The 115,343-nt window shown below is 32.3% G+C and carries 120 protein-coding genes, 8 tRNA genes, 1 other RNA gene and 3 pseudogenes (2 of these 132 only partly in view); 88 read left to right on the top strand and 44 right to left on the bottom strand.

All coding sequences use genetic code 11. The features are described 5' to 3' along the window. Together AAGD26_RS05305 and AAGD26_RS05300 are read left to right on the top strand one after the other, a co-directional pair. On the top strand, positions 1 to 742 hold the 3' portion of the coding sequence (locus AAGD26_RS05305; RefSeq protein ID WP_341751390.1) for an NB-ARC domain-containing protein. The gene continues 527 nt to the left of window position 1, outside the view; only the last 742 of its 1,269 coding nucleotides appear in the window; its start codon lies off the left edge, out of view; the stop codon is at positions 740 to 742. Between the two features lie 98 nt (positions 743 to 840). Beyond that, the gene (locus AAGD26_RS05300; protein ID WP_341751389.1) at positions 841 to 1,782 is read left to right on the top strand and encodes a hypothetical protein; all 942 of its coding nucleotides are present in this window, start codon (positions 841 to 843) and stop codon (positions 1,780 to 1,782) included. Positions 1,783 to 1,841: 59 nt separating this feature from the next. On the opposite strand, the gene AAGD26_RS05295 is transcribed toward AAGD26_RS05300, so the two are convergent. After that, the gene (locus tag AAGD26_RS05295) at positions 1,842 to 2,258 is read right to left on the bottom strand and encodes a helix-turn-helix transcriptional regulator (protein WP_341751388.1); all 417 of its coding nucleotides are present in this window, start codon (positions 2,256 to 2,258) and stop codon (positions 1,842 to 1,844) included. A 539-nt stretch (positions 2,259 to 2,797) separates the two neighbouring features. On the opposite strand from AAGD26_RS05295, the gene AAGD26_RS05290 reads away from it, so the two are divergent. The 5 genes from AAGD26_RS05290 to AAGD26_RS05270 all read left to right on the top strand — a co-directional run bounded on the left by AAGD26_RS05290 (position 2,798) and on the right by AAGD26_RS05270 (position 6,048). After that, a complete protein-coding gene (locus AAGD26_RS05290) occupies positions 2,798 to 3,031 on the top strand; it encodes a hypothetical protein (protein WP_341751387.1) in 234 nt (77 codons plus the stop codon). A gap of 439 nt (positions 3,032 to 3,470) precedes the next feature. Next, positions 3,471 to 3,788: a 50S ribosomal protein L21 gene (rplU, locus tag AAGD26_RS05285; protein ID WP_341751386.1), complete on the top strand. Its 318-nt coding sequence runs from the start codon at positions 3,471 to 3,473 to the stop codon at positions 3,786 to 3,788. A 24-nt stretch (positions 3,789 to 3,812) separates the two neighbouring features. Further along, positions 3,813 to 4,061, top strand: a complete 249-nt coding sequence (rpmA, locus tag AAGD26_RS05280) for a 50S ribosomal protein L27 (protein WP_341751385.1) — start codon at positions 3,813 to 3,815, stop codon at positions 4,059 to 4,061. 158 nt (positions 4,062 to 4,219) lie between these two features. Continuing rightward, entirely contained in the window at positions 4,220 to 5,440 is a 1,221-nt protein-coding gene (locus AAGD26_RS05275; protein WP_341751384.1) for an aspartate kinase, read from the top strand. A gap of 8 nt (positions 5,441 to 5,448) precedes the next feature. Next, the gene (locus AAGD26_RS05270; RefSeq protein WP_341751383.1) at positions 5,449 to 6,048 is read left to right on the top strand and encodes a phosphatidylglycerophosphatase A; all 600 of its coding nucleotides are present in this window, start codon (positions 5,449 to 5,451) and stop codon (positions 6,046 to 6,048) included. Positions 6,049 to 6,101: 53 nt separating this feature from the next. On the opposite strand, the gene AAGD26_RS05265 is transcribed toward AAGD26_RS05270, so the two are convergent. Continuing rightward, positions 6,102 to 6,335 (bottom strand): hypothetical protein, encoded by a 234-nt coding sequence (locus tag AAGD26_RS05265; RefSeq protein WP_341751382.1) that lies wholly within the window; start codon positions 6,333 to 6,335, stop codon positions 6,102 to 6,104. Between the two features lie 622 nt (positions 6,336 to 6,957). Between AAGD26_RS05265 and AAGD26_RS05260 the strand changes: the two genes are divergently transcribed. Next, positions 6,958 to 7,034, top strand: a tRNA-Arg gene (locus AAGD26_RS05260). A gap of 513 nt (positions 7,035 to 7,547) precedes the next feature. On the opposite strand, the gene AAGD26_RS05255 is transcribed toward AAGD26_RS05260, so the two are convergent. Continuing rightward, positions 7,548 to 7,790 (bottom strand): hypothetical protein, encoded by a 243-nt coding sequence (locus AAGD26_RS05255; protein ID WP_341751381.1) that lies wholly within the window; start codon positions 7,788 to 7,790, stop codon positions 7,548 to 7,550. A gap of 421 nt (positions 7,791 to 8,211) precedes the next feature. Between AAGD26_RS05255 and AAGD26_RS05250 the strand changes: the two genes are divergently transcribed. Both AAGD26_RS05250 and AAGD26_RS05245 read left to right on the top strand, forming a co-directional pair. Continuing rightward, a complete protein-coding gene (locus AAGD26_RS05250) occupies positions 8,212 to 9,168 on the top strand; it encodes an IS110 family transposase (RefSeq protein ID WP_341751380.1) in 957 nt (318 codons plus the stop codon). A 673-nt stretch (positions 9,169 to 9,841) separates the two neighbouring features. Further along, on the top strand, positions 9,842 to 10,132 hold the full coding sequence (locus tag AAGD26_RS05245; protein WP_341751379.1) for a hypothetical protein: 291 nt from the start codon (positions 9,842 to 9,844) through the stop codon (positions 10,130 to 10,132). A 175-nt stretch (positions 10,133 to 10,307) separates the two neighbouring features. On the opposite strand, the gene AAGD26_RS05240 is transcribed toward AAGD26_RS05245, so the two are convergent. Together AAGD26_RS05240 and AAGD26_RS05235 are read right to left on the bottom strand one after the other, a co-directional pair. After that, positions 10,308 to 10,382: transfer RNA gene (locus AAGD26_RS05240), tRNA-Ala, on the bottom strand. A gap of 80 nt (positions 10,383 to 10,462) precedes the next feature. Beyond that, the gene (locus AAGD26_RS05235) at positions 10,463 to 10,666 is read right to left on the bottom strand and encodes a hypothetical protein (protein ID WP_341748342.1); all 204 of its coding nucleotides are present in this window, start codon (positions 10,664 to 10,666) and stop codon (positions 10,463 to 10,465) included. A 153-nt stretch (positions 10,667 to 10,819) separates the two neighbouring features. Between AAGD26_RS05235 and AAGD26_RS05230 the strand changes: the two genes are divergently transcribed. From AAGD26_RS05230 to AAGD26_RS05160, 14 genes are all read left to right on the top strand, one after another. Further along, a complete protein-coding gene (locus tag AAGD26_RS05230) occupies positions 10,820 to 11,326 on the top strand; it encodes a DNA-3-methyladenine glycosylase (RefSeq protein ID WP_341751378.1) in 507 nt (168 codons plus the stop codon). Positions 11,327 to 11,466: 140 nt separating this feature from the next. Beyond that, positions 11,467 to 12,075 (top strand): ribonuclease HI, encoded by a 609-nt coding sequence (locus AAGD26_RS05220; RefSeq protein ID WP_341751376.1) that lies wholly within the window; start codon positions 11,467 to 11,469, stop codon positions 12,073 to 12,075. Continuing rightward, entirely contained in the window at positions 12,063 to 12,404 is a 342-nt protein-coding gene (locus AAGD26_RS05215) for a complex I NDUFA12 subunit family protein (protein ID WP_341748339.1), read from the top strand. The genes AAGD26_RS05220 and AAGD26_RS05215 overlap by 13 nt, the downstream gene beginning before the upstream one ends. Beyond that, the gene (gene mlaD, locus AAGD26_RS05210; RefSeq protein WP_341751375.1) at positions 12,404 to 12,859 is read left to right on the top strand and encodes an outer membrane lipid asymmetry maintenance protein MlaD; all 456 of its coding nucleotides are present in this window, start codon (positions 12,404 to 12,406) and stop codon (positions 12,857 to 12,859) included. The genes AAGD26_RS05215 and mlaD overlap by 1 nt, the downstream gene beginning before the upstream one ends. Before the next feature lie 407 nt (positions 12,860 to 13,266). Then, positions 13,267 to 13,986 (top strand): virB8 family protein, encoded by a 720-nt coding sequence (locus tag AAGD26_RS05205; protein WP_341751374.1) that lies wholly within the window; start codon positions 13,267 to 13,269, stop codon positions 13,984 to 13,986. After that, on the top strand, positions 13,973 to 14,425 hold the full coding sequence (locus tag AAGD26_RS05200) for a TrbG/VirB9 family P-type conjugative transfer protein (protein WP_341751373.1): 453 nt from the start codon (positions 13,973 to 13,975) through the stop codon (positions 14,423 to 14,425). The genes AAGD26_RS05205 and AAGD26_RS05200 overlap by 14 nt, the downstream gene beginning before the upstream one ends. A gap of 69 nt (positions 14,426 to 14,494) precedes the next feature. Beyond that, positions 14,495 to 15,955, top strand: coding sequence for a TrbI/VirB10 family protein (locus tag AAGD26_RS05195; protein WP_341751372.1), 1,461 nt, complete (start codon positions 14,495 to 14,497; stop codon positions 15,953 to 15,955). After that, positions 15,952 to 16,944: a P-type DNA transfer ATPase VirB11 gene (gene virB11 / locus AAGD26_RS05190; RefSeq protein ID WP_341751371.1), complete on the top strand. Its 993-nt coding sequence runs from the start codon at positions 15,952 to 15,954 to the stop codon at positions 16,942 to 16,944. The genes AAGD26_RS05195 and virB11 overlap by 4 nt, the downstream gene beginning before the upstream one ends. 2 nt (positions 16,945 to 16,946) lie before the next feature. Next, positions 16,947 to 18,716 carry a type IV secretory system conjugative DNA transfer family protein gene (locus tag AAGD26_RS05185; protein ID WP_341751370.1) on the top strand — a complete coding sequence of 590 codons (1,770 nt, stop codon included), beginning with the start codon at positions 16,947 to 16,949 and terminating at the stop codon, positions 18,714 to 18,716. A 30-nt stretch (positions 18,717 to 18,746) separates the two neighbouring features. Next, positions 18,747 to 20,189: a Ppx/GppA family phosphatase gene (locus AAGD26_RS05180; RefSeq protein ID WP_341751369.1), complete on the top strand. Its 1,443-nt coding sequence runs from the start codon at positions 18,747 to 18,749 to the stop codon at positions 20,187 to 20,189. Positions 20,190 to 20,326: 137 nt separating this feature from the next. After that, complete coding sequence (gene yajC / locus AAGD26_RS05175) at positions 20,327 to 20,731, top strand: preprotein translocase subunit YajC (protein WP_341751368.1); 405 nt, start codon at positions 20,327 to 20,329, stop codon at positions 20,729 to 20,731. Positions 20,732 to 20,734: 3 nt separating this feature from the next. Beyond that, a complete protein-coding gene (gene secD / locus AAGD26_RS05170; RefSeq protein WP_341751367.1) occupies positions 20,735 to 22,288 on the top strand; it encodes a protein translocase subunit SecD in 1,554 nt (517 codons plus the stop codon). Between the two features lie 21 nt (positions 22,289 to 22,309). Beyond that, positions 22,310 to 23,773, top strand: coding sequence for a hypothetical protein (locus tag AAGD26_RS05165; RefSeq protein ID WP_341751366.1), 1,464 nt, complete (start codon positions 22,310 to 22,312; stop codon positions 23,771 to 23,773). A gap of 362 nt (positions 23,774 to 24,135) precedes the next feature. Beyond that, positions 24,136 to 24,306 carry a hypothetical protein gene (locus AAGD26_RS05160; protein ID WP_341751365.1) on the top strand — a complete coding sequence of 57 codons (171 nt, stop codon included), beginning with the start codon at positions 24,136 to 24,138 and terminating at the stop codon, positions 24,304 to 24,306. Here AAGD26_RS05160 and rlmB read toward each other — a convergent pair. Further along, positions 24,295 to 25,026 (bottom strand): 23S rRNA (guanosine(2251)-2'-O)-methyltransferase RlmB, encoded by a 732-nt coding sequence (gene rlmB / locus AAGD26_RS05155; protein ID WP_341751364.1) that lies wholly within the window; start codon positions 25,024 to 25,026, stop codon positions 24,295 to 24,297. The genes AAGD26_RS05160 and rlmB overlap by 12 nt on opposite strands. A gap of 592 nt (positions 25,027 to 25,618) precedes the next feature. On the opposite strand from rlmB, the gene AAGD26_RS05150 reads away from it, so the two are divergent. The 34 genes from AAGD26_RS05150 to AAGD26_RS04985 all read left to right on the top strand — a co-directional run bounded on the left by AAGD26_RS05150 (position 25,619) and on the right by AAGD26_RS04985 (position 45,004). Then, a tRNA-Tyr gene (locus AAGD26_RS05150) sits at positions 25,619 to 25,704 on the top strand. Positions 25,705 to 25,724: 20 nt separating this feature from the next. Continuing rightward, a tRNA-Gly gene (locus tag AAGD26_RS05145) sits at positions 25,725 to 25,798 on the top strand. Between the two features lie 84 nt (positions 25,799 to 25,882). Beyond that, positions 25,883 to 27,067: an elongation factor Tu gene (gene tuf / locus AAGD26_RS05140; protein WP_341751363.1), complete on the top strand. Its 1,185-nt coding sequence runs from the start codon at positions 25,883 to 25,885 to the stop codon at positions 27,065 to 27,067. Positions 27,068 to 27,198: 131 nt separating this feature from the next. Beyond that, entirely contained in the window at positions 27,199 to 27,522 is a 324-nt protein-coding gene (gene rpsJ, locus AAGD26_RS05135; RefSeq protein WP_341748171.1) for a 30S ribosomal protein S10, read from the top strand. Then, positions 27,522 to 28,172, top strand: a complete 651-nt coding sequence (gene rplC / locus AAGD26_RS05130) for a 50S ribosomal protein L3 (RefSeq protein ID WP_341751362.1) — start codon at positions 27,522 to 27,524, stop codon at positions 28,170 to 28,172. The genes rpsJ and rplC overlap by 1 nt, the downstream gene beginning before the upstream one ends. Before the next feature lie 5 nt (positions 28,173 to 28,177). Next, positions 28,178 to 28,801: a 50S ribosomal protein L4 gene (gene rplD / locus AAGD26_RS05125; RefSeq protein ID WP_341748173.1), complete on the top strand. Its 624-nt coding sequence runs from the start codon at positions 28,178 to 28,180 to the stop codon at positions 28,799 to 28,801. After that, complete coding sequence (gene rplW, locus AAGD26_RS05120) at positions 28,798 to 29,097, top strand: 50S ribosomal protein L23 (RefSeq protein WP_341751361.1); 300 nt, start codon at positions 28,798 to 28,800, stop codon at positions 29,095 to 29,097. Before rplD ends, rplW begins: the two co-directional genes overlap by 4 nt. Next, the gene (gene rplB / locus AAGD26_RS05115; protein ID WP_341748175.1) at positions 29,098 to 29,919 is read left to right on the top strand and encodes a 50S ribosomal protein L2; all 822 of its coding nucleotides are present in this window, start codon (positions 29,098 to 29,100) and stop codon (positions 29,917 to 29,919) included. Between the two features lie 13 nt (positions 29,920 to 29,932). Further along, complete coding sequence (gene rpsS / locus AAGD26_RS05110) at positions 29,933 to 30,211, top strand: 30S ribosomal protein S19 (protein WP_341748176.1); 279 nt, start codon at positions 29,933 to 29,935, stop codon at positions 30,209 to 30,211. 2 nt (positions 30,212 to 30,213) lie between these two features. Then, positions 30,214 to 30,573: a 50S ribosomal protein L22 gene (gene rplV / locus AAGD26_RS05105; RefSeq protein WP_341751360.1), complete on the top strand. Its 360-nt coding sequence runs from the start codon at positions 30,214 to 30,216 to the stop codon at positions 30,571 to 30,573. 3 nt (positions 30,574 to 30,576) lie between these two features. After that, on the top strand, positions 30,577 to 31,236 hold the full coding sequence (gene rpsC, locus AAGD26_RS05100; protein WP_341751359.1) for a 30S ribosomal protein S3: 660 nt from the start codon (positions 30,577 to 30,579) through the stop codon (positions 31,234 to 31,236). Between the two features lie 15 nt (positions 31,237 to 31,251). Continuing rightward, on the top strand, positions 31,252 to 31,662 hold the full coding sequence (rplP, locus tag AAGD26_RS05095; RefSeq protein WP_341748179.1) for a 50S ribosomal protein L16: 411 nt from the start codon (positions 31,252 to 31,254) through the stop codon (positions 31,660 to 31,662). Beyond that, on the top strand, positions 31,655 to 31,867 hold the full coding sequence (gene rpmC, locus AAGD26_RS05090; RefSeq protein WP_341751358.1) for a 50S ribosomal protein L29: 213 nt from the start codon (positions 31,655 to 31,657) through the stop codon (positions 31,865 to 31,867). The genes rplP and rpmC overlap by 8 nt, the downstream gene beginning before the upstream one ends. Positions 31,868 to 31,871: 4 nt before the next feature. Further along, a complete protein-coding gene (rpsQ, locus tag AAGD26_RS05085) occupies positions 31,872 to 32,117 on the top strand; it encodes a 30S ribosomal protein S17 (protein ID WP_341751357.1) in 246 nt (81 codons plus the stop codon). 102 nt (positions 32,118 to 32,219) lie between these two features. After that, complete coding sequence (gene rplN, locus AAGD26_RS05080; RefSeq protein ID WP_341748182.1) at positions 32,220 to 32,588, top strand: 50S ribosomal protein L14; 369 nt, start codon at positions 32,220 to 32,222, stop codon at positions 32,586 to 32,588. Continuing rightward, positions 32,588 to 32,920, top strand: a complete 333-nt coding sequence (gene rplX / locus AAGD26_RS05075) for a 50S ribosomal protein L24 (protein ID WP_341748183.1) — start codon at positions 32,588 to 32,590, stop codon at positions 32,918 to 32,920. The genes rplN and rplX overlap by 1 nt, the downstream gene beginning before the upstream one ends. A gap of 2 nt (positions 32,921 to 32,922) precedes the next feature. Beyond that, the gene (rplE, locus tag AAGD26_RS05070) at positions 32,923 to 33,462 is read left to right on the top strand and encodes a 50S ribosomal protein L5 (RefSeq protein ID WP_410520641.1); all 540 of its coding nucleotides are present in this window, start codon (positions 32,923 to 32,925) and stop codon (positions 33,460 to 33,462) included. An 18-nt stretch (positions 33,463 to 33,480) separates the two neighbouring features. Further along, positions 33,481 to 33,786, top strand: a complete 306-nt coding sequence (rpsN, locus tag AAGD26_RS05065) for a 30S ribosomal protein S14 (protein ID WP_341748185.1) — start codon at positions 33,481 to 33,483, stop codon at positions 33,784 to 33,786. A gap of 267 nt (positions 33,787 to 34,053) precedes the next feature. Beyond that, positions 34,054 to 34,452: a 30S ribosomal protein S8 gene (rpsH, locus tag AAGD26_RS05060; protein WP_341748186.1), complete on the top strand. Its 399-nt coding sequence runs from the start codon at positions 34,054 to 34,056 to the stop codon at positions 34,450 to 34,452. A gap of 9 nt (positions 34,453 to 34,461) precedes the next feature. Further along, positions 34,462 to 34,995 (top strand): 50S ribosomal protein L6, encoded by a 534-nt coding sequence (gene rplF, locus AAGD26_RS05055; RefSeq protein ID WP_341751355.1) that lies wholly within the window; start codon positions 34,462 to 34,464, stop codon positions 34,993 to 34,995. 16 nt (positions 34,996 to 35,011) lie between these two features. Further along, a complete protein-coding gene (rplR, locus tag AAGD26_RS05050) occupies positions 35,012 to 35,368 on the top strand; it encodes a 50S ribosomal protein L18 (RefSeq protein WP_341751354.1) in 357 nt (118 codons plus the stop codon). 15 nt (positions 35,369 to 35,383) lie between these two features. Beyond that, positions 35,384 to 35,938, top strand: coding sequence for a 30S ribosomal protein S5 (rpsE, locus tag AAGD26_RS05045; RefSeq protein ID WP_341751353.1), 555 nt, complete (start codon positions 35,384 to 35,386; stop codon positions 35,936 to 35,938). Between the two features lie 362 nt (positions 35,939 to 36,300). Beyond that, complete coding sequence (rpmD, locus tag AAGD26_RS05040; RefSeq protein ID WP_341748190.1) at positions 36,301 to 36,510, top strand: 50S ribosomal protein L30; 210 nt, start codon at positions 36,301 to 36,303, stop codon at positions 36,508 to 36,510. Positions 36,511 to 36,530: 20 nt separating this feature from the next. Further along, positions 36,531 to 36,986 (top strand): 50S ribosomal protein L15, encoded by a 456-nt coding sequence (rplO, locus tag AAGD26_RS05035; protein ID WP_341751352.1) that lies wholly within the window; start codon positions 36,531 to 36,533, stop codon positions 36,984 to 36,986. A 3-nt stretch (positions 36,987 to 36,989) separates the two neighbouring features. Beyond that, on the top strand, positions 36,990 to 38,291 hold the full coding sequence (secY, locus tag AAGD26_RS05030) for a preprotein translocase subunit SecY (RefSeq protein ID WP_341748192.1): 1,302 nt from the start codon (positions 36,990 to 36,992) through the stop codon (positions 38,289 to 38,291). A gap of 96 nt (positions 38,292 to 38,387) precedes the next feature. Next, the gene (locus tag AAGD26_RS05025) at positions 38,388 to 39,026 is read left to right on the top strand and encodes an adenylate kinase (RefSeq protein ID WP_341748430.1); all 639 of its coding nucleotides are present in this window, start codon (positions 38,388 to 38,390) and stop codon (positions 39,024 to 39,026) included. A 61-nt stretch (positions 39,027 to 39,087) separates the two neighbouring features. After that, positions 39,088 to 39,465, top strand: coding sequence for a 30S ribosomal protein S13 (rpsM, locus tag AAGD26_RS05020; protein ID WP_341748193.1), 378 nt, complete (start codon positions 39,088 to 39,090; stop codon positions 39,463 to 39,465). A 12-nt stretch (positions 39,466 to 39,477) separates the two neighbouring features. Beyond that, entirely contained in the window at positions 39,478 to 39,864 is a 387-nt protein-coding gene (rpsK, locus tag AAGD26_RS05015; protein WP_341748194.1) for a 30S ribosomal protein S11, read from the top strand. Positions 39,865 to 39,879: 15 nt separating this feature from the next. Further along, the gene (locus AAGD26_RS05010) at positions 39,880 to 40,899 is read left to right on the top strand and encodes a DNA-directed RNA polymerase subunit alpha (RefSeq protein WP_341751351.1); all 1,020 of its coding nucleotides are present in this window, start codon (positions 39,880 to 39,882) and stop codon (positions 40,897 to 40,899) included. 272 nt (positions 40,900 to 41,171) lie between these two features. Then, on the top strand, positions 41,172 to 41,591 hold the full coding sequence (gene rplQ, locus AAGD26_RS05005; protein ID WP_341751350.1) for a 50S ribosomal protein L17: 420 nt from the start codon (positions 41,172 to 41,174) through the stop codon (positions 41,589 to 41,591). A 24-nt stretch (positions 41,592 to 41,615) separates the two neighbouring features. After that, a complete protein-coding gene (gene rpsT, locus AAGD26_RS05000) occupies positions 41,616 to 41,879 on the top strand; it encodes a 30S ribosomal protein S20 (protein ID WP_341748197.1) in 264 nt (87 codons plus the stop codon). Between the two features lie 443 nt (positions 41,880 to 42,322). Next, on the top strand, positions 42,323 to 43,129 hold the full coding sequence (locus tag AAGD26_RS04995) for a glycosyltransferase family 2 protein (RefSeq protein ID WP_341751349.1): 807 nt from the start codon (positions 42,323 to 42,325) through the stop codon (positions 43,127 to 43,129). A 312-nt stretch (positions 43,130 to 43,441) separates the two neighbouring features. Then, entirely contained in the window at positions 43,442 to 44,479 is a 1,038-nt protein-coding gene (locus AAGD26_RS04990; protein ID WP_341751303.1) for an IS630 family transposase, read from the top strand. A gap of 204 nt (positions 44,480 to 44,683) precedes the next feature. After that, positions 44,684 to 45,004, top strand: a complete 321-nt coding sequence (locus tag AAGD26_RS04985; protein ID WP_341751348.1) for a hypothetical protein — start codon at positions 44,684 to 44,686, stop codon at positions 45,002 to 45,004. 139 nt (positions 45,005 to 45,143) lie between these two features. On the opposite strand, the gene AAGD26_RS04980 is transcribed toward AAGD26_RS04985, so the two are convergent. Next, positions 45,144 to 45,231 (bottom strand) — tRNA-Ser (locus tag AAGD26_RS04980). A 412-nt stretch (positions 45,232 to 45,643) separates the two neighbouring features. Continuing rightward, complete coding sequence (gene nth, locus AAGD26_RS04975; RefSeq protein WP_341751347.1) at positions 45,644 to 46,282, bottom strand: endonuclease III; 639 nt, start codon at positions 46,280 to 46,282, stop codon at positions 45,644 to 45,646. Positions 46,283 to 46,332: 50 nt separating this feature from the next. Between nth and grxD the strand changes: the two genes are divergently transcribed. Beyond that, complete coding sequence (grxD, locus tag AAGD26_RS04970) at positions 46,333 to 46,665, top strand: Grx4 family monothiol glutaredoxin (protein ID WP_341751346.1); 333 nt, start codon at positions 46,333 to 46,335, stop codon at positions 46,663 to 46,665. 79 nt (positions 46,666 to 46,744) lie between these two features. Here the strand turns inward: grxD and AAGD26_RS04965 are convergent, their stop codons facing one another. The 6 genes from AAGD26_RS04965 to AAGD26_RS04940 form a co-directional block, all read right to left on the bottom strand. Next, entirely contained in the window at positions 46,745 to 47,146 is a 402-nt protein-coding gene (locus AAGD26_RS04965) for a response regulator (protein WP_341751345.1), read from the bottom strand. A 1-nt stretch (position 47,147) separates the two neighbouring features. Then, positions 47,148 to 47,516, bottom strand: coding sequence for a sensor histidine kinase (locus AAGD26_RS04960; RefSeq protein WP_341751344.1), 369 nt, complete (start codon positions 47,514 to 47,516; stop codon positions 47,148 to 47,150). Beyond that, positions 47,513 to 47,914 carry a sensor histidine kinase gene (locus AAGD26_RS04955; protein ID WP_341751343.1) on the bottom strand — a complete coding sequence of 134 codons (402 nt, stop codon included), beginning with the start codon at positions 47,912 to 47,914 and terminating at the stop codon, positions 47,513 to 47,515. The genes AAGD26_RS04960 and AAGD26_RS04955 overlap by 4 nt, the downstream gene beginning before the upstream one ends. Before the next feature lie 279 nt (positions 47,915 to 48,193). Next, entirely contained in the window at positions 48,194 to 48,793 is a 600-nt protein-coding gene (gene recR / locus AAGD26_RS04950) for a recombination mediator RecR (protein ID WP_341747653.1), read from the bottom strand. Positions 48,794 to 49,157: 364 nt separating this feature from the next. Next, positions 49,158 to 49,643 carry an RDD family protein gene (locus AAGD26_RS04945; protein WP_341751342.1) on the bottom strand — a complete coding sequence of 162 codons (486 nt, stop codon included), beginning with the start codon at positions 49,641 to 49,643 and terminating at the stop codon, positions 49,158 to 49,160. A gap of 105 nt (positions 49,644 to 49,748) precedes the next feature. Next, a complete protein-coding gene (locus AAGD26_RS04940; RefSeq protein WP_341751341.1) occupies positions 49,749 to 50,399 on the bottom strand; it encodes an MJ0042-type zinc finger domain-containing protein in 651 nt (216 codons plus the stop codon). A 95-nt stretch (positions 50,400 to 50,494) separates the two neighbouring features. Here AAGD26_RS04940 and dapD point away from each other — a divergent pair, with 95 nt between their 5' ends. The 6 genes from dapD (at position 50,495) to AAGD26_RS04910 (ending at position 56,015) form a co-directional block, all read left to right on the top strand. Then, entirely contained in the window at positions 50,495 to 51,316 is an 822-nt protein-coding gene (gene dapD, locus AAGD26_RS04935; protein WP_341751340.1) for a 2,3,4,5-tetrahydropyridine-2,6-dicarboxylate N-succinyltransferase, read from the top strand. Positions 51,317 to 51,438: 122 nt separating this feature from the next. Then, on the top strand, positions 51,439 to 52,128 hold the full coding sequence (uppS, locus tag AAGD26_RS04930; RefSeq protein ID WP_341751339.1) for a polyprenyl diphosphate synthase: 690 nt from the start codon (positions 51,439 to 51,441) through the stop codon (positions 52,126 to 52,128). Beyond that, the gene (locus AAGD26_RS04925; RefSeq protein WP_341751338.1) at positions 52,115 to 52,795 is read left to right on the top strand and encodes a phosphatidate cytidylyltransferase; all 681 of its coding nucleotides are present in this window, start codon (positions 52,115 to 52,117) and stop codon (positions 52,793 to 52,795) included. Before uppS ends, AAGD26_RS04925 begins: the two co-directional genes overlap by 14 nt. Continuing rightward, positions 52,773 to 53,090, top strand: coding sequence for an FtsB family cell division protein (locus AAGD26_RS04920; protein WP_341751337.1), 318 nt, complete (start codon positions 52,773 to 52,775; stop codon positions 53,088 to 53,090). Before AAGD26_RS04925 ends, AAGD26_RS04920 begins: the two co-directional genes overlap by 23 nt. 14 nt (positions 53,091 to 53,104) lie before the next feature. After that, positions 53,105 to 53,716, top strand: a complete 612-nt coding sequence (locus tag AAGD26_RS04915; protein ID WP_341752320.1) for a ribonuclease D — start codon at positions 53,105 to 53,107, stop codon at positions 53,714 to 53,716. 223 nt (positions 53,717 to 53,939) lie between these two features. Beyond that, the gene (locus tag AAGD26_RS04910) at positions 53,940 to 56,015 is read left to right on the top strand and encodes an ATP-dependent DNA helicase RecG (RefSeq protein WP_341751336.1); all 2,076 of its coding nucleotides are present in this window, start codon (positions 53,940 to 53,942) and stop codon (positions 56,013 to 56,015) included. A gap of 4 nt (positions 56,016 to 56,019) precedes the next feature. Here AAGD26_RS04910 and AAGD26_RS04905 read toward each other — a convergent pair whose 3' ends face one another. Then, complete coding sequence (locus tag AAGD26_RS04905; protein WP_341751335.1) at positions 56,020 to 57,090, bottom strand: hypothetical protein; 1,071 nt, start codon at positions 57,088 to 57,090, stop codon at positions 56,020 to 56,022. Positions 57,091 to 57,154: 64 nt separating this feature from the next. Then, complete coding sequence (locus tag AAGD26_RS04900) at positions 57,155 to 57,673, bottom strand: hypothetical protein (protein WP_341751334.1); 519 nt, start codon at positions 57,671 to 57,673, stop codon at positions 57,155 to 57,157. Positions 57,674 to 57,866: 193 nt separating this feature from the next. Between AAGD26_RS04900 and AAGD26_RS04895 the strand changes: the two genes are divergently transcribed. Both AAGD26_RS04895 and AAGD26_RS04890 read left to right on the top strand, forming a co-directional pair. After that, on the top strand, positions 57,867 to 58,589 hold the full coding sequence (locus tag AAGD26_RS04895; protein ID WP_341751333.1) for an alpha/beta hydrolase: 723 nt from the start codon (positions 57,867 to 57,869) through the stop codon (positions 58,587 to 58,589). A gap of 37 nt (positions 58,590 to 58,626) precedes the next feature. Then, positions 58,627 to 60,708, top strand: coding sequence for a hypothetical protein (locus AAGD26_RS04890; RefSeq protein WP_341751332.1), 2,082 nt, complete (start codon positions 58,627 to 58,629; stop codon positions 60,706 to 60,708). Between the two features lie 223 nt (positions 60,709 to 60,931). Here AAGD26_RS04890 and AAGD26_RS04885 read toward each other — a convergent pair whose 3' ends face one another. The 7 genes and pseudogenes from AAGD26_RS04885 to AAGD26_RS04855 all read right to left on the bottom strand — a co-directional run bounded on the left by AAGD26_RS04885 (position 60,932) and on the right by AAGD26_RS04855 (position 71,316). Further along, entirely contained in the window at positions 60,932 to 61,969 is a 1,038-nt protein-coding gene (locus AAGD26_RS04885; RefSeq protein WP_341751303.1) for an IS630 family transposase, read from the bottom strand. Positions 61,970 to 62,137: 168 nt separating this feature from the next. Next, positions 62,138 to 62,521: a PD-(D/E)XK nuclease family protein gene (locus AAGD26_RS04880; RefSeq protein ID WP_410520640.1), complete on the bottom strand. Its 384-nt coding sequence runs from the start codon at positions 62,519 to 62,521 to the stop codon at positions 62,138 to 62,140. 327 nt (positions 62,522 to 62,848) lie between these two features. Continuing rightward, positions 62,849 to 65,326, bottom strand: a pseudogene (locus tag AAGD26_RS04875) (UvrD-helicase domain-containing protein); the annotation flags it as partial. 20 nt (positions 65,327 to 65,346) lie between these two features. Beyond that, a complete protein-coding gene (locus AAGD26_RS04870; RefSeq protein ID WP_341751331.1) occupies positions 65,347 to 65,886 on the bottom strand; it encodes a demethoxyubiquinone hydroxylase family protein in 540 nt (179 codons plus the stop codon). A gap of 291 nt (positions 65,887 to 66,177) precedes the next feature. Further along, on the bottom strand, positions 66,178 to 68,451 hold the full coding sequence (locus AAGD26_RS04865; RefSeq protein WP_341751330.1) for a tetratricopeptide repeat protein: 2,274 nt from the start codon (positions 68,449 to 68,451) through the stop codon (positions 66,178 to 66,180). Positions 68,452 to 68,599: 148 nt separating this feature from the next. Next, positions 68,600 to 70,849, bottom strand: coding sequence for a tetratricopeptide repeat protein (locus tag AAGD26_RS04860; protein WP_341751329.1), 2,250 nt, complete (start codon positions 70,847 to 70,849; stop codon positions 68,600 to 68,602). A gap of 251 nt (positions 70,850 to 71,100) precedes the next feature. Continuing rightward, on the bottom strand, positions 71,101 to 71,316 hold the full coding sequence (locus AAGD26_RS04855; RefSeq protein WP_341751328.1) for an integrase core domain-containing protein: 216 nt from the start codon (positions 71,314 to 71,316) through the stop codon (positions 71,101 to 71,103). Between the two features lie 461 nt (positions 71,317 to 71,777). Between AAGD26_RS04855 and AAGD26_RS04850 the strand changes: the two genes are divergently transcribed. Then, positions 71,778 to 72,008 carry a hypothetical protein gene (locus tag AAGD26_RS04850; RefSeq protein ID WP_341751327.1) on the top strand — a complete coding sequence of 77 codons (231 nt, stop codon included), beginning with the start codon at positions 71,778 to 71,780 and terminating at the stop codon, positions 72,006 to 72,008. Positions 72,009 to 72,074: 66 nt separating this feature from the next. Here AAGD26_RS04850 and AAGD26_RS04845 read toward each other — a convergent pair. From AAGD26_RS04845 to AAGD26_RS04835, 3 genes and pseudogenes are all read right to left on the bottom strand, one after another. Next, positions 72,075 to 72,727, bottom strand: a pseudogene (locus AAGD26_RS04845) (IS5 family transposase); the annotation flags it as partial. 45 nt (positions 72,728 to 72,772) lie between these two features. Beyond that, the gene (locus AAGD26_RS04840; protein ID WP_341751326.1) at positions 72,773 to 73,657 is read right to left on the bottom strand and encodes a phosphatase PAP2 family protein; all 885 of its coding nucleotides are present in this window, start codon (positions 73,655 to 73,657) and stop codon (positions 72,773 to 72,775) included. Beyond that, on the bottom strand, positions 73,644 to 74,432 hold the full coding sequence (locus tag AAGD26_RS04835) for a phosphatase PAP2 family protein (RefSeq protein WP_341751325.1): 789 nt from the start codon (positions 74,430 to 74,432) through the stop codon (positions 73,644 to 73,646). Before AAGD26_RS04835 ends, AAGD26_RS04840 begins: the two co-directional genes overlap by 14 nt. Before the next feature lie 368 nt (positions 74,433 to 74,800). On the opposite strand from AAGD26_RS04835, the gene AAGD26_RS04830 reads away from it, so the two are divergent. The 4 genes from AAGD26_RS04830 (at position 74,801) to lpxC (ending at position 77,660) form a co-directional block, all read left to right on the top strand. Then, the gene (locus AAGD26_RS04830) at positions 74,801 to 75,175 is read left to right on the top strand and encodes a cupredoxin domain-containing protein (RefSeq protein WP_341751324.1); all 375 of its coding nucleotides are present in this window, start codon (positions 74,801 to 74,803) and stop codon (positions 75,173 to 75,175) included. 16 nt (positions 75,176 to 75,191) lie between these two features. Further along, entirely contained in the window at positions 75,192 to 76,019 is an 828-nt protein-coding gene (locus AAGD26_RS04825) for an FTR1 family protein (protein WP_341751323.1), read from the top strand. An 8-nt stretch (positions 76,020 to 76,027) separates the two neighbouring features. Next, the gene (locus AAGD26_RS04820) at positions 76,028 to 76,570 is read left to right on the top strand and encodes a septation protein A (RefSeq protein ID WP_341751322.1); all 543 of its coding nucleotides are present in this window, start codon (positions 76,028 to 76,030) and stop codon (positions 76,568 to 76,570) included. A 229-nt stretch (positions 76,571 to 76,799) separates the two neighbouring features. Then, entirely contained in the window at positions 76,800 to 77,660 is an 861-nt protein-coding gene (lpxC, locus tag AAGD26_RS04815; protein ID WP_341751321.1) for a UDP-3-O-acyl-N-acetylglucosamine deacetylase, read from the top strand. Positions 77,661 to 78,130: 470 nt separating this feature from the next. Here lpxC and AAGD26_RS04810 read toward each other — a convergent pair whose 3' ends face one another. After that, positions 78,131 to 79,414 carry an MFS transporter gene (locus AAGD26_RS04810; protein WP_341751320.1) on the bottom strand — a complete coding sequence of 428 codons (1,284 nt, stop codon included), beginning with the start codon at positions 79,412 to 79,414 and terminating at the stop codon, positions 78,131 to 78,133. Positions 79,415 to 79,603: 189 nt separating this feature from the next. Between AAGD26_RS04810 and AAGD26_RS04805 the strand changes: the two are divergent. Further along, positions 79,604 to 79,729 (top strand): annotated as a pseudogene (locus AAGD26_RS04805) (hypothetical protein); the annotation flags it as partial. Between the two features lie 30 nt (positions 79,730 to 79,759). Here AAGD26_RS04805 and AAGD26_RS04800 read toward each other — a convergent pair. The 6 genes from AAGD26_RS04800 to AAGD26_RS04775 all read right to left on the bottom strand — a co-directional run bounded on the left by AAGD26_RS04800 (position 79,760) and on the right by AAGD26_RS04775 (position 83,549). After that, on the bottom strand, positions 79,760 to 79,906 hold the full coding sequence (locus tag AAGD26_RS04800) for a hypothetical protein (RefSeq protein ID WP_341752353.1): 147 nt from the start codon (positions 79,904 to 79,906) through the stop codon (positions 79,760 to 79,762). Between the two features lie 111 nt (positions 79,907 to 80,017). Then, positions 80,018 to 80,094, bottom strand: a tRNA-Arg gene (locus AAGD26_RS04795). 57 nt (positions 80,095 to 80,151) lie between these two features. Then, positions 80,152 to 80,994 carry a M23 family metallopeptidase gene (locus AAGD26_RS04790; protein WP_341751319.1) on the bottom strand — a complete coding sequence of 281 codons (843 nt, stop codon included), beginning with the start codon at positions 80,992 to 80,994 and terminating at the stop codon, positions 80,152 to 80,154. After that, positions 80,995 to 82,272: an APC family permease gene (locus AAGD26_RS04785; RefSeq protein ID WP_341752318.1), complete on the bottom strand. Its 1,278-nt coding sequence runs from the start codon at positions 82,270 to 82,272 to the stop codon at positions 80,995 to 80,997. Positions 82,273 to 82,601: 329 nt separating this feature from the next. Further along, positions 82,602 to 82,676 (bottom strand) — tRNA-Glu (locus AAGD26_RS04780). 411 nt (positions 82,677 to 83,087) lie between these two features. Further along, positions 83,088 to 83,549, bottom strand: coding sequence for an outer membrane protein assembly factor BamE (locus tag AAGD26_RS04775; RefSeq protein WP_341751318.1), 462 nt, complete (start codon positions 83,547 to 83,549; stop codon positions 83,088 to 83,090). A 108-nt stretch (positions 83,550 to 83,657) separates the two neighbouring features. Here AAGD26_RS04775 and rpmF point away from each other — a divergent pair, with 108 nt between their 5' ends. The 4 genes from rpmF to AAGD26_RS04750 all read left to right on the top strand — a co-directional run bounded on the left by rpmF (position 83,658) and on the right by AAGD26_RS04750 (position 85,740). Beyond that, positions 83,658 to 83,858, top strand: a complete 201-nt coding sequence (gene rpmF / locus AAGD26_RS04770) for a 50S ribosomal protein L32 (protein ID WP_341751317.1) — start codon at positions 83,658 to 83,660, stop codon at positions 83,856 to 83,858. A 6-nt stretch (positions 83,859 to 83,864) separates the two neighbouring features. Continuing rightward, on the top strand, positions 83,865 to 84,818 hold the full coding sequence (locus tag AAGD26_RS04765; RefSeq protein WP_341751316.1) for a beta-ketoacyl-ACP synthase III: 954 nt from the start codon (positions 83,865 to 83,867) through the stop codon (positions 84,816 to 84,818). Beyond that, positions 84,812 to 85,111, top strand: a complete 300-nt coding sequence (locus AAGD26_RS04760; RefSeq protein ID WP_341751315.1) for an HU family DNA-binding protein — start codon at positions 84,812 to 84,814, stop codon at positions 85,109 to 85,111. The genes AAGD26_RS04765 and AAGD26_RS04760 overlap by 7 nt, the downstream gene beginning before the upstream one ends. A 326-nt stretch (positions 85,112 to 85,437) precedes the next feature. Beyond that, complete coding sequence (locus AAGD26_RS04750) at positions 85,438 to 85,740, top strand: MerR family transcriptional regulator (protein ID WP_341751314.1); 303 nt, start codon at positions 85,438 to 85,440, stop codon at positions 85,738 to 85,740. Positions 85,741 to 86,157: 417 nt separating this feature from the next. On the opposite strand, the gene AAGD26_RS04745 is transcribed toward AAGD26_RS04750, so the two are convergent. The 9 genes from AAGD26_RS04745 to mnmE form a co-directional block, all read right to left on the bottom strand. Beyond that, a complete protein-coding gene (locus AAGD26_RS04745) occupies positions 86,158 to 86,316 on the bottom strand; it encodes a hypothetical protein (RefSeq protein ID WP_341747619.1) in 159 nt (52 codons plus the stop codon). Between the two features lie 247 nt (positions 86,317 to 86,563). Then, a complete protein-coding gene (locus AAGD26_RS04740; RefSeq protein ID WP_410520639.1) occupies positions 86,564 to 88,312 on the bottom strand; it encodes an ABC transporter ATP-binding protein in 1,749 nt (582 codons plus the stop codon). Positions 88,313 to 88,335: 23 nt separating this feature from the next. Further along, positions 88,336 to 88,410: transfer RNA gene (locus tag AAGD26_RS04735), tRNA-Thr, on the bottom strand. Between the two features lie 198 nt (positions 88,411 to 88,608). After that, positions 88,609 to 88,944 (bottom strand): 30S ribosomal protein S16, encoded by a 336-nt coding sequence (rpsP, locus tag AAGD26_RS04730; protein ID WP_341751312.1) that lies wholly within the window; start codon positions 88,942 to 88,944, stop codon positions 88,609 to 88,611. A gap of 14 nt (positions 88,945 to 88,958) precedes the next feature. Further along, positions 88,959 to 89,129 carry a 50S ribosomal protein L33 gene (gene rpmG, locus AAGD26_RS04725; RefSeq protein WP_341747615.1) on the bottom strand — a complete coding sequence of 57 codons (171 nt, stop codon included), beginning with the start codon at positions 89,127 to 89,129 and terminating at the stop codon, positions 88,959 to 88,961. Between the two features lie 130 nt (positions 89,130 to 89,259). Further along, positions 89,260 to 89,550, bottom strand: coding sequence for a SemiSWEET family sugar transporter (locus AAGD26_RS04720; protein ID WP_341751311.1), 291 nt, complete (start codon positions 89,548 to 89,550; stop codon positions 89,260 to 89,262). A 281-nt stretch (positions 89,551 to 89,831) separates the two neighbouring features. Continuing rightward, on the bottom strand, positions 89,832 to 90,251 hold the full coding sequence (gene dksA, locus AAGD26_RS04715; protein ID WP_341747613.1) for an RNA polymerase-binding protein DksA: 420 nt from the start codon (positions 90,249 to 90,251) through the stop codon (positions 89,832 to 89,834). Positions 90,252 to 90,314: 63 nt separating this feature from the next. Beyond that, on the bottom strand, positions 90,315 to 91,259 hold the full coding sequence (locus AAGD26_RS04710) for a tyrosine recombinase XerC (RefSeq protein ID WP_341751310.1): 945 nt from the start codon (positions 91,257 to 91,259) through the stop codon (positions 90,315 to 90,317). 3 nt (positions 91,260 to 91,262) lie between these two features. Further along, positions 91,263 to 92,681 carry a tRNA uridine-5-carboxymethylaminomethyl(34) synthesis GTPase MnmE gene (gene mnmE / locus AAGD26_RS04705; protein WP_341751309.1) on the bottom strand — a complete coding sequence of 473 codons (1,419 nt, stop codon included), beginning with the start codon at positions 92,679 to 92,681 and terminating at the stop codon, positions 91,263 to 91,265. A gap of 323 nt (positions 92,682 to 93,004) precedes the next feature. Between mnmE and AAGD26_RS04700 the strand changes: the two genes are divergently transcribed. From AAGD26_RS04700 to AAGD26_RS04655, 10 genes are all read left to right on the top strand, one after another. Continuing rightward, positions 93,005 to 97,828, top strand: a complete 4,824-nt coding sequence (locus AAGD26_RS04700) for an NAD-glutamate dehydrogenase (RefSeq protein WP_341751308.1) — start codon at positions 93,005 to 93,007, stop codon at positions 97,826 to 97,828. Between the two features lie 6 nt (positions 97,829 to 97,834). Further along, positions 97,835 to 98,179: a helix-turn-helix transcriptional regulator gene (locus tag AAGD26_RS04695; protein WP_341751307.1), complete on the top strand. Its 345-nt coding sequence runs from the start codon at positions 97,835 to 97,837 to the stop codon at positions 98,177 to 98,179. Positions 98,180 to 98,184: 5 nt separating this feature from the next. Continuing rightward, positions 98,185 to 98,394, top strand: a complete 210-nt coding sequence (locus AAGD26_RS04690) for a hypothetical protein (RefSeq protein ID WP_341751306.1) — start codon at positions 98,185 to 98,187, stop codon at positions 98,392 to 98,394. Positions 98,395 to 98,396: 2 nt separating this feature from the next. Then, positions 98,397 to 98,714 (top strand): cell division protein ZapA, encoded by a 318-nt coding sequence (locus AAGD26_RS04685; protein WP_341751305.1) that lies wholly within the window; start codon positions 98,397 to 98,399, stop codon positions 98,712 to 98,714. Between the two features lie 42 nt (positions 98,715 to 98,756). Then, positions 98,757 to 98,915: non-coding RNA, 6S RNA (gene ssrS / locus AAGD26_RS04680), on the top strand. Positions 98,916 to 98,930: 15 nt separating this feature from the next. Beyond that, positions 98,931 to 101,156, top strand: coding sequence for a DNA translocase FtsK (locus tag AAGD26_RS04675; RefSeq protein WP_341751304.1), 2,226 nt, complete (start codon positions 98,931 to 98,933; stop codon positions 101,154 to 101,156). Positions 101,157 to 101,224: 68 nt separating this feature from the next. Continuing rightward, positions 101,225 to 102,262, top strand: coding sequence for an IS630 family transposase (locus tag AAGD26_RS04670; protein ID WP_341751303.1), 1,038 nt, complete (start codon positions 101,225 to 101,227; stop codon positions 102,260 to 102,262). Positions 102,263 to 102,496: 234 nt separating this feature from the next. Then, positions 102,497 to 103,603, top strand: a complete 1,107-nt coding sequence (locus AAGD26_RS04665; protein ID WP_341751302.1) for an efflux RND transporter periplasmic adaptor subunit — start codon at positions 102,497 to 102,499, stop codon at positions 103,601 to 103,603. A gap of 135 nt (positions 103,604 to 103,738) precedes the next feature. Then, positions 103,739 to 108,937, top strand: a complete 5,199-nt coding sequence (locus AAGD26_RS04660; RefSeq protein ID WP_341751301.1) for a hypothetical protein — start codon at positions 103,739 to 103,741, stop codon at positions 108,935 to 108,937. 15 nt (positions 108,938 to 108,952) lie between these two features. Next, positions 108,953 to 111,961 (top strand): efflux RND transporter permease subunit, encoded by a 3,009-nt coding sequence (locus AAGD26_RS04655; protein WP_341751300.1) that lies wholly within the window; start codon positions 108,953 to 108,955, stop codon positions 111,959 to 111,961. A gap of 142 nt (positions 111,962 to 112,103) precedes the next feature. Here AAGD26_RS04655 and cydB read toward each other — a convergent pair whose 3' ends face one another. Further along, entirely contained in the window at positions 112,104 to 113,123 is a 1,020-nt protein-coding gene (gene cydB, locus AAGD26_RS04650; RefSeq protein WP_341751299.1) for a cytochrome d ubiquinol oxidase subunit II, read from the bottom strand. A 329-nt stretch (positions 113,124 to 113,452) separates the two neighbouring features. Further along, positions 113,453 to 114,775, bottom strand: coding sequence for a cytochrome ubiquinol oxidase subunit I (locus tag AAGD26_RS04645; protein ID WP_341751298.1), 1,323 nt, complete (start codon positions 114,773 to 114,775; stop codon positions 113,453 to 113,455). A gap of 555 nt (positions 114,776 to 115,330) precedes the next feature. Between AAGD26_RS04645 and AAGD26_RS04640 the strand changes: the two genes are divergently transcribed. After that, positions 115,331 to 115,343 carry the 5' portion of an ankyrin repeat domain-containing protein gene (locus AAGD26_RS04640; protein WP_341751297.1) on the top strand. It continues 296 nt past the right edge of the window, so the window shows 13 of its 309 coding nt (coding positions 1-13); its start codon is at positions 115,331 to 115,333; its stop codon lies off the right edge, out of view.

Here is a 115,343-nt window from a genome sequence, read left to right as displayed (position 1 = left end):
AGTTCCTTATTTACAAGAAAAAGACATTTTTATGGCAATTAATAAGCTTATAGACGAGCGATCAGAGGAATTTAAAAAAGATTTGGCATGTAATTTAAAAGGTTATCCAACTAATATAATTGGACATAGTGCTATTTTTTTACAAAGCAATAACCACATGACAATCAAAGAGTATATAAATTATATACGAAAACATGATAACAAATTAAATGCACATTTATCAATAGTATTAAATGAAATTACATCAGAAGCCAAAACACTATTATACTATATGGCGTTATTAAATAATCAAAAAATAGGTAATAATTTACTAGAACATCTAGTAGATGATAAGGAGAAATTATCCGATTTAATTGATGAGATAGTAAGATTTGGTTTAATTGAACAAATTAGTAACAATAGAAATAAAAAAGTATTTCGAATGCATGATGCAGTAAAATATGAGATATTAAATATATACGATTTAGCTACTAATAAGAAAACTATTGATAAACTACTTATTAAAATACAACATTTAATGTCAGGGGAGATGGTAAATCAATTTTATTTAATTATGCAGGATAATACCTTTGAAAGTAATGTAGAAGTACTGCTAGCTAATGCAGATAAGTATAATAGTAATATTTATACAAGCATGGTCTTGCATAATAGCCTACTTGGCTACTACTTACGTTCTAGAGAACCATATAATGCCAAAAAAATGGTAAGTTGGTTTAAAGAACACGAACATAAGTTGATTTAGCAAAATATGACAGAATTAGAGCAAGTAGCGTATAGTAGGTATTTAGGACGTATAGGACGATATGAATACTTTGTTGTTATCACCATTCAGATATAGTCATGCAATATTTAGTGAAGGCTAAAAACGCCATAAATAGTTTACCAAACAATGAGGTAGCAAAATCATCAATTTATTATGAAATGTTTCAAGTTCAGGTATTCACAGGGCAAATAAAGGAGGCAGAAGATAACTTACATATTATACAAAGTATAATGCTTAATAATAAAAACTTTATGCATAAAGCAAGCATGATAGATTATGGTATGGCTAGAATATTATTAACTCAAGGGAAGTATCAGCAGGCTTTATTAGCAATTATAGATACGATAAGTAAAGAAAAAGCTCAGCTAAATAAATCTAGGATATTGGCACAAATAAGTGATGTAGAATTAAGACAAGAAAATGCATGGCTTGCACCCATTTATACTTTGCAAGCAGAGATACTAAATAATATGCAAAGATTTGAAGAGGCTTACGCTATAACTAACGATGTATATACTAAGATAATGAGTAGTGATCTAAATGAAATTAAAGATATCACATCTACAACAATAGCATATTGTTTAACAGAGTTGTCAAAATCTGAATTAGGACTAAAGAGGCAGAATGATGCTTGGAAACATATAGTAAAAGCAGTTGATATACTGATACAAGACCAAGATAGAAACAATAGGGAAAATGAGTTAGAGAATTCCATAGATATATTTTTAGCTAATGCTTTAGTAGTAAAAGCAAATATATTAAGTACTTTAGGGAAAGCAGAAGAGGCTATGATTAATTATAGATTAGCTAAAAATATTTATTGGAATATATTTAATATCAAAAACATCGGCAATATGGATAATGTAAGTTATGCCTTCTCTCAGGCAGCAAAAACTGCTACGAAATTAACCAATAAAAGTGACAGACATATACAATGCACTTATTTTTACTCACTTCTTTTGACATATTTTGGTTCTGATCACCCTAGGAGTAAAAAATTATATGGAGTATGCCCATAAAAGCATATTGTCTGAAGTGAATAATGCTCTAGAACCCAGTGTTAATCTAAATATTAGAATTATTTTTTATAATGTTTTTGAATAAGCCATTTAGTAAAATTTTCATCAGCTTTATTTAAACTCAACTGTGAAGAGTATTCGTATACTTCTTTAATAAGAGCAAATACGTTACTATACCTTACAGCAATAGGATAGTGAATTAGCTCAAGTTCATTAATGATTTTATCACAAGTATCACGAAGCAAAGAAATATTAAGTATAGAATCTTGGTTATCGTGATCTAATAATAATTCTTGAATTTCAATATTAAAAGCACCTGCTATAGATTGCAATACTTCTATAGTAGGTTTGGAAGTACCCCTGAATATATTTGTAACGCTTCTACCTTGTCCAATCTTATTTTCAAGATCAGCAACACGCCAATTTTTTTCTTTTAATAGCCTTTCAATATTTTTCTTAATAATTAAGTGTGACATTCTTATAAATAAATGAATTTAGTTAGACATTTCAGTTGACAATATTATGTATTTATATACACTAAAAATAAATGTATATTATTATGCATAATATTATAAGTATTAACTGTATTGATATACTAAAGTTTGTACAAGGTAAAGTAGTTTATCAAAGTATTTATTTAAATAACCTGAATTCGATGTAACTTGTTACATCGAATTCAGTGTTATATATAGAAACAGTCAGGTTTGAAGCGGCTGCCCACCTGATTGTTAAAATATAACACTCCATTCAATATGTGATTTTAATAATTAAAATCACATATTGAATGGTGAAAAAAGTTAAAATGCACTTGCAGAATTGCTTCAAGAATGCATTTTTCCTTATATTAAAGCCAATTCGTAATAAGAATTAACTAATTCTTATTACGAATTGGGGTAGTATGTATGGAACAGCAAGATGCAACTCAAGATATTTTAATCCCAATATTAAAAGAACAAGATAGTTCACAAAAAAAACATGTTGAAGCGATATCATAACAAAACAATAAGAAATTAGAATGTGTCAGCAATACTTAGCAATAATATTAATTATTATTGAAGGTTTATTAATCTTAATATCTTTGAAATATTTGCATCAGATAAATATAACTAGTAAAGATTTCTCAAATATATTTGGCAAAGCTAAGGCAGATACATATCGTTTATTTAAAGAACTACAACAGTTAAGTGCTGTAACCAGTAAAAGAGATGATAACATTTTAAGCGTAGTGTATCACTTAGAGGATATCTAACTGTATATCAAAAGTATTTTGAGCATACTTGAACAACAAGAAAAGTGTAAGACAACTGAAGAGTCAACAAATAAATCCAAAATAAGTAATAGTTAAAACCAAAATAAAATTATAAGAAGACAGAATGTGTGGTTGTGATAAGGCAAGCAACTATCGTTGTTATACTCAAATGATTTGAAGAATTGGATTTGAAAATGAATGGTGAACATGCGAATCCATGGTATTTTCAAAAAACAATTCGTAGGAGCAGAAGGGTATACTAATCATGTCAACAATACAAGGTCAATAATAATGATTAGAAACTGTATTATTATAAATAATACGGGCTATCTTTTATTTATAGCATTATCTATTTAATTACGAATTGCTATTGACTAAAATAGTTGCTGGTAATATAATGTCGACTTAATTTGTTTAAATTTTAGTTAGGATATTTTTCATGTTCGCAATCGTCAAATCAGGCGGGAAACAGTATAAAGTCGGCAAAAACAGTGTCATCAAAGTAGAAAAAATTGACGGTGAAAGAGGTGCAAAAATCCAATTTGACCAAATATTGATGATTGGTGAAGATTCAAAGCCATCTTTTATAGGTACGCCAATGGTTAAAGGAGCTCTTGTTACTGCCGAAATTACTAACCAGTTTAAAGATAGTAAGGTTATTGTCTTTAAGAAAAAACGTCGTCAGAATTATCGTCGCAAGACTGGTCATAGGCAGGAATTGACCGAACTGAAAATATTAGACATTACTAAACTATAATAGGATTTATTTAAGGATATATAAATGGCAACTAAAAAAGCTGGTGGTAGTTCTAGAAACGGCAGAGACTCGATCGGTCGTAGGTTGGGTGTTAAAAAATATGATGGACAATATGTGATACCAGGTAACATTATTGTTAGACAACGTGGTACTAAATTTTACCCAGGTAAAAATGTTGGAGTTGGTAGAGATCATACGTTATTTGCATTGATTGCAGGCAAAGTAGAATTTTCTAGTAAGAGAGACTATAAAATAGTCAATATTGTGCAGTGATGATGCTATTTCTGCCTGCAGATGTCATCCCTATTCACCACACAATGTTACCCCTGCGTAGACAGGGGTCTAAAAAAGTTTAAAAAACCCTCTTGGTCTATTTTTTTAGGTTCTGCTACCTACGTAGGAATGACATCGAAAATTACGCTTGCAGATTTATGTCAATAATAGTTCAAAAATTTGGTGGAACTTCCGTTGCTAACATTGCAAGAATAAAAGAAATTATTCCAATAATTAAGCTTGAAAAGCAGCATGGCAATCAAGTAATAATTGTCGTTTCAGCTATGACCGGGGTTACCAACCAACTAGTTACTCTATGTAATGAAGTCTCTAGTCTTAAGACCAATTCAGAACTCGCAGAATATGATGTCGCTCTTTGTAGCGGGGAGATGGTAACAGCATCTTTACTAGCCCTTAAACTACAAGAACAAGGCATGAGTGCAAGATCTGTGCTGGCATGGCAATTACCGATTCTAACCAATGATAATTATAGCAAAGCTTTGGTTGAACAACTCTCTACTAGTTTGTTAATAGAATGTATTAAGCAAAACATCATTCCAATAGTTGCTGGATTCCAAGGTGTTACGAATAATAATAGGTTGACAACGCTTGGTCGAGGAGGATCAGATACTACCGCCTCTTTAATTGCAGCTGCTATGAAAGCTGATAGATGTGATATATACACTGATGTGGAAGGAGTGTTTACTGCCGATCCTCGCATTGTCCCGGGAGCAACAAAATTATCACAGATTAGTTTTGAAGAAATGCTAGAATTTACATCTTGTGGAGCTAAAGTGTTGCATCCACGTTCCTTAGAGGTTGCTATTAGATATAATGTACCCATACGCGTTTTATCGTCGTTTTTATTCCCATTATACCATGAAAAAAATGGTACACTAATAACATCTAGAGATAAAATTATGGAAAATAGGCAAATTACTGGTATTACTTCCAACAAAAATTTATTACAATTACTGGTATCCTCCCAATTGAGTTTTTCTAAGATATGCAAACTCATCGCTGACCATAATATTCACCTAGAATTAATGGAAAATATTAAGACAAATATACAATATAGTTTCATTATCCAACTATCCGATAAAAATAAATTACAACATTTACTAGATGATCTAAAAAATACTAATCAAATAAATAATTTTATCATTGACAGTCAAATTTCTATAGTATCAATTATTGGTTATGGTATTAAAAATGATCAGACCCTACTTGGTATGGTATTAAATGAACTAGAAAAAGAAAATATATCAGTGAAAAAGATACAAATCTCAGAAATTAAAATTTCTATCCTAATAAAAGACCTAGATACCGAGAAAACAATAAGTTGTTTGCATCAATTATTTGAATTATCAGAAAATTAAGCAGAATTATGTCTAAAAGAAAAAAATTTGTAGAACTTTTTGTAACTTTTTTCTATATAGGTAGAATAAAATATTGTCCTGGTACATTTGGGTCTTTAGCTGCTTTCCCTTTGTGCTACTTGATCTTATATCTTTCTATAACTAATCAACTAATTTTTTCATTTACTAATTTCACAACTTTACAAGCACAACTTATTACTCTCTTTATTATTACTCTTTTGATTTGCCTATTGTTATTTATATTAGGCACGTACTTCTCTTCAATATACATACAGTATGATACACAGGACGATCCAAAAGAAGTGGTGATTGATGAGGTAGTTGGTCAAATGCTAACAATAATACTAAGTTGTTTTTCTGTGGTTTTCGTAAACTACTCAGGACTTACAAAATATTTAAGTTTACAACTAATAAATTTTATCTTTTTATTTGCTTTGCCCTTAGTGTTATTTAGATTTTTTGATATAATAAAACCATGGCCAATAAATTGGCTCGATGCTAATATCAAAGGGGGTGTTGGTATTATGGTAGATGACATTGCAGCAGCAATCTTTGCTTCAGTCATGCATTATGCTATCACTTTTACTTTAATAAATTGGTTTGGCTAAATAATATTTTAATTAGGCTGTTCTAGGTTCAGGGCAGTTTAAAAATTCCAACTTTAAGTTGAAAATAATTTAAATAACCTATGTCTGTAATTGTTAAAATTTTCTCTAGTTTCAGTAATTTTGTTTGAAAATATAGCTATTATAGCAAGAGTTATTGTCCTCAATAATGACATTATTAACGGAGCTTCTCCAGTACTAATAGTTGACCTATCTTCTTCAAAAACCTTATCTTTTATCCAGTTTAAATTATTTTCGCATGACCAATGACTTCTGTTAAATTTTAACAATTCTTCTTTGCTAAAACTTTTTGCAAACCTGGATATCTATTCTAAGTTATTCTTATTGCTTAACAACCCTGCTACTATTAGTTTAACTACACTTACAGTATCGTACCTTCGTTCCCGCACTTTTCTAAAATCTTTGACTTTTTCTAAATATGTAATTATGCTTATAAATAGCTCCGTTATTTTAAGTTGTAAATCTATTAACGGAGTATTTTATACAAACTTTTACATTTTACAACTATTCATTACAACTCTTTCTTACTATCTTTATCCCTTTCTAGATACCTTATCTCCTAGCTTGCAGTATCTTTTAGTTCTTTTATTCCTGTTCTAAACATTTGCACCTTCTTTCTACTCACAGTTACGATTTTTAAACTGCTCTGTTCTAGGTTTGGAAACTTATGATCTTGACATAATAGGAGTTTAGGGATATAGTATACTCTTTCTAAAAATTTTCAATTTTAAGATGTTTTATAAAAATGAACACACTATGCTCTCTAGGATTCAAGTATACTCGAATGGTCTTACGAATTGAAAATGAATTAGGAACGCACTCAGCGTACTTTGGTACGTGAATCCAATAATATCTCAAAAAGCAATTCTTTAAAACAGAAGAGTATATATAGCACCCGTAGCTCAATTGGATAGAGTATATGACTACGGATCATAAGGTTAGGGGTTCGACTCCTCTCGGGTGCGCCAAACACTCTTTCCACATCTGTGCGACCATCCATATTATGGCTTTACTGGCTGATGTGCTATTAATGTAGCTACTTCAGACAATAGCATAAAGGAAACCTTATCTCACTAATTGTTGATGGGTTACCTCAATTAAATCAGTAAGTTGTTGCCATGTGTAACCTTTTGCCAATCTCAGAGAAGAAAATTTTTCCAATAAATTGATCAACTTGCTTTCATGTAGCGATTTTTTCTTGCCATTCTAGTAAATGAATTATAAACTCATGTCTATATAGTAACATATGAAATAGCATAATTCAATCGTAGATTATTGCATTGTACATACTTAGATTACAAATACAATAGAAATAATAACCTATAGTTTTAATTGCTAACTAAATAATTATATAGTAAATCAGATTGAATTAGGTGACAGAATATAATATAAAGAAGAGAGAAAATGTCAACAAGCCCATATAGTCAAGATTTAAAAGAAATTATAGATTGGATTTTGATATGTTAATTACGATTGATCTACTAATCATCATGAAAAGAATTAGCATGTAATTTTTCTTTCTCAAATAATTTATCAGAAAGCCTATGGAAATCATTAGCTGAAACTGCCCCCAAAGTTGCAATATAAATTTTAACAATGACATCATGCATTGGCATAACATCTTCATGGATATATTTATGTACTTGACTTCTATTCTTACCTATTTTCTTAGCAAATATATGAATTTGCATTTGTTGCAGCTCTAACCACTTTTCTAATCTCATATAGCCTTAAAATAATTAACCCGTAAATTGTAGATATCTTCATTTAAAAAATCATCGTTTACAAAACTATATAACTCACCTTACGCAGGGCATTTAAAAGGCATAGCAAGAATAGCCTAGCGTCATTGCGAGGAGACCATAGGTCGACGAAGCAATTGTAAGTTAAAAGTATGATATAATAGATGTTGAAGTCAATATAAATAATGATTTATACTGACTTATAAGGGGGTATTACAGCGATAGTCATTAATAATACTAAATGACTATCGCTGTGCAGGCGTGAGCGACCGTGAAGCAATTGGTCTTAAGATCGTATGGATCTTGGTACTCTAGCCCAAATCCCCGAGACGTTTGAATAGTTGATTGGGATGCCTTTGCACTCCCGCTTACAATCGTAAACATTAAAAGTCTTCGAGGTATTATGCCATTATATAATAATTTTATTGGTCTTGATATAGGAAAATTCAATTTTGTTGTTGCTATTCATGGAAAAAAAGAAACTAAAGAATATAATAACAACTCTAATGGAATAGCTGATTTTATCAAGGATTACAAAAAAGAGGTTAGTTCTGCATTGTGTGTTTTAGAAACCACAGGTGGATATGAAATGGAACTATTACTAACGCTTTGCAATCAGGGTTTTGCTGTACATAGAGCCAATACTCGCAAAGTTAAAAACTTTATTAGGTCTTTTGGGAATGCAGCTAAAACTGATAGTCTTGATGCTAAAGCTCTAGCACTTTATGGTTTTGAACGGTCAGAAAGATTAGAACTATTTAAAGTACAATCTAAGCAAGCTTTAAACTTGTATGAATTAGTCGGACGTAGGAACGACCTCAAACAAATGTTGATTGCAGAAAAAAATAGGTTTCAGTCCCCGAGAGCTGATTTAATCAAGTCTAGTTGTGTTAAAATAATCGAAGTACTAGAAGAACAAATTGCATCTATTACTAAAAAAATAGATGACTTAATAGCAAAAGATAAACTCTTGCAGGCTAAGAAAGAGACACTGCAAACTATTAGTGGTATAGGCACAGTAGTATCTAATGAGCTTATAGCTTTGTTACCTGAACTTGGTACATTGAACCGCAAACAAATAGCATCATTAGTAGGTGTTGCACCAATATCTAATGATAGCGGTAGATATAGCGGATATAGACATACAGGTCATGGTAGAAGTTTTGTTAGACCTATGTTGTTTGTAGCTGCTATGGCTGCTAGAAATTCTAACTCTGAACTGAAGGTATTTTATGAAAAATTGATCAATAGAGGAAAAAAGAAAATGGTGGCGATGGTAGCATTAATGCGGAAAATCATTGTGATTGCAAACGCTAAGTTACGTGATTTAACTAGCTCTGCAGAAGCAATAAAAATTTAAACCAAATTTATTTAAATTTTTATTGCGAACATAGTTGATCCAATAAATGTGGATTGCCACTACACTTACGTGGTCTCGCTAATAGACGCCTTGTATACTTTTCTGCAATTTTTAAATTGCCATGGGGGTTATGCGTAAGGTGAGTATATCACTTACAAAGCTAAAATTAAAGTTAAATGCAACAAAATCTTAAAAAACAAATTATTTTTTGTTGCATGTCATGAATTCACAGTTGTGTAATATAAAATTATGTTGGATGCTAAGATAAAATTATAAAAATAAAAAGAACTAAAATATTATACCTATAAAAGAATGTAATGAACGTACCAAGGAAGACAACGAAAATAACAATTCACAGTAAAAAAACTGTTATTGACTTTAGGGGAGTATAGTTTAAAATTAAAAGTGAAGTAACTGCAAAGTTACTTTGGGGTGTAGTAACCTGTAGTCCGTTAGTGGTAAGCATCAACCATTAAATGATGTATCCTCGACTGTAATGGTCGGGGAGATGTTAGCTATGTTCAAGGCTTAAGGTGTAAACCTTAGGCCTAAAGGCTAACGTAGCTGTCTAGCGGCAGTTTTACTAACTCCCCGATCGCCAAAGTAATCTCTCAAGATTCTTTGGTGGTTAAAACTTAATAACTTTAAGTTTAATCATAAAGGGGATACCATCATGACAGATAAAACAACTTTACCTTCCAAAGCAATAATTTTTTCTGATCCAGCTTATGACCTTAATCTTAGAGATGATGTCATTATTACCAGCCAACAAGAAGGATTAACAGTAGTAGAAATTATTGAATCTAAAGGACCTTATGATTATTGTACTCTTGGCAAATTAATTCGCCGAGTAATGACTTGTAGTGATAAATCTGTCATCATTCTAATTGACGAGGACTGCTATATACACCAATTAATACGTTATTTTGGTCTGTACTTGGTACTTTGTCATCTGCTAACCTAATCACCGTTACTACTTACACAAGGTCTTATGAAAAAGTACTTTTGCAAAAGATAGATATAAAAGATGATTATTTTTTATACGTTGCTGCTACTTATTGTAAGAGATACCATACATTTGGTAGTAAAAAACCAAATTTAAATATAGATGAATAAACTTATTAATTAAAATAGGAGAGTGGTGGAGACGAAGGGAATCGAACCCCCGACCCTCTGCGTGCAAAGCAGATGCTCTACCCCTGAGCTACATCCCCAAACCATATTAATGATAGGTAGCTTATATACCTTTTTACATGTAAGGTCAACAAACTTGTTTGAAAACTTAATATTTAGGCTAAATTTTTGTTCTGTCCCAAGGTAATGCCTTGCCATCAGATCCAAGTACCAAATCTCCTGATACATCATATTCTGCTGCCAAAAAAGAAGATTTACCGGATATAAGTTTTACAGGCCTAATTTTTTGTCCATTATGAAAATACTCCTTTGCCTGTTCTCTAGAGGTTGGGTTATTTTTAGATGCTGTTTTAGCTTTTGACATATATGTAATAATCTCAAATATCTTTCTATAATATACAAATCTAAGTACAAAATATCTTACCTTTAATATTTGTCAAGAAAAAGCTGTGAAATGATGTAATAGTGAATTATAGTGCATCAATACAATTATATCATATTTTATTAAACCACTAAGATGTTTAAAATACTTCCAAAAACATTTTATGAAAGAAATACGCTTATTGTCTCACAAGAGTTACTTGGAAAGGTTTTGTGCTTTGGTAATATAGAAGCACGAATTATTGAAACAGAAGCTTATGTTGGAGAAGATGATCCTGCTTGTCATGAAGCAAAGGGTATAACACCTCGCACAAAGATTATGTATGGTTCTGCAGGTCATGCATATGTATATTTGATTTATGGTATGTATTATTGTTTAAATATAGTAACAGAACAACAGGGATTTCCAGCTGCTGTATTAATTAGGGGAGTGTATCAATATAGTCCTTTACAAGTTTTACTTGATGGACCTGGTAAATTATGTCGTACTCTTGGAATTAATAAAACCCAAAATGGTCAAGATGTAACTAGTAATAAGTCTTTTTGTATTATTGATGTAGGTAATACCCCTAAATTTATTAATACTCCTAGGATTGGTATTAGCAAAGGTACAGACAGACTTTGGCGTTATTTAGAGGTATAGTCAATTGATGAGAAGTTGGTGACGTCGTCACTCGTCGCTCGCCTATTACATATAGGCGTCGCTCCATCGCTCCTAGCACCAAATCCTCCTGAATTGACTATATAATTTACGCGAATTCGCATAACTCAGGTTAAATTATAATGAATATACAAGACCCAAGTATTTCAAAGAGTCAAGCTACTTTGCCTAAGGTTACCATATACACTGATGGAGCTTGCTCAGGTAATCCTGGACCAGGTGGCTGGGGAGCGTTATTACAGTTTCATGGAGCTAGTGTAGAGCTAGATACAAATGCTTTGAAAAATTGGTATAACAAAAAAAAGTTAAACATGTTAGATATATGTGAGAACTCTACGAAGTTTCGTGATAGCTTGCCTTTAAAGCAGAAGAGTATATTCGGTCATGAACTATATACCACTAATAATCAAATGGAAATGACAGCAGTAATTGAAGCATTAAAAGTTCTTAAAAAATCATGCTATGTAGAAGTTTACACAGATAGTAAGTATTTACAGCTTGGAATAACACAGTGGATTAACACATGGATAAAAAATAACTGGCATAAAAACAACAATGATCCCGTCAAGAATGTTGATTTATGGAAAAAATTGTACGAAGAGTTAAGTAAACACTATATTATTTGGAATTGGGTTAAAGGTCACAATAATAATGAAGGTAATGAAGTGGCTGATAGACTAGCTGTGCAAGGAAAAGAAACTGCTATAAAAATACTTAAATGTCATTCATAGATAATTTTTTTATACCTATTTTCTCTAAGGAGATTGGAAAAGATCAATTTGGTAACAAATATTATCAAAGTAAAAAACAGAATTATTTAGGTCAAGCCAGAAGACAGGTGGTTTATAAAGGTAAAGTGGAAGCATCGAAAGTTCCTCCCATGTGGCATGCTTGGTTGCATTATATGACTAATGAAGTACCAACTAACAATAATAAATTTGACTGGCAACAAAATTATCTCCCTAATATTACTGGCACTAGCTTATCTCATAACCTAATAAAAAATAGTACAACTGAAGCTAAATATAGTAGCTGGAAACCTTTAGATAAATCAAAATAATGAAACATAATGTTATAGAAACTTTAGTTGGCTTTATAGTAATACTAGTTGCTTTAGCCTTTTTTGTTTTTGCTTATAAAATTGGTAACTCATCAAAAGTTGCATCTGGGTATATAGTTAAGGCAAATTTTCAGAATGCGGAAGGGATAGTTCAAGGCAGTAGTGTGATGTTAGCGGGTATAAAAATCGGATCAGTAACTAACATAACTCTAGATAAAACTAGCTTTTTTGCCTTATTAACCATTAACATCAATAATGATATAAAGTTACCTAAAGACACTAGTATAGCAATAGTCACAAGTGGAATACTTGGTAGTAGATATATATCCGTAACTCCCGGTTCATCTGAAGAAAATTTGGCTGGAGGTGATCAGATAAAATACACCCAGTCAGCAGTTAATATTGAATCCTTAATAGGTAAATTAATCTATTCCTTTGGTAGTGGTCGTAAGTAACCGGAAGTTCGATGTAACAAGTTACATCGAACTTCCGGGATATATTGATATATATAGAAACAATCAGGTTTGAAGCGGCTGCCCACCTGATTGTTAAATATTAATTTGCTAATAATTTTATTTTTATAAGTATAAAAATAAAATTATTAGCGGTAATAGATTAAAATGCATTCGTGCCAGCCGCTTCAAGAATGCATTCTTCATTATAAGAAGCCAATTCGATATAAGAATTACTAATTCTTATATCGAATTGAGGTTAAATAATATTTTTGAATTATGACAAATAACCTATTAGTGTAGCTCGAAATTAGTGTATACTGCAAAAATATTGAGAATTTATGATTATATTGTTTGAATTAATTTATTCACTAACTTGTCTTAGGTTTTACAAGTAGTGGGGATGTACAATGTTTAAGTTAGCTAATATATTAAATATACTAAAATCACCTTCTGATGTGGTAGAGAACCAAAGCGTTCAGTCTAATAACTTTGTTAAAGCTACTAGGAATTGGTACGAGGAAAGATCTGATAGGTTAATTGTACAACGTAATATCTTGTTGGTATTATCTATATTACTAATAATACTTATAATGGCATCCATAGCAGCGGTAACTATAGTGGTAAATTCAAGAGAGTTTAGTCCTTTTGTTATCCAAATTGATGATAGTACGGGAATGGCAACGATTGTAAATCCAATATCTTCGGAGATACTAAACGGTGACGAGGCACTTTCAAGGTATTTTATTAAAAAATACCTCATAGCTAGAGAAACATATAATCCTGTTGATTTTGATACTGAAGCAAGGAAAAGCGTTAGATTATTATCTTCAAGTTCAGTATATTATAACTATCTAGGATATATACAAAATAAAGATGTAAATCCAGTTTTAATATATGGTCAAAACAACACAACTTTTTTAATAATTAAATCTTGGTCAGGAGTAGAAAAAAATAAATATATGGTTAGGTTCTCTATTAATGAAACAACAGGCAATAAAACGGTTTTCAATAAAATAGCTGTGGTAAGTTACGCATATATTCCAATGGAATTAACAGATGCAGATCGAGATATTAATCCAGTAGGTTTTCAAGTTAATGATTATAGGGTAGATGATGATAATAGCTAGACTTCTTTTCGTAGCGGCAATATTATTACATTCGGTTATTGCCAACGCTTGTGCAGGTAATATGCATATAGATAATGATGTAGATGATCTAGCCATAACTACTGATAACAGAATTAAAACTTATATACATAATCCTAATGAAGTTTATTTATTAGTTCTGCATTTTGGTTTTCAGTCAAGTATAGAATTTGCCAAAAATGAGGAGATCCAAAATATTGTTCTAGGGGAATCCTATGCTTGGAAAATGACTCCGTTGGCAAATAGATTATTCATTAAGCCATTGGAAAAAAACATTAGAACAAATATGACTATCATAACTAATAAAAGGACTTACCAATTCGATGTTGTATCCAAAGAATTGGAAGAAGGTCGTGAAAAGGACTTGGTATATGTAGTTAGGTTTTATTATCCTAAAAAAAGGTTTAGTACTTCACAATAATACCTCAATTCGGGATAAGAATTAATTAATTCTTATCCCAAATTCGCGTAATAATGATATTAATTTACTATGGCAAAGCAAAATAACACCTCTTCTCAAATCAGTACACAGAGTGTAGAGGAACAAGACATACCAGAAGTTCAAAATGAGCTATCAAAAGTTGCCACTAATCCTAAGCAAAGCATTCTGATTCTACTTGTCATTTCTGCTGTCTTTATATTTATTTTTTTTAAACTTTTTATTGCTGATAATAAACCACCTGAGGTGGTAGCTCCATCAGCACCTACTGATATTACTAAACCGACACAAGATAATTCTAAAAATCTACCAGAGATTCCAAAATTACCAGAAGCACCTAAACTCGAAACACCTGTGGAGCTTCCACCCCCTCCACCCCCTCCTCCCCCTAAAGTTGCTGATGTGCCAAAGCTTCCTTTACCTACTACTTCAGTAGATAATAATAGTGCTGACAAAGTTTCTCTTCCTTCCGTTGTATCATCACCCCTTCCTGGAGGAATAGCTGAAAGTGACGAGGAAAAGAAACGCCGTGAAGCAAAGAGAAAATCTTCTATAGTATTAATTGCAGGAGTTCCAGAGAAAAAAACACCAAGTCAAATTGCCGAGGAAGCAAATTTTCAAGATCGTGGAGATATGGCATTTGTTCTTGGTCGTGGTAAGATAATTGAAGCGGTACTAGAGACTGCTATTAATACTGATTTAGGTGGAGAAGTAAGGGCAATAATTAGCAGAGATGTATTTTCTGAAAGGGAGAAGATTATTTTAGTTCCTAAAGGATCAAAGATTTTTGGTGCTTATACAACTGGTATTGATGGAGCGTATGGTCGAATTGCAATAATATGGAATCGTATTGATCTGTCAAACGGTTATACCATTACCTTAGATGCTATAGCTGTTGATAATCTTGGAAGGAAAGGTGAGCAAGGAAGAGTAGATAATAAATATAAAGAACGATTAACCAATGCTGTATTATTATCGGCATTTAATATTGGACTTGCCAATGCCCTTGACAAAGTGGTAGCTCCCCCAGTTAATTCACAAGCTGCTGCTGCTAATGCTGCTGTTGCTGCTAATATACAAAGTTTAGCACAAAGTATTAATAATGGTTCTGGTACTGAGGATGTTAAAATTTCACAGATATGTTCTAGTGTCATGAACGCCATTCCCGATAAGACCTCATCAGCCTATATTTCCATGATGCAGGCTTGTAATACTGCACAAAATCCAACTGGATCACAGCCTGGTCAAAGGCTTGTTGCATTAATGACTGCAGTAACTAATGCAGCAGCTAGTTTGCTAACTAGCACTGCAACTGCTAGCACTCCAACCCAAGCACAAGCAGCTTCAAAACAAGCTTTTACTGATATCAGCGATACTATGAAAGGTATGATTCAGCAACATGAATTTAAACCAACTATTACCATAGATCAAGGTACGGTAATTAAAATTTATGTCAATAAAGATTATAAATTTCCTCAATCTGTACTAAGAAAATCAAGATTGATAAAATGAGTGATAATTTTGCTGCATTAGAGACTTTTCTATTACCATTTAAAGAACTGTTCGCAGAAGATGGTGTTAATGAGATCATGGTAAATAAAGCAGGAGAAGTATGGATTGAGAAGAAAGGAGATATGTTTTGTAAATTAGTACCTGAACTTGATTTTGAACATCTTATATCGCTTGGTAGGCTTGTAGCTCAGTCAACTGATCAGACAATTTCTGAGGAGAGACCTTTACTTTCTGCATCCCTACCAAATGGCTATCGTATCCAAATAGTATTTCCTCCTGCTTGTGAACCAGGCCATGTCGGCTATGCTATCAGGAAAGGTAGTCCAATGAACCTTACACTAGATCAATATGCCAAGATGGGAGCTTTTGATTCAACATCTACTGGAGAATTAATTGACGAGAATGAAAAAATCTTAAATAATTATTTAAAAGAAAACAAAATAAAAGAATTTATTCAACATGCTGTAATTTCTAAAAAAAATATTATTATTAGTGGTGGTACATCAACTGGTAAAACAACCTTTACTAACGCTGCTTTAGCAGAAATTCCAAATAGCGAGCGATTAATTACTGTTGAAGATGCTAGGGAGGTAATTTTAGCAAATCACCCTAATAAATTACATCTCCTCGCTTCAAAAGGGGGGCAAGGTCGTGCAAAAGTTACTACTCAGGATTTGATTGAAGCGTGTTTACGTCTAAGACCTGACAGAATTATTGTAGGTGAACTTAGAGGAGCTGAAGCATTTAGTTTCTTACGAGCAATTAATACAGGCCATCCTGGCTCTATATCTACTTTACATGCTGATGCACCAGCAATGGCCATAGAACAACTTAAGCTAATGGTTATGCAAGCTAGTTTAGGCATGCCACCAGAGGAAGTGAAAAAATATATATTAGCGGTCGTCGATATTGTGATACAATTAAAACGTGGTAGTGGTGGGAAGAGATATGTCTCAGAAATATACTATAGTAAGAATAGGCAGGGCTAATTATGGAATTGGAGAGAATAGTAAATCTTACCCGTAATCTCCTGGGTCATTTTATAATACATCCTTTGGTAGTATTTTGTACTATATGGATTAGTGGAGTACTAGTTGCATTTACTACTAACGAGATTAGAGCTATAAATGTTGACTTAACAGCCATAGATATAGCTTATAAGTGGGCTTATTGGCTAGTTAGTGTATGGTCACAATTAACTTTTCAAGCATATAACTACTTAAAAGTTAAGTTAATATTATCCCTTACTATGCCGACAATTATAGTTATCATATTTTACTGGAAAAATTTTAAAAGAATAAAGAATTTACAATTTTTTATTCAACCGGAAAAAGTTTATGGTGATGCTAGTTGGGCTACTGAAGCTGATATAGATAAAGCCGGTCTACGTTCAAAGCATGGTATGTTGCTTGGCACCAATAGCGGAGGATATTTTGTTGCTGATGGATTTCAGCACGCTTTGCTTTTTGCCCCAACCGGTTCAGGTAAGGGGGTAGGATTTGTAATTCCTAATTTATTATTTTGGGAACACTCTATTATAGTACATGACATTAAGCTAGAAAATCATGGTTTTACAAGTGGATGGCGGCAGAAACAAGGACAACGAGTATTTGTTTGGGAACCTTCCAATCCTGATGGGATAACTCATTGTTACAATCCTATAGATTGGGTAAGTACCAAACCAGGTCAAATGGTGGATGACGTACAAAAAATCTCAAATCTGATTATGCCTGAAAAAGATTTTTGGAATAATGAAGCACGAAGTTTATTTCTTGGTGTAGTACTATACTTAATTGCTGACCCGACAAAAACTAAATCCTTTGGCGAAGTGGTCAGGACAATGCGTAGTGATGACGTAGTGTACAACTTGGCAGTAGTTCTAGATACTTTAGGCAAGGTAATACATCCTGTGGCCTATATGAATATTGCTGCATTTCTACAAAAAGCAGATAAAGAGCGTTCAGGTGTTATCTCTACAATGAACTCTTCTTTGGAATTATGGGCAAACCCGCTAATTGACTCAGCTACTGCATCATCTGACTTTAATATACTTGAGTTTAAGAAGATTAAAACAAGCGTTTATGTTGGTTTAACTCCGGATAATATACAGCGTTTACAAAAATTGATGCAGGTTTTTTACCAGCAAGCTACAGAGTTTTTAAGCCGCAAAATGCCTGATTTAAAAGAAGAACCTTATGGGGTTATGTTTCTACTTGATGAATTCCCTACTTTAGGCAAAATGGATACATTTAAGGCTGGTATCGCATTTTTCAGGGGATATAGAGTTCGCCTATTCTTGATTATACAAGATACTCAGCAGCTCAAAGGAACTTATGAGGATGCTGGAATGAACTCATTCTTGTCAAATGCTACATATCGTATTACTTTTGCAGCTAATAACTATGAAACAGCCAACCTGATATCACAGCTAGTGGGTAATAAAACAGTTGAACAACGATCTTATAGTAAACCACTATTTTTTGATCTTAATATTTCAACAAGAACGCAGAATGTATCACAAGTTTCAAGAGCTCTGCTTTTGCCTCAAGAAGTAATTCAATTACCAAAAGATGAGCAAATTGTTTTAATTGAATCTTTCCCACCTATTAAATCTTTAAAAATTAAGTATTATGAGGATAAGTTCTTTACAAATAGGTTATTACCGCCTACATTTGTTCCAACTCAAAAACCTTATGATCCAAATAAAAATAATGTAGATGAGGAACAAGAAAATACAGATTCTACTACTAAAGAAGATTAATTTTTTAAGTAAGCAATAAGATAAAACTCTATGCGTTCAGCCATTATTGATATTGGTTATAATGCCATAAGAGCTGTAGTTTATGAATGTGATAGACTTGGAGCTCCAGAAATTTTCAATGATAAATTTAAAAGTGATATTATCAATTTACTTAATCTAGATGACCTAGAAGTAAAGCATCAAGTATATTTATCACTACAATATTTTGTACATATTTTTGATAGGTTATCAGTAACAGATGTTAAATGCGTTGCTACTGCTGTACTTAGAGGGCATCCAAGAGCTGAAGAATTTAGAGAAATAGTTAAAAGAAAATTTAATATTAATATTGAAATTATTTCTGGTAATCGCGAGGCCTATCTTACAGCTGCCGGATTAATTTCTGGTATCAATGATGCTTGTGGCATAGCAGCAGACCTAGGTGGAGGTAGCCTTGAGCTTGCCCAAATCAAAGACAAAAAAGTGGGAATCTTAAAATCTCTACCTTTAGGCACTAGCTTAATCACTAATAATCATTTTGACGATATTAATATAATTAGCCAAATGATCAACAAAGAGTTTGGAGAGGTATACCCAAATCATTCGGGTATACAACAATGTCAACAAGGGTATCATTGTCCAAACTTATACTTAATAGGAGGAGCTTTAAGGCTAATTGGACGCTCTTACATGGAGTTTGTTCATTATCCTCTTAAGAACTTACATAACCTTGAAATAAATCGTAGAGAATTTGAACTATATCTCGAAAAATTAGCTCATGCTCATAGTATGAAAACACAATATAAATCAAGAATTCATTCTAACGCAGTTTTGGTGGCAAAATCTATGCTGAATGTCTTTTTACCTGAAAAGGTAATAATTTCAAATTATGGTTTAAAAGAAGGTGTGAGATTTGCTTGTCTCCCTAAAGAAGAACAGGAAAAAGATATTATTTATGAAAGAATCAAGACATTAGTAAATTTTGATGAAACTACTTGTAATATCAAAAATTATACAGAAGTCATTAAGCCTATCTTAATTCAACCAGATACAACAACAATTAGTATAATTACTTTGGTCATAATGCTTGCACAATATAATAAAAATATCGATAAAACTCTTCGCTCTAATTTTATTGTTGAATTTATTTTAGCTTCAGATATTCCTTTTAGTCATCGTCAGAGGTTGATGCTTAGTATTGCTCTTGCACTTACCTATACAGCAAGAAGTGATACATATATTAATAGATTAGCAAAAAGAATGATTAATTCATACGATTATTGTAATAGTCATATAATAGGTAATTTTATAAAAATTGCTAGGGAAATTGATGGACCAAGATTTCAGTCACCATCTTTTTCTCTTGAGTTAAAAGATAATAGATATATTGAAATTTCTACACTAAATATTTTACCAAAAGCAGTGTTTGAAAAAGTGTGCGAACGTCTGAAAGCTATAGGTTTCGCCCGAAAAATATTTATTGAAATAAAATGATAACAGTCTTATATTGCAAGTGTACAAGCTTTTTTAGAGTACGCGAGTTCCTCATTGTCAAAAAACAATTCTTCAAAGCAGAAGAGTATACAATAAATTAATACAACTACTTTTACATAATACGTCAGGAGATATATATGTTTATAGAAAATGCCTATGCAGATAACAATGATACAATATCAATAACAGAAACTGAAGAAGTAACTCCAGTAGCTGAATCATCATCTACTCAATCAATATTAACAAGCCTTGTACCGATGGTATTAATCTTCGTTGTATTCTATTTTTTTCTAATTAGACCACAAGATAAACGCCGTCGTGAGAAAGAGGCTATAGTTGGTAGCGTTAAGAAAGGAGAAGGGGTGGTAACTAATAGTGGAATTTTCGGAGTAGTAAGCAAGATTAACGATGCTGACAACACGGTAGATCTTGAAGTAGCTGAAAATATACGAATCAAAATTCTGAAATCTTCAATACTTGATATTACAAGTCGTCATAAAACAGAAGTTAGTGCCAAAAGTAAAAAAGATAAGGGGAAATGAGCTGTGTATAATATTCCTAAATGGAAAATATTCCTTTCTATTTTATGTACAATAGCAGCCTTTATTTGTGCTTTACCTAATTTTACAACTATAGATTCTAAAATACTGCCAAACCATAAGGTGAATCTTGGTCTTGATTTAAGAGGTGGTGCTCATCTATTGCTAGATGTAGATTTTGATAGTTACTTAAATGATGTAATGGACAGTCTAGCTGACCATTTACGAAAATATTTACGGGAAGATAAAATAGGTTATAAAAATCTTGTTGTTAAGAACAAGGCGGTGCAGTTTGAATTGAGAAACATAGAAGATTATAAACAGGTCAAAAAGATATTAGGTAAAGTCGACCGAGAAATTACTGTAGAAAACGATAATACTAATATTAAGCTTAGCTATAGTGATTCGAAGCTTGCTGAATTAAGGTATCAAGTTATTGCCCAATCAATTGAAATAATCAGAATGAGAGTGGATAGCACCGGCACAACAGAACCTAACATACAAAGGCAAGGTGATAAACATATATTACTGCAAGTACCAGGTGAGGAAAATCCACAACAACTCAAAAATATTCTTGGCAAAACTGCAAAACTAACCTTTCATTTAGTAGATGAAACTGCCAACATACAACAAGCATTAAATGGACATTTACCCTTTGGTTCAATTTTAGTGAAAGGGGAAAATGAAAATAAGCAAGAATATTACGTAGTTGTTAAGAAAAAAGCTATTGTTAGTGGTGACCAGCTAACAACTGCCCAAGCTTCTTTCAATCAAAATTCCCAACCTGCTGTTGCTTTTTCTTTTAATAATCTTGGTAGTAAATTATTTGCAGAAATAACCAAGAATAATTCTGGCAAGAGGCTTGCTATCGTGCTTGATAACAAATTATTAAGTGCACCAGTAATTAATGAACCAATTCTTGGAGGAAGCGGTATAATTTCAGGTAATTTTACTGTTGAATCAGCAAATGAATTAGCGTTATTACTTAGGGCTGGTTCGTTGCCAGCCCCTTTAAAAATAATAGAGGAAAGAACCGTAGGACCAAATCTTGGAGCAGATTCAATAGAGGCAGGCAAGAAGGCAGGTATGATTGGTTTTGTTAGTGTGGTAATATTCATGATTTGGTCTTACGGAATTCTTGGCATTTTTGCCAATATAGCATTAAGCCTAGCTTTACTTTATATTTTAGCGTTATTGTCACTTTTTCAAGCTACATTAACTCTGCCAGGAATTGCTGGTATAATCCTAACGATTGGTATGGCAGTTGATGCCAATGTACTCATTTATGAAAGGATAAGGGAAGAACTTAAAAAAGGTGTATCTAATCTATATGCCATAAGGATGGGATTTGAATCAGCTTTTGCTACAATCCTTGATTCAAATGTTACAACTTTGATTGCAGCATTTTTACTTTTTATATTTGGAGCTGGAGGTATAAAAGGTTTCGCAGTAACACTAACTATTGGTATAATATCATCTATGTTCTCTGCGATTATTATTACTAAGTTGTTGATTGATACTTGGATTAAGTATCAAAAGCCCAAAAATCTAGGGTTATAATTAAACGAAGAAAATTATATTATGCTTAAAGCCTTAAAAAGAATGCTACTATCTGTAACAGTTGCCCTAACTACCAGCGTAACATACGGGGATTATAAACATTCATCAGAACTTTCAGGATTCGAATTAGCTGCTAGCAAATTAGGTTTTACCTCACCAACCCAGCAAGAAGCTTTGTTAAAGATTTTTTATCTAGCTGGATATTTTGAACCACAAAAATTATGGCACGATCTAGTATGTTTTGACAAGACTAATGCAGACAAAATATTTTGTTTGATTCAGGGCAGTTTGGCTAAAGCTGGTGCTAATCAAAACGCTCCTAGTAAATTCAATGCTAAATCATTGCGTAAAAATTTATTTAAATCTATTAATGAGGTAAATGTACGAAATATTGAAGATTGGTTACTATTTGTTGCTCAGGATGCGTTTGATCTTAATCTTGGTCAGGAACGGAATGAACTGACCACTAGAGATTGGATGACTAAATATAAGTCTCAATATATTGTAGATGCTAGACAATTGGGACTTATTAATGAAATAAAACCTAACTATCAAGAATACGACGAAGCTTGGATTGCCGGGGCAGCTAGAATTAGGTTATTGACACGTATAATCTATTATAATAAATTAACAGAACAAATTAAAGTTAACGGATTAGTACTAGTATTAACAGGAGCAAGACCCTTATGGGCTAATCTCGATGGCATTAACCCCAAAACATACACTGAATTGCTAGAAGCATGGCAAGGAAAGGCAGATATTAATAGATTGGATACTGTACCATTAGTTGGAAATGATTCAGCTTGTATTGAGGAAGGTGAAAGATATATCGAGTCTCTTGCTAAAGATTACGGTATTAAGTTAAATAAAGCTCAGCCATTTATTCAATATAAAACACAAGAAGAATGTCCATTAGGTCTTTTTCCTAGAAGATTCTATCCTAATTATGCAAGCAGCAATGAGAGAAAACTCACAGAAGACCTGATGAGTAGTGACCTAGTAAACAAGTTCCTTAATAAGGATCAAGTTAAACGTACTGAAATAATCAATACTAAAGTAGGCAAGAATAACGAAAGGCCTGATACAGCCACTACTGCTCATGATGCAGCAGTTAATTTTGCTGAAAGAATTTTAAGTGGAAAATTTGGTAGACAAAAAGACTTTGTTATTTTATTTGTCAGTAATAATCCTCATATTGAACGCCAAACAATTGTTGCTCAAAGAGAAGTTGATAAAGTATTACAACAATATGGATTAGATAAACAGGGTTATCATATTAAAATTGCAGGGATAGGTGCTAGTGCCGTACCGGATATTCCAATTATTCATTCTGAACTGGGTAAGTTGATAACGGCAAAATGGATAAATAAAAATCTACTAAGCACTGATAAATTTGGGCATTCTATTGATCAATTAATGTTCCAAACTCGTAAATGCCCTGATCCTAAATCAATACCTCCAATACCAAAAATTAAAGAAATATAATATAACACTCCATTCAATATGTGATTTTAATAATTAAAATCACATATTGAATGATGAAAAAAGTTAAAATGTACTTGCGTCAGCCGCTTCAAGAGTATATTTTTCCTTATAACAAGCTAATTAGATATAAGAATTATTAATTCTTATATCTAATTCATACAATAAAAAAACCATGATAAATATAACATGATCAGTTATATATAGTGGTAGGATGGGTAAACTGTATTCGAATTGAAGCTTTGAATTTTAAAGACTTCATACCTCAGCAAAGACCCATCCTGTTTTGGATAAAGACTACGAACGGATGTCATAAGATTTAAACCTTGCATATCCTATTATTAATATAAATCATGAGGCTCTATATGACAACAACTTATATTGGTGTAGACGTTAGTAAAAAAACTTTAAATAGTCAAATTATAATAGCCCTAGCGGATCATTTTCAAATATCACTAGATGAAATGATTGGTAGAATTCCTCCTACTAAAAATATGGATTCCTTACCGAAGAGGGAAATGACATCAAGAGTCTAATGAAATCAAATAAAACGCTATTGCAGCAGCATTTGAGACATTTAAGCTTTCTACTTTACTTGAAATGGGTATTTTAACTAAGTGATCACATGCTTCTTTAACTAGACGTCTGATTCCTTTATCTTCAGAACCAAGTACTATTGCCATTTTATCTGAAAATATTTTTGTACTTAAAGATTGTTTTGCATTGCCATCAAGACCAATAATCCAAAACCCATGTTTTTTTAGATATTCTATTGACCACCTTAAATTAGTGACTTTAACCATTTGTACTAGTTCTAAAGCTCCAGAAGCTGTTTTTGCTATGGTAGCATTTTCATCAGGTGCATTATCTAGAGGTAATATTATGGTCGTGATGTCAAAAGAAGCTGCACTACGAATAATAGCACCAATATTTTGTGGATCGGTTATTTGATCCAAAATAGCAACTTTACAATTAGGAATAGTTATGTCAATATCTTCAATACGATTAGAGAAGATACTTTTAACGTTAGCGGCTATTCCCTGATGATTATGATTTGAACCAAAAAGACGGGTTAAGTAATCTATGTTGGTAATTTCATACGGGTGGTTAGAGATTAAATTTTTGTGCAAATTGAAAATATCTTCTGTACATAAAACATTTTGAATATAACGTTTTGGGTTGCTTAATGCTGCAAATACTGGATGTTTGCCGTATATATAGTGCAAATCTTTAGAAATTTTAGCTTTATTTCTCATCTTATTAGAACCTAGAGTAATTTATTCTTGACACAAACTACTATTTATTATAGAAAGTTACAACTGATAAACGTTCTGAAGTAATGTAAGTTTAATATTAGCTTATTTAGGTTCTGTGAACGTTTCTATCTAATGGTCGATTTCGTCGTTATTTTCGTTCTCGAATCCTCACGTACATTTAGTACGCTACGGTTCTGCGAGCGAAAATGCCTATAAATCTACTCATTACATAGAAACGTTCACAGAACCTAGGATAGTTCAAGAGAAAAGAGCCGGGATCATTTGAGTTTCAGCTTTATAACAAAAAATATGTTCTTCCCGTGTAGGCAAGTCCATGATACCTAACAGCCATTTAGGTTGTTTTTTGGATTGCTGCCGCGGGGAAGGATATCGAGACTTCTTAAGTTGATACCCATGCGATGCACAGGAATAATACTGATGTATTAAAGGGTTGTATCCTTATTTATAAAGGCTTGTAGCCCGAAGTTCAAATGTCCTTGGAAAAGAGCAAAGAAGATTTGTTGGTACTTATACTAAGTTATATATATGCTTTACGTTTAATTAGACCATTTAATACTTGCGTAAATTCTTTGGAGGAATGGCCGAGTGGTCAATGGCAGCAGACTGTAAATCTGCCCGCGTGAGCGTACGAAGGTTCGAATCCTTCTTCCTCCACCACAAGTTGGTTAGGTAGATACGCGGGTGTAGCTCAATGGTAGAGCTCCAGCCTTCCAAGCTGGCCACGTGGGTTCGATTCCCATCACCCGCTCCAAGAGTATTGGTGATAATTGGAAATTGGATAAATTTGTATTTTTATGTTAAATTGTATTAAATCTTAAATTGTGGAGAATGAATTATGGCAAAGGTAAAATTTGAAAGGGATCTACCCCATTGTAATATAGGTACTATAGGACACGTAGATCATGGTAAGACTTCTTTAACAGCTGCAATAACTTTAGTGTTATCAAAAGAAGGTGGAGCACAGGCTACTAATTATGATGACATTGATAAAGCTCCTGAAGAGAGGGAAAGGGGTATAACTATTGCTACTGCTCACGTTGAATATAGAACTAAAAAAAGGCATTATGCTCACATTGATTGTCCTGGTCACGCAGATTATATAAAGAATATGATAAGTGGTGCAGCTCAAATGGATGCTGCTATATTGGTAGTATCTGCTGCTGATGGTCCAATGCCCCAAACAAGGGAACATATATTGCTTGCTAAGCAAGTTGGCGTACCTGCAATAGTTGTATTTTTGAATAAAGTTGATATGGTTGATGATCCAGAATTGCTTGACTTAGTAGAAATGGAAGTCAGAGAACTTTTATCAATGTATGATTTTCCTGGAGATGATATACCAGTTATCAGAGGTTCAGCTTTACAGGCTCTAGAAGGAAAACCTGAAGGTGAAGCTGCGATTAAAGAGTTGATGAATGCTATTGATGAATATATACCTCAACCTGAGAGAGATACAGATAAACCTTTCTTAATGTCGATAGAAGATGTATTTTCTATTTCTGGAAGAGGTACGGTTGTTACTGGTAGAATCGAAAAAGGTATAGTAAAAGTTGGTGAAGAGGTAGAGATTGTTGGTATAAGAGATACTCAAAAAACTACTTGTACTGGTGTGGAAATGTTTAAGAAGCTATTAGATCAAGGTGAAGCCGGTGATAATGTTGGTATATTACTGCGTGGAACTAAAAGGGAAGATGTATGCAGAGGTCAAGTGTTAGCTAAGCCTGGAAGTATAACTCCGCATACTGAGTTTGAAGCTGAAGTTTATGTACTTACCACGAAAGAAGGTGGTCGTCATACAGCATTTACAGATAAATATCGACCACAGTTTTATTTTAGAACAACTGACGTAACTGGAGAAATCACTTTGAAAGATGGTAAAACAATGGTGATGCCTGGTGATAATGCGAATCTGAAAATTGTATTGATCGCTCCGATAGCTATGGAAGAGGGCGTACGTTTTGCTATACGTGAAGGTGGTAGAACAGTAGGAGCTGGTGTAGTATCAAAGATTATAAAATAATAAGAAATAGTCATCCTGAAAAAGTTCAGGATGACTATTTTTTTAGGGTTAGGCAAAATATGTTTAATTAGAGTAAGTCTATTAAATAATGTGCTTTGACTGGTCTAGCTGTTTATAAAAAGGTTTAGTTAATGAAAAATAATCAAAAAATCAAAATTCGTTTAAAGTCGTTTGATCACCGCTCGCTTGAACAAGGTACTAGAGAAATAGTAGGGGCTGTTAAAAGAACCGGTGCTGATATAATTGGTCCAATTCCGTTGCCAAGGACAATTGAGAGATTTACCGTTAATAGGTCTCCGCATGTCAATAAAAAATCAAGGGAGCAATTTGAGATTAGAATTCAGAAAAGACTTTTGATAATAAGTTATCCAACTCCTCAGACTGTTGATGCTTTAAAAAAGGTTGATTTGCCTGCTGGTGTTGATGTTGAGATTAAGTTAGAGAGTGTTGAGTGATGAGAACCGGTTTAATCGCTAAGAAAATTGGCATGAGTTCAATTTTTAATGAAAAGGGAGAAAGAACTACTGTTACTTTTCTGCAAGTTGAAGATTGTCAAGTAGTGGGACAAAAGACCCAAGAAAAAGATGGTTATAATGCTTTGGTTATTGGGGTAAAAGATAAAAAATTATCTAAAGTAACAAAACCAATGAAGCAGGTATTTGCTAATGCTCAAGTTACGCCAAAGGAAAAATTGAAGGAATTTAGAATTTCTGAAGCTTGTTTCCTTGATGTAGGTTTTGTATTGCATGTGGATCATTTTGTTATTGGTCAGTTTATAGATGTTGTAGGTACTACTATTGGTAAAGGTTTTGCTGGTAGTATGAAAAGGCATAATTTTAGAGGACTTGAAGCTTCACATGGTGTATCTGTGTCTCACCGTTCGCATGGTTCTACTGGTGGTAGACAAGATCCTGGTAAAGTATTTAAGAATAAGAAAATGGCTGGTCACATGGGAAATACAAGAGTTACTATTCAAAATTTGAAAGTAGTCGATACTGATATGGAAAAAAGCATAATCATAGTTAGTGGAAATATTCCCGGTTCAAAAGGATCTTATGTCTACATTAAGGATGCTATTAAGAAAACCATTACAGCTATAGGATAAACTATATGAAAGCCAAATTATTAAATCTTGAAAACGAAGCTGTTGGTGAGATTGATTTAGATAACGAAGTTTTTGCTGTAGATTTTGTTAGGGAAGATATTATCAAGCTTGTTGTTGATTGGCAGAGAGCTAAAGCTATGGCTGGTACACATCAAACAAAGACAGTGTCGCAAGTATCTGGTACTACAAAGAAACCTTTTAAGCAAAAAGGTACGGGTAATGCAAGGCAAGGATCTTTAAGATCTGTCCAAATGAGAGGTGGTGGAGTTTCTCACGGTCCAGTAACAAGGAGTCATGCTACAAAATTACCAAAAAAAGTTAGAAAACTTGGTTTAAAACATGCTTTGTCGGAAAAATTGGCTGAGGGAAAACTGCTAATAGTAGATTCTTTAAAATTACATGAATCCAAAACTTCTAATCTTATAAAATTATTAAATAATTTTCATGGTAAAAGTTATTTTATTGTTAGTGGTGATGAAGTTGATATCAATTTTTCTTTGGCAGTACAAAATATTCCAAATACTATTTCAGTACCGCAAATTGGTGCAAATGTTTATGATATAATACGCCATGATTATGTTTTGTTATCACAAGAAGCTGTAGATGCTTTAGAAAAGAGGTTAAAGTGAAGTCTTATAAACATTATGATCTTATTAGGAATCCTGTGATCACTGAGAAGACCAATATTTTATCTGAGCAACAAAATAAGTTTACTTTTCATGTTGCTAGTAGTGCTGAGAAAGCTTCTATCAAGACGGCTGTTGAAAAGATTTTTCAGGTTAAGGTTAAAAAAGTTAACATAATGAATGTAAAAGGTAAGAGAAAAAGATTCAAGGGTGTTAATGGCAGACAATCAGATAAAAAGAAAGCAATTGTGACGTTAGAAAAAGATTATACTATTGATTTTACTGGGGGTATTAAATAAATGGCTTTAAAAACGTTTAATCCAGTTACTCCATCCCTTAGAGAATTAGTACAGGTTGATAAATCTGATCTTTGGAAAGGTAAGCCTCATAAACCTTTAACTAAAGGTTTATCTAAGACTGGTGGTAGAAATAATTTGGGTAGAACCACTTCTTGGCATAGAGGAGGAGGGCATAAAAGACTTTATCGTATAATCGATTTTAAAAGAAATAAACAGGATATATTTGCCACTGTTGAAAGAATAGAATATGATCCTAACAGAACTTCCTTCATTGCTTTAATTAAATTCGATGATGGTGAGTATTCTTATATTTTAGCACCACAAAAGCTTATTGTAGGAGATAGAATAGTATCAAGTGATAAAGCTGACATAAAAGTAGGAAATTGTTTATCTTTGAAATCTATTCCTGTTGGTACTACTTTACATAATGTAGAAATGAAAGTTGGTAAAGGTGGTCAAATTGCAAGATCTGCTGGTACTTCTGTTAATTTAGTAGGTAAGGATTCGGGTTATGCACAGATCAAGCTTCGATCTGGAGAATTTAGATTGATACCGTTAGATTGTAAGGCTACCATAGGTGTTGTTTCAAACCCTGATCAAAAGAATACCAATTTAGGTAAGGCCGGAAGAAATAGATGGCTAGGTTGGAGACCACATGTTCGTGGTGTTGCAATGAATCCATTCGATCACCCACATGGGGGAGGAGAAGGAAAAACTTCTGGTGGTCGCCATCCAGTGACTCCATGGGGTTTCCCAACTAAGGGTAAGAAAACACGTAAGAATAAGCTTACATCAAAATTTATTATTAAGAGAAGAAAGTAATTAGGTAGTAATTATGGCTCGTTCAGTTTGGAAAGGACCTTTTGTAGATGGTTATCTGATAAAAAAAGTACAAAAATTGATTGAATCTGGTAAATCAGAAATGATTCAGACTTGGTCTAGAAGGTCAACAATTTTACCATTTTTTGTTGGAATAACATTTGCTGTACATAATGGAAATAAATTTATACCTGTTACTGTAAGTGAAGAAATGGTTGGTAAAAAATTAGGTGAATTTTCTCCAACTAGGACTTTTCATGGTCATGGCACAGATAAAAAAGTTAAGAGAAAATAGATATGGTGAAGGTGAATAAAGGATCTACTACAGCAATTGCTAAGTCTCTTAGAGTGAGTCCGAGGAAATTGAATTTGGTTGCAACTTCTATTAGGAATATGAAAGTGTCTGAGGCTCTAATTCAGCTTACCTTTTCCTCTAGAAGAATTGCTCAAGATGTAAAAAAATGTTTACAGTCTGCTGTTGCTAATGCTGAAAATAATTTTGGTTTAGATATTGATACTTTGTTTATTACTTCTGCAACTGTAGGTAAGGCGTTGGTGATGAAAAGAATTATGCCAAGAGCTAAAGGAAGAGCAACAAGGATTAATAAATTTTTTAGTAATTTATATATTACAGTTACTGAAGTTGAGGGGAAATAAGATATGGGGCAAAAAGTTAATCCGCATGGCTTTAGAGTTGGTCCGACATTAATTAAAGGTTGGGACTCGGTGTTATATGCTGATAAGAAGCAGTATAAAGTCCTTCTTATCCAAGATTTAGAGGTTAGAAATCTAGTTAATAAGAACTATGTGCAAGCACAAGTTAGTAGAGTATTAATAGAGAGGCCTTCTAATAAGAATGTTATAATTAATATTTTTGCTAAAAAGCCTGGAGTTATTATAGGTAAAAGTGGTAACGACATTGATAAATTAAAAAAATCTGTCCAAAAAATTACGGGTTTAGAAGAAATATATATTAACATACATGAAGTAAAGAAGCCTAATATAGACTCTAACATTATTGCTCAAACGATTGCTACGCAGCTTGAGAAAAGAGTGTCTTTTAGAAAAGCTATGAAAACCGCTATCCAAGCCTGCTTTAAGCAAGGAGGGTTAGGTATAAAGGTTGCTTGTTCTGGACGTTTAGCTGGAGCTGAAATAGCGAGAACAGAGTGGTATAGAGAAGGTAGAGTACCTTTACATACTTTGAGAGCTGATATTGACTATGCGACTGCTGAAGCTATGACAACTTATGGAGTTATAGGTATAAAGGTTTGGGTCTATAGGGGTGATCATGTGGAAAATAGAAAGAAACATAATTAATTTTGAAGTAAAATAATGTTAGCTCCGAAAAAACAAAAATTTAGAAAAGCACATAAGGGGAGAGTTTCCTCAAAAGCAAAGGCTGGTACTATGCTAGCTTTCGGTTCTTTTGGCTTGAAATCGTTAGATGGTTTAAGGGTTACCGCAAGACAAATAGAGGCAGCAAGAAAGGCTGCAGTTCGTTGTATGAAAAGGCAGGGGAGATTATGGATTAAAATTTTTCCTGATTTACCTGTGTCAAAGAAGCCTGCGGAAGTTAGAATGGGTAAAGGAAAAGGTTCTACTGAATTTTTTGCAGTGAGAGTATCACCTGGAAGAATTATGTTTGAAGTGGAAGGGGTTACAGATGATATAGCGACGAAAGCACTTGAGCTTGCTAGTGCAAAATTGCCTGTAAGAACAAAGATAGTGAGGCGTTATGAATAATTTAGGGGTATCAGCAAAGGAATTGGTTGGGCAGACTACGGAAGAGCTTCACAAAAAGAGAACTTTGTTTAAAAAAGAGTTTTTTAATCTACGGTTTCAAAGAACATTAGGTGAATTACAAAATACTAGCAGGTTTTCTTTTGTAAAAAAAACAATAGCTCGTATTAATACAGAGTTAACTATAAGATCAAAAACTGGAGAATAGGGAAATGCCGAAAAGAGTGCTACAGGGCGTTGTTGTAAGTTCGAAAACTGATAAGACTATTACAGTTAAAGTAGAGCGTAGGTTTAAGCATCCTATATACAAAAAAATTGTAAAAGTCTCTAAAAAATATGCTGCTCATGATCCAGAAAATACTTATAAGGATGGTGATAAGGTTAGTATAGTTGAAAGTCGTCCTATATCTAAAACTAAGTCTTGGGTGGTGTTAGGGGATGTAAAGGCATCTCTCTAATGATAGGTTTGGTCGTCACAGAATAGTGAGTTTTATCCTTTGACTTTGTTATTTAGATTGTTTATTTTGTTGCGTTATTAAATTCTCAAGTGGAAGTAAGTTATGATTCAGATGCAGAGCATCTTAGATGTTGCGGATAACTCTGGTGCTAAAAAAATTATGTGTATTAAAGTGCTTGGTGGTTCACATCACATGATAGCAAATCTTGGGGATGTCATTGTGGTATCTATAAAAGAAGCTTTGCCAAGCGGAAAAGTAAAAAAAGGTGACGTACATAGGGCTCTGATTGTTAGAACAAAAAAGGGTGTTAGAAGGGCAGATGGTAGTACAATTAAGTTTGATTCTAATGCAGCAGTACTTTTGAATAAGCAAGGAGAACCAATAGGTACAAGAGTTTTCGGTCCTGTAACTAGAGAATTAAGGGCAAAAAAATTCGTTAAGATTATGTCACTTGCAGAAGAGGTGTTGTAATGATTAAGCTAAAAATTAAGAAAGGTGATGAAGTTATTGTTATCACCGGAAAAAATAAGGGAAAAAAGGGTAAGGTCTTAAAGGTTTTGCCTGAGCAAAATAGAGCTATTGTTTCGGGTATAAATATTGTTCGCAAGCATGTTAAGGCGAGTAAAACAAGTGAAGGTGGCATAGTGTCAAAGGAATTATCCATACATATATCCAATGTTGCTCACATAGATCCTAAAACAGGTAACCATACAAAAGTTGCTTTTAAATTTCTAGAAGATGGCTCTAAAGTAAGAGTAGCTAAGAAGTCTGGTGAAATTATTAGTAATAAGGAAGGTAAGTAATGTTGCTCAGGTTTAAAGATTTATACACTAAAGAGATTGTACCAAACTTACAGAAAGAGTTTGCGTACAAGAATAAACATCAAATGCCTAAGGTTGTAAAAATTGTTGTTAATATGGGGGTTGGTGAGACGGTTGCAGATTCTAAGGTAATTAATAATGCTGTCAATGATCTAACTCTAATTTCAGGACAAAAGCCTTTAGTAACTGAGGCCAAAAAGTCTATTGCTACTTTTAAGCTTCGTGAAGGTATGAAAGTTGGTTGTAAAGTTACTCTGCGCAAAGATAGAATGTATGATTTTTTAGAGAGATTAGTAATCGTTGCTCTACCGCGTATTAAAGAATTTAGAGGTTTCTCAAGCAAAAGCTTTGATGGTAGAGGTAATTTTACTTTTGGTATAAAAGAACAGATTGTTTTTCTAGAGATTAATTACGACAAGATAGATGTAATTCGTGGTATGGATATCACGATTGTTACAAGTGCTATGAATAATGAAGAAGGTAAATTATTACTTTCTGGCTTTAATTTGCCTTTTTATAATTAATTTTTAGAAGAAAAATAGATGGCTAAAGTAAGTTCTATAAAAAAGAATAATAGAAGAAGAAAGATGGCACAAAGTTTATATAACAAGCGTGCTAAATTAAAGGACAAGATTTACGATAAAACTTTATCTTTGGAAGAAAGATTTTCGTTAGTGATGGTTTTAGCTAAGTTACCTAGAAACTCAGCTATGAATAGAGTCCGAAATCGGTGTGAGCTTACTGGACGTCCAAGAGGAGTGTATAGTAAATTTGGTCTATCGCGAAATAAGCTGAGAGATCTTGGTAGTAAGGGATTAGTTCCTGGTTTGATTAAAGCAAGTTGGTAAAATAGCTTGAATTCGATATAACTTATTATATCGAATTCAAGGGTTAAGTAGAAACAATCAGGTTTGAAGCGGTTCAGTACCTGATTGTTAAAATGTAATATTCTATTTAATGGGTGGTTTTAATAATTAAAATCACCCATTGAATGATGAAAAAAGTTGAAATGTACTCGTAAAAGTCGCTCCAAGGGTACACTTTTTCTTATAACAAAGCCAATTCGATATAAAAATTCTTGTATCGAATTGAGGTTAAAATAGTAGGTTTATCGTATGTCAATGACAGATAATATAGCGGATATGTTGACTAGAATTAGAAATGGTCAAAAAAGTAAATTGATGAATATATCTCTACCTTGTTCAAAAATAAAATGTGCTATTTTGGATGTTTTAAAAAAAGAAGGTTATATAAAAGAGTATGTAGTTGTCAAGGATGGTAATATAAGTCATATTGAAGTGGATCTAAAATATTCTGTTAATGGAAAACCTGCTATATGTGAAATAAGTAGAGTTTCAAAACCAGGTAAGAGGATTTATTCTTCTATTGATAAATTAAAAGGATATTATAACAATATGGGTATTTATATTCTTTCTACTTCTAGAGGAGTTTTATCAGATAGAGAAGCGCATAGCCAAAAAATTGGTGGTGAAGTAATTTGTAAAGTGTTTTAAGGTATAAAGATGTCACGTATTGGAAAATTACCAGTCCCTGTGCCTGAAGGGGTGAAAGTTGAACTTGATGGGTTGAAAGTTAATGTTGTTGGTCCCAAGGGAGAATTAACAAAAACTTTCGCAGGAAATATAGCAATTTTATTGCAAGATAATCAGCTTTTTGTAAAAGCATTAACAGAGACTAAAAGTGCTAGATCTATGTGGGGTACGGCACGAAGTATAATAAATAGTATGATAAAAGGTGTTAAAGAAGGTTTTACAGAAGAACTTGAAGTCAACGGTGTTGGTTATAAGGCTTTGGTGAAGGATAAATATTTAAACTTAATGCTTGCTAAAAGTCATAATACTAAAGTAGAAATACCTCAAAATATTAAAGTTACCGCTCCTAAACAAAATCAGATTATATTGGAAAGTGTTGATAAAGAAAAAATAGGTCAGTTTATATCAATTATTATAAAGCAGAGACCACCTGAACCATATAAAGGTAAAGGTATTAAACGCAAAGGTCAATATGTTCAGAGAAAAGAAGGTAAGAAAAATTAAAATTTAAGAGTTAAATATGCGTAGTTCAAAGTTAAAGTTTGATATAAGAAAGGCTAGAGTAAGGTCTAAGATATCAAAGGTATCAAACAGACTCAGGCTGTCTATTTTTAAGTCTGGAAAGCACATATATGCACAAGTCATAGATGACAAACAATCAATAACTATTGCATCTGCTTCGACTTTAGATAAAGAAATTAGACAGTTAAAAAAATCCAACTGTAATATTGGTACAGCCACGAAAGTAGGTGATTTAATAGGCGAAAGAGCATCGCTTAAAGGGGTACAAGAAGTTGTATTCGATAAGGGTGGTTATAAATATCATGGTGTTGTTAAGGCTTTAGCTGATGCAGCAAGAAAAAAAATGAAATTTTAATTTTAGGTTTAAGAAATGGCTAAAGCTAAAAAAAATACAAGTGAAGCACTAACAGAAACTTTGGTGGATGTAAATAGAGTTACTAAAGTAGTAAAGGGGGGTAGAAAATTCTCTTTTTCTGCTTGTATTGTTGCTGGTGATAAAGCCGGTAAGGTTGGTTATGGTCATGGCAAAGCGAAAGAGGTAACAGAAGCTAGAGCTAAGGCTACTCAAGAAGCAAGGAAAGATATGATTAAAATTCCTCTTTATCAAAATAGAACTATTCATCATGATGTCATTGGTAAAAGTGGAGCAGCTAAAGTCATTTTAAGAAGAGCCAAGGCAGGTACTGGTGTTATTGCTGGTGGTGCTATGAGGGCAATCTTTGATTCTTTAGGAGTTCATGATATTGTTGCCAAATCTTTGGGTTCTAGTAATGTATATGCGATGATTGCTGCAACTTTTGATGCGTTATCTCAACTATCTTCTCCAAAGAATATTGCTGAAAGGAGAGGAAAAAGAATAAATGAGGTATCAACTAAATCTACAAAAGGGCAACAAATAATATCAGAACCAAGTGTGCAAGTTTAAATAGTGTAATAGTCCTTCCAGCGTAGGCTCATGAGTGTCAACTTAAGAAGTTTTGATTTGGTAGGTAGCAGAATCTAAAAAATAAAGAAAAATGCATTCTTAAAGTGATTTTGTGAATGCATTTTAAACCTTAAGCTAAAAACATGATTTTAAAAGATTAAAATCATGTTTTTAGCAAAATATTAATTTAACAATCAGATGCAGAGTCGTCTCAAATCTGATTGTTTCGATAATTTCACCGAATTTGGGATAAGAATTGACAAATTCTTATCCTGAATTTGCGTGTGAATGGGGCTTTGAAGCAATGGGCTATAGTGAGTCTTTATATTTAAAGTAAAGTAATAATTGGGTTGTAGGAATTTATGAGTAGTAATCAAGAAAAAGTGAATGAGGTAAAGGTTAAAGTTACCCAAATTGGTAGTAGTATAGGTCGTAAATATGATCAGGAAGAAACCTTGGTAGGTTTAGGTCTAAATAAAATGCATAAATCTGTTATTTTGAAAGATACAAACTCTGTTAGAGGGATGATCAAGAAGGTACAACATTTGTTAAAAGTAGAAAATATAAATTAGAATAAATTAGAGTTTAGAAAATGAAATTAAATGAGTTATCTAACAATTTTGGTGCCAAGAAAGATAAAAAAAGAGTAGGTCGAGGTATTGGCAGTGGTAAAGGTAAAACATGTGGCAGAGGTGTTAAGGGACAGAAATCTAGATCTGGTGTAGCTATCAAAGGTTTTGAAGGGGGTCAGATGCCTATGATTAAAAGATTGCCAAAGAGAGGCTTTAACTGTCCTAGTTCTAAGAAATATAGTGTAGTAAATATTGCTGATATAGAATTTTTAATAGCAGAAAATCGTTTGAACTCAACAGAAGTTGTAACAAAGGATAGATTAGTTGAAGTCGGGTTAATTAAGAATAATAACTTATTGGTTAAGTTATTATCTGTTAGCAGTGGTGATTTTAATAGTCCCTTATCATTTCAATTAGATGCTTATTCTAGCTCTGCTAAGAAGTTAATAGAACAAGTTGGTGGTCAAATATTGTAATTTATGAGTTTAAATTCCACACAAAAATCTAATAAAGACTTAGCTAATAGGATTATTTTTACTATTTTGGCTCTTATAGTATGTAGATTTGGGTCATTTATTCCTATAGCGGGTATTGATTCGGTTGCATTAAGCAGTGTGGCGGAACAAAATCAATCGGGTATACTTGGTATGTTTAATATGCTATCTGGGGGATCCCTAGGTAGAATGTCTATTTTTGCTTTAGCAATTATGCCATATATAACTGCTTCAATTATCATTCAATTAATGTCAATAGCCTACAAGCCTTTAGAGAATTTAAAAAAAGAAGGTGAGGTTGGTAAAAGGAAAATCAATCAATTATCTAGGTATTTAACTGTTTTATTAGCTTCTTTTCAGGCATATGGTGTTGCAGTAAGTTTGGAACATGTTGTGACTAATGTAGGTCCAGTAGTTATTATACCTGGGCTTTTTTTCAAGGTTACTACCGTTATTACTTTAGTTGTAGGTACTATGTTCTTAATGTGGCTTGGTGAACAGATTACTGGTAGAGGTATTGGTAATGGATCGTCCTTAATTATATTTATAGGTATAGTGTCGGGTGTACCAAGTGGTATTATAAGCATGTTTGAGTTGTCAAGAAGTGGTGGTTTGTCTCCGATAGTAGTTATGGCTATTTGTTTAGGAGTTATTGTAATTATAGCTATAATAATTTTCTTTGAGAAGGCACAGAGAAAAGTTTTGGTACAATATCCAAAAAGACAAGTTGGTAATAAAATTTATGGTGGTGATTCGACTCATATGCCTCTTAAACTTAATACTTCTGGGGTAATTCCGCCAATATTTGCTAGTTCGATTTTATTGTTTCCTGTGACAATAGCTAATTTTTCTAGCAATAATTCAGAAATTATGAGTTTATTAACTTTCCATCTAGGGCATGGGAAGCCTTTATATATTTTGTTGTATGTTGCGTTGATAATGTTTTTTAGTTTTTTTTATACAGCAGTAGTTTTTAATTCAGAAGAAACAGCAAATAACTTAAGAAAATATGGGGCATATATTCCTGGCAAAAGGCCTGGTAAGAATACTGCGGAATATTTTGATTATTTGTTAACTAGGTTAACTGTAATAGGTGGTATATATCTTAGTTTTATATGTATAGTTCCTGAAATGTTAATGAATAAATATGCCGTATCTTTTGCCTTAGGGGGTACAAGTTTTTTAATTGTTGTTAATGTTGTTCTAGATACATTTGTACAAATTCAAACTCATTTATTTAGCAGTAAGTATGAGGGATTAATTAAAAAAATGAAGTTAAAAAACTAACTTATATTATAAAAAAACAATTCTTTAAAGCAAAAAATTATACATTTTAACTTAGTGGAGGGTATATATTATGTTATGTTTAAAGAAGAGTTTCAAATGATTATAGTGCTTATAGGGTCTCCTGGTTCAGGGAAGGGAACTCAAGGGCAGTTATTGGCAAGAAAGTTAAATTTACCTCATGTGTCTACTGGCGATATATTCAGGCAAATGGTAAAGGTTAATAACAAGGATGGTTTGTTAATTAAAGAGTATATGGCACAAGGAAAACTTGTCCCTCCTAAATTGGTGAATAATGTAGTTAAGGAGTTTTTAACTCAGGATATATATAAAAACGGTTATGTTCTAGATGGTTATCCTCGTAATTTAGAGCAAGCTAATTTTCTAAGAATGTTTGCTAATCAAAAGATTAAAGTTGTGTTTTTCGACATAGACGATCAAGTGATTATCAAGAGGATTCTAGGTAGATTTAATTGTGAAAATTGTGGACAAATTTATAATAGTTATTTTATTAAACCTAAGGTTGATAATGTCTGTGATGTTTGTGGATCAGATAAATTTATGCACAGACAAGATGATGATGAACAGACTATTAAGCAAAGAATAGAAGAATATAAAATAGAGACTTATCCGTTACTTAACTATTATAGAGATAATAGTGAATTCTATGTTGTTGATGCAAATAAGGATAAAGAAGAAGTAGAGCTTGTTTTATATAAAGTATTAAAAATGATTTGACTTTAAGGGATATTTTTATATTATTCCCTTTTGGTTATTATCGAAATTTTGGAGATTATTTGTGGCAAGAATAGCGAGTGTTAATATTCCAGCAAACAAAAGATTAGTAGTGAGCTTAACATATATTTATGGGCTTGGTTTTTCTGCTGCAGAAGAGATTTGTCGAAAAACTGGAATATCTGAAAGTAAAAGGGTCAAAGACTTAACAGATCAAGAGCTTATTATTTTACGTAATATTATTGAAAAAGAATATAAAGTAGAAGGTGATTTAAGAAGAGAGGTGAATCTTAATATCAAGAAGAAAAAGGATATTAGAAGTTACCAAGGTCTTAGACATATAAGAAAGTTGCCTGTTCGAGGTCAGAATACTCATTCTAATGCTCGAACAAGAAAAGGTAAAGCTGTTGCGATTGCCGGTAAGAAAAAAGTTACAAAGTAATATGGTATAATGATGAGTCAGGCTAATACTAAGGTCAAGAAAAAAAGAAAAAATATCACTCTTGGTGTTGTTCATATAAAGACAACTTTTAATAATACTATTGTTACTTTTACGGACGTGCAAGGTAATGCTATAGCTTTTTCAACAGCAGGTACACATGGTTTTAAGGGGGCTAGAAAAGCTACGCCTTATGCTGCTCAAATAACTGTTGATAAAGCCTCAGAAGTTGCAAAAGAACACGGTCTGAAAACTGTTTCAATTAGAGTGCAAGGTGCAGGGGCTCAAAGGGAATCGGCTATGCGTGCGGTATTTAGTCAAAATTTTATAGTTACGTCAGTTTTAGATGTTTCGTCTGTTGCACATAACGGTGTTAGAGCACCAAAAAGAAGAAGAGTATAGGGGCATAGGTAAATAATGTTATCATTAAATAAAAACTGGAGTGCATTAATAAAACCTTCTAAGATAGTTTATGACAGTCCTGATAAGAGTAGTAATATAGTAAAAATTGTGGTTGAACCTTTAGAGAGAGGCTTTGGTTTAACAATAGGTAATGCTATGAGGCGAATTCTACTCTCATCTCTTCAGGGTGCTGCAATAACATCAATAAAGATACTAGGGGTGGTGCATGAATTTTCTGCTATACCTGGGGTTAAGGAAGATTTAGTTGATGTAGTTTTGAATCTTAAGTCTGTGGTCGTTAAGATGCATTCTTCGGAAAGAAAGATTGTCAGATTAAGTGCTACTGGTCCTTGCGTTGTGACTGCTGGGATGATTGGAACAGGGCATGATGTGGAGGTACTAACCCCTAACCGTGTGATTTGTACTTTGGCAAAAGGGGCTCAGCTTGAAATGGAATTAGTGTGTGAGACGGGAAAAGGGTATGTTCCTGCTGCAAGCAGCGTTGGTTCGGAATTAGCTATTGGCGTTATCCCAATAGATGCGTTATTCAGTCCTGTAAGAAAGGTTACCTATAAAGTTGATAATACACGTGTTGGTCAAGTTACAGATTATGACAAATTGATTATGACCGTTGAAACTAATGGTAGTATTTCTCCGGAGATGTCTATAGCACTTGCTGCTAGAATTCTGCAAGATCAGTTACAATTATTTATTACATTTGAAGAACAAACAGAAGATAAACAGGATAAGTTAGAAGAATTAGCATTTAATCCAGCGTTGTTGAAGAAAGTTGAGGAATTAGAATTATCTGTTAGATCTCAGAATTGTTTAAAAAATGAAAATATAATTTATATAGGCGATCTTGTTATCAAAACAGAAGCAGAAATGCTTAGAACTCAAAACTTTGGTAGAAAATCTCTTAATGAGATTAAGGATATATTATCAGGCTTTGGTTTAAAATTTGGTATGGACATACCAGGATGGCCTCCAGAAAATATTCAGGAACTATCTAAGCGTTATGAAGATCCATATTAATAAAACCTGAATTAGATGTAACAGGTTATATCTAATTCAGGGATACATATAGAAACAATCAGGTTTGAAGGAGTTCGTCACCTGATTGTTAAATATTAATTTGCTAATAATCTTATTTTTATATCATATAAAAATTAAGATTATTAGCGGTAATAGATTAAAATGCATTCGTAAAAGCCGCTTCAAGAATGCATTTTTCCTTATAACAAGCCAATTCGATATAAGAATTAACAATTCTTATATCGAATTGAGGTTAATACAAAGGTAATAACATGCGACATAAAATTAAGGGTAGAAAGCTTAATAGAACAAGTAGTCATAGACAGGCGATGTTTGCTAATATGGCTGCTGCACTTGTGATGAATGAGCAAATAAAAACAACTTTACCTAAGGCTAAAGAGCTTAGACCATATATTGAAGTACTAATAACTAAGGCCAAGAAATCTGATTTAGCGACTAGAAGAATGTTGCTTGCTAAAATTAAAGATAAAGTGGCAACTGAAAAGCTTATTAGTGTTTTAGGAAAAAGATATAGTGAACGTCCAGGTGGTTATATTAGGATAATAAAGGCTGGTTTTCGTTATGGAGATATGGCATCAGTAGCTTATATTGAGTTCGTTGATAGAGACGTAAATAGTAAAGGCTGTATGACCCCAAAAGTAGAAAGTCATAGCCATGAAGAACAAAACTAATAAATCTGTAGGAAAATAATAAATATGGCTAATCATTCATCAGCAAAAAAGGCAATAAGACAAACAATAAAAAAAACTTTAATAAATAAGAATAGGTCAAGTAGAATTAAAACATATATAAAAAAAGTTTTGCAAGAAGTTATTAGTGGCTCAAAAGAATCAGCTAAATTAGCTTTGACTGTTGCACAATCTGAAATAATGAAAGGTGTAACAAAAAACATTATCAAATTAAATACAGCCTCACGTAAAATCAGTAGATTATCTCAAAAAATTAAAAATATGAATTAGCTTCTAGCTTATTGTGTATGCCTTTTATGTAATACCAATCTCGATGAAAGATAGTTTAATAGCCTAGGGTGTATTATCCCTGCCTTATTACTATTACCCACATTCTAGATTTGTGGGGCGTCGTATATGACGTCAGTAGGTTCAAATATACGACTTTTAAAAGATGTAGGTAATAGTAGGTATGCAAGTGAGGATTCGAGAACAAAAAAGAGTGTTCACGAATAGATTCCTTTTGGTAATTTTGTTGTCAAAATTTGCTTTCGTTCCTCATGGACATATTATGTACTGTTTGTGGTTACTTGGCTACTCTTTTACTCAGAAATTCCTCAAAAATTATTCAATTTGTGGGTACTTCCTAAAAATAATGAACATATAGACTATAGAAATGAAACCTTTACAGAAGCTAGATAGAAAATGTATGCAAGGACCTAGTTGAGAGGGATATGCTAAAGATTTCAGCCTTTATTATCACAAAAAATGAAGCTACTAGGATTGCAAGAGCTATCAACAGTGTTAAGGACATTGTCGAGGAGCTTATTGTTGTTGATAGTGGGAGTACTGATGATACAGTACAAATTGCTAGAAATTTAGGAATCAAAGTGATTTTTAACGAATGGAATGGTTATGTTAAACAAAAGACTTTTGGCGAAAATTTATGTCATAATGACTGGATATTAAATATTGATGCTGATGAAGAACTATCAAAAGAATTACAAGATGAAATAGAGTTTATATTTGCTTCAAATAATCAAGCTAATTATTTAGCTTACCGTACTAAAATTGTTATATTGCACCGTAATGATCAGAAGGTTCGTCGTTTTGCTCCTTATAATAAATGTATCAGATTATATAATCGTAAATATAGTAGTTTTTCTAATAATAACACTACTACTCATGATTCGGTGTTGTTTAATCCAAATATTAATTCACAAAACAAAATCTATGATTTAAATGGTATAATTTATCATAGGTCTGGCACGTCAATTGAGCAACTAGTAGCTAAAGCAAATTTTTATTCCTCTGAGCAAGCAAAAGATTTACTTAAATTAGGTAGGAATCCATCAAAAACAAGAATTGCTACAGAAAGTATTTTTTATTTTTTAAAATCATTTTTTATAAGACGATATTGGGTATTTGGTTTTGATGGTTTTGTTGATTCTATGATTTTTGCTTTTGCACGGTTTATAAGATTTGCTAAAGCAAGAGAGTTGTTAAATAATAAAAAAGACGATAGCAACATAGAAGCGTAGATTACATCAATATCCTACAATTTTTGTAAGGAGTTTAGTAGTAAGCTCAGCATATAGACATAAGTACAGGGCAGTTTAAAAGTCGTTACCAGTGGGTGGTATAAATATAGATTTAGCTTCTATCGATGTCATACCAGCCTCGGTGCGGAAAAGCAATGTTCTGAGGGGATATTTATAGATTGTAGACCCTTGTTTTGTAGGGGGTCACCAATTCTATTACTATGACTCAAACATTTCTATATTGGCTATAATGTATATACTGCTCGTAAATGAAGAGTTGAAGGAAGAGAAGAAAGAAGCTAGAATATGATAATGGGAAATATTTTAACATCTGAACAAAGAACGGTACTGAAGTCAGGTCATGGTAATGAACGAGATAGGAGAGTATGTGACCGAATTAAGGCAGTTTTGCTGTATGATAAAGGTTGGAGCTATGGAGAAATAGCAGAAGCATTGCTGTTAAGTGAAGAAGCTATAAGAAAGCATGTAAGAGATTATCAAAAATTTAATAAATTAGAGACAGCTACCGGTGTTAGTGCAAGTAAGCTAAGTGAGCTAGAAGAGAAAGAGTTAATAGAGCATTTAGAAATATGTAATTATGTTTATGCCAAAGATATCAGCAATTACATAGAAGAAAAATACGGTGTTACCTATACAATAGCAGGAGTAACAAAACTATTAATCAGATTAGGCTTTGTATATAAGAAGCCAAAGATCGTACCCGGCAAGCTTGATATAGATAAGCAAGAACTATTTAAGCTAGAATATAGTTTGTTAAAAGGTACTCTCAAGGCTAAAGAAGCTATATATTTTATGGATAGCGTTCATCCTCAGTATCAAACAAAAGCCCGTTATGGTTGGATCAGAAAGAATCAAAATAAAACTTTACCAACATTTAGTGGCTGGAAAAGGAAGCATTTAATAGGAGCAATTAATTTATCTGATTTGCAATTAGTTAGCACAGATAATCCTAAAGTAAACGGTGATTATATAATCAATTTTCTACAAAAATTAGAAGCAGAAAATCCTAATAAAGAGAAGATATATTTGATTTGTTATAATGCTGGGTATCATAAGTCAAAGAAAGTAAAGGAGTATCTAGTAAATAGCAAAATAGAATTAGTATTTTTACCTTCCTATAGCCCTAATCTTAATCCGATTGAACGATTATGGAAATTTATGCATAGAATTGTAACAAATAATAAATTTTACCATAATTTTGCTCAATTCTCAGAAGCTATAGATAGATTTTTTGCTAATATTGATAAATACAAAGGTAATTTGATTACTCTTATAACTGACCAATTTCAGACTATAACTTTTAATCATTTTGCCAACTCTTCAGGTTAATTGAGTATATATATAATAGGCCTCTTTCGAAACTCGCTTGTGCTGAAGGATTTGAAGGAGACGCTTCACCTCGAACCGCAGTGTACTCTAATTCCGTTACGGATTCGAGTGCCGCATCGATGTACAAATCACCAGCAGAAGTAGAGTTTCGAAAGAAGTCTAATATCTAGATATGGAAAAAATCAAGAAAATTGTGGACAAACTGTGTCAAAGCCTGAATCAACTGAGGAACAAAACGTTAATTTACCACTTGAGGTAACGACGAAAAGAGATGAAAAAACTTTGTCAGAAATTGAGTCAACTGAGGAGCAAAGTGTTAATTTACCTACAGAGGTAACGGTAAGCTCAGCAAATGAAGCATCACCCTGCAATTCCTCTGATGCATCTCCAACTGATGACGAGTCAGATTACGATTCAGATTCTGATTCAACAGATGGCTATTCAGGAGGTAACGGGTCTAAGCAAGAAGCTAGTGGGAAATTGCCTAGGTGGCTCAGTGATATTGCCAAACAGGCTAAAGTGTAAATTGTAATCAGGTTTTGATCCCCTATTGTAATAGGGTTAAAAATATATTTTTTTGTAGGTCAAATTTCAGGAAATTTGTCTGAGAAGTTACATATGAAATTTTTAGTAAAGTAAAAAATCCTGAAATCCTGATAAGAACTGGCGGAGAGGAGGGGATTTGAACCCCTGACACGTTACCGTGAACACGCTTTCCAGGCGAGCGCCTTAAACCACTCGGCCACCTCTCCATCTATGGGAATTCAGAATAACAAGTTACATCGAATTCAGTATTATATATAGAAACAATCAGGTTTGAAGTGGCTGCCCACCTGATTGTTAAAATATAATACTCCATTCAATATGTGATTTTAATTATTAAAATCACATATTGAATGATGAAAAAAGTTAAAATGCACCCGCAGAAGCGCTTCAAGAGTGCATTTTTCCTTATAACAAAGCAAGTATCGATATAAGAATTATTAATTCTTATATCGAACTAAGGTTACGTAAGCAATAGGTTTGGTATACTATTCGTCTTTAAAGTGTTAGCATTGTCTTACTATCGGGACTTTGCGTACTCACATACTAAATATACGATTAGTTAACTTGTCACTCGTACTCCTAGCCAATTCTTTAAAGCAGAAGTGCATCTACAGTTTGCTACTTCAGAAAATTATTAGCATAATACTCACAATATTCTTTAACTGGGCAAGCAGGGCAATTTGGTACTCGTGCTTTGCAAATATACCTACCAAGCAATATCAACCAGTGATGAGCATGTTGTAACCATTTTTTATCGATAACTTTAACTAATTCAAGTTCTACTTTTTTGGGAGTATTACTATTTGCCAGTCCTAATCTTTTAGAAACTCTAAATACATGCGTATCAACTGCGATAGTTGACTTACCAAAGAGGCAATTCAATACTACATTAGCAGTTTTTCTTCCGACACCTGGCAATTTAATTAAGTCATCAAAATTGTTAGGTACTTTGCTGTCATACTTATCTATCAAAATTCGACAAAGTGCAACAATATTTTTTGCTTTGGTTATAAATAAACCTATTGATCTTATATAGGTTCTTACCCCTTCTTCCCCGAGCTCTAATATTTTCTCTGGTGTATTATACTTCACAAACAATAATCTAGTTGCTTTATTAACTGAAACATCAGTTGCTTGTGCGGATAATATCACCGCTACTAATAGAGTAAAATTATTCACATATTCTAGTTCCGTTCGGGGAGTAGGATTATTTTGGCTTAAAATTTCAAAAATTTTATCAACTATTTGAGCTTGCATAATATAACATTTAAGAGTAAAAGAAGTTATAATTTTTATCAGGTTTAGGAATGTTAGAGAATAGAAATTTTGATTTTATAAAAAATGAAATTGCTAATCATGATATTGTATTATTTATGAAAGGCACTGCTAATTTTCCTCAATGTGGTTTTTCTGCTACCGTTGTTTCTATCTTAAAAAAACTTGGCGTAGAATTTCGTGATATTAATGTTTTAACCGATCCTAGCTTACGTGAAGATATCAAATCTTTCAGTGATTGGCCTACCATACCACAGCTTTATATAAAAGGGGAATTGATAGGTGGCTGCGATATAGTACGTGAGATGTATGAAAACGGTGACTTTGTTTCATTATTAAAAAATAAACATATAATATCTAAGTAACCTCAATTAGATATAAGAATATTTATCTTATATCTAATTGCCTTATAAATGAGTATACTCTTTTGCTTTGAGTATATATCTAGTTATGGAACTGCCTTATAGTTTCAAGCAGTTCTTCGTTTTTATAAGGTTTATGGATTAGGTATGTTGCTTGTTCTTGTAAGAGCTTTTGCATTTCCTGATGATTGCTAGACAAACCAGTTTGAAAAATTATAGGAATATGTGCAAGGTTCTCATCACTTCTTATTTGTTTATGTACTTCACAACCTGTCATATCAGGAAGAGAAATATCAAGAAATATTAACTCTATTGTATTAGCATGTGTTTTAGATAAATTAACTGCTTCTTGTCCGGAATAAGCACTGATAATTTTATATTTTTGTTCATAATGTAGCACTAAGTTTATTACGTCATGGCAAATTGGTTCATCATCAACAAAAAGTATAGTAAATACTTTTGCAATATTATCCTTTGTAAGCATTTTATGTCTCTTTTTTATCGTATACAGGAATCATAAATTCTAATTTTGTTCCTCTTTTACGGTTATTCTCGGCATAAATATAACCATTATGAGCCAGTACAATTTCTCGGCAAATAGATAAACCAAAACCTGTACCAAGAAAATTATTATTAGTTCGTGAACTACGAGTAAATACTTCAAAAATAGTCTCAAGTTCTGAGTCTGGAATTCCTATACCTGTATCGATTAGGCTAAAGCACCAATAAGGAATATTTTCATGATTTTTTAAATCAATTACCGCTATAATTAATCCTTCCTTAGTATATTTGAGTGCATTATTAAATAAATTATTTAATAATTGGTTAATCCTAATTTTATCTCCATTAATCATTGCTTTTGTAATACTATGATCAATAAGAATAATATTAATTCGATCGTTAATTCTGTAAGTTGCTGCACGGTCTCTTTTATAGAAGATAATAGATCCATAGCAACAAAATTAAACTGCATTTTCCCGGTACTAAACTTAGATAGGTCTAGTAGGTCATTAATTAATTTTATAAGACGTTGATTATTTTTAGCTATTATACTGACATACTTTACGTGTTCTTGCTCATCCATTTTATCCCAATTTTCATATAAAAACTGAGCGATACTACTTCCCCCATGTATCGAAGTCCTAATTTCGTGAGTAACGTGATTCAAAATATTATCTTGCTCTGATATCTTTTGTTCTAATTCTAATATTTTAGTTTTTGAATTATTTCTTAAATTAAACCACGAAAACATCTTGTACCTGCAAATATAAAGAACTACAGGAATCAAAAATATGACTAAAATAGTCCAAAAAAGTTGGTACATATGCTTACTTTAGTTAAAATAATTATATGCAAGGTAAAATATAAAATAAACTAATGAAAATATCTAAAAATTTCAAATTAACATTTCATATAAATAATTCTAATTTAGTAATCTTTGATAATTTATTAACAAAATTTAATATAATATCTAGCCAACAGTTTATATATTATATTAAATTTTTCAACACAATAAATAATTTTTAATAAATTAGTCAAAAGGCTGTCTTAAGGTTATTGCAGCTGATAAAGTTCCTTCATCTAAATAGTCTAGTTCTCCACCTATTGGAATGCCGCTAGCTAATCTTGATATTTTGATAGTATAATCTTTGAAATATTCAGTAATGAAATAAGCTGTAGTTTGACCTTCTAAGGTAGAATTAGTTGCAATAATTATTTCATTAATGTTATTCTCTTGGCATCTAGCTAGTAATTCTGGTAGTCTTAATGCTTTAGAATTATGGCTATTTGCAGTTGACAAATTATGTCCTAGTACATGATAATATCCATTAAAAATGCCACTACGCTCTATTGCCCACAATTCTGTCACTGTTTCAACAATTGCTATAATAGATTTGTTGCGATCATCAGATGAACATACTCTACAAATATGATGAGAATCTATGTTGCCACAAATATCGCACTTGACAACATTATTATCTACGTAAGAAAGAGCGGAAATTAAACCTTTTAACCTAACGTCTTTTTCTTGTAAAAGATGCAGGACTATACGCCTTGCTGATCTTTGACCAAGACTAGGTAGTTTGGAGAAAAGATAGATCAACTGATCTATTTCATTTAGTTTATTCATTTTAGCATACCTTTACTACTTATAATAACCTCAAATATCGATGTAACAAGTTAATATTAGGCTCAGTATCATCCTCATTAGGGATGAGATATCATCTCTGCTAGCTACTATGTCATCAACTATGATTTTTAAGAAATTAAAAAAAGGTTTAAAATAAAAAAATCATAGTTGATGACATCATTTTTACTACTAATAATCTAGTGATATACTCAAATGATTTGAAGAATTGGATTTGAAAATGAATGGTGAGCATGCTAGGCGTACATACAGTATAGTTACGCATGCGAATCCATGATATTTTCAAAAAACAATTCTTCAAAGCAGAAGAGTATACTACAACTTTTAAAATTAATACTATTGTGTTTTAACTTTTAATAACCACTGTTCCAGCAATTTTATCATGCAAAGCTTGGCGTTGTTTAGAAAATAGTATAAACCAAATACCAACTAGCACTAATACATATCCACAAAATCTTTTAATTAATTGCCATTTACTAGGTTTTCCAAGAGTGATTGCGTCTACTATTTTCATATGCATAACCATTTTTCCTGGAGTAGCACCCAAATAAATCCAAAAACCAATAAAATATGTTGCAGCTAGGGCAAAATTAATTATAAACATTAAAATAAATAATGTAAGAACATTACTAGCAGTTACATTTTGAACTAACTCCGGTTTCGTGCTACCCATTATTAGTATATCCGCTATACTAGCTTTAAAAAAAAATAAAGACAGTCTAGATAACATAAAGTGGGTGATCGGAGTTGTAAAAATTGATAACAAAAACGAATCTAGGCAAGAAGCAAAGAGCCTAGGAATTAGTTTAGGGTATATAATTTGTTTATTCATTTTTTTCTATATATATCACGGAAGTTCGATGTAACAAGCTACATCGAACTTCCGGTTATGTTATGGGAGTATTTGAATTGATTATAAGTCTCTTTCAAAAGAAGTCTAATGTAATATGAAATCCAAACTATTACCAAGCATAATATTTAACAACTCACTTGCACGAGGAACTACATCAAGATACGTAGCGATGTCGATATGTTGCTTAGGTGGCAATTTAATATTTTTTTGATTCATTATATAGGATTTTACTGTTACATATTTTTTATTGAGCAATCTAACCCGAATAAGTGGTATTGTCACATCATGGTCAGAAGTATTACTTATCCTGTAGGACACTTTAATTTGTCCCATTTCTTTATTTTGTTCAACATGTATATTTCTTATAGTTAATATATTATTATTCTCTTTATACAGAGCTGGTATATTAAACTTCTCGTGAAATAACATTAATAATAAGAAGACAATTAAACTAAGCCACAATAATATAGATAAAATATGCGATTGCTCAGGAATTTTAGTTGGTAATAAAGCCGGTAAGTTAGTACCTTTAGTTGAATATATTTTATTATTTTCATTAGTGCTAGCGTTTTTTGTGGTATTATCTGATATAATGGGAGGTTCTTGCTGATCAAGCTCTGCCTTTTGATACCATATATGGTGGCATTTTGAACATTTGACCTTCCTACCAGTCATACCTATTTGTTCTTTTGAAACTATAAAGGTAGTGTTACAATTTGGGCAAGCAATACTCATTTACGTGATCTAATTTGTATACTCAAATTTGAGTATATAGGTTGACTTAAAAATAAAGTAAATTATGATTTTTTTTACAATTTAGCAAGGATGTTATGCAAAAACATATTAATACTATAGAAGAATTTTGGCAAATACGCGATAAATTAACTCAAGATGCAGAAAAAACTAATTATGCCAAACAAATATTGAATAATATTATTGATGGTTTAAATCAAGGATTAATTAGGGTTTGTGAAAAAGAAGGGGCTGATTGGCGAGTTAATCTTTGGGTAAAAAAAGCAATTTTATTACATTTTATTGTAACTGATTCGCAAATCCATTCTGGTGATTGTATGAAATGGTATGATAAAATTGCTCCCAAATTTGCTACAAATCATAATGAAGAATTATTTAGAACCCATGGCTGTCGTATCGTTCCCGGAGCATTTATAAGAACGGGGACATATTTAGCTAAAAACGTTATTGTTATGCCTTCTTTTATTAATATAGGTGCATATATAGGAGAAGGAACAATGATTGATACTTGGGCCACCGTAGGATCATGTGCACAAATAGGAAGGAATTGTCATATTTCTGGCGGAACAGGTATTGGTGGGGTACTAGAGCCAATACAAGATACCCCGGTAATAATTGAAGATAATTGTTTTATAGGTGCAAGATCAGAAATAGCAGAAGGGGTTTTAGTAGAAGAAGGAAGTGTAATTAGTATGGGAGTATTTATTGGTGCATCTACCAAGATAGTAGATAGGGAAAGTGGAAAAATAATTTATGGTAGAGTTCCGGCCTACTCAGTTGTAGTACCAGGCAGCTTACCTGCTGATTCAGGAAAACCAAGTTTATATTGTGCAGTAATCGTTAAACAGGTGGATAAAGGAACTAGAAGTAAAGTATCCATAAATGATCTATTACGATGAAAATTTCCTATAACTGACCGCAAATATATGTTCATTAATGGCATTTCTGTGTTATTATATAGCTAACCTGAGCCATAGTAATGGTGATAACTTCGAGTCATCCCAGCGTATATACAATAAATATGAATACAATCAACAAAGTAAATCATTTAGCCATTATCATGGACGGTAATGCAAGGTGGGCTTTAGAAAAAGGCTTACCAAAATCTGAGGGACATAGAGCAGGTGCTAATAGAGTAAAGAAATTATTACCAGATTTTATAGAACTTAATATACCTTACGTGACACTTTATACTTTCTCATCAGAAAATTGGCGTAGGTCAAAGACTGAAGTGACATTTTTACTAAAATTATTACGTTATTATCTAAAAAATGAGACTACACTACTACACGAAAACGGAGTCAAAATAAAAGTTATCGGTAGATTGGATATGTTAGATAATATGTTACAAAAACAAATCCATGATGCTATAGAATTAACAAAACATAATAATAACATAACTCTTTGTATTGCTTTTAGTTACGGCGGGCGAGCAGAGATTGTTGACGCATGTCAGAAAATCATCAATTCTAGTAAAACACAAATTAGCGAGAATGAGTTTGGTAATTATCTATATGATCCAAGAATGCCTGATGTAGATTTGTTAATTCGTACTGGTGGTCTATGTAGAATCAGTAATTTTCTACTATGGCAAGCTGCCTATGCTGAACTATATTTTTTACCTAAATACTGGCCTGACTTTAACAAACAAGATATACTAGAAGCGTTAAACGATTATTCAAAAAGAAAAAGGAATTTTGGTGCTAGATAAGAGGTCTAATATAGTAGTAAGAATATTATCAGCCCTAGTAATAGGACCAGTATTTATTATAGCAATAATGTTCATTAAGTCATTATTTAATATAGTTATGTTATTAATTGCCATAATTATGTTATATGAATGGTATCAAATGACAAAATCGTCCTTTTCCCATATATTACTGGGCTTTGTTATCATTCCCATTCCCACTATATCTTTAATAATAATTGCTACTGAAGATAAAAATCGATGGCTATTATTACTATATTTCATTATAATATGGTCAGTTGATATATTTGCTATGATTGGTGGGAAGAATATAGGCGGACCTAAGCTGACCCCCAAGATTAGTCCTAACAAAACTTGGAGTGGATTAATCATAGGGGTATTAGCTAGTGGGCTTACAGCATTTTTATTAAGTTTAGTACCTAGCTTTGACTTACCAACTGACTATTTATTAAACAAACGGCACTTAATTATAGCAGCTATTTGTTTAGCACTAATAGCACAAATGAGCGATTTATTTATTTCATATTTTAAGCGTAAATTTGCTATAAAAGATACTGGTACTATAATACCAGGTCATGGCGGTGTTCTAGACCGATTTGATAGCATAATTCTTACCGCCCCAATATTATTTTTATTATTAAAATATTATGAATTATCAATATTTTATTGATTCAGTTAAAAATTCCAAAAAGATAATATTTAATGTTTTGCTATCTTTATTATTAGCTTATTTTATCTTCCATTCTATTTGTGGTAATAGAGGGATTATTGCTTATTTTACATTAAATCAACGACTCGAAAAAACCTATAGTGAACTAGAAAATTTAAGGGCAGAACGCATTGAACTTGAACATAAAGTAAAACTACTTAGACCAGAATCTCTAGATAGAGATATGCTTGACCAAGAAGCAAGAAGAGTTCTAGGGGTAGCGTCGCCAAAAGAACAGGTTTTTACCATAAAATAACTTAGGAGGTTATTATCAGTATTATAGTTTTTCAGAATGATCTCCCGGAAGATTTTAATATTGCAGGAGACCTAGCAATCGATACAGAAACGATGGGGTTAAACTTACATAGGGATAGGTTATGCCTTTTGCAACTGAGTAATGGAGATGGTAAGGCTTACTTAGTAAACTTTATTGACAAGAATTACGCAGCACCTAATTTAAAAAAACTATTGCTTGATAAGAATCGATGCAAAATATTTCACTATGCTAGATTTGATTTAGCAGCAATAAGAAAATATCTTGGAATAGATTTGGAGAACATATTTTGTACAAAGATAGCTTCTAAACTAGTTAGAACCTATACTGATGCTCATGGTTTAAAAGACTTATGCCGCGAACTACTTTCAGTCCAAATTTCTAAACAACAACAGTCTTCCTATTGGGGAAGGTTTGATCTTACAGCTGAACAAAAAGAATATGCCGCCAAAGACGTCCTTTACCTACATCAACTTCGTGCTATCTTGCAAGATATGTTACTGACCGAAAATAGGTTAGATATTGCAAAACAGATTTTTAAGTTTTTACCTATTAGAGCCAACTTAGACCTAGTAGGATGGAACGATATTGATATTTTTATGCACTAAACTCTAGATGCTGTAAATAAAATATAGTTATTATTGACCTGAGTTCGATGTAACAAATTAATATACTCTTCTGCTCCTACGAATTGTTTTTTGAAAATATCATGGACTCGCAGGCGTAACTATACTATATGTATGCTACGCCTGCTCACCATTCATTTTCAAATCCAATTTTTCAAATCATTTGAGTATATTACATCGAATTCAGGTTAATTAAAAAAATAATATGTTAACTATCAATAAGTTTTTTTTCTTACCAATTAAATCACGTATTAACGTTGGTGATAATATAATTATTGGACTTAAAAGATTGGGAATAATCAATTTAAGAGATTTGTTATTTTACCGCCCTACTTCTTATCAAGTTAAAATAATTTCACCAAATTTATCTTCACTAAAAAATGGTCAGTTAATTCAAACTGAAATAACAATAGAAGAAGTGCTTGTGCCTAAGAACAAAAAACAGCCTTTGAAAATCTTAGGATACAATGAGACCGGCTCAATTCTGCTGATATTTTTTAATAGACCATCTTATTTTATTCTAAGTAAACTTACAATAGGCAGTAAACATACAATTAATGGTAAGGTACAAGTTTTCTCTAGCTTACCTCAAATAGTCCACCCAATATTTATTTTGGATCAAAAACTTACCAGCCCCCTAGAACCAATATATCCTTTGACCTATGGGATAATTAATAAGCAACTTTATTCCTATATAATAAAGGGGCTTGATTTGTTTGAGAAAGAGTGGTGCTGTATTCCTGAGAGTTTTCAAGAAGTAAAGGATTATACTAAATCATTATTAGAAGATTTAAAAACTTTACATTTATATCAGGTTAAAACTAAGCCATTAGAAGAATTACATACTCAAGCTTTAAGACAATTGGCAGAAAAAGAACTTTTTGCTAACCAAATTTCATTACAATATCTCCGCCAACAAACAAAATTAAAACAAGGCAATTCATTTGCAGGGTCTAGTCAGCTACAACAAGCAATACTTAAGACATTAGGCTTTGAACTCACACCTGACCAAAAGAACGTGATTGAGGAAATTGCAAAACATCAATTATCTCCTACAGAAATGATGTGCTTACTCCAAGGTGATGTTGGTTCTGGTAAAACCCTAGTAGCTTTATTGACAATGGTCACTGTATCATACCATAAATTTCAAGCTGCACTAATGGCCCCTACCGATTTATTAGCAAACCAGCATTACCAATTCTTTGTTAAAGCCTTAAGTGAAACCGGAATAAGGCTTGGTTTACTTACTGGAAAAATATCTACCAAAGAACGAAACAAAGTTCTATCAAGCCTAGAAAATGGAGATATTGATATATTAATTGGCACTCATGCATTATTTCAAGAAAAAGTAAACTTTAAAAATTTAGGTTATATCGTCATTGATGAACAGCATAAATTTGGTGTACAACAACGGTTAGATTTAATTAATAAAGCCTCTCATCCCGATGTTTTGGTGATGACCGCAACCCCTATTCCTAGAAGTCTTACTTTGACCATGTTTGGAGATATGGATATTGCTAAATTAACAAGCAAACCAAAAAATCGACTACCAATTATTACTAGCATATTGCCAAAGACCAAGCTAAATGATGTAATCTCAGTTTTAGATAAAAAGCTAAAATTTGGAGAGAAAATTTACTGGATATGTCCCCTTATCGATCAAAATGATGAAGAGTTAACAACACAGGCAAAAAATACAGGATTAACCGACATCAACACTAGACTAGTTACCATTGAGAATGCCTACCCTAACATTACAGGTACTATACATGGTAAAATGAAAAATGAGCAAAAAGATATGATTATGCACCAATTTAAGAATGGTAATATTAAAATCTTGGTTGCTACAACTGTAATTGAAGTGGGTATCGATGTACCAGAAGCAACCTTAATAGTAATAGAAAATGCTGAACAGTTTGGTTTAGCTCAGTTACATCAGATAAGAGGTAGAGTTGGACGTGGAACTTTACAATCTCATTGTATTCTTCTATATGATCCTCAAAAATTAACTATGGTTGCAAAATCTAGATTTGAAGTGATGAGAAATAGCAATGATGGTTTTTATATAGCAGAGCAAGATCTTCTCCTAAGAGGTAGCGGAGAAATATTAGGAACAAAGCAAAGTGGTGAAATAAGATTCTTTTTCGCTGATCTAGCTAGAGATTTAGACCTTTTAACTAAAGCCAATAAATTAGCAGAAGAAGGTTCAAAAGATCATTCTGAACTCTCTCTACTTCAAATAAAATTATTTGCTAGAGTAGAGTTTAATGAATTGAACTAGCAGTTCAATCGTTATTCATTCTGAAGTTATATTTAGCAGAATATTCCCACATAGGATTCCAATAGGATTCCAATAATATTTTACTAGCTTCTATACTATCTACAATAATGCCAAATTGTTGTAATGATGTTGGGTAAAAATTATGACTACCAAAATAAAAAACTTTGTCATCTACTATCCAAAACTTATTATGGCTTCTTGCATTGGTATTGATAATATGATTATAACTTATATAAGCAAGATGGAGATGCTGTTTTAATTCTTGTGCGGCTATTTTACTCTCAACATGATAATTAGAAACTATTGTATTAAGTATATAATCATATAAATATTGTAAATCTACATGATCTGAGTAATTAAATCTGAATAAGTTGCTGGTCACTATATATGTATCTACTGCATTATTATGTATAGCATATGCTATTGCTTGAATAATATTACCATTAACAGTACTAATTGGTGGCAGTATTTTATTTAGCAGTGGATAATTACTCTCTTTAAAAAATAGGGCTTGTTGGCTAATTTTGATAGAGCGAGTAGCATTTTTTAGAGCAAATACCCTTGCAATTTCTGATTGATCAGCATCATCACCAATGCCAACTCCATTGTTCAATTTACTAATAAACATTGCCTGTACAGGTAATGAACTATTAACATTAAATTCGTTATTTAAGGAAATAGCTTTAGCACATTTTGTTGAAATATACCCCTTCTTATATGTATAACAATGGTTTACTGCTATAGCTCGATGATGTTGTACATATTTCCATAATATATTAGCATAAGTTGTTGCCCCATTTACAACAGGTCCAAATATTTTAATATTGGCATCATTAATTGGCTCTGCTTGAGTGTAATCCTGACCAAATAAATTTTCTCCACCAGTGATTAATATATTACCATCCACCGCAATAATTTTGCCATGATTCCAAGAGAGATCAAGAGAGATATCATGTTGTTTCTCCTGATTTCCACAATTGGATTTAAATGTACATGACCTAATATTAGCAATTGATATAATTAGTTTATTATTGGCTGGTAATTTAGAAATAATATTATTTAAATAGCTTTTCATCCATTCAGGTGGAACTTCTTTATACGTACCATATAATAAGCGTATAGTTATAAAATGAGGAGAATTAATGCTTTTTTTTACCTAGTGTTATGACAGCATTTTGCAACATAGCAGTAAATGCTCCTGAACTAAAGTAATCTTTACCGAGAGTTGTAATATCTACAGATGTAGTGGCATTAATAATTGTGTTATACATAGTGTTTAACACATTATATGCATTTGTTAAACATAATGTTCTATTATCCAAAGTAAAATCAGCCGTTTTACAAGTACTGATTCCGCGACAATCTGATTGAGTACGGCATGTTGGGACAAAAAATTGTGCATCTATCACGTTATCTGCAACTGGCGTAAGCCCTTCTCCATATTCTTCTAAAGTAGCACCCCAAATATTTGGTGTTTGCAGTAACCAATTATTTGGTATTAAATAATTGGTTGAAGGTTTATTATAGGTAATATTGTTGTAACTTGGAGATGTTATCAATAAATGTTGATATATGCTATCAATTGACAATGGCTGTGCCAAAGCGGGTTTAATCGTAAATAATAAAATTAATAGTTTAATAATTAATATATTCTTCATAGTCATTTAAACATACAAATTTGAATAATAAGAATCCTAGCAGAAATGCTAATTGATATCTAGGGGGAATTTAAAAGTCGGTCTTGTAACATTACTAACATATAGTTATCTTGAAATCTATAAAATGGCATGTTATAATTTTACTTTCTGGTCTTAGTGTTCGATATAAATTAATATATTATATGTTATAATTATGGCTAACGTTTTTTTTAATGGTCCTGCCGGTCGGATCGAAGGGCTTTATACTAAATCTAGTAATCCTAAAGCTCCGATTGCTTTATTATTACATCCACATCCGCTTTACGGTGGTACTATGAATAACAAAGTGATTTACAATATATATAAATCATTAGTAGCTAATGGGTTTACAGTACTCAGAATTAATTTTAGGGGCGTTGGACGTTCCCAGGGAGAGTTTGATAATGGTATTGGCGAAATGACTGATGCTGCAACAGCACTTGATTGGCTGCAACTTAACAACCCTACTAGCAGTCTAAATTTGATAGCGGGGTTTTCTTTTGGAGCATGGATAGCCATGCAACTAATCATGAGAAGACCAGAGATTAATAATTTTATTGCGATATCTCCGCCAGTGAATAAATATGATTTTTCGTTCTTGTCTCAATGTCCTATTTCTGGCTTTGTAATACAAGGTGACAATGATAGTATTGTACCCGAAGAATCAGTGCTTGAATTAGTAGATAAATTATCTAAGCAAAAACATATAACTGTCGATTATAAGATTATCCAAGGAGCCGATCATTTTTTTCGGAACAAACTTGGTGAATTTACCCAAGCAATTAATGATTACTTACAATTAAGGTTATTGAATCATCAGGTTACGCATTTAAAGAAGGATTTTTTTACTGAAGAAAATTTAGCAAACAAACCGCTACAAAAAGTTTTCTTAGATTAACTGCAATTAACAATTAATTATAAAGAGTTAGATTTTTATGGCAACAAACCAAGAAGAAATTAAACAATCTTTACATACCCAATTATTTACAACTTTAATAAAACTTACAGAGTCAAATGGTAAAGATCAAGTTGTAAATGATAGAATCTCTAAAAAATGTGAAGAACTTGCTAGTAGTGTAATAGCACTCGCTCAAGAGCCATCAGACTCTAATATTGATTTGTATAAAAAGAAAATGCAGAAACTTACACATTCTAAATACATTGTAAGTGAAATATTAAAGGTAATAAAAGAAGCATTTCCTGGAGATCAAAATCAAGTACTAAGAGAGCTAATAGATATCCCGCTTATAGATGTGTTAGCTAAAGAAAACAAACCAGCACGTCCAAAAAAGCTAGAAGAATCCAAAAAAGATCCGCTTGAAACTATGCTACGAGATAGAATAACGGTTAAAAATACAGAATTTATAAAAAAAGGTAATAAGCAAGCTGGTGTATCTGCTGGATATATTGCTAAGGAAACCGCAACTGGTAATACTTTCATGTTAAAACGTTTCTATAAACAGCATAGGAGTTGTTTAGATCTACAGGGAGAAAAACAGCAACAGCAAGCTTTAGCAGATCGGGATGATGGTGTGCGGGAGTTAATCGGTTCTTCTATGTATCAGTTTTTATTATATGATCGCACCCCTAAAGAGGCATTAGTAGTATCTGATCAGGTCAATTCACCATCAATTGCTATACGTTCTAAATTTTTTAATAACGTGGTGCAGCTTGCAGAGTTTGCTAGGGGTACTTATACTACTAGCGTTGGAGCAAATAATAAAAACTTAAAAAAATTAGACGGTTTGGAAAAAGTCATTGCTGCTTGTCATATGTTAGGAGAATTGGATTATCATGCCGGTAATTTGATGGTGCAGGATGGGAAGACTGTAACTAAAATAGATCACGGTAGATCTTTTGAAATGTTTCACCAAGATTTTGGTGCTATGATTGAGGCAACACATAAAATGTTTTCAGAGAATGCAGTTAACTATACTGAAGCTATTAAGGCAGGTAATTTATCGTTTAACATTGAAAAATATAGTAAAGCATTAGCACAAATGACCAATCAGTTAAATGATCAGCAAATAGATGCTATAATTGATCAAAAAGTTGATGAGTTGAAAAAACATGGGTTCTCTCCAGAAGGTCTCATTGTAGCAGCTAGATTTGAAGGTAATAAATTTGAATTAAAGCAAATTAATGATTTTAATGAATTAAGTATATTTTATAAAGAGCATATCAAGGAAAATCTCAATAATATGAAAGAGATAGCAAGAGCAGCAGACACAGTAGCTAAATTTAGTAATGTACCTCCTGAATTTAAAAACGGTCAGTGGTTAGAAACTTTTGCTAAATCTCCTATTAAAGACCCAGTAGCCTATGCAGCTCACCATAATATTGAAATTGAAGGAAAAAGTGCTTTACAGTGGGCTAGCGAACATGATTATCAAATTAAAGTGCCTGCTCAACCTGTAACAACAACTGTTCAAGAACAACAATGGCAAAAGAGTCAAGATGGTAAATGGCAAGAGGTAGAAGTCTCAATGCCGAAGGTTCAAAAAAGTGTAACAAGTTTGAATCCAACAGAATATGTTGCAGATATAGACAAACGTCTTGAATCTTTTGGAAAGAAAGTTGAGGATTTCATAAAAGAAACAGTAACAGCAAGTAAAAAGATTACTATAGAAAAACTAGAAAGGTTTTACGACAAATTATTAACCCATCTAAACAAAGAAAAACACCTTACTGATGAGGATGTTAAGGCAATACAGAACGATCTGCGTTATAAAGAGAATATTGTAGCAACAGCTCACTTAATGGAAATGACGATCCCTAATTTAACTGTTGCAGATAAGATGCGTTATAAGGTAGCAAATTTTTGTGAGAAAATAGGACTCTCTAGTTTATCGAAGCATTTGATGCATAAAATTACTCCTGAAAAATTGGCTAAGATAGATGACACAGAAAAGGTTGTAGCTGAAAGCCTAAAAATTAAAGAAATATTGTTAGAACCCAAAGTAAAACTTGTAACGGTAAAATCTACACCAAAAGCTAGAATGGCTAAAGTAAGATAAACAAAAGACCTTGCAGGGTATACTCAGATAGAAAATCAAGAATTGTGTTATCATCTTCAGGGATCGTAGGTCAGAGCTATCGAAAGTTCGAAGAGGAAGAGGTTTTAGAGTTCATCATGGCAGTTTAAAAGTTATAGAAAAATAACCAAGGTCATTGCGAGGAGGAGGCGATGGAATCGCCAACGCGGCAATCTTGTGAAATAGGGACAAGTATTATACTCAATTAACCTGAAGAGTTGGCAAAATGATTAAAAGTTATAGTCTGAAATTGGTCAGTTATAAGAGTAATCAAATTACCTTTGTATTTATCAATATTAGCAAAAAATCTATCTATAGCTTCTGAGAATTGAGCAAAATTATGGTAAAATTTATTATTTGTTACAATTCTATGCATAAATTTCCATAATCGTTCAATCGGATTAAGATTAGGGCTATAGGAAGGTAAAAATACTAATTCTATTTTGCTATTTACTAGATACTCCTTTACTTTCTTTGACTTATGATACCCAGCATTATAACAAATCAAATATATCTTCTCTTTATTAGGATTTTCTGCTTCTAATTTTTGTAGAAAATTGATTATATAATCACCGTTTACTTTAGGATTATCTGTGCTAACTAATTGCAAATCAGATAAATTAATTGCTCCTATTAAATGCTTCCTTTTCCAGCCACTAAATGTTGGTAAAGTTTTATTTTGATTCTTTCTGATCCAACCATAACGGGCTTTTGTTTGATACTGAGGATGAACGCTATCCATAAAATATATAGCTTCTTTAGCCTTGAGAGTACCTTTTAACAAACTATATTCTAGCTTAAATAGTTCTTGCTTATCTATATCAAGCTTGCCGGGTACGATCTTTGGCTTCTTATATACAAAGCCTAATCTGATTAATAGTTTTGTTACTCCTGCTATTGTATAGGTAACACCGTATTTTTCTTCTATGTAATTGCTGATATCTTTGGCATAAACATAATTACATATTTCTAAATGCTCTATTAACTCTTTCTCTTCTAGCTCACTTAGCTTACTTGCACTAACACCGGTAGCTGTCTCTAATTTATTAAATTTTTGATAATCTCTTACATGCTTTCTTATAGCTTCTTCACTTAACAGCAATGCTTCTGCTATTTCTCCATAGCTCCAACCTTTATCATACAGCAAAACTGCCTTAATTCGGTCACATACTCTCCTATCTCGTTCATTACCATGACCTGACTTCAGTACCGTTCTTTGTTCAGATGTTAAAATATTTCCCATTATCATATTCTAGCTTCTTTCTTCTCTTCCTTCAACTCTTCATTTACGAGCAGTATACTCAGCCAATTCTGCAATACGAAAGACTGGTATTCGAAGATTTTAAGATAATTTGCGGAACTAAATCTCTCACTAATTTTGTCATATTACCTGTGTATTATTGGTTAAAGGTTAACCAATCGTCATAAAATTGGCATTTTCTAGCCATAAAATTTTGCAAATAATTTCATTGTTAGGATATAGTTTTGCTACTATATGTCGGTAAAAATTCAACTGATCAATATAAGATTCCTTAACTAATTGACAGGTTTTAGGTGGACTAGCATCGGATTTATAATCAATAATGGTTATTTTCCCTGTATCAATGGCAAGTAAATCAATTCTTCCTATCTTAACCTCATCATTTAGAGTTGTCCCTATCGTCACTTCAGTTTTTAGCTCTTGGGAAATAAGTGCCATAAATTCTATATTATTCAGTAATTTATCAATATTGCTATGAATCTTTTCTTGCAGAGTTGTTGGTAACTTGTGAATAAACGGATGTTTATTCATCATAGAAAAATCATTGATCTTTGTGGCATCTTCTAGAATTTTATGAAATATCTTACCATATTCCAAATGATCATTAACTATAAGAGGAGAATTGACTGAATAATTTTGCTTTGTATTTTTGGTGATTTTATTAATTAAAAAAAGGTTTGGTATCCAATCTTCAATGTCATTTCGGTTGCCTTCAATGTCATCCTGCTTTGGTGCGGGATCTAGAATATCTAAAGCACCTTTTTGGTCTATTTCTTTAGATTCCTGCCCATTTCCACTTCCTTCAATAACTGATTCATAAACTATAATACCATTTTCCTGTACCTTCCCGTGCATATTCATTGTTCTGGCAACCAACTCATACCAACAATTTTGTGGTAGCTTACTACTTGACTGATAACCACATATCACTAAATGGTCTTCGGCTCTAGTCATTGCAACATAAAGTAGTCTAATATATTCTTGTAAGTCTTTTTGTTGCTCTTTTTCTTTGAGAACTTTAAAGAATTCTGGGCTATTGGCTGATTGAGTGGTAGAGAACACTTGATTTTCGTCCCAAATGAATTTATTACTATTAGTTGGTACTGAACTAGTATCGCACAGAATAACAATAGGTGCTTGCAGACCTTTAGAAGCATGCACGGTCATAATTTTTATCTTACTTGACGATTCTAAATTTCTTTTAATCTCAATTTTGTTATTTTCAAACCAATAAACAAAGCTTTGCAATGAGCTATCTATATTATTAGCATAATTGCTACTCAAATATATCAATTCATTTATTACATCATTGCTATCAAATCCATTAGCCTCAACTAAAACCTTTCTAACATCCAAACAATCGACAATAAGTGAAAAAAAATTCTCACAATTTGTAACCTTGTATAGCTGCAAGAAATGACACAGTTTCTTATATATACTTGCATAGTTTGAGACAGTTTGCAGGTAACCCCAAATAGAATTCTTACCTCGAGAAATTGCAATAGTTTGTAGCGCCTGTTCACTCATACCAATTATTGGTGATTTTAACAGACTAGCCAAATTCAAATCATCTTGAGGTAGTAGTACAAATTTCGCTATGCTCATTAAGTCTAATACTGACAAATTTTTATTTAAAGTGATCCGATCAACATCTTCTACTGGCAAACCATGTTGCTTAAGACAGTTAATAATCTCAAAAATCAACTCATCTCTCTTGCGTACCAAAATCATAAAATCTGATTCTTTGACTGCGGAATTAGTAGCAGGCAGGATTCTTCTACTTGCTATTTGGCTTTTTATAAAACTAGCAATTTGTTGTGCAAGTAATTGCTGAGCAGATTTGGATTTATTATGTTCTTCCAGTAAAGGCCAAAACAACTTACTCTCTTTTTCATCCTTAACTAATGGCCAAAGTTCAACTCTACCTTTATGAGTTTGACGAAATGGCAAAATTTTAGGATTATCAGATGTAAATAATTGTGGAGTAGTATGTTTAATTTGTTGAAAAATTAGATAGACAATATCAATAATTTCTTTAGTAGATCTATAAGACCACTGGAGGGTAATATTTCTGAAATTTTTATTTGCATCAGATAGGTTTTTATACAAATTTTCATTAACATAACTAAAAGAGCTAATATCTGCTCCTTGGAAGCTAAAAATCGACTGTTTCTCATCGCCTACGACAAAAATAGTACTTTTTTGCTTAGTGCTAGAAGTAAAGTCTGCTATAATTGCAGTGATAATGTCCCATTGTTCCGGGCTAGTGTCTTGTGCTTCGTCAACAAGCAAGTGGTCAATCCCGCCATTAAGTTTATAAGCTATCCAATTTTTTGCAGCATTATCCGTTAATAATAACTGCGTAAGATAAATTAAATCATCATAATCAAGCAAACTATGCTGGGTTTTGTAGGAATCATATTTATCAAGAAAAATCTTTGCCAAGTTACGTAATGAATTTGAGTAATTCTCCATATCTTGCATTTTAGCTTGTTGATCTAGCTGAAAAATTTTCTCTTGAATATATTCAAGTTCATTCAATAACTTTGGGTACTTCATTGCCATAGATTTAGGCAATATATTCTTACGCTTAAGGTTTTCTTTAGTAAGAAAAAATTGTTGAATTTCTTGATCTAGGTCAATAGCTATTGAGTATTTTGCCAATAATTGCCTAGCTTGGTCATAAATACTTGATAATTGTGCAAAAATAGTTTGAGCATCGTACTCTACAAAATCCATTTGTTTGGCAAATAATTTCTTAAACTTAATTTTTTGCTGGATTATTTCAGAGAAAATATCATTGATAGTTGTTTCATGGAAACTTGTCAGAAAAAAACTAATCAGCTCATTATAAGTCGGATCTAAATAGATTTGGTTTCTTATTTTGCTAACAACCCCTTGTGCTGTAATCTCGTCAAGAACCTGAAATTTTGGATTAATGCCAACTTCAAAAGGAAATAATTTAAGCATCTTCTGACAGAAAGCATGGATAGTGTAAATATTAATACCATCTTCAGAGTTTAGTAGTCTGTTATATAAAGTTTTGGTATATTGCACCTCACTTTCTAAAGGCTCTCTAGTAAGTAATAAACCTAACTCTTCAGTTAATTTAGTGGTTTCGTTTGCAGCAAATTGAGCAAGTTTATTTTTAATCCTACTCTGCATTTCAAGGGTGGCTGCATTAGTAAAAGTTAAGCATAGGATCTTTTCAAATGGAACTCCCTTAATTAGTAACCGTAGCACCCTATCTGTTAAAATTTTGGTTTTGCCTGTACCAGCTGAAGCAGAAACCCAAACAGAATATTCTGGGTCAGATGCTTGTTGTTGTAATTCATTCATTTTATTTCTATTTGAGTAACTTAAACTTTTTTACTCACATTAATAGCCATATTACACATTAATTTAATAACTTTATTAATTAAGGAAGCAAATACTACCTTACTACTACCTTGTACTAGAGCTATATCTTTATGTTCAATTTCCTCAGCCTGAAATTGTTTTATGCTATTTACTAATTCTTTCTCTAAATTATACAATTCGAGATAATCTATTTGTTTCTGATAATGTTGTTCAATCACTTCTTCTACACTTTGCGTTAGTAGCATGGCAGTTTCTGTTCCTATCAATATCGATCCACTACCAAGTACATAGCCAATAATATGCCAAAATGGTATCAAAATAGTTGGTCTAACATTATGTTGTAATAACAAGTTAGTAAAGTAGCTCAAATGTACTTCTTCTTGCTGCATCATATGTTTTATTGTAGAGGAATCTTCGTGGTTTTTGCAATAATTTAATTGCCCTTGATAAATTCGTTTAGCCCCATATTCTCCAGCATGATTTACTCTAATCATTTCTTTTATGATATTGTCTGAATTGGTGAAATCGGGTCTTGCCATATGCTGCCTTAGTATCTAAATAACGGATAATTTATTGCATTACGCGAATTCGGGTATTTTCTATCGGCATAAATCAACTAATCCATAAGGTTTATGCCCATATTATAGCATTTTCTTATGGATTCTCTATATTTTTTTACTTGATAAACATAGTGGATATTATATCTCTAGACTTTTGACGGAGCGACTATAAAAACAAGAAATGAGGATAAGGTTAGACGGTTTATTGAAGCAATATGGTACATAACATGTTCAGGATGCCAATGGCGGTTGTTGCTTTGTCAATACAACCTAGTTTTCTTTTACCCATATATCCATATCATATTGTTTACAATATTCAAACATAGATACAGTATTAGGGTGTTTTATCCCAAATTCCTTTACTTGCGGTTTACCAAAAAACTTATAACTAAATAAGTTTTTTGCTTTACATGCAGCTTTAGCTCCTTGAGTATATAAGTAACTAACTTGAGCTACATTCTTACGATTATCTCTATACAAATAATAATATATGCTATAAGCTTTATTATAGGATTTTATAGCTTCTTCTATATTATCTTGGGCAAATAGAATATCACCTTGCACTACATAACTAGCCGCTAAGTTGAGGTTTTCCGAATAATCTGCTCCTTTGTGATTCCTATGCTCATTGGCTAGGAATATGGAGATAGCCTGGTTAACATGTTCTGAGGCTTGGTCTAGATTTCCCAATCCTAACGCACTTCTTGCCATTTGACTATAAATACGACCAAATATTTCATGTTCCTCTTTTTTAGAAGATTTATACAAATTATATAATTGTTCAAGTTGAACATATGATTCTTGGCATTCTTTAAGATAATTCAATATTTCTGCTTTACGAAGGTAAGGATTTATAAGAGATATATCATTGGGACTTTTTCCATTTTTTATGGATATTTCTATAGCTTTATTAGTTTGCTCTAATGATTCACTATACTTACCTTGTATAAATAATAAGCTTGCCCTAGCGCTATATATGTAAGATATATCACTTTTGTCCATTAAACCTTCATTAAGCATTTGCTCCATAACTTGAATGTTTTCTTCTGCTTCTTGCCCCTGTCCTAATATAATATTATATGTTGCTAAACTAAAAAATACAGTCCATTTGAAAGATTCATAACCTTTAACATTATCTAATATTCCCTTCGCTCTTGTATAATAATTTATTGCCACCCTATTATTAGAACAAATTCTATGATACCAACCTATAACCTGTATATAACGTGCATATGCATATTTTTCATCATTATTCATCAACCATAATTTAAACTTGCCAGTACCATTTTGATCATTTCTATTGAACCAATTAACTAACTTTTCTGCATTAGGATAATCGAAACAATTAATAGTTCGTACCATTAGTTGCATATTCAGTTGCATAATTTTATATATATTAGTATTATATTTCTCAGCATTTCTACTAAGTATCTCAAAATTTTCATGCATAGTTTTCGTTTCCCTAAAAAGCTGGGCTTTTATCAAACTCTTTGGCACACATCCAACTAATTTAGTAATAATATCCTCTAAATAAGCTTTATTATCCTCACCACAATTAATCTCGGCTATTTTTTCAGCAATGACATCATGCATTTCAAAGACAGGGTTAGTATCATTGGGATCAATGTTAGATATTAAGGAAAATTTAGAGAGTTGGTAAATATCATCATCCAAGGTACTTTTATCGTCAGTAATATAACTTAGTAGTTCTTTCGAGAAACTTTGATTATTTATTAAGGCTATTTTATTTAGTAAATTTTTAGCACTTGGCTTTAATTCATTGATAGCTAATACAATATTCAATTTAATTTTATCTGTTGATACTTGGATTTCTTTCCTATATCCTTCTCTATCTAAACCCTGTACATTATTTAATAATTGTACACCTTGTACTATCAGGATAGGATAACCAGCAAATTCCTCGATCAAGAATTCTGCTGATTTTGGGTCACTATGTTCTAAAATATTGTTAGCAAGAGTACGGACGTCACCTTTTTCAAATGCAGTCATTTTAACTATGTTTGGTAATATTTCACTATCTTGGGAGCAAAATATAACATGCCCATTATGTTCCCAATCAACAAATTCTTGAATTTTTTTATTTTCACTTACCTTTAGATTATCAAATATCAGCAACCATTTATCTTGACTGGATAAATAGTTCATTACTTCTTTTCGTACTAATTTAATATCTTCTGATATTAAATTAGATTTAGAAGTAGCATTAATAGCTTTTGCTAGCTTTAGCAATTCTTGATTAATATCTAAATTACAGTCAATAAACCAAATAAGTTTATAATTATTTTGATTTTCATAAGAATACATTCTAGCAAGTTGTGTTTTTCCCATACCACTAGTACCTATAATACTTGCTTGTCGATATTTAATTAAATTATTTTTGAGCAAATTTAGTTGTTTAACATGATTAACAAAATAAGTAACTGGTGCAACAAAATTAGATATCCGGTTAGATGCTTGATCTTGGGCAAATGAATTAAGAGGTATTATTAATAATGTTATTAACAATATAAAATATTTATTCATTTTCTTTGCTAGTTAATGGTTTCAGAAAAGTTATATTATTATCTTATCTTTGGTTTGTTCATTCATATTCCTTCTTATCTCAATTTATTTAACTATATTACTTAACTATTGTCAACTATTGATTTTATAGCAAGTATCAGACCTAAATCTATTTTTCTTTAGCCCATAAATCCATATCATATTGTTTACAATACTCAAACATAGATACAGTATTAGGGTGCTTTATCCCAAATTCCTTGACTTGCGGTTTACCAAAAAATTTATAACTAAATAAGTTTTTTGCTTTACATGCAGCTTTAGCTCCTTGACTATATAAGTAACTAACTTGAGCTACATTCTTACGATTATCTCTATATAAATAATAATATATGGTATAGGCCTTATTATAGGATTCTATTGCTGCTTTTATATTATCTTGGGCAAATAGAATATCACCTTGTACTACGTAGCTTATTGCTAGCTCTGGAACTTCCAAAAAATCCGCATCTTTAGAAGTCATACGCTCACAGGCTAAAAATATAGAGATAGTCTGGTTAATATGCTCTAAAGCTTGGTCTAGCATACCTAATCCTAACTCACTTCTTGCCATTATACGATAGATTTCACCAAGTATTTCAGGCGTTTTGCAATGTTCACATAAATTATATAATCTCTTAGCTTGCTCATATGCTTTTTGATATTCTTCAAGATAATTTAATATTTCTACTTTAAGTATATAAGGAGGTATAAGCAATAGATCGTCAGGACTTATCCCATTTTTAATACATGTTTCTATAGTTTTATTAATTTCATCTAATGATTCAGTTTTCTCTTGTATAAATAATAACTGTGCTTTAATAAAATGTATATGTGCTAGGTCGCTTTGATCTATTAAACCATCATTGAGCATTTGTTCTATCATTAGAACGTTTTTCTCAGCTTCTTGCACCTCTCCAAATACAATATTACACCTTGCTAAACTATAAAATAAAGTCCATTTGTCAGATTCATAACCTTTGATATTCTCAAATATTTCTTGTGCTCTTATAAAATACTTCATTGCTATTCTATAATTAGAATAACTCCTATAGTAATTACCTATTGTTTGTATATACTTTAAATATACATATTTCTCTTTATTATTCATTAACCATAACTTAAATTTTCCTTCCTGATCAACTTTATTAAACCAGTTAATCTTCTTTTCTGTAATAGAAGCATTAAGAGAATTGTTATATTGGCTCATTATTTGATAATTAAGTTCCATAATTTTATATATATTTGCATTATATTTTTCTGAATTTCTTAAAATTATTTCAAGATTTTCTGGCATAGTTTTAGCATTTCTAAAAATATGAGCTTTTACTGTAGTCTGTGGTATATAATTCATTAATTTGCTAACAATATCCTCTAAATAAGCTTTATTATTTCTGCTACCATTAATCTCAGCTATTTTCTGAGCAATAACATCGTGCATTTCAAAAATAGGATTAGTGCTATTAGGAACAATGTTAGATATTAAGGTAAATTTAGATAATTGATAAATATCATCGTCAAGAGTATTTTGATTATCAGTGATAATTTTTAAAAGTTCTTTTGAAAAACTTTGATTATTTATCATAGCTATTTTATTTAATAAATTTCTTGCACTTGGCTTTAATTCATTGATAGCTAATATAATGTTCGATTTAATTCTATCTGATGATTGTTGGATTTTGTTCTTATATCCTTCGCTATCTAAACCTTGTATATTATTTAATAATTGTGCACCTTGTACTATCATGATAGGATAACCAGCAAATTCCTCGATCAAGAATTCTGCTGATTTTGGGTCACTATGTTCTAAAATATTGTTAGCAAGAGTACGGACGTCACCTTTTTCAAATGCAGTCATTTTAACTATGTTTGGTAATATTTCACTATCTTGGGAGCAAAATATAACATGCCCATTATGTTCCCAATCAACAAATTCTTGAACTTTTTTATTTTCACTTACCTTTAGATTATCAAATATCAGCAACCATTTTTCTTGACTCGATAAATAGCTCATTACTTCTTTTCGTATTGATTTAATATCTTCTGATATTAAATTAGATTTAGTAGTACTATTAATCACTTTTGCTAGTTTTAGTAATTCTTGATTAATATCCAAATTACAATCAATAAACCAAATAAGTTTATAATCATTTTGATTTTCATAAGAGTACATCCTAACAAGTTGGGTTTTCCCCATGCCACTGATTCCTATAATACTCGCTTGTCTATGTTTAATTAAATTATTTTTGAGCAAATTTAGTTGTTTAACATGATCAACAAAATAAGTAACTGGTGTAATAAAATTAGATATATATCTTTGTTGTTGAGCAAATGAATTATTAGGCACGATTAACATTATTAATAATATAAAATATTTATTCATTTTCTTATTTCTTTATATTATGCTCTGTGAACAAAAAATTTAACTTTATATAAGGAGAAGTGGTAGTCTTCGGTTATCAAAGCCAAAAGTACTACTAGAGTTAAGTATTACATAGATTCGAATGCATGGGAACAAATTCTAGAGTTTTAAAGACAAATAAAAGGAATACATACTGAGATGTGGTCGCCATTGTTTAGACAAAAATTTAGCAATTTAGAGATATAATTCCCATGAAATTATTATTGTCACTATTATGCAACTTTTTGTTTATAGTACATCGAGCTAGGAGTCTTATACCCCAATGCTTGGTGCATTCTTTCTTGGTTATAAAAATCGATATATTCCTTAATAGCTACTTTTACATTCTTTACAATTGTTAAAATTATTCGACAAATTTTTTCCTGTTTCAACGAACACCAAAATCGCTCAATAAATACGTTGTCCAAAGCTCTACCTTTGCCATCCATACTTATTTGAACCTGAATTCGATGTAACAAGTTACATCGAATTCAGTGTTATATATAGAAACAATCAGGTTTGAAGCGGCTGCCACCTGATTGTTAAAATATAATACTCCATTCAATATGTGATTTTAATAATTAAAATCACATATTGAATGATGAAAAAAGTTAAAATGTACTTGCGTCAGCCGCTTCAAGAGTATATTTTTCCTTATAACAAGCTAATTAGATATAAGAATTATTAATTCTTATATCTAATTCATACAATAAAAAAACCATGATAAATATAACATGATCAGTTATATATAGTGGTAGGATGGGTAAACTGTATTCGAATTGAAGCTTTGAATTTTAAAGACTTCATACCTCAGCAAAGACCCATCCTGTTTTGGATAAAGACTACGAACGGATGTCATAAGATTTAAACCTTGCATATCCTATTATTAATATAAATCATGAGGCTCTATATGACAACAACTTATATTGGTGTAGACGTTAGTAAAAAAACTTTAAATATCTATCTACCAGCTACCAACAAGGCTTTTGAAGTTACCAATGATCAACATGGCTTTACTACTATGCTTAGCACTATTAATAAATACTATCCTGCCTTATCTGAGTTAATTGTTGTCTTTGAACCTACTGGTGGATATGAACATAATTTAAGAGAATTTTTAACAATAGACCTTATATCTTAAGAATGTGTTATAAGTAATTAAAGAGGGTACTTATTATCTTAGAGACTATTTTAGTCAAGGTCTATTTTTAGTTAAAGAATTTTTCTTGCTTTTTTTCTTTGGTAATTCAGAATTATTGCGAATTTTTTGTATACCTTGATATCCTGTATCAGTAATCGCTTTAACCTTAGGATGGATAAGAATTTTGGATTCCTTAAATAATCTAAAGTCATGTTTCTTACCGTTAGAAAAATCTGTACATATTACTTGGTGTGTTTTCTTGTCCACCACTATTTGAGTTTTTAGTGTATGCCTTTTCTTCTTTCCTGAATAATAGAATTTTTGTTTTTTTTAGGTCTTTCTATTGGAGTCTCAGTAGCATCAATCAAGACTACTTCATAATTCATATCACTCTTCATTAGAGCTTTACGACCTGGAAGAGCAAAGTTTGGGTGTTTAACTAGGGTGTCTTCTACCCATTTAACAGCTTTATATGCTGAACTTTCACTAATCCCATAGTTCTGGCCTATATGGAAATAAGTACGGTATTCTCTAAGATATTCTAAGGTCATAAGCAACTGTTCCTCCAAATTGAGCTTATTTTTACGCCCTCCTTTTGATTTCTTAAGACCATCAGCTTGCCTCAAAATATCCACCATCTTTGAGAATGTTCCCTTCCTTACTCCTGTTAATCGACGAAATTTTTCATCCTCTAACTCTTTAATATGTTCGAATTTCATTATTACTTCAAATCAGATATTTATAACACCATTCTACATCATTGTCTAGTTTCGAAAGAAGTCTAATATATCAATTTTATTAGACCTAGTGATCTTAGAGATAGTACTAGGAATTAATACAAAAATTCCAAAAACAAGAAAACTATATTTTAATATAATACTACAATAGAAAATAAAAATGTTTATTTTTACAGTAGGTATGAATTTTGCTATGCCAATTAAAATGGCTAGGGATATTAGAGCGGTTGGAATACTAATTTTGTGCTGTAGACCAACTGCCTGATTTGCTATCCATCGTAAGGATAGCCCAAAGCCAATGAGAGCTCCTATTGCCATCGGTATCATAGGTGGCCATGGTAAAGATTGAGACACTATGGTGTATAGTGGAATTATTATAGCAAGTAAAAACCAAAATTTTTTGCAACTATGTTGAAACACTTCTACAAGCAATGCTCTTTCTAAATATGTTTTCCATATATGTAAAACACAAAATCCAAATATCAAACCACCAATTACATCATATATACTATGAACACCAAGATATACTCTTGAAAGACCAATACCAATTATTGGCAGTAAGCATAAATACTTGAAAGGACTATTTTTAAGACTTAAAAAGATTGCTAGCCAAAAAGTGGTTGCCACTTGAACATCACCACTAGGAAAGCCAAAAGGATCATACACAGATATTAAATGTAAAGATATGTCAGGACGCGATATTTTAAATAAATTCTTTAACAAGCAATTAAGTAAAGTACAAAAAGGTATTAAAAATCCTAATGATCTAAATAATAATGCCGATGGATTTAACCAATATCCTAAAGCAGTAATGGTAATATAAAAGTAATCACTAGCAAAAAATGGAAATAACTTAAATATGGTTGTTAGAAAATCTGTTCTTATTTCTACAATCCAACTAGAATCTATCATGGAAAGAATGCTTATAATGATTAATATAGTTTGCAATAAAAACTGATGCTGGGATACAAAATCCGATTATAGCCCATTGTATTTGCCTGATAGCTAATGGTAAAGAGGAGATATAACCAATTGTAAAAAGCATTTTGACTATAAAGAGCATGAAAAAACACAGTATTGTTGCTGATATTTTGCTTCGTAGATTTATAATTGTTATTTTTTTTGTAAAAATGTTTTCAGAAAATATTACTCCAATAAGAGCGTAATATGCCATATATAGATGTTCTTCTACCTTATGTATAGATGCAATGTACAACATCAAAAATGTAGTAAAAGTCAATAAAATTGCTGGCAATATTTGCTTTTTTGTGCTTGCAAGAAATGTATAAAAGGCTATTAATAAAGAACCAAAAAATATGGCTCCTAGAATATCAAAATAATTATGATAGCCAAAATAGACTAAACTCACTCCTATTCCAAATAGCAAGCCAGTTATAAGAATTTTACATATACGGCTTTGTGTTTTTGTCATCAGCCAACCATACAAAACAACTGAAGACTGCATATGACCACTTGGAAAAGCAAAGCCTTGTTTACCAATATGAGTGGATAGTGGTACTTGAAATGTAATTTTTAGAGCAAAATTAAATAACATACTTATTAATATTAAACATATTGCATTAAAAAACACTTTTTGCTCTAACCAAATATAGCCTAGTATCAGTAATGGGATAATGACTATATCATGACTAAAACTTAAAAAAATCTTAGCAACATTGTCTAACATAAAAAATTGTAGAAGATTTGAACTTATAGACACTATTATTTACTTGGTTGTCAATTAATCTTCACCCATTGTACAGATACTATGTATACAAGATTTTATCATTTTATCAATAGCTAATTCTAGAATCTTGTTCAGTTTAATCATTAATTGGTTAGAGGAGAAACAAAGTATTGTTATAAAAAATATTTGATTCTTGATGACTTAGTGGAAATCTAATATATTGTATAATATAGGGAGGGTGCTTATGAATTTATCCAAAAAAATAAAGAACCATAAAAAACAAAAAAACTACACTCTGTTATATGTGCTTGTAGCTATGATTGTATTGGTGTATTTTGTAACTTTAATAAAACTTTCAAGTTAAAACTATGGGAAAAAAAACTATCCTTCAATTTTTTGGAGGTATTATTCTAGTGGTGGGTGTAATAATTTTTGCAATTAATCATAAAAGCACATCTAAGAATGATGTAGATACTAATATAGTAGAAATTGTAACGGTTATAAAGAATCATAGATTTGAGCCAAATATTATTAGAGTAGAAAGTGGTAAGAAGATTCGTTTTACTATCCACAACCAAGATAGTACAGTAGAAGAGTTTGAGAGTCATGATCTGCACCGCGAAAAGATTATTATGCCAAATGACTCTATAAATATCATCCTTGCCCCTTTAGCCCCGGGTAAATATGATTTTTTTGGAGACTTTCATCAAGAGACAGCACAAGGGGCTCTCATTGTTAATTAAATTTATTTAGGTTTAGATGTTTAAAATAGCATTAGTGGTATTCAGGGAATGCCTAGAAATAGCTTTGTTGCTTGGTGTAATACTTGCTGTGACAAAACAATTAGAAAAATCTAGAATTTATATAATTGCTGGAGTCATGCTTGGTACAGTTTCTGCTGCGTTATTCGCTTTCTTTACTCGTAGTATAACCGTAGCATTTAGTGGTCTAGGTGATGAGATATTTAACTCTGGAGTTATTTTGTTAACAGTTGCATTAATTGGTTGGACTATAGTATGGATGCAAGGTTATGGTATTAAGATAAAACAAAATCTTAATGATTTGTCTGTAAAAATTAGTAGCGGTGATAGTAGTTATATAATGCTAGTACTGATTGTTGCGGCAACTATTCTTCGAGAAGGAATGGAAATTATTATATTAGTTTATAGTATTTCTTCAGTCGAAATTATTGACAGTAATAGCTATCTATTAGGATTAATTATTGGTATAGTCAGTGGTCTAACTTTGGGTGTCATTATCTATTTAGGTTTAATAAAAATAGTAAACCAACAATATATATTTCGTATATCTTCCATTTTATTAATGCTTGTTGCTAGTGGTTTTGCAGCAGAAGCTGCTGGTATATTGAGTTCTTCAGGGATTATTACTATTTTATCCGACCAGCTTTGGGATAGCTCTTGGCTCATTTCTGACAGAAGTATCTATGGTAAATTCCTAAAAATGATTACTGGATATATTGCTAGACCTAACGGATTACAAGTTGTTTTTTATGTTTGCACTCTAGGTTTAATTAATATCTTAATACAAATAAAAATCAGACACACAAAAGTAGTAACAGAGAAATAAAACTATTTATGATTAATTTTTTATCAGAAGTTGCTCCGCTTATAGCTTTTTTTATTGGCTATTTTTATGGCGGTAGTATACAAAGTGCGACGTTATATATACTTATTACTTCAATTATTTGTATTAGTCTGTGTTATCTTATAGAAGGCAAAGTTTCCAAATCCTCCTTAGTATCTTCTGGAGTGTTGTTAGTCTCAGCTAGTATAGTTTTGATTAGTGGTAACTCTATGTATATCAAAATCAAACCAACTATTCTATATGTAATTTTTAGTAGTACATTTTTTATCAGTGCCATAAGAAATAAGGCTTTTTTGAAATATATGTTTAATCATTTTGTCCAACTTGAAGATAAGAACTGGAATATTTTAAGCTATAGATCTGCTGGTTTTTTACTGTTTATGGCAGTGTTAAATGAAATAATATGGCGTAATTTTGCAGAATCTACATGGGTTATATTTAAAATATTTGGAGCAATACCTATAACGATCATTTTCTTTTTACTACAACTACCTTTTATACTGAAGAACAGACTTCCAGATTCAACAGAGTAAGGTATACTCTTCTGTTCCTACGAATTGTTTTTTGAAAATATCATGGATTCGTATGCTCACGTACAACTAGTCACACTACTACCATGATTTTAATTCTATCGTCTATCAACTCTTCATTTACGAGCAGTATATAGATTGGTGAAATATTTTGTAACATAATGTAACTTGCATGTAATTGTTTAAGGCATTAAAATAAGTTGAATTTCTAAAATGTTAGCAAAATTAACCAATGCAAGTATCAATACTAAACCCAGTAAGTTGTTATGGTGTAGGCGTTCATTCCGGTAACATTACTCAGATGACTTTAAGACCAGCTGTAGAAAATACCGGTATTGTTTTTGTCAGAACTGATGTAAGGCAAGAGATAAATTTTATTCAAGCTAGTTGTTTAAATGTTTCAGAAACTTCTTTATCTACTACCATAAAAAATGAACATAATATTTATGTTTCAACTATAGAACATTTAATGGCAGCTCTTTGGGGATGTGGAATCGATAATTTAATAATTGAAATCGATGGTCCTGAAATCCCGATAATGGATGGTAGCAGTAAACCATTCGTCTTTATGATAGAATGTGCTGGTAGACAATTACAAAATGCTCCAAAGAAATACCTAAAAATCTTAAAAGAAATTAGGGCAATTCACAGAGATTGCGAGTTAGTAGCTAACCCTGCTCATAGCATGACAGTTGATATGACAATAGATTTTGCTAGCAAAGCTATTGGCAAGCAAAATTTAGTCTTCTCAGAGAATGAGTCTTTCAAGAATAACATTGCTGATGCTAGAACTTTTGGATTTATCCATGAACTTGAATATTTAAAAAGCAAGGGCTTAGCACGTGGTGCATCTCTCGATAACGCTATAGGTATAGATCAAGATATTATAATAAACCACGATGGACTTAGATATAAAGATGAATTTGTACGGCACAAACTTCTCGATCTGTTCGGAGATTTATATACTACAGGAGGTCATCTAATAGCTGACATCACGGGTTATAAAACTAGTCATGCTCTGAATAACCAATTCTTACGACAAGTGTTTAGTGATCGCAGCTCCTATCAATGGGTTAGTGCTAGAGAAATTTAGGTTATTTTTTACCCAAAAACTTGAAAATTGGTTTACCAACTCTTCAAGTTTTTGCAGTATATACTGCTCGTAAATGAAGAGTTGGTAGACGAAGGTCAACTTCAAGAAGAGCTAGGAGTGTCAAAGTCGAGCAGCGGAGCGTACATTAGTACGTGAGCAGCTTCGATCTTTAGACACGACAACGCCAATTCTTGAAGTTCACCGAGTATAAATTTAAAGAGGGGATATTTATACGCCTTATGTGCAGCTATCGTTAACTCTAGTATCGGTATTATGTCAATTCGGGATAAGGTCATAATTTAGTGCTATAATAGGCCTCTTTTTTAACTAGCTATGGTAGAGGGATTGTGACCACAAAATTACCTCTCGAAACTAGTATTCAGATAATAAGAGGTTTATATGAGAAAAATAGTAGAAACGCTTAACACGTTACAAGATACCCGATATCTTAGAAAAATCATGCGTAAGGTCTATGGATTAATAAAACCAGCTTGCTTCTCTAACTTTTCAAAGTGATAGATGCCAAAAGCAAACCCTAGGGGTATTGGGATCATGAGAAATAATAACCCATAATTACCAAAATATTCTATTAGATATACAAGACCAAAAGAAGCAATAATATAGATTAAAGTACGCGATAAAGCGAAAGACAAACTAACGTAAGTACATCGTCTAAAAATAGGAATATGCCGGAAAAAAATTGTATCCGCTGGCATGGTACAGATACCAAATAGCCCCGTCATTAATTGGATTAGAAATATGACAATTGGGGTTTTATAATGGTCTAGTAAATAAGGACAACTAACAATAAAAATACAAAATATCGCTAGTCTTACCTTAAGAATTATTAATGGGTATATTTTATAACTTAAATATGCATAAATTAAAGAGCTAACTAAAGATAGCATTACAAGAAGAAAATTATGATGAATTACTGCCTCCGGCGAATAACCACAAGAGTTTTTTAAAATGCTACTACAATGGATATAAGCAAAATAGAAGCATATAGGCCATCCACACTGTATCACGAAGTAAGCTAACATTGTTGTCATGTTAAATTTTGTCGGCCCAATAGAATTATCCACTACTGATTTTTGTCTTAGAAATTTTGGTGTTTCTTTCAGCATCGTCCTAGCCATTGTCCCAACAATAGCTATTGTTGCACCTGCCCAAAAAGCTAGACGCCAACTAATTCCAAATGACGTACTAAAAGATGCTAAACCAAGTGCAAATATTCCTCCTATGATAGTACAAACTGAAACTAACGCTACAATTGGATATTGGATAGGTGGTTTGGTCATTTCAGTCAGATATAGTTCAACACCTATTATCTCTCCTACGGAAGATATACCTTGAAGAATCCGACATATTATAATTATCCAAGTAGAGACAATACCTATTTGATCATAAACAGGTAAATTAGCTATAGTAATACATGAAATAGCCATTATAAACGTTGTTATAATGATTGTTGCTTTATAACCAACATTATCTCCTATATAACCAAAAATCAAAGCACCAACAGGTCTAAATATATAGGTCAAACAAAAAGTTAAAGCAGCGAGGAGTGAAGCAGCGTGGGGGTCAGTCTTAGGAAAAAATAGATCATTTAACAGAATTGCTAAATGAATATACAGCATCAGATCAAAATACTCTAAAAATGTACCTATTAAAAGTAAACCTGTAGTATATTTTTGCTCTGTTGTTAGATGAGTTTGAGTAAGTGTTACCTTTGATTGAATAATTTTATCCATAGTTATACCCTTTACATACTAATTTTTAGTATATCTTAACATTATTAATATTTAAGTTAAAATGAATTTCTTACTAATAGTATGTTAATAATAACAAATGTGTGTTATAAAAGTAATTAGATAAAAAAAATAGAACTATGCACGTAATAGAAAAGAATATTAAGCTGCTTTGATATAGCTAATTACTTCTTGGTTTTAGTAGATAGAGAAGCTGGAGATACTATAACTCAACTAAAATTGCAGAAGTTAATTTATTTTGCACAAGGGGTAAGCCTTGCTTTATTAGATAGACCTTTGTTTAATGAAGAAATTGAAGCGTGGAAACAGGAGGCTGTAGTTAGGGTATTACAGAAAATATTTGATAATTTTAAATATGTAAACATGTTGTACAATTTCAGGACGAATAACTTTGCCTTTATTATCTCTTGTAAATGCAGGAGGAGTAATTTTGTCTATAGCCTCTTTAGTAAAAGTAAATGAATTGTTTTGCATATATACTACCTAAATAAATTACAGTTATTAAATTAAATTGTTAAACTAAATCTAATTGTTCTAAAATATTAGAAAAAAATATGGAAATGTAGGGAATTTACTACATTTATTTGGTGAAGCCGAGGGGATTCGAACCTCCGACCTAGCGATTAGGAATCGCTCGCTCTATACTGCTGAGCTACGGCTTCTTTTTTACTGTTTTTGAAGATTAATCATTAGACAAGAGGTCTATTATAGCAAAATTTTCAACAGTTACAAGCGTGTGACACAAAATCAAAAGGATTGACATGTTTATTATTAAGCCAAATCTCAAAATGTAAATGTTCCCCCGTACTATTGCCACTATTCCCTTGAAGCCCAATCATTTGACCTTTTATAACCATATCTCCTTCTTTTACATGTATTTTTCTCAAGTGAGCATATTTGGTGATAAATTTATTTGAATGTTTTATTTCTATCAAATTTCCATAAGCACGTTCTCGCCTTACGGTAGTAATTATTCCATCAGCAGAGGCATAAATAGGAGATTTACTATAGCCTTTTAAGTCTGTCCCACAGTGGAATTTCTTTTGTTTTTTCCTAGGGTGTTTGCGTATGCCATAATGACTGGTAACCTTCACTTTATATTGTGGTAACATTATAGGAATAGTAGCAGTTAGCTTGTCTAATTGTGCTAGCTCATTAATATTATGGGAACTATTTTTATTACTAGCTTTTTGAACAAATCGTAATTCTTCTTGGGATAAGAACTTATACTTACAATTTAATTTTAGTAGCAGGTTCTTAATCTTGGTTGACCTGATCATTGCTTGGTTATTAATATTCTCAGCACAGCTGGCTTTAAATTTTTGTAAAAAAACCTTATTATATTGGCTATTATTAATAATAAGACCAAAATCTTTTGCATAGATGCAGTTATTTTTACTTAGTGCTGCTAAATTATATTGTATAATTAAAGTGCCGTGATTTAGTTTATGATCTTTTTGTAATTGCTGAGTAGTAATAGTCAAAAGCGTCTTGTTGGTAGATGAGGAGCTACATCCTTGTAATAATAGTGTAGTTAACAACAATATACAAAATTTAAGCATTTATTGCCTTTTATACCAAAGAAAATAAACCGGTACTCCGCTTAATATAAATGAGATAGCTGGTATTATGACCTTTAATGGTGTCTCACAAATAATCCATAGGCAAAAAGCAATTGATCCGAAAGCAATTAACCATTTATATAGTGAAGATTCTTCTAACTTTGCTAGCAGTAATTTTAAAAAAGCTACACTACAGGCTAGATATACAAATAAAAAAGAGAGAACTGAAAAACTAATTATTGCGGTAACTTGTTCTGACAAATCTTCATTTGTTGTACTAATCAATAATAATAATATTCCAATGCAACTTACAAACAAACTCCAAATTGGAGCTCCATTTTTATTTTTCTTAGCAAAAAAAGATGGCATTAAACCGTCTTGTGCTAATCCTAAAGCAATTTGTCCGCTGATTAATACCCAAGCATTTAACGTTCCAATGCAAATAATTGAAGCAAGCAAAGAAATAAGTAGATGCCACTGACCGCTAAAAATTATTTGAGTAGCATCTACATAAGGGGCGTTAGAATGTATCAAATCTTCTCGTGGAATTAAACCAATTATTCCAATACTATTAATAAGGTATAAAATAGCCACACAGAGTGTACCCATTACTATTGCTCTTGGTATTGTTTTTGATGGGTTAATTACTGAACCAGCTTGAGCAGTTGCTGACTCTACACCAATAAATCCCCAAAATGTCAGTAACGTTACTTCACCAAGAATTTGAGAAAAAGTTAAATTAGTTATTCTCTTATCCATAACAAAATTATTACTATCAAACTGATATAATGCTACAACTGGTATTATTATTAATGGAATAAATTTTAACATTGCTAGTATAAATTCAGCACGCCCCGCTACTCCTATACCTTTAAAATTTAGTAACATAACAGCAAATAACAATAATATTTGCAGAATTAAGCATATAAAACTATTATGCACACCAATTAAAGGTGTTAAATATGTAACAGCTGAAATAACTACTACAGCTGTACTAACCCATGAAATAATCCAATAAGTCCAGCCAGTGAAGAATGCTACATCATTGCCAAATGCCTGCTTTAAATAAACATGAGGTCCACCTGTTTGTGGAAATCGTGCACAAAGTATACCAAATAAAAGTGCTATTATTATGGCACCACAGGAAGATACTATCCATCCAACTAAACTAAAAATACCAAATGGGGCTAAACCTGCTGGTAATATCAAAATAGCAGTGCCAAGTTGGCTACCAATAACTAAACCCAAAACTGACCAAAAACCAAGCTTTTGTGACATGTAATCTTGTGACATATAATCCTTAAGATGTAGTAATCATAAACTTTACATAAAAAAATAAAAACTTGAAAACTGATTTATCAATTTTCAAGTTTTTGCAAGCAATATATTACATTCGACAATTATATTGTTGTTTCTTACGACCGCATATAGCTTTGCCGGCGTAGATCATGAGTAGGTCATTCCTAGCTAAAAGCGGGAATCCAAAAAATAGCCTGCAAAGGCTATTAGATATTATAGATTTCCGCCATTGCTAAGAATGGCATACTAGTGATCCACGTTGACAAAGTCTACGCAAGGATGACATCATTTTTACCACATAAAGATACTGGTGACCCCTACGGGACTCGAACCCGTGTTTTCACCGTGAAAGGGTAACGTCCTAACCACTAGACGAAGGGGCCATAAACTCTTTGGTATAGCTAACCAAAGAAGGTTTTAGCCATAGCAATGGTGATAGCCTTAATGTCATTCCCACATAGGTAGCGGAATCTAAAAAAATAGTCTAAAAGACTATTAGATATTAGACTTACTGCATAAGTCAATCTAGTTGGTGATTTTGTCGTCGAAACTCGCCTCCGCTCCTCACGTACGTCTGTGTACGCTGCGGTGCTCGGCTTCGTTTCTCCTAAAAATCCCTCAACTATCTTTGATTTATGCAGCAAGTCTATTACAGATCCCGCTACCTTCGCAGGGATAACATATTTTTAACTAAGATATCAACATGCAACTAAAACATTCTCAGATTATCTAATATTCTCAGAATCAGAGCGTTCTAGTTTATACAGTATCTATGAAATATTGCAAGTATGATTTTATCGTTTCTTCTTATTTTTTCCGTCGGTAGTTTTATTAAACCTACCAATATTTTTTACAAACTTTTGTAGTCCATTTAATTCTGTACCATAAGTTTTAGTATATTCTTTAATTAACATTATATCTTCTTTATGCGAGTCATTAAGTACTAAAACTTCTTCAATTATATCATTTTTATTAAAAGTAATTCTTACTATTCTTTGTTCAATCACTTTTGGTTTAAACCATGCTCTCCTAGCTAAAGAACGTTGAATATAATACCAAGTATTCGGTGTATAGTCAGGTACAATTGTTGGTGTGCCAATTAAATCTTTTACCTCGGACTTACTAAGCCTCCTCTCCTCAAGCGTAGGTAATAAATTATCATCCACATACTGCCCTCTTGATTCTATAGTTTGACAACTACATAATGTAAAGAATATTGATGAAACAAGAAAAGTCCGAATTATAAAAAATTTCATAAAATTTATGTTTGAAATACCTAGATTTTGCAATGGAAATATAATATACTGCTTCATCGATTTGACAAACACTTTTTCACAAATTAAGTATAATTTTTAAGAGGCTATATGGCAGTTCCAAAGAAGAAAACATCAAAATCAAGACGTAATATGAGACGCTCTCATCTTGCACTTGGTAAGATTAATGTAGTAGTAGATTCTCAAACAGGAGAATATAAACTTCCTCATCATATATCTTTAGCTGATGGCACATATAATGGTCGTCAAGTTATTGTGAAGAAAGAAGAAAAAGATGAAGAAGTAGCATAAACCAGTATGGCTTGTAAAATTCTTGGGTGTGGTGCATATTTGCCGGAACGTATTGTTAACAATGCAGAATTATCGTTATCGGTTGATACCAACGATGAATGGATTCGCTCAAGGACGGGTATATTACAAAGGCACATTGCCGGGAACGATGAATATACGTCACATTTAGCTCTTAAAGCCAGTCAGAATGCTCTAGATGATGCTGGATTAAAGGCATCATCTATAGATTTAATAATTACCTGCAGCACCACTCCAGATAATAGTTTTCCTTCTATAGCTTCTAAGTTACAAGGTTATCTTGGGCTTAATAATGTACCTTCATTTGATCTCCAAGCAGTATGTTCGGGTTTTGTATATGGTTTACATGTTGCTGACTCTTTGATTGAATCTAGAAAATATAAAACAATATTACTGGTTGGTGCTGAAAAAATGTCGTCTCTACTAGATTGGAGCGATAGAACTACTTGCGTCTTATTCGGTGATGGTGCTGGTACTGTAATTCTGCAATATAGTGAGGATAGTTCTGGTATAATAGATAGTAATATTTACTCGGATGGTCGTTATTTTGATATTCTTTACACTGATGGTGGTGTAAGTACAGATGGCAAAAGCGGTAAAATAAAAATGAAAGGACGGGAAGTTTTTAGGCATGCAGTAGAAAAAATGAGCAAATCAGCTGAAGACATATTACATAATAATAATTTTACCATAGATGATGTTAATTATTTTATTCCACATCAGGCAAATATAAGGATTATAGATGCAGTTATAGAGCGACTAAAAATTAATCCAAGTAAAGTAGTAAAAACGGTTGCACAGCATGCTAATTGTTCTGCTGCTTCAATCCCTTTGGCTCTTGCTTCTCTTAAATCTTATGCTAATATCAAAAAAGGTGATATACTCCTTTTTACAGCTATCGGTGCTGGAATAACTTGGGGATCGGTTTTAATCAGATGGTAACAACTAAGACTATTACTAGAGAGAAAATTGCTCACATATTAAAATCTAAGCTAGGGCTATCAAGTATTATATGCGAGGAAATAGTCGAGCAAATATTTAAGAATATTCAGCAAATGGCAAGCAATCAAAGATTAACGTTAGCAGGTTTTGGAAGCTTTTGTACTAGCACAAAAAAACCTAGGCCTGGCATAAATTTTCATACAAAAGAGATAGTGATAATTCCAAAAAAAGAGGTAATGCGTTTTATACCAGCTAAAAAGTTAAAATTATTAATTAATTCACCTTACGTATAGCATTTAAAAATTGCATAAAAGTACAAGACGTTATTAGAAGACCATGTGAGTGTAGTGGCAATCCACATTCATTAGACTTCTTTCGAAACTCTACTTCTGCTGGTGATTTGGACAATGATGCGGTACTGGAATCCGTAACGGAATTAGAGTACGCTGCGGTTCGAGGTGAAGCGTCTCCTTCACACCCTTGCGCACAAGCGAATTTCGAAAGAGGTCTATTAGAGCTTCGTCGCCACAAAGTGCCTTCTCGCAATGACGCCAAGCTATTTTTCCTATGACTTTTAAATTGCCAGCAACAGTAGAATTATGCAAGAGGTCTATTAAAAATGCAGAATAAGAAATATTACTCCATTAGTGAAGTAACAAAACTTCTAAATATTCACTCTCACCAGCTAAGATATCTAGAGCGGCTACTACCAAATCTAACTATACATAAGATACGTAACAGACGATATTATACAAGACAAGATATTGAATATTTGAAAACTTATATGACAACCAAGAATATACCAATAGAATCGCAGCCTATTATCTCAAAGCTATCCCATAATCAAATAAATAAAATTGATTGCCTGATCAAAAATTTTTATGACTTATCGTTGACTATCCAGCGAATTATTTCTAGATAAAAATTAATAATTCTTACATAGAATTGCACTTAAATAGGAACATTCTGTATGAATTGCCAAAGAAAAGCCTTGAAAAGACTGAATACATCCCAATTCGGGATAAGAATTAACTAATTCTTATCCCGAATTGGCTTTAATATAAGGAAAAATGCATTCTTAAAGCGGTTTTGCAAATGCATTTTAAACCTTTCTAAAGCTAAAAACATGATTTTAAAAGATTAAAATCATGTTTTTAGCAAAATATTAATTTAACAATCAGATGCAGAGCCGTCTCAAATCTGATTGTTTCGATAATTTCACCGAATTTGGGATAAGAATTGACAAATTCTTATCCCGAATTCGCGTAATACGATTAATAATCATATTACAAAAAAGCTGGCATAGAAAAACTCCACACCAGCTTTAGAAAACAGGGATTTATTTTTTCACTTCTTCTTTCTTCGGGTCTTTCTTGTTCATGTTGTTTTCATCCACGTTCACTTCGTCTTGCTGCGGATCTTTTTTCTCAGGAGTCGCTGCAGCAAAAGCAGAAATAGAGAAAGCTAAAGTTAGAAGAATAGTTAATAAATTTTTCATAATAAACCTCATTTTTTTGTATTGGTGATTCTAGCTTAAACTGTATAATATTCAAGTCAAAATAGGTAGAATTACCCTTTATTATAAAAATATATTATTAATGTAATAACTCTGTGTCATTTTGGTTAACATATTTATTCTAAACCTCAATTTCTGATTAATGAAATTAATCCAAAACTGGAATGAGAATGTAAACAATCAGGCTTAAATCGGGTTGACGCCTAGCGATAATAGATTAAAATGCATTTTACAAGTTTATTGACTGTTCTGTGCAAATTATTTTATAAATTTCACATTTCTCAAGCAGTTTAGCGTGAGTATCCCTTGCAATTAACCGTCCATGATCAATTACCAAAATTTCGTCAGCCTTCTCTATACTTGAAATACGATGAGCGATAGATAATATAGTTTTGTCTTTCATTATTTTTTGTAATCTATCTAGTAATTTTTGTTCACTCTCGCTATCTAAAGCACTCATTGCTTCATCTAGAAGTAAAATTTCTGGGTTATATAGAATTGCCCTACTAATAGCTATTCGTTGTTTCTGTCCTCCAGATAATTTAATGCCCTTCTCACCAATTTCGGTATCTAGTCCTTCTTGAAGATTTTGAGCAAAATCCATTATTCCGGTATAATTAGCTGCTTTTATTATTTCTTCTTCACTAGCATCTGGTTTAGCAAAAACGATATTTGACCTAATCGTACCAGAGAAAATACTTGAATCCTGTGGGACATAGGCAATCATACGCCTTATCTGCTGGTCATTAGTCTCTGATATATCTTGCTTGGCAATTCTAATAATTCCTTTTTTAGGAAAATAAAATTTTAACATTAACTGCATCATGGTACTTTTACCAGCACCTGATCTGCCAACTATACCAATAAATTTACCTCTATCTATTTTAAATGACAGATCATCTATAACTAAACTATCTAATCTTGATGGATATATAAAGCTTACATTTTCAAACTCTATAATCCTAGAAGTCTTATTATCTTGATAATCACATATTTGGATATTGGTGTGTTGATTATTTTTGGAAGAATAATCTATAAGAGCAAAAACCCTTTCTGAAGCTATAAGAGATGAATGTACCTCACTTAGAAGCTCAAAAATACCCCCGCTGCTCATACCGGCGATTATAGCGTAATAAATAAATGATATCATCTGACCTGATGATAAATCGCCATGTACTATATCTCTGCTACCTACCCATATAACTATAGTGATAGAGAATAGTATAACTGAAATAGCTATCGCGAAAAATATAGAACGGATTTTTAAGCGATCTGCCGTATACTTTAAATAATCAGAAATTTTCCTATTGAAATCAGCTATTTTATTTGCCTGCTGATTAAAAGCTTGTATCGTGCAAATATTTGATACAGTTTCTTCTAAATTAGCTGCAATATTGGCTTGCGACTTGAGAGCATTCTTTGATAAATTTCTTACATATTTGCCAAATTTCATTAGTGGTAACAATAATAATGGTATAATGGTAATGACAATCACAGCGAGTTTAGGGCTCTGAAAGAACATCAATATAATTCCACCAATTAGCATTATTGAGTTACGAACAAAGAAAGAGAGAAAATTGATAATCAACTTGGAGATAAGTTCTATATCTATAGTCAGGCGGGAGATGATATCACCAATTTTTAGCTCTTCAAAACAAGCAATATCAAAATTAATTATATTACTGTAAGCTTCTTGCCTAATTGTACTCACAATTTTTTCAGCAATATTATTAATGAAATAAGAACGGAAAAAACTACCTATACTAAAAATTACTATTAAAATAGTAATATATAATATCGATTGATCAATTGACTGCAGATAATGTGTATTTAAACCATTATCAATTAACTGTCTAAAACTACTACCTATTGCTAGCAACGAAATTGACACACATAATAAGGCCAACATAACAATTGCTAGATCTAATTTATAGAGCTTTAAGTAACTAATAAATCTATAAGGAATTGTCTTATGTATTGTAAACATAATTATTAAATAGCTGGTGCCGGATGTCGGATTTGAACTGACGACCTACCGCTTACAAGGCGGTTGCTCTACCACTGAGCTAATCCGGCAAATAAGAAAAAGCTCTAAAGTCAAGCACCTATTAAGGTTGTTGTCATCTTCGCGCAAGCTGAAATCCAAAAAACAGCCTACAAAGGTTATTAGATATTATGGATTCCCGCCTACACGAAAATGACATCGATTTGGGTGTTTTAGATTCCTGCCGCAGCTCGAATGACATCCCCCCTCACGGGGTATTTTTATCCACCTTAAGCTTTTTTTGACTCTTTCTTAGGAGGTTTTATTTTACGATTCTTAATTTTAACTTCCATTTTCTTTTTGATTGATGCCGGAAGTAATATACCGGCTTCCTCAATAAACCTAGCAACACGATCTGTAGGCTGAGCCCCCGTACTTAACCAATATTCTATACGATCAGATTTTAGAACCACACGATTTACATCACCTCTGACAAGCATTGGGTCATAAGTACCTACTTTCTCCAGAAAATCACCATCCCTAGGAGCTGTTGCATTAGCTACAACTACTCTATAATGAGGACGCTTCTTTGCTCCACCTCTTGCCAAACGAATTTTTGTTGCCATATACCTCTATTTCACTATTTAATCTTTTCTTCTTTAAAAGGAACATGCTTCCTGACTACAGGATCATATTTCTTAAATGATAACTTCTCAGTTTGAGTTTTAGGGTTGCGTTTCTTTACCAAAAAATACCCTGTACCAGCTGTACTAACAAGTCTTACCAAAACATTCTTATTTTTTTTAGCCACAACTATCAGACCTTTTTGTATTATTTATAAAATAAACTGTTGGTCATAATAAAGTAAGCTGGAAAATAGTCAAGAGTAAAATAACGGTTGTTCAACTGTTTATCGTCCTTAATTTATCCCAAGACCGAGTTCAAGAAGCATAAAGCAATATACCAATCACCACCATTATCATTCCTACTAATCCAACTATTTGAGCAACAATGATTGTAATGTTATGGTGGATTATACCATAAATTAACCAACTCAAAGTAACAATAATTATCACAAGAAAACCATCAAGAGATAAATCATCTGCACTCTTAGTAGTAAAAATTTTATAGGCCTGAGTATAAAACAAATATTGTCCCATTGTACCAGCAAGTATCATATACCTATCAAAAAAAATAATTAGTTTATTTTTTGTTTTCTCTGTACATGCCATATATGCACCTATTTAACTATTAGAACCTAAATAACCTCAGTTTTGGATTAAAATTTTTAATTTTAATCCAAAACTAGCTAAAATATCAGAAAAATGCATTCTTGAAACGCTTCTACGAATGCATTTTAATCTATTATCGCTAATAATCTTATTTTTATTGGTATAAAAATAAGATTATTAGCAAATGAAATATTTAACAATCAGGCGTCAAACCGCTTTAAGCCTGATTGTTTACTTTCTCATTCCAATTTCGGATTAATGAAATTAATCCGAAATTGAGGTTAAATATCTATATGCTGTTTCTCATAACTCTCATGTCGCTCTTGTGCTTCAATACACAAAGTTGCAACTGGTCTTGCCTCTAGACGTTTTAAGCCAATTGGCTCTCCAGTTTCTTCACAATAACCATATTCATTTTTTTCTATCCTTACCAAAGCTTCTTCGATTTTATCAAGAAGCTTACGATACCTATCTCTTGTCCTAAGTTCAATTGCTGTATCCGTTTCAATTGACGCACGATCATTTAAATCCGGCTCATTCCAATTTTCTTCCTTGAGATGGGTTAAGGTTTCTCGTGATTCCTCTAGTAAAGAACTTTTCCACTCAAGGAGTTTTTGTCTAAAATATTCTAACTGTTGAGGATTCATATATTCTTCATCATTGGAAGGTTTATACCCTTTTAGTAAGATAATTTTAGACATACAGGCTTCTCATATTCAAACATGGGATAATATAACCTATAATTAAAAAGCATGGCAAGAAGATTATAATACTTCCCCTTTAGATTTTGATATTGGGTGAGCATTATTATAAATATTTTCCAAATGTTTTAGACTAATTTTAGTATAACGCTGGGTAGTTGACAAACTTTTATGCCCAAGTAATTCCTGAATAGACCTTAACTCTGCTCCATTCTCAAGTAAGTGCGTGGCAAAACTATGTCTAAAGGAATGAGCTGATAAATGTTCTGATAATCCATAGAAGCGACGTAATTTTATCAGTTCACGATTAAATACTGGAGCTTGTAATTTTTTACCCATTTTACCTCGAAATATCGGATCTTTTTCATCTATACTATAAGGTAATTTACTTAAATATTGTTCTATTAAATTTCTAGCAACTGGTGTCCATGGTATTATCCGTTCTTTTTTACCCTTCCCTGTTATTTTTATAAAATCTAAGTTTTGTAAATGAGATGTAGTCATAGATAATGCTTCGGATATTCTAAGCCCAGCAGCATAAATAAGCACTAAAAGGGCTTTATTTCTTAACTCCACCCATTCTAAATCAGCGAAATCATCAATATGTTCAATGGATAATTGAGCATCTGACTGCGATAAAGATTTCGGTAATATTTTAGCTTTCCTAGGATTTTTGACGGAGAAAATTGCATGGCAAGTGATATTAGCAGTCTTCTCTAGATATTTATAAAAATTCTTTATAGCAGACAAACTTCTAGAGTTAGAAGCTGTTAGGTAATTATCTTGTTGCCTTTTAGAAAGCCAGCTCCGTACTAATCTTATGTCAACTTGCCTTATAGAACTAATGGTTATGATTTCAGAATTATAGTGAGTCATAAAATTCAGAAAATGTTCTAAATCATTCTTATAAGAAATTATGGTATGTTCTGAACAATTTTTTTGTAATTTCAGATATTTTTGCCATTTATCTATTAGCTCTAATACTTCTTGTGTTTTTTTCTGAATCATTGATCATTTACCTATACAAAAATTACTAAATATCTCTCCTAAAACTTCTTCAACACTAATCTTACCAGTAACATTACTTAAACTTCTGATAGCCATTCTAACATCTTCTGTGGCTAGCACTAAGTCATTTTCAATATTAAAATTTTCTAAATATTCCAACGCTTTTTCTATACAGGTTCGTTGACGTTGTCTAGTAATATGCGGCGATTCGGTTAAACCTGCTATATTATGAGCAATATTTTCGATTTCCTTTAATAAAATATCCAGTCCTATTTTTTCTTTTATAGAGATTTTTAAATAATTTTTGTTTAATGGCAGCAACCTATCTTCCATGATGTCATTCCCGCGTAGGCGAGGATCTATATCCCGCACTGAAACAGGATGACAATGCCCCAAACTTTTATCCAAAAGATCAATTTTATTGACCAGCATTATGCTATTATCATCTATTAAATCTATAATATCAGCCATCTCCTCAAAATATGAGGGTGAGTTGCTTAACTTTATAGCATCAAGCATAATTATTTTGATATCAGCCATTTTTGCTGACTCAATTGCACGTTTGATACCTTCTAGCTCTATTAGATCATTACTAGACCTTATACCAGCCGTGTCTTGTAATATAATTGGGTATCCTCCTATATCTAGATGCCCCTCAATTATATCACGAGTTGTACCTTCAATGTTTGATACAATAGCAACGTCTCTTTGCATCAAGAAATTAAGTAAGCTAGATTTACCAACATTAGGAGTTCCTAAAATAGTCAATTTAATACCGGTTCGAAGCAGCTCCCCCCGTCTATTATCGTTAAGGTGTTTTATTATAGCATATTTAAGTTCACCACTAAGAGTCATAACTCTATTTAATATTTCTTGTGGAATATCTTCATCGGGGAAATCAATATAAGCTTCTAGGAAACCGATGATGGTCAGTAAAGTTTGTCTCCACCCATTGTAAAGTTCTTCAAGTCCTCCGCCAACTTGTTTAACCGCCTGCCTATGTTGCCAAACAGTTTCTGCTTCAATTAAATCAGCAATACCTTCTGCTGCAGTTAAATCAAATTTGCCATTTAAAAACGCCCTACGGGTAAACTCTCCAGGCTCTGCCATTCTTAAACCATCGATGGTTAACAATGTTTCAGTTAGCATGGCAGCAATTGCTATACTGCCATGTGTATATATTTCTACTACATCTTCTCCAGTAAAGCTAGCTGGAGCTTGGAAGTATACTACCACCGCATCATCAATTAATTCTTGATTCTTAGGATTTATGAGTTTTTTACAGTACATAATTCTTGGAACAAACTCTATATTATTATTAAGCAAATGTTTTAAGGCAAATAGGCTTTTAGGTCCAGAGATACGAAAGACTGCAACACCAGCTTTTCCTAGTTTAGAGCTTTGAGCGAAAATAGTTTCCACAATAGTAGTGATCCTCTTGCTTAAGTAATTTATTTAATTATAATCAATAGCAAGTAGACAAGAATTAAACAACTTAAATTCTACACAAAGATGTCATTTCCGCTTTGACAGGGGACTATATTACTTAATGTCATTCGAGCTGCAGCGGAAATCTATATCCCTGCCTGCTCAGGAATGACATTAAGGGAAGTAGGAATGATTGCATGAACTTTGTCCATATATGACATCGAGTATACTGTGATATTATTCCTAATTTAAGCTATTTAAACACTTGTTGCCTACTTGGTAATCTATTGAAACAATTATAAAGTTTGGTAACAGCTATGACAACAGAAAAGACATCTTTAGCTTTGAGTAAGCTTACCTGTCAAGTTCCTAATTATGAATCAGAAATTTTATCACTGAGTACAGTAAAAAATGGGAATCCATTTTATAGCACCCCTCTTTATAGTAAGTTTGTACAGAAATTTCTAGCTTATATCCCTGTAGACTATAGATTTAGAGATAGACTAGAATTATTTGATGAGTTTACAAATAAGGCCTTTCAGTTCTTTCAAGAAAAACAGCCTGATAAAAGAAAGTTGCAGATTGTCAGTACAGTAATTGAAAATGATCCTGCAATTAATATTTTGCTACTGAATGATAACAAATCATTTATAGTTGATTCGATCATTTGTTTATTAACAAGTCTAAATTTAAAAGCTAAATTTTTACTTCATCCTATTATAGCTTGTGTAAGGAACAATGATGGTAACTTACAAGAAATATTGGATATAAAGAAAGATAGAGAGGAATCTTTAGTCCATATCACTATACTAGGAAGTTTTGATCAAAAAGATATTAGCTCTTTGGAAATGACTTTAAATGAAGTTCTAGATCAGGTAGATACTACTTATAATGTATGGTCTAAAATCTTAAACAGAGTGACGTTAATTTCAAACGATATCCAAAATAATCAGCAATTATATAATGAGAATCATTTAGATTATCATGAATCTATAAATTTCTTAGATTGGTTAAAAGATGATAATTTTACTTTTCTAGGTATGATTAACTTTGATCTAACTTCTAAAAATTTTTCATTGGAAGATGGTATTAAAAAGATATGGCAAAATAGTGGTGAAGTGCTTGATATTATAGAACGTTCAGCAAATTCATTACATGAAAATAAACTAATTATTTTAGGTAAAATTAATATCTTATCAAAAGTACATAGAAGTAACTTAGTAGATTATATTTTAATTAAGAAAATTGATCAGGAAAAAAAATATCATTCAGGTAGTATAATTTTTGGCTTATATAGCTCTGCAATGTATTATCAATTAGTTACTGATATTCCCATACTGAGACAAAAACTAAAATTTGTTGTAGATAAAGCCGCTTTCCCGATTGGTGGATATAATACCAAGAAACTTAAAAATATAATTCAATCTCTGCCTAAAGAAGCTTTGATACAAATTGATGAAGGTGATCTATACTGTATGTGCTTACACGTATTCTCAGGGATAACGAGTAAAAAACTCAAATTATTTATTCAGCAAGATTGGTCTGGTTCGTTTATTAATGTCATAATATTTTTACCAAGAGATCGTTTGACACTAGAAGTACATAGTAGCATAAATTATTATTTATCAAATATACTTAGTGGTCTAATACTTTTAGATTATACTGCAGAAGTGGTAGAAAATTTTTCATATTTATTTATTACGTTGGAGCTACAGGGTAAAAAGAATATTGATTTTGATGTTGAACTAATAGAGCAAGAATTAGATAAGCTCTCCACTCGTTGGAGTGAGGATTTTTACCAAAAGTTATGTAAAGAATTTGGTGAATACCAAGGGGGAGTAAATTTTAAGCTTTTTGACCCAATTTTTCCTATCGACTATAGAGAAAAATTTAATGGACAAACAGCTTTAATAGATATTGACTATTTAAAGGAAGCTAGTATTTATCGCAAACCGATATTTAATTTAATTGCTATAAATAATAAAGAGTTCCAGCTAAAAATTTACAGCCCAACACCTAAATTAGCTCTTTCAGACTTATTACCATCTATAGAAAATTTGGGATTCAAAGCTATAGATGAACAAAGCTTTACCATAAAAGGAGCAGGAGATATTGAAGAAAGTTGGATATATGAGTTCACTCTCGAAACATTGATAACTATTGAAAGCAATATTGATTTACTTAAAGCAAACGTAGAAGAGGCTCTAGATAAGATATATCTTGGACTTTTGGCTAATGATTCTTTAAGCAAATTAATAGTGTTATCGGGCTTTAATTGGTGGCAAGTTAAGTTGGTTAAAGCATTAACTAGATATTTACATCAAACCGGCTTTGTCTATGGCAAGGGCTACGTTCAGTTGACCTTAATAAAGCATTTTTTATATACTAAAATGTTGGTTGATTTGTTTGATACTAAATTTAATCCCGCAAATTGCTCAGATGCACGTGCAAAAACTATAAAAGATAATATTTTTAACTATCTTACCACAATTACTAGCAGTAGTGAGGATAAGGTTCTAAGACAAATGTTTGATATTATTGAAGCTATTACAAGAACTAACTGTTATCAGCCTAGCTCTAATGACTTAAACAGTTCAGCTAACAAGCATAGTACAGTCAGTAAAAATTATTTTTCTTTTAAATTTGACTCGCAAAAAGTTCCTCACTTGCCTTTGCCAGTACCATTTGCCGAAATATTTGTTTACGATAATGATTTTGAAGCTATCCATTTACGAGGGGGCGTCGTCGCTCGCGGAGGTATTAGATGGTCTGACAGAGGTGAGGATTATAGAGTAGAAGTATTAGGACTAATGAAAGCCCAAATGACCAAAAATTCAGTTATTGTACCTGTTGGCTCAAAAGGTGGATTTTTTGTTAATTTCACTGATGATAATATGACTCGCCAAGAATATATGGCAAGAGTGGTGCAGTGTTATAAAAATTTTCTCCGTGGATTACTTGATATTACTGACAATATAGTTGATGGTAAAGTTATTCAGCCAAAAAATACTATTATCTACGACCAAGAAGATCCATATCTCGTGGTTGCAGCCGATAAAGGTACGGCAACGTTCTCGGATTATGCAAATAGTGTATCGGCTGAATATAATTTTTGGTTAGGCGATGCTTTTGCTTCCGGTGGATCAGTAGGTTATGATCATAAGAAAATGGCTATTACCTCAAAAGGAGCTTGGATTTCTGTAGCAAGCCATTTCCATGCTATGGGTATTGATGTACAAAAAGATCCTATTACTGTTGTTGGTATTGGCGATATGTCTGGGGATGTTTTTGGTAATGGCATGCTTAGGTCTAATACCATAAAACTTGTTGCGGCATTTAATCATAAACATATATTTATTGACCCACAACCTGATCCAATTATTAGTTTCAATGAACGTATGCGACTATTCAAGTTACCTACATCAAATTGGTCTGACTATAATCAACAATTAATTTCAAAAGGTGGCGGAGTTTTTGAAAGAAGCAGTAAGTCTATATCATTATCCCTAGAAGCCAAGTTATTGCTAAAGATAAACATTAACGAATCATCTCCTGAACATCTGATTAGAGCTATCCTACAAGCAGAAGTTGATTTGCTTTGGAATGGCGGTATAGGAACCTATATAAAAGCTTCAACAGAAAGTCACTTAGAGATAGGCGATAAGGCAAATGATAATCTTAGAGTCAATGGTAAAGATATCAGAGCTAAAGTAATAGGAGAAGGAGGAAATATTGGCGTATCACAACAAGGTAGAATAGAATATAGCAAGCTAGGCGGGAGAATAAATACTGATTTCATTGATAATTCAGCTGGTGTTGACTGTTCGGATCATGAGGTAAATATCAAAATTGCTCTTAATCAGGCTATGTCCTCTAATAAGATTAGTTTAGAAGAACGTAATAAGTTCTTATTTACTATGACAAAACACGTCGAGGAACTGGTTCTAGTTGATAACTATAAACAAACTCAGGCACTTGATATAATGCAATTATCTAGTACTTCAACTATCGGAGTATTTAGCCAATTTATTGATACTTTAGAAGAAGAAAAATTAATTAATAGAACTGTTGAGTTCTTACCAACTCAGGAAGAACTCAGTAAAAGGGCAGTTAATAAGGAAAATATGACCCGTCCCGAGCTTTGTGTATTACTTTCTTATAGTAAACGCTCAGTCTATCATGATTTAATAACAGCAACATTTTCAAAAGATAAGTATTTTGAATCTTATCTGATTAATTATTTTCCAAAACTAATGCAAGAAAAATTCCGTGAGGAAATTTTAGCTCATCCGCTTAAACATGAAATTATTCGAACCGTTGTAACAAATAAAATTGTTAATCAATTAGGCGGACCATCACTTAATCTTATAAAACGTGAAACTCAGGCTGCTCTTTGTGATATAGTTCGTTCGTATACTATTATCTGTGAAATTTTTGATTTAGATAATCTATGGGCTATAGTAGAATCTCTAGCAAGTAATATAGATCATAAAGTTAAAATTGACATGTTCACTGAGCTTGCTAAAATTATGCGTAGAGGTATCTCTTGGTTTCTAAAGCATATAAAACATCCTATCAATATTAGCAATACCATTGATGAATTTTATGAACCAGCTAGAATGCTTAGTAAAGTGGTTGGTAATCTTCTTTTAGGAGAAGCAAAAAACAAATTCGATAATAAAGTTAAGCAATATACTTTATCAGGAGTGACAGATGAAGTAGCTCGCAGGATTGCAACTCTTGACAGCCTAGTGTCTGTCTTTGATATAATATATATTGCAAAAAAGACAAAAGCTAAAAATAATGATGTTGCTAATTTATATTTCACTACTGGTAATAAATTTAGTATTGATTGGCTTCGTAAATCTTGTGATAAACAACTAAATGATTCCTACTGGAATAGATTATCAATTCAATCATTAAAAGATGACTTATATGATAAACAAAGACAATTATTGGCTAAAATAATTAACAACTCTAAATTAAATATTGATTTAGAGTTATGGATTGATAATAATATAGATGCCGCATGTATTTTTTTAGATTTTATAAAAGGAATTAGATTGCAAGAAACTATTGACTTAAATATTTTAATTTTAGCAAACAAAAAATTTGAAACTTTTTTGCGTAAGCTTGAGTAATGCGTTATGTCGTCATCCCTAAAACAAGCGAGAATAGAATCTGGTAAAACTCTTGAAGAAATATCTAGCTATTTGAAGATTAGGAAGCAATATTTGGTAGCTCTTGAAGAGGAGGATTTTAGTTCGATGCCAGCGGAAGTTTATGTAAAAGGTTATCTTAAATTATACTCAAACTATTTAGGGATAGATGTAAATCTCAGTGAAAAAGACAATCAGGAATCTTCAAAAGATATTGACCTCAGAAATAGGTCAGATCCAATGATATTGGACTATAAATGGAAAAAACAACTAATTATTATTTCTGTTTTAATATTAATAATAATTCCAATAATTTATCACTTAATATTATAATCTGAATGAAAATAACTAATGATTTATTACTTAAGTTAATGCAAGAAGTGGATCAAGGTCTTGAAGGTCTCTTATCAAATATCGCTAGACAGCATGAAGAAATCAATAAACTGCAGGATGAAAATAAACAGCTCAGGGATAATTATGCAAAAATACTTGAGCAAATAGCTATATATATTGCTGAACTTGAAGCAATAAAACATAAAAATACATAAAGATGTCTATAGTAACAATAACACTTGGTAGCAAAACTTTCCAACTCGCATGTAGTGAAGGATCAAGAGAAGAATTATGCAATCTTGCAGCCAAATTAAATGAAAATATTGCTCAGATAAAAAAAGTTAACCCATCAGCATCATTTGAACTATTATTAGTTATGTCTGCATTGAGTTTACAGGAGCAAGTACAAAACTTGACTAACAAAATTGCTAAAATTGATGGTGCTAATATACCTCCCGAAGAAGAAAAATTTGCAGAAACGTTAAGTACTATAGCAGGATATTTAGAAGACCTTGCGAGAAAGATTGGAAAGTGATATTATATAATCCCGTGTATGAAACATCAATGTTTGAAATGTAATGGGCTGCTTGGTTCGTGAGCTTAACGTATTGCCCCGGGACTATAATTTTTATTATTAGGAAACCGTCCCTGTCTGAATCTATTATACAGATATATGGATTCCACCTTACATACAGGTTCTTTGAGGATCTTAGGCAACGACCGAAGTGGTTCATTTTTTTAGGCAACTTTTGTGCTATATTACATAAACAGGATTTTTACTAATAATAGAGTGCAGTCTGTTTTATTAATGCTGGTGGGCTGTTCTACTGCTCTATTACTAGTGACTTATAATCCAAATGATCCTTCCTTTAATTCTGTCACAGACAAATATCCTAGCAATTTATTAGGTCATTTCGGTGCTTATTTGGCAGATATTTTTTACCAGTTTTTTGGTATAGCGTCCTTTATTTTACCAATTTGTTGTATTTTTTGGTCTCTGAGTGTATGGCATTTAAAGAAGAAATGGGCTACCGTCAGGATAATTGTGATGCTGCTGTCAATTATATCATTATCGATAGTCTGCACTAATATAAAAATTAATTATTTACCAGCAGGTGCAGGTGGGACAACAGGTACTATTATTTATCCAATAATCAAGCAATTGGACGCTAGAGCCGATTACGTTTTAATTATTACTACATTTATTTTATTATTTTTATTGACTGAAATAAAATTTTCAGTTTTTGGGATCGCTATAATTAAATTATTCAAACTAATACCTTATAAAAAATTTATACTTTTACCTACAATATCAACAAATAGCAACTCAACTAAACCAGTTCTGACAAAAAAGACTCCTTTTATTAATCAAGAAGAAGCAACGTATGCTCATAAAATAGATGCATTACAAGAAAAAAATAATGACATACACTCCCATTGTTCAAAACAACAATCTCCATTCAAAAAAGAAAATGGCGAATTACCATACTTGCCCCCTATCGAATTATTAAAACAAGCTGACAGTCAAAATATAAAAGTAGAAACTGCATCAGAATTACAACATAATGCCCAAACGCTGTTAACTGTTCTGAATGATTTTGGTGTTAAAGGTCAGGTAATTAATATTAGCCAAGGTCCAGTGGTAACGTTATATGAATTTGAGCCAGCTGCAGGTACTAAATCTTCTAGGATTATAGGCTTATCAGATGATATTGCTAGGTCTTTATCTGCGATATCAACTAGAATAGCTGTAATACCAGGTAGAAACGTTTTAGGTATTGAATTACCCAATAAACAAAGAGCTTTCTTTTGTCTAAGAGAATTAATTGAAACACCGGAATATCAAGATAGCAGTATTATGCTACCATTGATTCTAGGAAAGGATCTCGCTGGCAAACCTTTTGTTGCCGATTTAGCAAAAATGCCACATTTGTTAGTTGCTGGTACGACAGGCTCCGGTAAATCAGTAGCAATTAACGCAATGATAATTTCCCTACTTTACCGTTATACTCCAGAAGAATGTCGGTTAATAATGATCGATCCCAAAATGCTTGAACTATCAACCTATGATGGCATACCACATCTTCTGACCCCAGTGGTTACCGAACCAAGTAAAGCCGTGGTAGCCCTGAAATGGGCAGTAAAAGAGATGGAAAATCGTTATAGAGCAATGTCAAATATTGGGGTCAGAAATATAGCAGGTTATAATGCTAAAATTCTGGAGGCTGCGTCAAGTGGTAAAATATTAGAACGTTCTGTCCAAACAGGATTTGATCCGGAAACTGGTAAACCTATTTATGAGACAATTGAAATGAATATGGAAAAATTACCATTCATTGTAGTAATTGTTGATGAAATGGCTGATTTAATGTTGGTAGCTGGCAAAGACATTGAATTGTCAATACAGCGTCTAGCTCAAATGGCAAGAGCAGCAGGTATTCATATTATCATGGCAACCCAAAGACCTTCTGTTGACGTTATTACTGGGGTAATCAAAGCTAATTTCCCGAGCCGTATCAGTTTTAAAGTAACTTCTAAGATTGATAGTAGGACTATTCTTGGTGAACAAGGTTCTGAGCAATTACTTGGTATGGGAGATATGCTTTATATGGGTAATTCATCCAAGATTACCAGGGTTCATGGTCCATTTGTTGATGATAAAGAGGTAGAAAAAGTAACCCAATATTTAAGATCAACAGGAGTACCTGAATATCTTTCAGCAGTGACTCAGCAATTAGATGATGATGAAGTAAATGCCGAAAGTCTAGGAGATGATTCAAGCAGTGATGAAACTTTATATAAAAGAGCAGTACAAATCGTACAATTAGAACGAAAAGTATCAATTAGTTATATACAAAGATGTTTACGAATTGGCTATAATAGAGCGGCTACTCTTGTTGAAAAAATGGAACAAAATGGGGTAATATCTCCTCCTAACCATACTGGTAAGAGAGAAATATTATTGCCAGAAAATTAAGTTCTTATATATATACTGCTCGTAAATGAAGAGTTGAAGGAAGAGAAGAAAGAAGCTAGAATATGATAATGGGAAATATTTTAACATCTGAACAAAGAACGGTACTGAAGTCAGGTCATGGTAATGAACGAGATAGGAGAGTATGTGACCGAATTAAGGCAGTTTTGCTGTATGATAAAGGTTGGAGCTATGGAGAAATAGCAGAAGCATTGCTGTTAAGTGAAGAAGCTATAAGAAAGCATGTAAGAGATTATCAAAAATTTAATAAATTAGAGACAGCTACCGGTGTTAGTGCAAGTAAGCTAAGTGAGCTAGAAGAGAAAGAGTTAATAGAGCATTTAGAAATATGTAATTATGTTTATGCCAAAGATATCAGCAATTACATAGAAGAAAAATACGGTGTTACCTATACAATAGCAGGAGTAACAAAACTATTAATCAGATTAGGCTTTGTATATAAGAAGCCAAAGATCGTACCCGGCAAGCTTGATATAGATAAGCAAGAACTATTTAAGCTAGAATATAGTTTGTTAAAAGGTACTCTCAAGGCTAAAGAAGCTATATATTTTATGGATAGCGTTCATCCTCAGTATCAAACAAAAGCCCGTTATGGTTGGATCAGAAAGAATCAAAATAAAACTTTACCAACATTTAGTGGCTGGAAAAGGAAGCATTTAATAGGAGCAATTAATTTATCTGATTTGCAATTAGTTAGCACAGATAATCCTAAAGTAAACGGTGATTATATAATCAATTTTCTACAAAAATTAGAAGCAGAAAATCCTAATAAAGAGAAGATATATTTGATTTGTTATAATGCTGGGTATCATAAGTCAAAGAAAGTAAAGGAGTATCTAGTAAATAGCAAAATAGAATTAGTATTTTTACCTTCCTATAGCCCTAATCTTAATCCGATTGAACGATTATGGAAATTTATGCATAGAATTGTAACAAATAATAAATTTTACCATAATTTTGCTCAATTCTCAGAAGCTATAGATAGATTTTTTGCTAATATTGATAAATACAAAGGTAATTTGATTACTCTTATAACTGACCAATTTCAGACTATAACTTTTAATCATTTTGCCAACTCTTCAGGTTAATTGAGTATATAAGGCTATACACTAGTTATGGTTGAAACATTTCCATGTTAGCTACACTACTACTTTCTGTAAATAAAATTTTACTGTATATGTGACTGGAAAACAATAAAACCGTTTGTCACGGTTCTTTTGTTATCAGAAATTATACTCAAATGATTTGAGTATAATCGAAGTTGAAAATGAATAGATTAAAGAGAAGGTTAGCAATCTAATCAGAAATATGGTAAAATTCAAATGACCCTAGGGAAGATATTAATAAGTCGAAGATCCTATATATATGGACTATTATTTGTTGCAGTATCGGTTGTTGTAGTGATAGTTTCTATCAAAAAAGTAGTCAGTAGACAAGCCCCAACACAGCAAGTGGACAATCAAGCTGTTGTAATTCCTGTTGAAGTGGTTAAGGCTCAATATTCAGAGGAGACAAATGATATATTGGTTACAACAGGCAAAACCTTAGCCTATGAAACACATGCAGTTAAAGTCAATACAACAGGAAGAATTAAAGAACTTGACTTGCCTATAGGTAGCTATGTTAAAAAAGGTGATATTTTAGCGGTATTAGATACCACACAAATTGACTATCTGATTGAACTAGCAAATGAAGAGTATCATCTTAAAGAGAAAAAAGCTAATGCGATGAAGCAGTTATTGGATAAGAATCTCATTAGATATACAGAGTATGTGAACCATAACATAGAATACCTTGATGCTAAACAAAAATATTATACATTACTTGATGAAAAAACCAATCATTATGTTGTTGCCCCATTAAGTGGAATTGTTGAACGAAAACTTGTTACTGTTGGAGAGCTTGTTACACAAAAGGATAAAATAGTCGTTCTTTATGATATTCATATTATCAAGGTTGCGTTTGGTCTTGATGAAAGCGACTATCAAAAATTTAAAAGTGCGGGAGGGAGCTATGTCAACATCTATATTCCCGCTTTAAACTTAGCCCTTAAACTAAGTGATTTTAAAACTTCAGAAATTGCCCAAGATAAGAATCACTCAGTCTATATTGAAGCATTGATTCCAAATGATGATAATTCAATCATGCCGGGCTTATTTGTTAACGTAAATGTTATTTTCAATGGCAACAAGCAACGGATAAAATTACCAAACTCAGCTGTTTTCTTTGACTCTTATTACTATGTTTATGTTATTGAGAATAATACAGCTAAAAAAGTAAGGATTGAAATAGGTGATAGTGATAGCCAAAGTGTAGAGGTAGTTACTGGCATCAAACCAAATGACCAAGTGGTTATTTCAGGAAAGAAGGGATTGCATGATGGAATCAAGGTTTTGATTGAAGATGAGGCAACTCACTCAACAATATGAAATAGGTCATAACTTATTGACGCACCGGAATCGAAACTTGACAAATTATAACAATAGTTTGACAAGTCAAGAATATTTCAATTTGTATTTACAATATATTAATACTTTTTTTCATTGTTGGAGAACTGAATACAAATGAATAAAAAAATCCAAAAACTATACTTTCTTATGATACTGCTATTTTGTAGTTCTGTTAATGCTCTTGAGAATAATGATGATAACACAGCTAAACTTAAGCAATTAAACAGAATTCAAGCAGGTGCTATACAGGACCTGAGGAGGAAGGAACTTGAGCTTCAGGAAGCATTAAAGCAAAAAGAGCAAGAATTGGAGGAATCTCAAAATGGTAGTAATACCTCAGATAACTCACATTCTTCATCAAATACTGGACAAAGAACTACAGGAAGCAATTCTGCTTCTCCAGAACAGTATATTAGTAATAATCATAATACTCAAGATAATGCAAGTCCTCAAATTAATTCTAAAGTATATGTAAATGATGACAAAAATCTTGATGTTATAAAAGTTCCAAATATTACTGATTCTGTGCAGAAAACTAATCCATCACAAACTAATCAATCACAAAGTGCTATACTTGGAGATTCGAACCAACAAGAACTAATGTTAGGTGATAATAAGCAATCGAATAATCAAATTGACCAATTGGATTCAGATGGTGAACCACTGGAAACACATGAAAATACTTCGAAATTTGAACTATTGCAGAGTGATATTAAGGAAGCTGAAGCAAAATTATTAGAGTTGCAGACCAAAGAAGATGATTTGAATAATGCTTATATGGAGAAAAAATTAGCATTTGAAAAACTAGAGCAACTGCAATCACAATTGCCTAAACAATCGGAGATAAAAGATAATTCATTAAATCAGCGGCAAAATCAAGAGGCTAAAAAAAATGCGGCTGCTTTACAGGGTGATTTGGAGGCTCAAAAGAAATTGCTTGATGATGCACAACAACAGATAAAGTCCTTAAAGAACGAGATTGAAGAAAAGAAAACAGCATTAAAACAACCTATTACGAATCATCTTAAAAAGCAGGAAAGTCAATCAGTTGCAGAGTTAAAGAAGGAAAAACCCAATAAAAAGACTCAAGACAAGATTAAAGTAAAGAGTCAGTCAAAAAAGACAGAAAAAAATACAAAAAATCAGCCGACAACACTTAGTGCAGCAAAAGATTTAGGATATAATAAGTTGAATGCAGATTTACAAACTAACTTGGATGAAGCTAAAAAAGATCATGAGCGAGTTCAGCAAGAATTAGAAAAAAAGAAAGAAGAAAATAAGTATTTGCAAGAGCAGATAACAACCTTAGGTAAAGATAAGGATGGCTTGGGGGTGAATTTAGTAGATGCTAGAAATAAGGCAGAAGCTTTGACTAAAGAAACTATTGCTTTGAATGCCACTTTGACTGAAGCTCAAAAGGCAAGAGAGCAGGCAGCTAAAGATCTAAAAGAACAACAGCAGAAAGTAACAGCTTTGAATCAAGATTTAGCAGAAAGAGAGCAAAAAATAACAGGTTTGCATGCAAAACAAGATGAAATGGTTAAAGCTCATGAAGAAAAGATTGAAGTTGTGACTAAAGAGATTGCAGATTTGAAGCAAGCTCAGTTAGCAAGAGAACAGCAAATAGCAGATTTGAATAAAGCCCAGAAAGAAAAAGAAGAAAAAATTGCTGATTTGAATGCAATTTTGGATAAAGAAAAACAGGAGGCATTACAAGAGCAGGCTAAGTTAGCTGCAGCGGTTGACGCTCAGCAAGTAAAAGAGCAAGAGCATGCACTACAAATGGCAGATTTGCTTAAAGAGAAACAGGCAAAAGATGACGCATTAAAAGTAGCACAGGATAAGTTAGATAAAACAGTTAAAGCTTATGAAGCAAAAGAGCAGGAGCATGAAGCAAAAATGGCAGCTTTGACTAAAGCTCAGGAAGAGCAAGTTGTTCTAGCTAAAGCAAAAGAGGAGAAATTTGTAGAAAAAATGGCGGCTTTAACTAAAGAGAAACAGCAGCAAGATACGGAATTACAAAATGCACAAGATAAGTTAGCTGCAGCGGTTGATGCTCAGCAAGTAAAAGAGCAAGAGCATGCAGTACAAATGGCAGATTTGCTTAAAGAGAAACAGGCAAAAGATGACGCATTAAAAGTAGCACAGGATAAGTTAGATGAAACAGTTAAAGCTTATGAAGCAAAAGAGCAGGAATTTGCAGCACAAATATTAGCTTTGACGGAAGATCAGAAACAATTTGTGGAAGATAAGAAGCAATTGGATGAAAGAATTGCAGCTTTGACTGAAGCTCAAGCAAAGAAAGAACAGGAGTATGAAGCAAAAATAACAGCTTTAACTGAAGAAAAACAGCTAAAGGATGAAGAACTCAGAAAGGTAAAGGGAGAGTATGAAGAAGCTCAGCAAAAATTAGTGGAAGATAAGAATAAATTTGAGGAAGAAAGTGAGAAGCTAAAAGAAAAGATGGTAGCCTTAGAAGATGGTAAGAAGCTGTTGGAAAAGGACTTAGTAGATGCTAGTAACGAAAAAGATGTTGTACAGGCTAAGTTAGAGGAAGTGCTTAGAAATCACGCATTAGATAAACAAAGATTAGAGCAAGAGAATAAGGTAGCGGTGGAGAAGTTAGCAGAAGTTAATGAAAAATCACAACAACAAGTACTTGCTTTGACTCAACAAAATGATGATGCACAAGCTAAGTTAGTTGAGTTTGCTCAAATGCTTGAAGCTAACAAATTGGAAAAACAAAGTACCCAAGACAGTATAGAAGAATTGGAGAGATATAATAAGCAGTTGGAAGAAAAGTTAGCAGATGCTAAAGATGATATACTAAACAAGGATATAAAAGCTCTTGATGATGAGTATGCTAAGAATATGGAGGTTTTAGTAAAAGAAGAAGAGGAAATAAACAAGCAAATAAAAGATATTGATGATGAGCATGCTAATGATGTGAAAGTATTAGCAAAGAAAGAAGAGGAAATAAACAAGCAAATAAAAGATATTGACGATGAGTATACTAAGGATGTAGAAGCATTAGCCAAAGAAGAGGAGAAAAGAAATAAGCAGATGAAAGAGCTTGAGGATCAGTATGCACTGGCAACTGGACAAGCCAAAGAAATATTAAAGGAGCAAGTAAGTAAGCAGAAAGAAAAAAAAGAGAGTCAACGTCAGAAGGCTATGGACACATTAGAAGGAAAAAAGAACTATATAGCTAATAGGAAGCAACAACTGGAGTACGAGCGTACAAAGGCTGTGAATGCATTCAAAGAGAAAGATCAGGTTGTAGCTAAGAAAAAGCAACAACTGGAGGAGGAGCGGACAAAAGCTGTAAATATATTCACAGAAAAAGATAAGGATGTAGCTAAGAAAAAGCAACAACAAGAGGAGGCGCGTACAAGAGCTGTAAATACATTCAAAGAAAAAGATAAGGATGTAGCTAAGAAAAAGCAACAACAGGAGGAGGAACGTACAAGAGCTGTAAATACATTCAAAGAAAAAGATAAGGATGTAGCTAAGAAAGTACAACAACAGGAGGAGGAGCGTACAAGAGCTGTAAATACATTCACAGAAAAAGATAAGGATGTAGCTAAGAAAAAGCAACAACAGGAGGAGGAGCGTACAAGAGCTGTAAATACATTCACAGAAAAAGATAAGGATGTAGCTAAGAAAAAGCAACAACAAGAGGAGGAACGTACAAGAGCTGTAAATACATTCATAGAAAAAGATAAGGATGTAGCTAAGAAAGTACAACAACAGGAGGAGGAGCGTACAAGAGCTGTAAATACATTCAAAGAAAAAGATAATGAGATAACTAAGAAAAAGCAACAACAAGAGGAGGAGCGTACAAGAGCTGTAAATACATTCAAAGAAAAAGATAATGAGATAACTAATAAAAAGGAACGACTGGAGCAGGAGCGTACAAAAAATCCATCTGTAGAACAAGATAAGGAGATAGCTAAGAAAGTACAACAACTAGAGGAGGAGCGTATAAAGGCTTGGAATACATTCAGATCAAAAGAGGAGGAGATAGCTAAGAAAGTACAACAACTAGAGGAGGAACGTACAAAAGCTGTAAATATATTCACAGAAAAAGATAAGGATGTAGCTAAGAAAAAGCAACAACAGGAGGAGGAGCGTACAAGAGCTGTAAATACATTCACAGAAAAAGATAAGGATGTAGCTAAGAAAAAGCAACAACAGGAGGAGGAGCGTACAAAAGCTGTAAATACATTCACAGAAAAAGATAAGAATGTAGCTAAGAAAAAGCAACAACAGGAGGAGGAGCGTACAAGAGCTGTAAATACATTCAAAGAAAAAGATAATGAGATAACTAAGAAAAAGCAACAACAAGAGGAGGAGCGTACAAGAGCTGTAAATACATTCAAAGAAAAAGATAAGGATGTAGCTAAGAAAAAGCAACAACAGGAGGAGGAACGTACAAGAGCTGTAAATACATTCATAGAAAAAGATAAGGATGTAGCTAAGAAAAAGCAACAACAGGAGGAGGAGCGTACAAGAGCTGTAAATACATTCAAAGAAAAAGATAAGGATGTAGCTAAGAAAAAGCAACAACAGGAGGAGGAGCGTAAAAAGGCTGTGACGGCATTACAAATAACAGAGGCGGATGTAACTAAGGAGACAAAAAACTTTGAGGGTAAGCATACACAGGCTATGAAATACCGAAGTAGTTTCGTTAATCAACGAAACTCATCAGGAGTAAAAACAGCAAGTCAAAACTTAGCTAAGGTGCGAAATGAAATGAAAAAGGTACAAGGGAGCAGTACACCATTGAATAGTAATAATAACAGTGTAAGTGTAAGCTCTAGAAGCAATCGTTCAATTAGTAGATCTAGTGTAAGTAGTATAGGTGGTGTAGGTGATTTGACACAATCTCCTAATCCATTAAATGAGAAAGTTGCTGCAACTAACCTACTAGTAGAACAACAGAGCAAAAGAACTCCAGTTGTAATCCAAAAAGAATCCCCAACTGAGATAGCTAGTCCAGTAAAAACAGTAGGAATTGGAGCTAGTAATGTATTAAGAGAACAAGGACAGAATGGTTTAAGAGAACAGAATAGTCCTCAACTTGTACCCTCAAAGCGGCCTAAGGTAATTGATCCAGCAATGGTAAAAAAAGATACTGCTGTAACTCCAGTTGTAAATGACAATACCAAGCTGTCACCCAATACCCTACGAAAATCAGCAACTACAACTGGAACAGATGTAACTAGAATAAAAAACAATGTCTACATTTCGCAAGACCCAGCACAGAGGAAAATAGGGGTGCAGAGTCCTACTAAGAATATTAGGGATTAATATGAAAGAACTTTTATGATAAAAAGATTGTTGGAACATAGTAGCTTCTTTATTGTAATAAATATTGTGGTTGTACTATTTGGTATATACTCATATTTGCAGCTGAAAATTCAACTTTTACCAAATATTCCTGTTTCAAATATTTACATTTCTATCATCAATCCGAATGTAAAGCCGGACCTGATAGAGAAATATACTACTAAACCTTTTGAGGAAGTTTTTTCACATATTGATGGTCTTAAGTCGATTATTGCTATTAGTCAGTTAGGAGAGAGTAAAATAACTCTAAGTATAGCCAAAAAAGTTCCTATAGAACAAGCAATTAATCAAGTTAGAGATTTGATATTAAAAAATAAGGCTCTCCTGCCAGAGGGGGCTAAAGAGCCTATAATATCTACTGAAAGTTTTTCTGTTTTACCAATGATGTATATTGCGGTCAGTTCTAAGAACAATGTATCAGCTACTGCTGATGATATTGAGTTGATCAAAAAAAAGCTTAAATATGTCGATGGTGTAGCCAATACATCTAGTTTTGGTGTGACTGAAAAAGTGATTAATATCGATATTGATCCTGAAAAGATTGCAAAATATTATATTCCGTTAGATAGTATTCTTGCTTCGTTAACACTACAAAACAGTGATTTCTCTGGTGGTAAGTTATCAAATCAATATAAAACAGAGTATATTTCTTTTGATACAGCAATTAATAAATTGAGTGATTTTGGCGAAATTAATTTAGAAAGTAATAATGTTGCTGTAAAATTAAAAAATATTGCCAGCATTACAATATCAGATAAAGAGCTACTTAGCCTTGCTTATTTTGGCATGGATAAAATTGTTTTATTAGGTATTTTTGCTAAGTCGGATGCAAATCCAATCGATGTATCAAAGAGTGTAAAGCATTTCCTAGAACATTATGAAAAAGCCAATCCCCAATTTATCTTTCAGGTTATTATCGATGATAGCCAAGATATTTTACAAGCATTTCAAGAAGTAAGAAAAACTTTGCTTGAATCGGTCTTGTTGGTGTCAGTAATTGTTTTACTGATAATGGGATCATTGCGATATTCAATTATCGCAATTTGTGCAATTCCAGTCTCGCTTGCAGCTTGTTTTGTTATGCTGTACTTATGTGGTTTTACACTCAATGCCATAACAATGTTGGCTATGGTACTGGCTATAGGGTTAGTGGTTGACGACTCTATTGTAGTGATTGAAAATGCTGAACATTATTATCGGAAGAATAAAGATGCTTTAACTAGTATATTGCAAGCAATTTATAGTCTTTTTTTATCTGTTTTAATATTGATGTTTACGCTAGTAGTAATATATGTCCCTATTTTATTTATTAAAGGAGAAGTAGGAAAAATTTTGCAGGAATTTGCTTTGTCAGTAATTGCTTGTTTAGTAATGTCCTTTATCGTTGCATTTACCTTAACACCCATATTGTTTTTAAAACTAGCAAATAATACGCATGAAAGCAAATTTGTTCAAATTGTTAATAAGACATTGGATATGATTACATACAAATATCAGGAGTCTTTATTTTTTATTATACGCCATGCCAAAGTATTTTTATCCTTGGTGGCTATCGTTGTAGCGGCTGGTACATATGTTGCAGTTAACAATATGAAAATAGAAATTGAGCCATTTGAAAAAAAAGATATGCTTATACTGACTAACACATTTATGGTTAATACCAATTTAAGTTACATCCATCACTATATGGAAAAAATTACTAAAATAATCAAGGATAATGATAATGTAAAATATACTCTGAGCATTGAAGAATCACCACGTTCAACAATTTGGTTGATATTAAAAGATAAAGCTAAAGCGGTACAAACATTGCATGAAATTGAAGCTAAACTAGCAAAAATAGCAGTGGGTGGAGATATTTCAGTGAAATTTGCTCAAGGGAAAAATGCTGGTTCAGCAAAGGGTAACGTTGAGTTAAGCTTTTATGTCAATAACCAATCATCCATGGAGAATGCTTGGCAGGCTGTTCATTTTATACAGAATAACTCAAAAGATTTATTTACTAATGTTATAGCTATTGAGGCTTCACCTGTACAAGATTATAAAATTTGGTGTAATCAAGATAAGTTATTTAAATATGGTTTAAGTCAGAAAGATATATCAAGTACATTAGATATTCTGTTTAATGCTAGGAAGATAGGGAACTTTAAGCACTATGATAATACCTATGATGTCATTGCTAAATCAGATCCTAAATTTGGCAAAACACTAAGTAATATACAAAATATGTTCATTACAACACAGAAAAATGGAGAAAACCTTATTCAGCTTAAGGATATATGTGATATTAATAGGGTGAATACCGTTAATCAAATTATGCGTTATAATGAGCAATATTCCATTGAAGTAATTGCCACTGCTAAACATGGTATTAAATTGCAGGATGCAGTTCATTTTATTAATCAGTTAAACAGCAAGTTACCAAATGATAGTGATATTAGCTATAGTGAGCAAACGCAAATACTTATTGATTCAACATCATCATTTACAGTACTAATTTTACTATCTGTACTTGGACTCTACTTATTAATGTTTGCACGCTTTAACGACTCAATTCTATCATTGTTTATTTTAGTTGGGGGAATTCCAGCCGCTTTAAGTGTAGCATTATTAAGCTTATATTTTTCTCAAGGGGGATTAAATATATATACGCAAATATCACTTATCACGTTAGCAGGATTAATGACTAAGCATAGTGTGTTGTTATGTAGTGCAATGCATCAGAAGGGACAAAGAACTCTAAAAACAATAGTAACAGCGGCAACGTCAAGAATCAGGGCAATTTTAATTACTTCTTTAGCTATGAGTATTGGTTTGTTGTCACTTTTCTTTGATAATGGCAACTACGCTAATAGTCGTTTTCAAATGGCTATAGTTTTGGTAATAGGGATTGTTATCGGATCGATATTAACACTTTATGTAACACCTTTGCTTTATGTTGGTTTTCATCAAATGTCGAGAGTGAAAAGAGCTAGGGGGCAGTAGTAAAAGCTATTAGTTTAATATATAAAAGATAGCTTTAATTATACAGGATAATGATAGCACAAATATTAGCCCCACTAAGTATAAAATTACAAACCAAAGCCATTGTTTGCATTTCTGAGAAATAAAAATTTTTCTCAACTTACTAATACATTGGGTGATGAGTTGATTTTCCACGGAATATATAATAACAATAAATTGTATAACCTAATATTACCGGTAAAAGCAACACAGCTCCTACCAACATTAGAGATTGTGATTCGGCTATTGCTGCAGATTGCCATAAAGATATTTGATATGGTACTGTAAAAGGCCAAATACTTAAGATTAGCCCTAAATAACCTAGAGCAAAAAGTAAAACTGAATAGCAAAAAGGCTGAAATTCTTTATTCTTATAAAGGGTTGAAAGTAATCTAAATAATGTAAAAATAGTTAAAACGGGGATTAATGAGAGATATATAAAATTCGGCATACTAAACCAAAATATACGAATTTGCTCGTTTAAAAACGGTATCCATAAACTTACTAAACCCATAAATAACATAACATACATTAATACGTATGATGCGGATTTACGAGCCCATATTTGGGTATTTTCGTCAGTCTTCATTATCAACCAAGTAGCACCAAGAAGAGCGTAACCAAATACTAGAGCAATACCTGTCATGATAGAAAAAGGGGTCAGCCAATCAAAAGCATCACCAGCAAATACCCTGCCATCAACCTTAACGCCTTGGATGAAAGCTCCTAACATAATTCCCTGAAATAAGGTAGCGATGATAGAACCAAAATGGAAAGAATAATCCCATATATAACGATCCTTTAGAGTGGCTTTAAATCTAAATTCAAAGGCTACTCCGCGGAAGATTAATCCCAAAAGCATTATGGTAATTGGTATATAGAAGGCTGACATCAAAACTGAATAAGCTAGTGGGAATGCAACAAATAATCCTCCTCCACCTAAAACTAACCAAGTTTCATTACCGTCCCAAAATGGTGCTACAGAGTTCATCATTTTATTGCGGCAATCTTGAGTAGGAGCAAATGGAAATAATATACCAACTCCTAGATCAAAACCATCTAGTAATACATAAAGAAAGATTGCAATGACAATTAGTCCACCCCACACTAAAGGTAAATCTATATAGGGAGCAAAATTAAGCATGGTTGTTGTCCTCTTCTATTGGATTTCCTAAACTGCAAAAAATCCTATGTTTATTAGACTTGCTGCATAAATCAAAGATAGTTGAGGGATTTTTAGGAGAAACGAAGCCGGCTACCTTCGCGTACACAGACGTACGTGAGGAGCGGAGGCGAGTTTCGACGACAAAATCACCAACTAGATTGACTTATGCAGTAAGTCTATTATATAGCTAACCCGGTTAACTCATACTTCTGTCATTGCGAGACCATGTAGTGGTCGTGGCAATCTACTATTTATGAGAAATGGATTGCTTCGTCGCTACTAAGGTAGCTCCTCGCAATGACGTTTGTTTAATGGGTATCAGCTATAGGCCCCTTTTTTATTAAATTTATAATATAATAAGTGGCACTGCCAAATATAAAAACATAAACTATCACAAAGGCAATTAATGAGGCAAAGATGTGTTGTCCTAGCACCGGTGAAGATGCTTCCGATGTTCTAATTATATTATATACTATATAAGGTTGCCTGCCAACTTCTGTAACAAACCAACCTGCTAATATTGCTATAAAACCAGATGGAGTCATCAACATGCACCAATATTGAAACCATTTGGTATCAAATAATCTTTTACGTAAGTATAAAACTAATGCAATAACCCCAGTAATTATCATTAATATACCGATTCCTACCATTACTCGGAAACATAAAAATACTATTAATACAGGGGGGCGATTTTCTTTTGACCATTCTTTTAAGCCTTTTACTTCTCCATCTAAGCTATGGGTTAGTATTAAACTAGCAATTTTGGGTATTTCTATAGTATATTTTGTTATTTCTTCTTGTGCTGAAGGCCAACCAAAGAATCTAAGTGCAGCCCCTCTTTCCGTATCCCAGATACCTTCCATAGCAGCAACTTTTGCCGGCTGATGTTTTAGAGTATTTAACCCATGTTGATCACCAATAAAAAGTTGTATGGGGGCAACAGCTACTGCCATCAACATTGCCATGCCAAACATGATTCTAGCATGGTTAACAAATTTTTTATGTAAAAGATAGCAGGCAGCAACACCACCAATTGCAAAAGCTGTAGTTAAATATGCTGCTACAATCATATGACAAAAACGATATGGAAATGAAGGATTAAAAATAATTTCCAACCAACTTACCGGGTATAAAATATTATCTGCTCGTACTTCATAACCAGTAGGAGTTTGCATCCAGCTATTAGCTGCAAGAATCCAAAAAGCAGAGATAATTGTACCAACTGCCACGATTAAAGTGGCAGCGAAATGCATATTTTTACTGACTCTATTCCAGCCAAATAGCATAACTCCAAGGAAAGATGATTCCAAAAAGAATGCCGTAAGTACTTCAAAACCTAATAGTGGTCCAAGTACATTACCTACCTTATCAGAGAAACCTGACCAATTCGTACCAAATTGATAAGACATAACAACGCCTGATACCACTCCCATACCAAAAGTAATAGCAAAAATCTTAATCCAAAATTTATATATTTCTTGATAAATATTATTGCCAGTTTTGAGCCATAGCCCTTCTACGACAGCCAGCCAGCTAGCAAGACCAATGGTAAAGGACGGAAAAATTATGTGGAAGCTTATAGTAAAAGCAAATTGTATACGAGATAGTAGATTAGGATCGAATTCCATATTGTTACTTTGTGTCAAACCACTTTAAGTCTGATTGTTTACATTCTCATTCCAATGTCGGATTAATGAAGTTAATCCGAGATTGAGGTGATAAGAGACTTATTTGATAAAAAATACTATAGTCAATTTTATTTTCAAATGCTACCATACACTATTTACACTAGATTGTCACGTTAAGTTAACCTCATTTTACGCGAATTCGGGATAAGAATTGATAAATTCTTATCCCCAAATTCGGTGAAATTATCGAAACAATCAGATTTGAGACGGCTCTGTATCTGATTGTTAAATTAATATTTTGCTAAAAACATGATTTTAAAAGATTAAAATCATGTTTTTAGCTTTAGAAAGGTTTAAAATGCATTCGCGTTAGCCGCTTTAAGAATGCATTTTCCCTTATATTAAAGCCAATTCGGAGTCACATTCGAGTATATAAACCTTTGATTCTATTCATTCAACTTAAAAATTTTTTAAATATTGCTTGCATGTAATATGATCGCAAATATCCGTTTTAAACGGATATTTGCGATATAAAAACTAATTGGAGGAATAAATATGATGTTTAGAA

This window comes from Candidatus Tisiphia endosymbiont of Piscicola geometra (assembly GCF_964026415.1).
Taxonomy (GTDB): Bacteria; Pseudomonadota; Alphaproteobacteria; order Rickettsiales; family Rickettsiaceae; genus Tisiphia.
Note: the sequence above shows the minus strand (reverse complement) of the source record. Positions and strands in the feature narration are given on the sequence as shown.

Coding starts and splice junctions, on each gene's coding strand:
- AAGD26_RS05300 (WP_341751389.1), top strand. CDS start 841: ATGCAATATTTAGTGAAGGCTAAAAACGCCATAAATAGTTTACCAAAC.
- AAGD26_RS05295 (WP_341751388.1), bottom strand. CDS start 2,258: ATGTCACACTTAATTATTAAGAAAAATATTGAAAGGCTATTAAAAGAA.
- AAGD26_RS05290 (WP_341751387.1), top strand. CDS start 2,798: ATGTGTCAGCAATACTTAGCAATAATATTAATTATTATTGAAGGTTTA.
- rplU (WP_341751386.1), top strand. CDS start 3,471: ATGTTCGCAATCGTCAAATCAGGCGGGAAACAGTATAAAGTCGGCAAA.
- rpmA (WP_341751385.1), top strand. CDS start 3,813: ATGGCAACTAAAAAAGCTGGTGGTAGTTCTAGAAACGGCAGAGACTCG.
- AAGD26_RS05275 (WP_341751384.1), top strand. CDS start 4,220: ATGTCAATAATAGTTCAAAAATTTGGTGGAACTTCCGTTGCTAACATT.
- AAGD26_RS05270 (WP_341751383.1), top strand. CDS start 5,449: ATGTCTAAAAGAAAAAAATTTGTAGAACTTTTTGTAACTTTTTTCTAT.
- AAGD26_RS05255 (WP_341751381.1), bottom strand. CDS start 7,790: ATGAGATTAGAAAAGTGGTTAGAGCTGCAACAAATGCAAATTCATATA.
- AAGD26_RS05250 (WP_341751380.1), top strand. CDS start 8,212: ATGCCATTATATAATAATTTTATTGGTCTTGATATAGGAAAATTCAAT.
- AAGD26_RS05245 (WP_341751379.1), top strand. CDS start 9,842: ATGACAGATAAAACAACTTTACCTTCCAAAGCAATAATTTTTTCTGAT.
- AAGD26_RS05235 (WP_341748342.1), bottom strand. CDS start 10,666: ATGTCAAAAGCTAAAACAGCATCTAAAAATAACCCAACCTCTAGAGAA.
- AAGD26_RS05230 (WP_341751378.1), top strand. CDS start 10,820: ATGTTTAAAATACTTCCAAAAACATTTTATGAAAGAAATACGCTTATT.
- AAGD26_RS05220 (WP_341751376.1), top strand. CDS start 11,467: ATGAATATACAAGACCCAAGTATTTCAAAGAGTCAAGCTACTTTGCCT.
- AAGD26_RS05215 (WP_341748339.1), top strand. CDS start 12,063: ATGTCATTCATAGATAATTTTTTTATACCTATTTTCTCTAAGGAGATT.
- mlaD (WP_341751375.1), top strand. CDS start 12,404: ATGAAACATAATGTTATAGAAACTTTAGTTGGCTTTATAGTAATACTA.
- AAGD26_RS05205 (WP_341751374.1), top strand. CDS start 13,267: ATGTTTAAGTTAGCTAATATATTAAATATACTAAAATCACCTTCTGAT.
- AAGD26_RS05200 (WP_341751373.1), top strand. CDS start 13,973: ATGATAATAGCTAGACTTCTTTTCGTAGCGGCAATATTATTACATTCG.
- AAGD26_RS05195 (WP_341751372.1), top strand. CDS start 14,495: ATGGCAAAGCAAAATAACACCTCTTCTCAAATCAGTACACAGAGTGTA.
- virB11 (WP_341751371.1), top strand. CDS start 15,952: ATGAGTGATAATTTTGCTGCATTAGAGACTTTTCTATTACCATTTAAA.
- AAGD26_RS05185 (WP_341751370.1), top strand. CDS start 16,947: ATGGAATTGGAGAGAATAGTAAATCTTACCCGTAATCTCCTGGGTCAT.
- AAGD26_RS05180 (WP_341751369.1), top strand. CDS start 18,747: ATGCGTTCAGCCATTATTGATATTGGTTATAATGCCATAAGAGCTGTA.
- yajC (WP_341751368.1), top strand. CDS start 20,327: ATGTTTATAGAAAATGCCTATGCAGATAACAATGATACAATATCAATA.
- AAGD26_RS05165 (WP_341751366.1), top strand. CDS start 22,310: ATGCTTAAAGCCTTAAAAAGAATGCTACTATCTGTAACAGTTGCCCTA.
- AAGD26_RS05160 (WP_341751365.1), top strand. CDS start 24,136: ATGACAACAACTTATATTGGTGTAGACGTTAGTAAAAAAACTTTAAAT.
- rlmB (WP_341751364.1), bottom strand. CDS start 25,026: ATGAGAAATAAAGCTAAAATTTCTAAAGATTTGCACTATATATACGGC.
- tuf (WP_341751363.1), top strand. CDS start 25,883: ATGGCAAAGGTAAAATTTGAAAGGGATCTACCCCATTGTAATATAGGT.
- rpsJ (WP_341748171.1), top strand. CDS start 27,199: ATGAAAAATAATCAAAAAATCAAAATTCGTTTAAAGTCGTTTGATCAC.
- rplC (WP_341751362.1), top strand. CDS start 27,522: ATGAGAACCGGTTTAATCGCTAAGAAAATTGGCATGAGTTCAATTTTT.
- rplD (WP_341748173.1), top strand. CDS start 28,178: ATGAAAGCCAAATTATTAAATCTTGAAAACGAAGCTGTTGGTGAGATT.
- rplB (WP_341748175.1), top strand. CDS start 29,098: ATGGCTTTAAAAACGTTTAATCCAGTTACTCCATCCCTTAGAGAATTA.
- rpsS (WP_341748176.1), top strand. CDS start 29,933: ATGGCTCGTTCAGTTTGGAAAGGACCTTTTGTAGATGGTTATCTGATA.
- rplV (WP_341751360.1), top strand. CDS start 30,214: ATGGTGAAGGTGAATAAAGGATCTACTACAGCAATTGCTAAGTCTCTT.
- rpsC (WP_341751359.1), top strand. CDS start 30,577: ATGGGGCAAAAAGTTAATCCGCATGGCTTTAGAGTTGGTCCGACATTA.
- rplP (WP_341748179.1), top strand. CDS start 31,252: ATGTTAGCTCCGAAAAAACAAAAATTTAGAAAAGCACATAAGGGGAGA.
- rpmC (WP_341751358.1), top strand. CDS start 31,655: ATGAATAATTTAGGGGTATCAGCAAAGGAATTGGTTGGGCAGACTACG.
- rpsQ (WP_341751357.1), top strand. CDS start 31,872: ATGCCGAAAAGAGTGCTACAGGGCGTTGTTGTAAGTTCGAAAACTGAT.
- rplN (WP_341748182.1), top strand. CDS start 32,220: ATGATTCAGATGCAGAGCATCTTAGATGTTGCGGATAACTCTGGTGCT.
- rplX (WP_341748183.1), top strand. CDS start 32,588: ATGATTAAGCTAAAAATTAAGAAAGGTGATGAAGTTATTGTTATCACC.
- rpsN (WP_341748185.1), top strand. CDS start 33,481: ATGGCTAAAGTAAGTTCTATAAAAAAGAATAATAGAAGAAGAAAGATG.
- rpsH (WP_341748186.1), top strand. CDS start 34,054: ATGTCAATGACAGATAATATAGCGGATATGTTGACTAGAATTAGAAAT.
- rplF (WP_341751355.1), top strand. CDS start 34,462: ATGTCACGTATTGGAAAATTACCAGTCCCTGTGCCTGAAGGGGTGAAA.
- rplR (WP_341751354.1), top strand. CDS start 35,012: ATGCGTAGTTCAAAGTTAAAGTTTGATATAAGAAAGGCTAGAGTAAGG.
- rpsE (WP_341751353.1), top strand. CDS start 35,384: ATGGCTAAAGCTAAAAAAAATACAAGTGAAGCACTAACAGAAACTTTG.
- rpmD (WP_341748190.1), top strand. CDS start 36,301: ATGAGTAGTAATCAAGAAAAAGTGAATGAGGTAAAGGTTAAAGTTACC.
- rplO (WP_341751352.1), top strand. CDS start 36,531: ATGAAATTAAATGAGTTATCTAACAATTTTGGTGCCAAGAAAGATAAA.
- secY (WP_341748192.1), top strand. CDS start 36,990: ATGAGTTTAAATTCCACACAAAAATCTAATAAAGACTTAGCTAATAGG.
- AAGD26_RS05025 (WP_341748430.1), top strand. CDS start 38,388: ATGATTATAGTGCTTATAGGGTCTCCTGGTTCAGGGAAGGGAACTCAA.
- rpsK (WP_341748194.1), top strand. CDS start 39,478: ATGAGTCAGGCTAATACTAAGGTCAAGAAAAAAAGAAAAAATATCACT.
- AAGD26_RS05010 (WP_341751351.1), top strand. CDS start 39,880: ATGTTATCATTAAATAAAAACTGGAGTGCATTAATAAAACCTTCTAAG.
- rplQ (WP_341751350.1), top strand. CDS start 41,172: ATGCGACATAAAATTAAGGGTAGAAAGCTTAATAGAACAAGTAGTCAT.
- rpsT (WP_341748197.1), top strand. CDS start 41,616: ATGGCTAATCATTCATCAGCAAAAAAGGCAATAAGACAAACAATAAAA.
- AAGD26_RS04995 (WP_341751349.1), top strand. CDS start 42,323: ATGCTAAAGATTTCAGCCTTTATTATCACAAAAAATGAAGCTACTAGG.
- AAGD26_RS04990 (WP_341751303.1), top strand. CDS start 43,442: ATGGGAAATATTTTAACATCTGAACAAAGAACGGTACTGAAGTCAGGT.
- nth (WP_341751347.1), bottom strand. CDS start 46,282: ATGCAAGCTCAAATAGTTGATAAAATTTTTGAAATTTTAAGCCAAAAT.
- grxD (WP_341751346.1), top strand. CDS start 46,333: ATGTTAGAGAATAGAAATTTTGATTTTATAAAAAATGAAATTGCTAAT.
- AAGD26_RS04965 (WP_341751345.1), bottom strand. CDS start 47,146: ATGCTTACAAAGGATAATATTGCAAAAGTATTTACTATACTTTTTGTT.
- AAGD26_RS04960 (WP_341751344.1), bottom strand. CDS start 47,516: ATGATTAATGGAGATAAAATTAGGATTAACCAATTATTAAATAATTTA.
- AAGD26_RS04955 (WP_341751343.1), bottom strand. CDS start 47,914: ATGTTTTCGTGGTTTAATTTAAGAAATAATTCAAAAACTAAAATATTA.
- recR (WP_341747653.1), bottom strand. CDS start 48,793: ATGAATAAACTAAATGAAATAGATCAGTTGATCTATCTTTTCTCCAAA.
- AAGD26_RS04945 (WP_341751342.1), bottom strand. CDS start 49,643: ATGAATAAACAAATTATATACCCTAAACTAATTCCTAGGCTCTTTGCT.
- AAGD26_RS04940 (WP_341751341.1), bottom strand. CDS start 50,399: ATGAGTATTGCTTGCCCAAATTGTAACACTACCTTTATAGTTTCAAAA.
- dapD (WP_341751340.1), top strand. CDS start 50,495: ATGCAAAAACATATTAATACTATAGAAGAATTTTGGCAAATACGCGAT.
- uppS (WP_341751339.1), top strand. CDS start 51,439: ATGAATACAATCAACAAAGTAAATCATTTAGCCATTATCATGGACGGT.
- AAGD26_RS04920 (WP_341751337.1), top strand. CDS start 52,773: ATGAATTATCAATATTTTATTGATTCAGTTAAAAATTCCAAAAAGATA.
- AAGD26_RS04910 (WP_341751336.1), top strand. CDS start 53,940: ATGTTAACTATCAATAAGTTTTTTTTCTTACCAATTAAATCACGTATT.
- AAGD26_RS04905 (WP_341751335.1), bottom strand. CDS start 57,090: ATGAAAAGCTATTTAAATAATATTATTTCTAAATTACCAGCCAATAAT.
- AAGD26_RS04900 (WP_341751334.1), bottom strand. CDS start 57,673: ATGAAGAATATATTAATTATTAAACTATTAATTTTATTATTTACGATT.
- AAGD26_RS04895 (WP_341751333.1), top strand. CDS start 57,867: ATGGCTAACGTTTTTTTTAATGGTCCTGCCGGTCGGATCGAAGGGCTT.
- AAGD26_RS04890 (WP_341751332.1), top strand. CDS start 58,627: ATGGCAACAAACCAAGAAGAAATTAAACAATCTTTACATACCCAATTA.
- AAGD26_RS04885 (WP_341751303.1), bottom strand. CDS start 61,969: ATGGGAAATATTTTAACATCTGAACAAAGAACGGTACTGAAGTCAGGT.
- AAGD26_RS04880 (WP_410520640.1), bottom strand. CDS start 62,521: ATGATGAATAAACATCCGTTTATTCACAAGTTACCAACAACTCTGCAA.
- AAGD26_RS04870 (WP_341751331.1), bottom strand. CDS start 65,886: ATGGCAAGACCCGATTTCACCAATTCAGACAATATCATAAAAGAAATG.
- AAGD26_RS04865 (WP_341751330.1), bottom strand. CDS start 68,451: ATGAATAAATATTTTATATTGTTAATAACATTATTAATAATACCTCTT.
- AAGD26_RS04860 (WP_341751329.1), bottom strand. CDS start 70,849: ATGAATAAATATTTTATATTATTAATAATGTTAATCGTGCCTAATAAT.
- AAGD26_RS04855 (WP_341751328.1), bottom strand. CDS start 71,316: ATGGATGGCAAAGGTAGAGCTTTGGACAACGTATTTATTGAGCGATTT.
- AAGD26_RS04850 (WP_341751327.1), top strand. CDS start 71,778: ATGACAACAACTTATATTGGTGTAGACGTTAGTAAAAAAACTTTAAAT.
- AAGD26_RS04840 (WP_341751326.1), bottom strand. CDS start 73,657: ATGATAGATTCTAGTTGGATTGTAGAAATAAGAACAGATTTTCTAACA.
- AAGD26_RS04835 (WP_341751325.1), bottom strand. CDS start 74,432: ATGTTAGACAATGTTGCTAAGATTTTTTTAAGTTTTAGTCATGATATA.
- AAGD26_RS04830 (WP_341751324.1), top strand. CDS start 74,801: ATGGGAAAAAAAACTATCCTTCAATTTTTTGGAGGTATTATTCTAGTG.
- AAGD26_RS04825 (WP_341751323.1), top strand. CDS start 75,192: ATGTTTAAAATAGCATTAGTGGTATTCAGGGAATGCCTAGAAATAGCT.
- AAGD26_RS04820 (WP_341751322.1), top strand. CDS start 76,028: ATGATTAATTTTTTATCAGAAGTTGCTCCGCTTATAGCTTTTTTTATT.
- lpxC (WP_341751321.1), top strand. CDS start 76,800: ATGCAAGTATCAATACTAAACCCAGTAAGTTGTTATGGTGTAGGCGTT.
- AAGD26_RS04810 (WP_341751320.1), bottom strand. CDS start 79,414: ATGGATAAAATTATTCAATCAAAGGTAACACTTACTCAAACTCATCTA.
- AAGD26_RS04800 (WP_341752353.1), bottom strand. CDS start 79,906: ATGCAAAACAATTCATTTACTTTTACTAAAGAGGCTATAGACAAAATT.
- AAGD26_RS04790 (WP_341751319.1), bottom strand. CDS start 80,994: ATGCTTAAATTTTGTATATTGTTGTTAACTACACTATTATTACAAGGA.
- AAGD26_RS04785 (WP_341752318.1), bottom strand. CDS start 82,272: ATGTCACAAAAGCTTGGTTTTTGGTCAGTTTTGGGTTTAGTTATTGGT.
- AAGD26_RS04775 (WP_341751318.1), bottom strand. CDS start 83,549: ATGAAATTTTTTATAATTCGGACTTTTCTTGTTTCATCAATATTCTTT.
- rpmF (WP_341751317.1), top strand. CDS start 83,658: ATGGCAGTTCCAAAGAAGAAAACATCAAAATCAAGACGTAATATGAGA.
- AAGD26_RS04765 (WP_341751316.1), top strand. CDS start 83,865: ATGGCTTGTAAAATTCTTGGGTGTGGTGCATATTTGCCGGAACGTATT.
- AAGD26_RS04760 (WP_341751315.1), top strand. CDS start 84,812: ATGGTAACAACTAAGACTATTACTAGAGAGAAAATTGCTCACATATTA.
- AAGD26_RS04750 (WP_341751314.1), top strand. CDS start 85,438: ATGCAGAATAAGAAATATTACTCCATTAGTGAAGTAACAAAACTTCTA.
- AAGD26_RS04745 (WP_341747619.1), bottom strand. CDS start 86,316: ATGAAAAATTTATTAACTATTCTTCTAACTTTAGCTTTCTCTATTTCT.
- rpsP (WP_341751312.1), bottom strand. CDS start 88,944: ATGGCAACAAAAATTCGTTTGGCAAGAGGTGGAGCAAAGAAGCGTCCT.
- AAGD26_RS04720 (WP_341751311.1), bottom strand. CDS start 89,550: ATGGCATGTACAGAGAAAACAAAAAATAAACTAATTATTTTTTTTGAT.
- dksA (WP_341747613.1), bottom strand. CDS start 90,251: ATGTCTAAAATTATCTTACTAAAAGGGTATAAACCTTCCAATGATGAA.
- AAGD26_RS04710 (WP_341751310.1), bottom strand. CDS start 91,259: ATGATTCAGAAAAAAACACAAGAAGTATTAGAGCTAATAGATAAATGG.
- AAGD26_RS04700 (WP_341751308.1), top strand. CDS start 93,005: ATGACAACAGAAAAGACATCTTTAGCTTTGAGTAAGCTTACCTGTCAA.
- AAGD26_RS04695 (WP_341751307.1), top strand. CDS start 97,835: ATGTCGTCATCCCTAAAACAAGCGAGAATAGAATCTGGTAAAACTCTT.
- AAGD26_RS04690 (WP_341751306.1), top strand. CDS start 98,185: ATGAAAATAACTAATGATTTATTACTTAAGTTAATGCAAGAAGTGGAT.
- AAGD26_RS04685 (WP_341751305.1), top strand. CDS start 98,397: ATGTCTATAGTAACAATAACACTTGGTAGCAAAACTTTCCAACTCGCA.
- AAGD26_RS04670 (WP_341751303.1), top strand. CDS start 101,225: ATGGGAAATATTTTAACATCTGAACAAAGAACGGTACTGAAGTCAGGT.
- AAGD26_RS04665 (WP_341751302.1), top strand. CDS start 102,497: ATGACCCTAGGGAAGATATTAATAAGTCGAAGATCCTATATATATGGA.
- AAGD26_RS04660 (WP_341751301.1), top strand. CDS start 103,739: ATGAATAAAAAAATCCAAAAACTATACTTTCTTATGATACTGCTATTT.
- AAGD26_RS04655 (WP_341751300.1), top strand. CDS start 108,953: ATGATAAAAAGATTGTTGGAACATAGTAGCTTCTTTATTGTAATAAAT.
- cydB (WP_341751299.1), bottom strand. CDS start 113,123: ATGCTTAATTTTGCTCCCTATATAGATTTACCTTTAGTGTGGGGTGGA.
- AAGD26_RS04645 (WP_341751298.1), bottom strand. CDS start 114,775: ATGGAATTCGATCCTAATCTACTATCTCGTATACAATTTGCTTTTACT.